This window comes from Streptomyces marianii (assembly GCF_005795905.1).
Taxonomy (GTDB): Bacteria; Actinomycetota; Actinomycetes; order Streptomycetales; family Streptomycetaceae; genus Streptomyces; species Streptomyces marianii.
The window spans coordinates 115,344-227,916 of the sequence record NZ_VAWE01000002.1 but is presented as its reverse complement, the minus strand read 5'-3'; the positions used below and the strand labels follow the sequence as shown (position 1 = coordinate 227,916).

Below are 112,573 nucleotides of genomic sequence, written 5' to 3'. Positions count from 1 at the left end.
CATGCCGTTCCCGCATCACCCACTGAGGTGCCGCAGGCGCCCGCCCGGATCGTGACGGGCCTCTACCTGCGGTGCCTGCGTGAAGCGAGAGGCACCACGCTCGAGGACGCGGCCCGCGCCGTAGGGGGGTCGACCTCCGCCGTCAGCCGGTGGGAGCGTGCTGAGTCCCCCATCCGGAAGGACGCGCTGCAGACGCTGCTGACGCGCTACGGAGTGGTGGGGAAGCACGCCGCCTTCCTGATGCTGCACATGCCGCCGCAGAGCTACAGCCGCGACCAGCGCGACGAGCAGGGCCTCGCCCGGCGGGCTCCGCACGACTTCTGGGCGGATGTGGCCGACCACGAGGCGACGGCCCGCTACATCGCGGTGATGCGGACAGCAAACGACGTAACCCAGTTCTGCATGGCGGTCCCCGCCGGCCTGCGCACTCCGGCGTACCAGCAGATCGTGCTGGACCCCGACGTCTGTGCCACCCCCGATGAGCCCGTGCTCGGACTGCCGTCATGGGTGCACAGGGTCCCGTGGGCCGCGGGCCAGCGGCGCACGGTGCTGCTGGACGAGACCGTGCTGACCAGGGGAGGCAGCCAATCCGAGGCGGTGGCCGGCCAGCTTCGTCATCTGGCCGACCTCGTGAGCCGGGAGGAATCCGGCGTCCGGGGCCTGGTTGTCCGCATCCTGCCGATGAGCCCGGTCCTTTTCGTCCACACGGTCGGCTCGTACGCGGAGGTGACGCTCCACGGGCACCGCCTGGTGACGAGCATCGGCCTCTTCCCCACCTACAAGACCGGCTCCGGCGCAGCCCGGGCCATAAGCGCCGGGCTGAGGGAGGCCGTCGCCGCCGCGTGCAGTCGTGAGGAGACCTACGACCGGCTCGTGCGCGCGGCCGACGCCATGCAGCGGAGGGCCACCTCGTGATCCTCGCCCGCCTGCTCACCCTCCTGCTCGGCGTCGCGCCGCCTGACGTGCCCATGGCCCGGCTTCTCGTCCTCGATGAGGAGGCCTTCATACGGCGTGTCCGTACCCCGCGTCACGACGACAGCGACGGCTCCGAGATCCGGCGCTCCGGGCGCAGGGGTGCGGGCATGGCCGCCCCCGCCTGCGCCTGCCTTGCCTCGCCTGGAGGCCGCACGCCATGACCGCGATGCTGCTGAACGCCGAAGCCTCCCGCTGCCCGGTGTCCCGACCTCGGCCGGAGCCCGGGATCGTGATGCGGTCCGACCAGCGGATCCACGCCCCCAGGCTCCGTATGAGCCGGGACGGCCTCACCTACGACGGTGCTGGCCCGGCAGACCGCGACCCCGAAGGGTTTCTGTGGCCACAGGTCATCGGCCCGGAAACCGGCCGTTACCTCTACGCTGACGTCAACCCGGTCAAACAGCGCCTCGCGATGCAGAGTCCCCACCGGCTGCTGTGCCAGGTCGGGATGGGTCCGGCGACCAGAACCGATGCCGGTGTGCTGTGGCTCGTCCCCAAGGCCACCGGCACAGCCCAGGATCCGGTCCACCCCCGATGGCCGGAGATAAGAACGACCGAGCCCCCGGTGTGCGCCTTTCACGCGCCGCACGCCGCTCGCGGCTGTAAGCGGATGCGCCGTTTCGGGTACGGCGCCTTCTTCGTCCGCGAGGCGGAGCTCGTCGCCGTCGAGGGCACCGTCTACCGTCCGTCGCCTGCCGGTGGCATCCACGTCTTCAAGGGGGCGATGTGCGAACTGGACCCGTCCGACGAGGAGGAGCAGCCCGAGAGCACCGTTGATCCGCGTTTCATGCTCGCCCGTCATCTGGTCCGGCAGCTTCGTGGCATGACCCCGGTCGATCTTTCCGACCCGGACCTCTACCTCAACGCTGTCCCCTGCAACCAGGAAGCGGGGTGAGCAGCGTGCTTGTGCGCCTTCTTCCCGCAGCCCGGGCCAGTGACTACCAGCAGTTCCGTTCGATCCTGGACGATCCCGCCCTGGCCGATGAGGGAATCGCCGTCCAGACCTGGGGCTCCCCCTTGCTTCTCGTTCCGGTCGGCGGCCAGCGCCGGGGCGGCTACTACCCGGCGGCGACCTGGAGCACCACCCTGCAGATCTGGCTTCGCATCAGGCGCCGGCAGGGCTTTCCCCGGACACGGATCCGCTGGTCCCGCGATCTCGAGGTGTGCCACAACGTCATCTGGGGCGCCGAACCTCCGCAAGAGGGCGACAGGGCGCGCGGCCGGTTCTACGGCTACAGCGAGACGGCGATCAACGACTTCCTCTCCCGCTTCCCGCAGGTACAGGAGATGCCCGATGCCCCCGCATGACCCCGACCACGAGGCCGGTTCCCCACACCTGAGGCTGTGCCGTCCGCTGCCCGGGGGGCCTGCTGGCCCGTACGGCAGCGACGACGACTGGCGTCGGCGTCCTGCCATCGCCCGGGTCACCGACTACCTCATGGGCGGGACCGACAACTACGAGGTCGACCGGGAGTTCGCCCAGCGACTCCTGGCCGTCGCCCCGCCGCTGCGGGCGATGGTGCAGATCAGCGGCGCGTTCCGGCCCCGGGCAGTGGCCGTGCTCGCACACGAGCTGCGGATCGGGCAGTTCATCGAGCTGGGGTGCGGCCTGCCCTCGTACGGCCTGCCGTCCACGCCGCAGTCACGGGAGAGCAGATTCCCTTGGCCGGTCCATACCTACGATGTCGCGCGGGCGTTCCACGACAAGCCCCGGGTCGTCTACGTGGACAACGACCCCCGCGTAGCGGGTCATGCCAACGTCGTCCTGGCCGAAGAGCCCGGCACCCGGCACCTGCACGCCGACGCACGGGACGTGACCGCGCTGCTCACCTCGGACGCCTGCCGGGTCCTCGACTTCGACCGGCCCGTCGCCGCCCTCGCACACGACCTCCTGCCGTGGATGGACGACGCTGACGCTGCCGAGATGATGCATGCGCTGCGCGAGCGGCTCCCGGCCGGCAGCGCCATCTCGGTGACCCACGCGACCACTGACGTGGCGCCCGGGATGATGGCGGCGCTCGTCGGGCACTACGCGGACGCCGGCATCCTCTACCGGCCGAGGACGCTGCAGCAGATCCAGTCGCTGCTCGGTGCGTGGACCGTCCTCTCGCCCGGCGTCCTGCCGACCGGCCTGTGGCGCCGGGATCGGAGACTTCCGCCCGGTATGGGCCCTTCGGCGGAGAAGAGCCACCGCTTGCCCCCGGGTGACTACTCGCACGCCTACGCCGCCATCATCACCGCCCCGTAACCCAAGGAACTGTCATGTGTATCCACGAGCCGCCCTGCCCCGGCGCCGAGGCCGCCGACCGCGAGGCCGCGCGCCTGCGGGCGCACCGCCCTGAGCAGGGCTGGAGCCTGCTGTGCAACGGTGTCCTGCTCTTCGAGGACACCGGTGAGCTCCTCCCCGACGGGCAGGTCGTCGCCCCGCACCGTGCCATGCCGAACGGGGCGGTAGCCGCGTGAGCCTCATCCCCGCCCCCCGCCAGCCCGCCGAGGCGCCCCTGTCGAAACGCCGTGTGGGCCGGATCGAGGACCACGCCTACCTGGGCAATATGCGCACCGGTGCCCTGGTCGACCGGGACGGCAGCATCGCCTGGATGGGCCTGCCGCGCTTCGACTCCAAGGCGCACTTCACCAGCATCCTGGGGACCGAGAAGCACGGGCTGTGGCGCATCGGCCCCGTCGGCCCGGACGGTGCTACGCCCGCGGCGGACCGGCGGCGCTATCTCGATGACACCCTCATCCTCGAGTCCGTCTGGACCACCGAGGCCGGCACCGTCAGGGTGCTCGACTTCATGCCCACTACTGGCGACGCGGCGCAGCTGGTCCGCATCGTCCAGGGCGTCGCCGGCCGGGTCGCCATGCGCTCCGTTCTGCGGGCGCGGACGGGCTACGGACGCACGACGCCGCAACTCGTCTTCGGCGGGCGCCGGGTGAGTGCCCGCTTGGACGAGGGCAGGTTCTGGCTCGACGCGGACGTCCACCTCGGCGCGCGCGGCGATGACCTGCTGTCCGAGTTCGCCGTGTCCGAGGGCGAGCAGGTGGCCTTCACTCTGTCGTGGCAGCCGGACCAGACCACCCCGCCGCCGCTGCCCGCACCCGCCGCCCTGCTGCGGCAGACCACGGACTTCTGGACCACCTGGGCCTCGCACTGCACCCACACCGGCGCCCGCCGCGACGAGGTCATCCGTTCGCTGATCGTGCTCAAGGCGCTCACCTACGAGCCGACCGGCGCCATGGTGGCCGCCCCCAGCGTTTCGCTGCCCGAGGAGATCGGCGGCACCCGCAACTGGTCCTACGTGTACTGCTGGCTGCGCGACTCCGCGTTCGCCGCCGAAGTTCTTGCCGAGTTCGGCTACCGGCAGGAGGTGCAGGACTGGATCGGCTGGCTCACCACCGTCATCGGTGACGACTTCGACAACCTGCAGATCATGTACGGGGTCGGTGGTGAGAGGGACCTGGCCGAGGAGGAACTCGGCTGGCTGCCCGGCCACGCCGGTTCTCGTCCGGTACGGATCGGCAACGGCGCGGCGGGGCAGCTCCAGCTCGATGTGTTCGGCGAGGTCGTCTGCGCCCTGTACAAGGCGCAGCAGCACTATCCGGACCTGGCGCCGGCGGTGGCACCGCTCATCACCGGGCTTGTCCGGTGCGTGGAGAAGCTGTGGCGGGAGCCGGACGAGGGGATCTGGGAGATCCGCGGGCCGCGCCGTCACTTCGTCCACTCCAAGGTCATGGCCTGGGCGGCCCTCGACCGGGCCGTCCGGTTCACCGAGGCGGGCCACATGGACGGGCCGCTGGAGCACTGGCGCGTGCTGCGCGACGAGATCCACCGGGATGTCTGCGAGAAGGGCTACGACCCGCAGCGCAACACCTTCACCCAGTACTACGGCTCCACCGAGCTGGACGCCGCCGTCCTGCACGCCCTGCTCTCCGGTTTCCTGCCCGCCGACGACAAGCGGGCCATCGGCACCATCGAAGCGGTCCAGCGGGATCTGTCCATCAAGGGCGGCTACCTGCTGCGCTACCGCACCAGCGACGACGGGCCGGGCGTCGACGGCCTGACCGGCCACGAGGGCACCTTCCTGATCGGGCTGGGCTGGCAGACCGTCTGCCTCCGGCGCATCGGGCGGACCGACGAGGCTGAGATTCTCACCGACGCGCTGCTCCATGCCCGCAACGACGTCGGACTCCTCTCCGAGGAGTGGGACCCGCATGCCGAGCAGCAGCTCGGGAACTTCCCGCAGGCCTTCTCGCACACCGCGGCGCTCCTGGTGCTGGCGGCCGCGCCCACCGCAGTGGAGCAGGACTCGGCGGAGGTGGCCGTCCCGTGAAGGCCCTGAACCCCCCGGCGTACGCGCCGTACGACGCCGTCCCCGTCCGACCGCCGGTGAAGATGGTGCGGTGGCTGCGGCACGCCGTCCACACGGGCGTCTACCTCGCCACACTCCGTCTGCCCGTCGGCATCGCCGCGTGGGTGTACGAGCGCCGGCCTCGGGCTCGGCGGCGCCTTGCCTCGGACCGTGAGCCGCTCCTGTCCCTCTTATGGGTCGGAGCCGTCATCGGCGGCCTGGTGCTGGTCGTCGTGATCACCGCCGGCGAAGCCGCCGCCACACCCGCTGGAACGATCGCACCGGCCTCGTACCCCCTCGCTACCGAAGAGCAGTCGCCTCACGCGGCGACCAATGCCACGGCGGCACCTGGCGGCACCAACCACACTCCCGATGACGGAAGGCCACAGGCCCAGACTTCCGGCGAGCGGGCAGTCCCGGGAAACGACGTCCTTCTCGGTGCAGTCTGCGCGATCGCTGTATCCGGCCCGTACGCCGCGCTCCCCCAGCAGACTCATGAGATCAGCATGACCAGGACGGCCGTACCGTCCTTGACGGCCGAGGTCTGGAATCACCTCTATGCCTCCGGGCGGGTGACACCCCGGCTCATCGGCGACGGTGAACGCCGGGCCGCCCACAGCAGGTTGTCCCTGGTCCGCGGTATGAGTGCGGTCGATCTTGGCTGCGGCACCGGGAAGTGGACACGGCAGCTCGCGGCCTGGGGCCTGGACGCGATCGGCTTGGACTTCTCCCAGGTCGCCCTGGAGCAGGCCTGCGCTGCAGTGAGCCGCGCCCGCTACGAGCTGTGGGACATCGACAACAACGCGACGTCCGGCCTGCTACTTCCGGGCAGCGTCGACATCGTTTCCTGTCGGCTCTCCTTCTCGTTCTTCGACCGATCCCGGCTGCTGCCGAACGTGCAGCGGTGGCTGGCCCCGCGAGGCCGGCTCTACATCCTCACGGACGTCGCCGATCAGCACGACGGGCAGCTCCCTCCGTACGAGTGCGCAATGACCGAGGAGGAGATCTCGTCCCTCGGCAATGACGGCTGGCATGTGCGGGACATGTTCCGGCTCAACCGGCGGGCGGGGATCGTCCTCCAACCGTCCGGACCGTCTGGGCCGTGAAGCCCCTTCCCGCCGCGGGGCGCGCGCCAGACCCCGAGCAGCCCTGCTGATCGTTCCGCGGAGCGGAAGCGTCACCTTCCCACGCGGGGCCCCCGCACTTGATCGACACCCATGAAGAAAGGCAGGTCCCCATGACCGCGTCACCCACGCAGCCCGCTCGCGGTACGGGTCGTGTTCCGACGGACTCGGCCGACGGCGTCTGGACGTGGGCCGACGAGGGCGACCCGGAGTGGTCGTGGCTTCCTCGGTCCCGGACCGTCCCGGTCCCGTGCGGGAGGTACTTCGACGCCGTCCGCATGCCGGCCGACATCGCCATGCCCGTCCTCCGGCGCCTCGGCAGCGGTTCGGGGCCGGTCCTGGCCAACGACGTCACCCGCGTTTGGTGGGTCCTCCTGCCGCTCGGGGAAGCCGAGCCGGGCCGCTGGGCGCCCGGGGTCCGGGTCCTGCGTCGGGGCACCGTCATCGGCATACCGCCGCGCGAGGTCACGGGAGGCAAGGACGTCCACTGGGTCGTCACCCCGGGGGCCGACACCACCTCCGCGACCCGGCTGCGCGAGGCCCTGATCGCTGCCGAGACCGCCCCCTCCCTTCCCGTGCTGCGCCCGGTGAATCGCCCCATCTCACCGGCGAGGCGTCTGGCCCCGGCGCCGGACACAGCAGCGCTCCCTTTGAACCCCCGGCCGCTCACACCGACGCAGCTGCGCACCGGCCGGCTCCTGCTCGCCGGGAATACCAATCAGGAGATCGCCGCCGAACTGAAGGTGTCCGTGACGACCGTGCGCGAGCACCTGAAGGGGATCGGCTACCGGGCCGGCGGAACCACCCCGGCTGGCCGAGCTGCCGCCCTCCTGGCCGGCGGACATCTCCCACCGCCGCAGACCGCCATGGCCGCGCCCGACTTCACCTCCGACGACCTGGCCCTCATCCGAGCCGTCGCAGAGCTCTCCCACCCGGCCAGCGTGCCGATGCACCTGCGCGACTCCCAGGAGGACCACCTCGCGCAGCTTCGGCAGGTGGCCGGAGCCAGAAGCAACGCACACCTCGTCGCCCTGGCCTGGACACAGCTCACCGCTGCCCAGAGCCGCCCGATCGCGATGTCGGGCACGGAGGCATCATGACCCACCTCAACAACTCCGTGGCCGTCAAGGAGTCCGGAATGCCGCAGCCGCAACCACGTACCCTGCTGCAGCATCTCCTGGAGACCACCCCCGGGTTGAACTGCACGACGTGGGCCCGGTTTCAGGTTCTGTGGGGACGCATGGCGAGCGAGGCAGCACAGGGCTTAGGACTCCCGAAGCTCGCCCAAGTCCGCGTATCGCGTTCCAGCTACCAGCGATGGCTCTCCGGCGCTCACGTCACCAAGGGCGACACGGCGGTGATCCTGGAGTGGTACTTCGGCAAGAGCGCTGCCGAGCTGGCCCGGCCCGTACCCCACCGGGAGATCGTGCGTCCCAGCCCGCTTGACCCGAGCACCCTCACCGCTGCCACGCGGGCCCTGGACTACACCTGGAACACCTCCCGATACGTGCCGGGCGAGCCGAACACCGGCGTCATCGGGACCTGGGAGCTCTCCGGCGGCCGGCACTTCGACGGGACGGCCATCGGCTTGCAGCTGTACGAAGCCGCGCCCGACGGCGATCAGGTCGAGCTCAAGGAAGCCGACCTGCCGCACCTGCAGTCCTACGTCCGATCGTCGCGCCGTGGGGTGGTCCTCGCCTCCCTCGGCGCCGCGGGCGGGACAGGCCTGTATCTGCTGGACGCCGCGCACGCCCGCCGTCAGCTCACCACCGGCCAGGTTCCTCGCATCCCTGCCGCCTACCAGCTGGACGATCTCACCTTCTCGCTCGCGCGGGCGCTGTACGTCCTGGACGACGGCATGCTCGCCGACGACCTGCCGTTGACCGACCGGGCAGAGGAGCTCGGCTACTACGTCAAGACCGGTGACTCGGCACCGCCGAGATCGGACATGCCGGAACTCTCACCGGTTGGCGCCGCGTGGCTCGGCTCCAGCCTGTGCGCGCAGTACATCACCCGGCGTCTCGACGAACTGCCTGCCGTCCCCGTGTTCTGGACCCGGGAAGCCACCGGCGACGAGTGCGCTCCCTGGCTCCTGTTCCGGCACAAACACGAGTACCTACAGGCCGTGGCCAGCCGCTTCGCCGGCGCAGCCAGTCCTCTGGGGCGTGCCTTCTGCGTCCCGGAGCAGGCCGTTGACAGCACCGAGCCGTCTGAGCGGATCCTGCTGCTCCTCACCGTCGCGATGATGGAGATGCACCGGATCACGGTGTGGATCACCAGCGACCCGGCCTACGCCCAGACCGAGGGGTTCGTCCTGGCCCAGGACCGGGCCATCCTGGCCAACTGGGTACGCGAGGACTCCGTGTGGCGTGTCGCCACCACGAGCGCCGTCCAGGACGTCGCCCCCTACCGGGAAGCGATTGCGCACGCCCAGGCACACAGCATCGTCGACGGGCCCACCCCTGCCGCCCGGCTGCAGGCGCTGGCCGAGTACCTCGAGCTGGACTGGACATGGCTGGTTGTCCGGTGTCGCGCGCTCGGTGAGAGCGGGATCACTGGCATGCTGCGGCCCCGCAGTCGTCATCTCACGCTCATGGCCCTCGACCAGACTCTGCGCTTCCTCGGCGCGCTGTAGGCAGCCGCGGTGGAGGTCGATAGGCTCAACCCGCTCCGCTCCCAAGGTGATCTGAGGAATCAACGTTGACGAAGGACCGCACCCGTCCCACCGTTGTCGTGGTCGGCCTCGGTGGCACCATCGCCATGATGCCCTCCGACCGTGATGGAGCGGCTCGCCCCACCCTGAGCGCGGAGGACCTGCTCGCCGCGGTACCCCAGATGGACGGTTCGGACGTCGACATCCAGACGCTGTCCTTCGCGGGCAAGCCCGGCGCCTCGCTGACGCTGGATGACATCGACCGCCTCGCGAACCGGCTCCGGGCGATGGCCGGCGAAGGCGCCGTCGACGGCATCGTCGTGACCCAGGGAACCGACACCCTGGAGGAGACCGCCTACCTGCTGAGCCTGCTGTACGCGGAGCAGGCCCCACTCGTCGTCACCGGAGCCATGCGCGCCCCGCACCAGGCCGGCGCCGACGGGCCCGCCAACCTGCTCGCCGCCGTCACCGTCGCGGCCAGCCCCCACGCCCGCGGCCTGGGCGTTCTCGTGGTCTTCAACGACCAGGTCTTCGACCCCGCGCGTGTCCGCAAGGCACACAGCACCAGCACCAGCGCGTTCGCCGCCCCCGACACCGGGGCCCTCGGCGTCGTCGCGGAAGGCGCCCTCCGCCTGCTCGCCGTCCCCGCACACACGCCCCGCCCCCTCGCCCCGCCCCTCGACAGACCAGCTCGCGTCGCCCTGTACCCCGCCACCCTCGGCGACGACGGCGCTCTCCTGGAGGTGCTGCTGCACCAGGTCGACGGCATGGTCATCGCCGGCTTCGGAGTCGGCCACGTCCCCGAGGCCTGGGTTCCCATCCTCGCGAAGGCGGCCCAGCGGATTCCGGTCGTCCTCGCCTCCCGCACCGGAGCCGGCACCACCCTCACGCGCGCGTACGGGTTCGACGGATCGGAGAAGGACCTGCTCTCCCGCGGTCTCATCGGCGCAGGACACCTCGACCCGTACAAAGCCCGCCACCTCCTGACAGTGCTGCTGCGCAGCGGCGCCGACAACGACACGATCCGCGCGACGTTCGCTCCCGCCGGAACGACCGCGGAGGGACGAGGCTGATGCGAGCCACCGAACTGACCCTGGGGCGCTCCTTCGCGCTGGCCTTCGACGACGGCGACGACTTCGTCAAGGAGCTCACCTGCTTCTGCGCGGAGCAGGGGATCCGGCAGGCGATCATCCCGATGTTCCTCGGCGGATTCCGGCGGGTGCACCTGGTGGGGGCCGCTGGCCCGCTGCAGGACCCGGAAGCGCCCGTGTGGGACAAGACGGTCCTGGAGACGGTGGAGGCCGTCGGCGCCGGGACCCTCGCCTGGAGCCCGGATACCGACTCCCTGGCCCCGCACCTCCACGTCGCGGTCGGACGCAAAGACCTCGAGGCTGCCGGCAGCGTGTCCCATCTGCTGTGGGCGGAGGTCCAGTTCATCCAGGAGATGGCGTTGCAGGAGGTCATCGGGCCGTCGATGCTGCGGCCCGAGTGCGGGCCGCACAGCGTCCCGACGCTCACCTTCGAACCGTCGCCGGGGACCGTCCCGCCGTCGTAGGCGTCGCGCCCCGCGGCGACCGGCTCGCCTGCAGGGTCCGATTCGCGGCGTGGAACGGCGTGGTGCCTGCCACCTGGGCGGGGCCGGTTTTGAGGAGCCCCCAGGCGTGGCCGAGGCCGATCAGGTGCGTGTCGTTGGCAGCCCCGGCCTTGTCGACGAGGTCGGCGATCATCGGGCGGACATCGGCCGGGGCGATCTCGACCGCCATGGCGATGTCATGGGTCTCCGGGTGCTCGGCAAGCGCGCGCAGCAGCCGCAGGTCCCGCTCGGTGAAGTCGGGGATGCGCTCGGGGGCCGGCGGCGGAGGTACCTGTCCGCTGGCCAGTACGGCGTGGGCGCGGGCGGGCCGGCCGCTCCGGCTGGTGATGCCGTACTTCTTGCCGATGGCGACGATGTGGCCGGTGAACGTCGTGGTGCTGATGCCCAGGGCCTGGGCACCCTTGGCGTTTGATGCTCCGGCGACCAGTTGTCCGGCGGCCCGTTTCTCGGCGGGGGTGAGCTGGGTGAGTTCTCGTGCGGTGCGGATCTTCGCAGGCATGGGAGGTGCTTTCGGTGGTGTGGTGAGTGCCCGGCTCAGGTCACGGGGTGGTGTACCGGTCGTGGTCGATGTGCCAGATGAACGCGTGGACGATGTGCTTCAGGGCCTGGGCGTGGTGCGTGAGCGGCAAGGAGCCGGTGGCGGACAGCTCGTCGATGAGCGCGCGGGCGAGCACGGCCTGCTCGTCACACAACCGGGCGGCGGCCCTGAGCGCCTCGGGAAGCTGCAGGCGGTGCTCGCGCATCAGCAGTGTCGGCAGGCTCAGCGGCGGCACGGGGCTCCGGCTCGCCTCCCGCGAGTAGGAGGCGAGGTCGTTGACCCACCCGGCCAGACATGCGACCGCGGACTCCGACCGGTCCACCAGGTGCGCAGCGCCGTGCCGGTCGGGCAGTTCGTAGGAGAGGGCGATCGGTGTGATGGCGGTGAGGGTGCGGGCGAAGACGGTGAGGGGCCGCATCGTGCGGTAGGTGTGCAGCGGGACGCGGCTGGGGTCGTTCAGGTAGTGGGCCTCCCAGAGGAGCCCGCGGAGGTTTCCGTGCAGGTGTCCGGTGAGGGTGAGGTACTGGCTGGGCGTGGCCCTGTCCCGGATGCGGTCGAGGAGGTCGAGCAGCGCTGTCGTGAACGGTCCTGGCGGTGACGTTGGGGTGTTGTCGGCCAGGACGCCGGTCAGCTCGTCGATGTGGCCGGCCAGGGCGGCGGGGTCGGCCGCGGCGGTCGTCTCGCCGTGGGTGTCGTCGAAGGCCACGAGCCACAGGAAGAGCTCGGCGGCGAGCAGCAGGCTGTCGAGATCGGCGGTGGGCAGCGCGCGGACGATGCCCTGGCTGGTGATGCCGCACAGGGTGCGGAGCTCGTCGGCCGGCACGGGGAGGTTTCGTTCGGCGGCCCAGCGTCGGAGGTGTCTGTCCGCGGTGACAGCGTGGGGGCTGGTCGGGAACGGGCCGGGGAAGGCGGCACCGAGATCGGGCAGGGTGAGGGGGACGGGCGCGATGCCGGGGCCGCTGTTCACGCCGCCTCCCGGGCGGTGCCGCTCTGGCGGGCTTCAGTTCTCATCCGCAGGACGGACGGGTGGACCGTGATCGCGCCGACTGGCACGGGCCGGATCCCGGGGGCCGGTCGCAGCCGCCAGCGGGAGGCGATGAGGGCCGTGATGATCGTCATCTCGGTCCAGGCGAACGCGTCGCCGAGGCACTGGCGCTTGCCGGCGCCGAACGGGATGAAGGCGTTCTTCGGCGGCTGGGGCCGGTCCGGCAGCCAGCGGTCGGGGTCGAACCGCAACGGGTCCGGGTAGAGGCCGGGGTCGCGGTGCAGGGTGTAGGGGCTCCAGACGACGTCGGTGCCGGCGGGCAGGGTGAAGTCGCCGAGCCGGACCGCGGCGGTGGCCTGCCGGGTCACCAGCCAGCCGGGGCTGTACAGGCGGAGGGTCTCCTGGACGAGGGCGCGGGTGAACGTCAGCCGGGGCAGGTGGTCGGCGGTGAGTTCCTGTCCGGCCAGGACGGTATCGACTTCGGTGTGGAGTCGTGCCTCGAGGTCGGACTGGCGGCCGATCTCGTGGAAGAGCCAGGCCATGACGACGGCCGTCGTCTCAGATCCTGCGGCGAGCAGGCCGGTGACTTCGGACAGGATCTCGTCGTCCGGGAGCGGGGCGCCGGTCTCGTCCCGGGCGTCCAGGAGCATCGAGACGACGTCGTCGTAGTCGTCGGGGCGTGTGAGGTGGTCGGTGATGATGCCGGCCACCGCGTGGTGCAGGGTGCTGCCGGCGCGGGCGAGCCGCCGGTTGTGGCGGGTGGGCAGCCGGTCGAGCAGGGGCAGCGGCACGAGGGCGCGCCGGAGGGCCGCCTTGAAGAGGGTGTCCACGCTCGTGAGGATCGCGCGGGCGGTGTGAGGTGCGGGGGCGGCGGAGAACGCGGCGCGCATGACGATGTTCTGGGCCATCAGCTGCATCTCGGTCTTCAGGTCGAGTTCGCCGCCTTCGCTCCAGGCTCCGATGGCGAAGGCGGTGGTGTCGCGCATGGTCCGGACGTAGCCGGTGACCCGCTCGCGGTGGAAGGCGGGCTGCATCATCCGGCGGCGCGCGAGATGCCCGGGGCCTTCGGCGACGGGAAGGGCGTCCTTGCCGAAGAGCCTCAGCTTCTCGAAGAGCAGCCCCTTGGTGAAGTGACCGGACTGGGCGGTGAGCATCTGGTGGATCAACTCGGGCGAGTTCACCACGGTCACGGACTTCGGACCGAGCATGATCCGCACGATGGGGCCGTGGGCGCGCAGTTGCTGGAGGAGGCCCAGCCGGTCGCGAAGGAGCGGCAGCGCGTGTCCGATGAGCGGGCGCCTGCCCGGAGCGATCGGCGCGAGCCGGTGGTCGGCCGTCACGAGGCCACTCCTTCCGTGTGCCGTCCGGGGCCGTGCCGGGTCAGCAGTTCGCGGGCGGCAAGGATCTCGGCCTGGATCATCGCGGTGGGGGCGTAGAGCGTCTTGTCGTGCCACAGCGCCGGGGGCCGGTCTCGGCTGCCACGGTCGTCGAGGGCGTTCTCGGCGCGCTGGAGCGCTGTGCGCCACCCGGGCCGGGTGGCGGCGGCGGGATCGGCGAGGAGGATCTGCACCGCGTACGCGGTCTCCTCCGCCGTGCCGCCCCAGACGCCCCAGGTTCCGTCGTCGTGCTGGCTGGCCAGGACCCGGTCGACGGCCGTCTGGATGGCTCGGCGGGTGCCCGGTCCGGGGTGGCCGAGGAGGGCTCGAACGCACCGCTCGGTGGCGTAGTACGGGGAGGCGTGCCACTTGTCCGTCCAGGCGCCGTCGGTCTGCTGCTCCACCAGCCAGTCGCGCACGAGGTCCATGCGCGGGCGGTGGACCGGGCGCGCGGCCGACCGCAGACGGAGGTGGGCTGTCATGGCTTGGAGGGCGTGGGCGTTCGCCGTGACGGATCCGGTGTCCTCGCCGATGTAGCACCGGTAGTGGGTGTCGGCCCAGAACGCGGCGAGCGGGGCCGGGTCACAGGCTGTGCCGGTGACGGCGGCCACCAGCACGGCCATCGAGGTGTCGTCGGCGTCGGGCAGGAGACCCGGGGCGCCGCGGACCCCGGCCGGGTCGTAGATGTCGTGTGCCCAGCCCTCGGCCGCGGCGCGGCACGCGGGCGGCAGGCCGGGGCGGGCGAGGGCGGCGGCGACCCACAGCCGCTCGAAGACACGGACCGGTGCGGCCTCCGGCAGGAGCCCGCCATAACGGCGGGCCGCAGCCGACAGGGCCGCCCTCGCCTGCTCTCCCTGCGCATGGTCCGGCTGAGAGGCGAGCCATGCGGCCGTGGCCGCGGGCGAGCTACCGAGCAGGCCGTCCGGCACGGGCACCACGCCGCCGGGCAGATGCCGAGCGACGCCCTCGAAGGTGTGGTGGAGCTTGCCCGGGACACCGGCGCGGCACCGCTGCGCGATCTCCTCGTGCCGATCGGGCCGGAATCCGGGCGGCACGCTCAGGCGCGCCCCGCGCGACACCGGCCCGAGGCGGGGCAGCGTGCCGAACACGGGCCGGTCCAGGAGGTCGTTGATGCGGGCGACGAGGCTGGGGACGAGGACTTCGATGGCTGCGGTGTCCGGCCACGGCCCGTCGGCCGGCAGGGCGCGCAGCGCGGCGACGCCGTCGGCCGCCGCCGACGCGAGCCGGCCTCGGGTCGGGACGGCGGGGGTCTCGTCCCGGACGATGGTGGCGAGCAGGGCTTCGACAGCGCTGAGCGTCGGAAGCAGCCGGTACCGCGCTGGCCCTTCGCCCCAGGTGCCGTCCCGCAGCTGCTGGTTCAGCAACCATCCGAGCCGGGTACCGTGCCCGTCGAGCTCCGGTGCCAGGGAGATGACGCGCGCCGTCTCGTACGCCGACGCGCGGACGCTGCCCCACGGGTCGGCGTCGATGTCCGCCATCAGGCGGACGGCCTGGGAGTCGAACCGCCGAAGCGCCTGCGGTATGACAGCGGTGCTGGCCCGGGTGCCGGTCACGACTGCCGCACCGTGGCTATGCCGGCGATCTCCCTCAGGGCCTCGGCGGCGGGGAAGGGGAACGGGGCCCGGTCGAGTACGGTCAGGGCCGCATGGCGCCGGGCCATGATCATCGTCTCGACCTGCCGGTGAGCGCCGGAGTGCTCGATGACGTCACGTACGCGCCCGAAGTCCTCGTCCGACAGGTCCGGGTTGCCGACCGCCGTGCGCAGCAGCCGCCTGTCGGCGGCGGAAGCCGATTGCAGGGCGAGCGCCATCAGCACGGTGGCCTTGCCCTCCCGTATGTCGTCACCGACCGGCTTGCCGGTCTTGGCCGGATCGCCGAAGACGCCGAGGAGGTCGTCGCGCAGTTGGAAGGCCTCCCCCAGCGGGATGGCGAACTCGCTGCAGGCGCTGTGCACATCGGGTCCGGCGCCGGCGAGAGCCGCGCCGATGCGCAGCGGCCATTCCACGGTGTAGGAGGCGGTCTTGTAGCGCACGATCCGCAGCGCGGCCTCGAGGTCGTCGCAGGGGCGGCCGGTCGCCACCAGGTCGAGGTACTGGCCGTACACGAGCTGGCTGCGCATGGTCTCCAGCAGGGGCTGGATCCGCCACATCGCCTCCGCGCCAGGGCCGGTGCGGATGAGGTCGTCCGACAGCGTCAGGACGAGGTCGCCGAGCAGGAGGCCGGCGGCCAGGCCGTGAGCCGTGGCCCGGCGGGGCGGGTGCCCATCGGCGACGTACGCCGTGGCGAGCGCGCGGTGCGCCGTGGGGCGGCCGCGGCGCAGGTCGCTGCTGTCCATCACATCGTCGTGGATCAGAGCGAAGGCATGGAAGAGTTCCAGGGACGCGGCCACACGCAGAATCCGGTCCCGGTCGCCGCGCCCCTCACCGGCGTACCAGCCTGTGACGCACAGGTGCGCCCGTAGGCGCTTGCCGCCGTGCAGGAGACTGCTTAGCGTCGTGAACAGCGGAGTCATCTCCGGCCCAGGCGCGGCCTGGGCCCTCTTGGCGAGGAAGTCGGTGAGGATCGCGTCGACTTCGTCCCGTACGGCGGGCAGATCCGGCAGGGCGGTGGCGGATGTCACCGGCCGGCGTTTCCCCGTCTGGTCGAGGACCGTCATGGGGGCCTCCTTCTTCTTCAGAGCGGACCGAGATGGGCGGCTGTGAGGGGGCGTGTCGACGTCGCCGGGCCGGACTTACCCGTGGCGCGGCAGCACTCCTTGCTGCGTGGTGCGGGAAAGGCGAGGTTCAGCGCGACCGGGCGGAGGCCGGCAGCCGCCCGGCCGCGGGCCGTCGCGGCTCAGTGCTCGCCAGGCGAGGCGGGGTGCTCGGTGCCGGTGTGAGCGGGGTGAAGCGGCAGGGAAGTGCCGTCAGGACGCGGTAGATGGGGTCGGGCCGGTGCGCCAGCTGCTCGGCCGGTACGGCGAGTTCGATGTCCGGCAGGGTGGCGGTGAGCCGCTCAATCGCCGCGATCGCGACGACGAGGGCGATGGACTGCGCGGGGCACTCGTGCGGGCCGGCGGCGAACGCCAGGTGCGCCTTGCGGTCGGAGCGGAATCCCTCACTGGTCTGTCCGGTGTAGGGGCAGGTGTTGATCGCGGCGTAGGAGACGAAGACCGGTTGGCCCTGCTCGATGTCACGTCCGTGGAAGTGCACGGAACGGTTCGGCCGGTGGAGGCTGTACATGGCCAGGGGCGGGTCGTTCCACAGGACGTCGTCGATGGCGTGCCGGATGGGCAGGCTGCCGGTCGTGAGGGTGCCTCGATAGCGGTCGTCGGAGAGTATGCGGGCGGCGGTGTTGGCGATGAGACCGGCCAGCGTTTCCCAGGCGGCACCCTGGGTGATCAAGACCTGGTTGGTCACTTCTTCCGGGGACAGGCCGTTGGGGTGGTCGATGAACCACGAGGTGAGATCGTTGCCTCGCTGGGCGGCCTTCGTCTGGTAGAGCGTGCCGAGGTAGGCGCCGAGGGACTCCTCGCCCTGGGCCTTGCGGGTGAGATCTGTGCTCGTCATCGCCTCGACCGCGCCGATGAGCTGGGCCGCGCCAGCGTCGGGCATCCCGAAAAGGGAGTTGAGCACCATCAGGGGGAGCCGCCGGGCGTACTGGTTGACGAGGTCGGCGCGGCCGGCGTGGGAGAACTCGGCCAGAAGCATGTCGGCATGCCGCAGCGTCGTTTCCCGCACGTGCCGGGGGTCGAGGAGCGCGAAGCTGTCGGTGATGACCCGGCGCAGGTGGGCGTGTTCCTGCCCGTCCGCGAAGAACAGGCTGGGGCGCCACTGGAGCATCGGCATGACCGGACTGTCGGCCGGGACGTGCTCCATCCACCCGCGGGTGTCCTTGGTCCACAGGCCGGTCTGGTCGTGGAAGAGGTCCAGGGCGGCCCGGTAGTCGGTGATCACCCAGACGAGCACGCCGGCGTCGATCTCGGCGAGTCCCACGGGGCCCTGCTCTCGCAGGCGGGCGAAGCTGCGCTGGGGGTCGGCGGCGTGCTCGGCGGTGTAGAGCGGCACGGCGGAGAACTGGGGGACGGACGTCATGACAGATCGGCTCCGGCGCGGGATACGAGGTGGTCGGCCAGTGTTCTGAGCGCGTCCAGTACCGACGTGCGGTCCCGCGCATCACAGGTGACCAGGGGGGTGTGCTCTTCCAGGTCGAGCCTTTTGCGCACGAGGTCGAGTTCGTGCTCGGGGGTGTCGGGGAACTGGTTCAGCGCGACGACGTAGTCCAGTCCGGCCTCCTCGACGAGGTCCATCACCTCGAAGGAGGCGCCCAGTCTGCGGGTGTCGACGAGGACCAGGGCGCCGAGGGCTCCCTGGGCGATGTCCTCCCAGATGACCCGGAACCGCTCCTGCCCCGGCGTCCCGAACAGGTACAGGACGATGCGGGCGCCGGGCAGCGTGAGACGGCCGAAGTCGAGGGCGACCGTGGTCGTGTCCTTGCCGTCGACGACCAGGTCGTCGACCGACGCCGCGGCCTGCGTCATCGGCTCTTCCGTGTGCAGGCTGCGGATCTCGGACACCGTCTCGATGGCCGTGGTCTTACCGATCCCGAACGGCCCGACGATGAGGATCTTCACCAGGTCGAAATCCCCGTCGGGCAGGTACACCGGTGACGGCGGGCTGCTAGAGGGCGGTGAGGAGACCATCGCGGACCCTTTCCAGGAGAGACATGGGGGGCCGCCCGGCCCCGGGTGTCCGAATGCCGTCGGGAATCCCGGAGAGAGGCGTTCGTGCCATCAGGCAGCCGTCGTCGACGAGCTGGGAGGCGAGCATCTTGCAGACCCCCATCGGCAGTCGCAGATAGCCAGCGGATTCCGCGACGGTCAGCGCCCCCCTGGCGATCAGGTCCAGCAGCCGCTGCTGTGCCGGGGTGTGGTGGGACTTGGCCGGCAGGCCGGTGGCGATAAGCACGGTCAGCGCCTGCAGTGAGTTGCGGGTGGGGGCGCTGCTGCCTCCGGGGGCCAGGTAGCTCGGGACGAGCCTGCGTCCCTGGCCTTGGCTCATGAGGCGGGGCCGTCGTTTCGCGAGGACACGGCCATGAGCTGCTCACCGAGGTTCTTCGCCTGCTTGGCCATGGTCTGCGCGATGATGCCCATCGGCGTCGCCGGGCCGAACGCGGCGGCCAGGTAGGCGTTCGTCCCTCCGCCCACGGGCATGACCATGAGGGTGCCGGCGCTCACGCCGTCCTGCGACGTGGGGTCGACGTCCAGCTGCACGGTGATGGTGGAGATGGGCGTCTTCTCGTGAGCGCCGAGGGCCTCCACTGCCGCAGCACGGCTCGCTCCGTGGAGGGACGAGATCGCTGCGGAGACCCGGTCGACCGTGTCCCTGCTGGCCCGGTCGGCCGTGCCCTTGGTGGTGCCTTCGGACACCCCCACGACGATTCCGTCAGAGGAGATGATCAGTGCGATGTGGACACCGCTGATCGTGGTGATCGGGTCCAGGACCCAGGACGGATCGGCGATCTGCGCACCGAGGGTGGAGCTGCTCATGTTCGGTCCTCGTTTCGGATGTCAGAAGGGGTTGCGGCTCGTCCGGCGGCTATCCCCTGTTCGAACGCGTCCCAGGTGTCGCGGGCCTGCTCCGGCTCGGGCGGATGACCTCCGGGTACGGCGCGCTCCTCCAAACCGGGCACCCTGCGGCCGCGGCGGTGCCGCTGGGGCAAAACCCCGCTGTCCGAACTGGCGGACCCGGGATCGTCGGAGGTGATCGCTCTGCGTGGTGCGCGAGGGGCGGGGGCCGGTATGGGGGACATGGCGGAGAGGGGGGCCGTGTGAGGGTCGATCGAAGTGACCAGAGCCGGGGGGATGGTGATGATCGCGCGGACCCCCGAGTAGGGGGACGCCTGATCGACGGTGACCTGGAATCCGTGGTCGGCGACCAGCTGGCCGATGGCCGCGAAGCCGAGGGCGGGAGGATCGCCGAGCTCGGTCAGCAGAACCTGCTGCCTGCCGGCGAGCAGCCGTGCCGCGCGACTGGCTTCCTCGGTGGTCATGCCCTTGCCGGCGTCGTCGATCTGGATGCACACCGCGCCGTTGTCGGTCTGCAGGAGGGTGACCTCCACCGAGAGGTCCGCCCGTGACGACTCCAAGGCGTTCGCCAGCAGCTCCGTGCAAGCCACCGCGATCGGCTCCGCAGCACGTCCGACAACGCCGACGGTGTCGGTGCGCAGCTTGGAGTGGACGCTGATGCGCTCGAAGCCGTGCAGGCGGGAAGTCGCCCCGGCGACGATGTCGGGCAGATGAGTGTCCGGGCGGACGAGTCCGGGCCAGGAGCCGGTGACGATCGCCGCCTTCTGCACCAGGCGTACCAGCTGCTCGTTGAGGTGGTCGAGACGGAAGTAGTTCTGGAGGGTCTCGTCGTCCTCGCACGTCTGCTGCAGCGTGTCGAGATCGGTCTGCAGCTGGTACGACTTCGCCTGGATCTCCATGCAGGCGCCGCGCAGTGCGGCGCGGGCGGCCGCATCCACACGCTGCCGCTCTTCGAGAACCGCCTTCGCGAACAGCTCCTGGAGGGAGTCGAGGAGGGCCGCGAACTCGGTGCCGGAGAGGCCGGCGTCCGTCAGGCCGGGAACGGGGTAGTGGGCGCTGCGCAGATGCAGAGCCTGGCTGGGCAACCGCACGTTCACGAGCTGCTGCAGCGCCTCGATCTTCCGCTGTTCCTCGGCCGCAGCGCTCGCTCGGGTCTGGGCGTGACTGCGAGAGAGCGTCCGGCGTGATCGTGCCACGAGCGCCGCGGCGGTGACGGCGCCGGCGGTTGTGGCGCTCAAGGCCGCGATGGCCACTTCGTGTATCGCAGTCACGGTCAGGTCCTCGGGTATCGAGGCCGCTTCCCCGGACACCGTTGGGTGATGTCAGGGTCACCCTGGGGGATGCCCGGCATCCGGGGAAGCGGCGGATGGTGACAGGCGAGTGGTCGAGTGCTCCCGGACCCTCGCCTGAGGGACGTGAGGGGTGGTGCAGCCGTTGTCAGAACCAAGACCGGACCCCGAGGGGCCAGTTCGGAACTGATCAACACCCTGCCGCGCTCCTGGAGGGTTCGCCAGGGTGCGGGTGTGTCACCTCGGTGGTCACTTTTCCTGTCCCGCCCCGTCAACCTGGACGGCGAAAACGGCACAACCCTTACAAATCTTGAGGTCGTTGAGGGCTGGCCGCTGGAAAAGTGACCACCGGGGTGACACACCGGTCTCCTGGACGCGGGTACCGGACGAATGCCACGGTGAGTGGCGGCTGGCTGGCAGCACCGCCGCCGCCCACCAACTTCTTTCGCGCCGACGCGCCCGCGCCCGCCTCAGCGGGCCGAAGCGGCGCCCTGATCCCCGCGAAGAGAGCGAGCCTTCGTGACCGCTTCATACCTCTCCCCCCGGCGCCTGATTGCCGGAAGGGACGAACATCCCCTGGGGGTCGGCTGCCGGCCCATCGGTGGTCCGGCGACCAACGAGGGCCGTCCGGTCGGATGGGCCCATGTGGCCGACAGCAGCGCGGTCGACGCCCTGCTCCGCGCGCACGCCCTGGGGGCGACCGTGTACGACACCTCGGACGTCTACGGGCTCGGCCACTCCCAGAGGCTGCTGGGCAGGATGCTCGCCCAAGTGCCGCGCACGAGCGTGCGCATCACATGCACGGTCGGCACGTACAAGGGGACCGGCCAGCACGCCTATAGCTCCCTCAACCTCTTCCGTCAGGTGGAACAGACCCAGGAAAACCTGGGTGTGAAGCACCTCGACGTGCTGGTCCTCGCCCACGCCGACTTCGGTCCGGGCGACCGCTACCTCGATGAAGCGCGGGACACCCTGCAGGCCCTGCGCGACTCCGGCGACGTCGCCGCGATCGGCATGCGCGTGCCGGGCATCTTGCCAGCAAGTCCAGCCGCTGCCGACCCGAGCACCGGCCACTGGGGAAGCCAGCCGCGCTACGACTTCCTCTTCGAGCAGCTCAACCCTCAGGTCCTCAGCACCGCAGTCAATCCGCTCGAACCGCAGACCGATCACGCTGCCGCGGCCGAAGCTCATAGTGGGGAGAGCGTCTTCTCCTTCGCGCGCCGACACGGTGCCGCCACCATGATCCACGAACCACTCCTGCACGGACTGCTCACCGGGAAGTACAGTCCCGACGCGGCCTTCTCCCCCGGCGACATTCGCACCCGGTACACCCCTGCGGACCTCGAGATCATCGACCGCGGCCTGGAGGCGCTCCGCAGTCGCTTCGGGAGGGACCCGCAGGCTCTCGCGCGGATTGCCCTGCACTACTGCCTCAGGCGCTGCCCTGACTCCATCGTGCTGGCCGGGGCCTCCAGCCCAGAACAAGTGAACAAGAACTTCGAGGGCCTCAATGCCGAGGTGAGTGACGACGACTACGCCCTCGCTGAGCGCGCGTATTCGACTCTGCACGCCGAACTCGCCCAGCATGCCGCCTCAGCGAAGGCAGTGCCATAGCGTCCGTCAGAAACGGAATGACTCTCGTTCCAGCCGTGACTTCTTCCACGGCAGCCTCGGAGTCAGCGACCAGTGCCGCTAGCGTCCGGCGGTCTCTTGCGACCACGGCGCCCTCCCTGGCCGGTCCGCACCTTCAACCTCACGGGGCCGACTGATCCGGTCACACAACCCCAACTCGCCCGGCTGCTCGCCCCAGCCCGGTGCCGGGAGATCCACGGCATCCTCGCCGACTTCCGGGTCGACATCAACGACGACAGGGAGTACAAGGCGATGCTCGAACAGATCCGAACCCTGGGCGCCGGACTCGCCCTCGCGCGCGAGGAAGACGTTGTGACCTCACCCAGAACGCCCGCGGCCGCCGTGACGGCACGGAGCCCGGAGTCGGCACCTCACCCCGTACGCCTCCATCTGCCCTTCATCGAGACAGGCAAGAAGCTCACCGACGCCGCGCGGGAGAAGTTCGCGAAGAAGGTCGCGGCGGCCTATCGCTCCCCGGGCCGCACGGTCACCTTCCAGGAGATCTGCGACGACCGGGCGCCGTTCCCTGCACTCGGGGGAGAGCCCCGATGAGTCGGAGCGCCGTTGCTGAGGGCGTGCCTCCCGGGGTCGGCGCTTCCGCCACGGATCCCGTCAGCGGCAGCGCCGTGGCCCCCAGGGACGTCGTGGTTGTGACCGCGGACCGCGTCGACCGCGCCTGCCATGACGCTCTGACGTCCCACTACGAGCGGCATCCCGATGTCGCGGTCGTGCTGGTGGCAGACCTCGTCGGCGCCCACGACATCGTCGCTGTCGCGCCGTACGGCGTGGCAGCGGTGGTGCGCACCGCCGAGCTATACGACAACCCCGACCTCCTCCAGCGCGTGAAGGCCCTGGCCGCCGAAGGCGGGCACCGTCTCCCGGCTGGACTGGGCAGCTGTATTCGGGCTGCCGCGGCCGAGCCGACGCGTCAGCAAACGCTCGGGCAGCCCGGCATCCTCTTGAAGCCCTCGGAGGTCGACGTCCTGGTCCTCGTGGCCGAGGGGCTGACGCGTACGGGCATCGCGCGGCGGCTCGCCCGAACCCCCGAGCAAATCCGGTCCACGCTCAAGAACATCTTCGTCCGGCTGAGCGTGCACCAGCGAGCCGAGGCAGTCGCCTACGCCGCCCGCACGGGCCTTCTCTGGTCCATGTCCGACCGGGAGGCGCGGTGACTCATCTGCCCCCGCCCACGCCGGACGGCCTATGGAGGAAGGCGAAGACCGCGTCCGTGTCATGTGTCCCTGCTCCGAAGGGATGCTCGTGAAGACCTTGCCCCCGCTGCTCCGCGTTGGGCGGTTCCTCGAGATTTCCCGCCGGCTCCTGGCGACCGTCCACCTGGCGCTGCTCGCCGTGGCGGAGTACGCCGTGCTCCTCCGTCCTGTCGGGCCTGGGCAGTACGGCATGGAGGGACCGGGCACCAGCTTCCGCAACGACGGGACCGTCCGAGTCCCGGAAGCGCTAGCCGTACTGCACGCTCACACCCCGGCAGGTGAATCGGCATGAGCCTCATCCTGGACGTCACCTCCAGCGTCGACAAGCAGTCCCTCCTGGCCCGCCGCTCCGCACCGGCCTCCTCCGGAGCTGCGGCGAGCGGGAGCCGACCGGGCTCTGCGGAGCGCTCCCGCCAGCTGAGAGATCTACGCCTGAGCATCCTGCGCTCGCTCACCACTGGTGTCCCGGGCCAGCCCCGGGTCGGCCTCTATGTCCTGGTCAAGGACAACAGCAGCGCCGGTGAGCGGCGCGCCGTAGCGCTCGCCTGCGCCGGGCGGGCGGGCTTCGAGGTCGCCGAGACCTACGTCGACGACACGTGGAGGAGCGACCCGGTGAGCCGCTTCGCCCTGGCCCGGGCCTACGCGGCGCTGCGCCGACGTGACATCCATGGCCTGGTCGTCGCCTCGCAGGTCGACATCTCTCCCATCGACTCCGTGTACGAGCAGGAACTTCGCCGCTTGTGGGCAGCAGGCGGCTTCCTCGACCTCGCCCTCGACGAAACCCGACTCTGAACAGGACACGTCATGCCAACAGCCGCGTACTCCTCCCCATCACCCGCAGCGAGAGAGCAGGCGCCGGTGGTCAAGCCCGGCCAGCGCCTCACCGGCGACCTCGCGAAAGCCTTCAGCGCCTACGTCGTCTCGCTCTATGTCGAACCCGAGCCCATGGCCATCCGCGCCATCTGCGAGAAGACGGGAAGGTCTTACGGCAACATCCACCGGATCCTCAGCGACGCCAAGGTCACCATGCGCAACCGCGGCTACCAGAGGCCCTCCGGGCTGGAGGAGCACCGTGACGACGTCGAATGAGATCAGCGGGGATGCCCGGCTGTCCGGCCTCGTCGTCCAGGCCCGTGACATCCACGGCGACCTCCACCATCACGCGGCCCCGCAACCGCTGCCCACGCCACACCAACTGCCACCGGTCGCACCGCACTTCGTGGACCGTGCGGCGGAAATCAACGCCCTGGACGCCGCACGTCGCGACGGCAGCAGCCTGGTGGTGATCACCGGACTCGTCGGGGTCGGCAAGACGGCGCTCGCCACGCGGTGGCTCTCCTCCGCCACCGACGCCGCACGGCCGGAGCTGTACGCCGAACTGAGCGGCCGGGCCGGCCCGGCCCGGCCCGAGGACGTGCTGCGCCCGTGGCTTCGCGCCTTCGGGATCGACCGGCCGCCGGCCGGGCTGCAGGAGCTGAGCGCCCTGTGGCGTTCGGTCACGGCCGCCCGCCCGGTCACGATCCTGCTCGACAACGTGGTCGAAGCCGATCAGGTCCCGCCACTGCTGCCCGCGGGTTCCTCCAGCACGACCGTCGTCACCAGCCGCGGGTCGTTGTGGGAGCTCGCGGTGGACGGCGCCGCACACCTGCCCCTGCGCCCGCTCGCCCCCAGTTCCTCGATCACCCTGCTGGCCCGCTTCATCGGCGAGGAGCGGATCGCAGCCGAGCCTGAGGCCGCCGCCCGGCTCGCGACCCGGTGCGCGCACCTGCCGCTGCCGCTCGCCCTGGCCGGGGCCCGGCTGAAGTCCCGGCCCGAACACGCCCTCGCCGCGGCCGCCGCAGCCCTTGCCCACCCCCGCAGTGAGGACCCCGTACGGATGGCCATCTCCGCTGGACTGACCGAGACCTACAACTCCTTGGGGCAGATGGCGCAGTACGTGTACCGGTCCATCGCGCTGCTGCCGGTCGCCGCCGTCGATCCGGACATGGTGAGCGCCGTCTGCCGTCTGGAGCGGGCCGACGCCGAGCGGCTGCTGGGTGTCCTTGCCGACGAGCAGCTGCTGACCCCCGACACGTCCGTGGCCGGCCTTGCTCCGCGCTACCGACTGGCGTCGGCCGTACACGAGCACGCCCTCACGCTCGCCGAACGGCACGACGATCCGGCGGAGCGGCGGCGGCAGGTCGGGCGGCTGTATACGTGGGTGCTCGCGATCGCCACCCAGGCCCAACGCATGCTGACTCCCGCTCAGGCCACGCTGCGCAGCCAGCTGCCCGCCCAAGCCGACGCCCCGCCCGTCTTCCACGACGAAGCCGGCGCGATGGCCTGGCTGGAGGCGCAGGAGTCCAACCTCCTCGGCGTGCTGGAGGCGGCAGTCACCAACGACGCCGACGACGTGGCCTGGATGCTCGTCGACGCCTTCTGGCCCCTGTTCCTGCGCCGCCACCCCTACCCCCTGTGGATCCAGACGCACGAGGACGGACTCGCCGCGGCGCGCCGTACCGGGAACGCCGCTGCCGTCCGGCAGATGCTGCTGTCCGGGGCGATCGGCCTGAGCTCGGCCGGTCGCCTGGAGGAGGCACTCACCTGGTACGGCGAAGCCCGGCAGGCCGCACAGGCCGAAGGAGACGTGCGCGACGAAGGCCAGGCGCTGCTCGGGATAGGCGCCTGTCACCACGAGAGCGGCCGCCCCGAGCAGGCCGAGCCGTACCTCACCCAGGCCGTGGCCCTGTGGAAGTCCTGCGGGTACCGGCGCGGCGTAGCGCTGGCGACGATCCTGCTCGGCGAGATCTCACTCAGCCGCGGCGCGCAGTCCGAGGCCCTCGACCAGTTCACAGCCGCGCACAGCGTCCTCGCTGGCATCGATGACTCCTACGACGCGGCTCGCGCGCTCGCCCTACGGGGCCACGCCCGGGTCCTGCTCGGTGATCTCGACGTCGGCGTAACCGACCTGGAGAAGGCACTCACCGTGTTCGCCGCAGCGAGCAGCACCCGCTGGCAGGCCCGCGCGCTCGAGATGCTCGGCCGCGCGCACCGGGCGCGCGGGCGTGACAGCGCTGCCCGGGACTGCTTCCGGCAGGCCGCGGACCTCGTCGAGGTGATCCGGCCGGACGAGGCGGAACGGCTGCGCCGGCTGGAGGAAGAGCGATGACGGCCGCCTCGCCCGCCCCGGGGGCCGGGACGGGATCTCGGACCGACAACACGATGCGCGATGTCACCGTGCACGGACCGACCATCCAGTCAGGCAGTATCACCGGCGGCGTCCACTTCCATCAGACCCGGCTCGGCCCGCCCACCCCGTGGCAGGTCAGACCTGTCCCCGCATCGTTCACGGACCGCACCGAGGACCTTGCGAGCCTCATCGCGTGGATCCGGAGCAGATCGCCGTACGTCCGCATGGTGGCCGTCCACGGGCCGCCCGGCGTCGGCAAGAGCACCCTGGCCCAGCGCCTCCTGGACGAACTGCGCGACGAATTCCCCGGCGGCCAGCTCTACGTCGACCTGCAGGGATACGACCCGGCGGGCCCGGCACGGCTCGACGAAGCCCTCGGGCAGCTGCTGCGCTCCCTGTACGGCGGTGATCTGCCCTCCGGGGTGGAGGAGCGTGCCGCGTGGTGGCGGTCAGTGACGGCCGAGCGGTCCCGCCGACCGGTTGCGGTGCTCGTGGACAACGCCGTCTGGGCGGATCAGGTGCGCGCGCTACTGCCCGGCGGGCGCGAACACCTGCTCGTGGTTACCAGCCGGACGCCGTTGGCTGATCTCGGCCGCGACGGAGCCCGCCACCACCATCTTCAGCCGTTCTCCCCCGCCGCCGCCCAGGAGTACCTGGCGGCCGTGGCTGGCGAGCACCGCGTCGCGAGCGACCGGCGGGCCGCGCAAGCCATCGCCTCCCTGGGCGCCGGGCTTCCCCTCTCCCTGGCCTTGGCGGGGACCATTCTGGCCTCCCACCCCGACCGCTCCCTGGCCGAGCTGGCCACCGCACTAACCAGCAGGCGCCAGCAGGTCCTCGCCTCGACGCACGGCCTCACCCCCCTCGGAGTCGCCATGAACAGCTCCCTGAACGAGACCTACTGGGGCCTGCCCCGCCCGAGCGCCCGCGTCTTTCGCAGCATGGGCCACCTCTTCCCCTACGACCTCGACGCGGCAGTGACCGCCGCCGTCTGCGGCCTTCCCCTGGAGAAGGCCGCAGAGGAGCTGACCGCACTCGCGGGCGCCGGCCTCCTGATCACGGTGCGCGAAGACGCGGCCCGCGGCACGGTGTACGGCTTCCACGACGAGGTCCGCGCGTACGCCCGGCACCGGGCGGTGGCCGAGGCGACGGACGGTGAACTCGACGAGCAGACCCGCCGCGGACTCGACTTCTACCTGGCCACCATCACCACGGCCGAGCGCCTGTTGACGGACACCCACCGAAGTCTGGCCCGCGACTACCGCTTCGAACCCGATAAACCCGCCCCGTTCACCGACAAGGACGGAGCGGCCGCCTGGCTCCACGCCCAGAGCAACAACCTGCTGCCCGCCGTTCGCACCGCAGCGGTGGCCGGGCTCCCACAGACCACCTGGCAGCTGGTCCACGCGCTGTGGGCCTACCTCCGCCTCACCCACGACCACGCCCTCTGGTTCGAGGCGCACGAACTCGGCCTCATGGCCGCGCGCGAGTGCGGTGACCAGCTCGCCGAGCAGGAAATGCTCAACACCTGGGGTGTCGGCCTGCGCAGCGACGGCCAGTTGGAGGCCGCCGTCGAGCGATTCGAGCAGGTTCTGCAGATGGCGCGCGCCCGCGGCGACCGACGCGGCGAGGCCCAGGCCCTGCACGAAATCGGCGCCACCTACCTGGCCGCCGACCGCATGGACGCCGCCCGCGCGCCGCTCGAACAGGGCCGCGCTCTACGCCAGATCCTTGGCGCTGAGGCCACGGACCCGCACGAACAGCGCACCTACACCCGCGCGGTCGCCCTCAGCGACACCGCCCTCGGGCAGGTGGCCATCAGCCTCGGTGACCCTGCCGGAGCCATCACCCGCCTCACGGCCGCGCGCACGACGCTCCTGGACATCCAGGACGCCTTCGACGCGGCCCGCGCCCTGGCCTGGCTCGCACGCGCACACGCCTTGTCCGGCGACCTCGACGCCGCCGAACGTGAAGGAAGGCAGGCCGTCACCGAGTGCACCGCGGTCCGCTCCCCTCGTTGGACGGCCCGCAGCCTCGAACTCCTCGGTCGCACCCTGCAGGAGGCCGGTCACCACGACCAGGCCCGCGCCGCGTTCGAGCAGTCGCTCCAGATCTACACGGACCTCAACCCGCGCGACGCCGACCGCGTACGCCGACAGCTCCCGTCCGCCTCATAACCCACGACAGCTAGCTTCTCGGCCCCGTCCCGAGCGGGCCGAATCCTCACCGTCACCCGCACCACCCGCCGAATCACGGAGGCACCTACACATGACCCAGCGGAGCGCTCCCGTCATCACCCCGCTGACCGCTACCGAGCGGAGGGTCCTCGAAGAGATCTCCCTCGGTCATGCGCCGGCGGTCGGCTCCTCGAACCTGAAGATGGCGCCAGGCACCTTCAACCGCCACTCCACCCAGATCGGCCACAAACTGCAAGCCAGGAAGCCCACGCTCAAGGTACAGATGGGCTTCGTCTCCGGCGAACTGCCTCTCCCTGAACCCTTGTCGGCGCCTGTGCCGTTCGACGAGCAGGAACGGCTGCTGTGGCAGGCCCACGCTCTGCACCACACGGCCGCCGCCATCGCCAAGCACGCCCGGATCGACCAGTTCGATCTCGCTGGTGCTACCGCTCGCCTCATGGCTAAGGCGGGTGCGGGCAACGAGGCGCACCTGATCCGTCTCGGTCACGCCTACGGGGTCCTCACCACCACCGATGTACCTACGCCGTCACCGACCTGACTTGGCATCCCGATCCGTGAGAGCGCGGGTGGCGGCGTCGAGGAGAAGTCGAAGTCCTTCGCCGGTCTGCGGTGCGTTGGTGCGCGGAGCTCGGCTGGCGAGGGAGTCGGCGACCGCGAACGCGGCGGCGGCCGGCACGTGGCGGTAGCGGGTGACGGCCAGGATGCCCGCCGCTTCCATGTCGGCGACGACGGCGTCCTCCGCCGTGTACTGCCGCACTTCAGCGGCGCTCTCCCGGTACAGCGCGTCGGTGGTCCAGGCGCGCCCCCGGCGGGCGGCCGCGCCGAGGGTGGCGGCCGCGGCCGCCAGGCGGTCGGTCAGGTCGGGATCGGGGGCGACGTAGCGGCCGGGGGGCAGGTAGTGGTGGGAGAGGCCTTCGCCGCGCAGGGCGTCCTGGCAGATCACCAGGGCGCCGGGCTGAAGGATGTCGGTGAGGGTGGCGGCGGTGCCGATCGTGATGACCGCGCGGGCACCGAGGGCGATGAGCTGTTCGACGACGAGGCCGGCGGCCGGGGCGCCGCGCCCGAAGCCGGAGCAGAGGACGACGCCTTCGGCCGTGCGGTGGAGATCGGCCGACACCCAGCGTTCCAGCGGCCTGGTACCGGTGCGGCGGGCGGCGTGCTCCGCCAGCGAGGACTGGTAGAGCAGGATCACTCCCGGACTGCGGGCGAGGTCGGCGTCTGGGTGGCGGGCGCGGATGTAGGCGGCGTGTTCGGCCGGGTCGGTGAGTGAGGGCAGGAGGTGCTTGTCCGCGGGCAGCGGGGCCCCGGGCGCGGGCATGCTCATCGGGTGGTCGTCCGCTGCTCGATAGCGCGCAGCAGGCGCTGTTCGTCTGCGGGGTCGACTTCGTTGACGGTGTGCCAAGGCAGGACGGGGTCGTCGATGCGGCGCAGGTGGCGCTCGAAGTCGAGGCCGTGGTCGTCCAGTGCCTTCAGCAGGACCTCGCGGTCCAGGCAGGTGAGATCGGCGCCGCTGTCGTAGAGGTCCTCCAGGACGCGGCCGACGCGCCTGTCGCCGCGCAGGCAGACGGCCTCCAGGTAGAGGCGGTTGGTCTCGCCGTACTGGACGCGGTAGTGCTCGGCGAAGGTCTCCTGGCCGACGAGGTCGCGCAGCCGGTCGGTGATCTGCGTGACGTAGCCGTCGAGGAGGGCGGGGTCGGTCATCGGCAGGCGCTGGGCGGGGGTGCCCGGTTCGGGCATGAATTGGTGGAGCTTGACGATGACCGAGCCGTCCGGCCGGCCGAGGCGGTCGCGGATCTCCCGGGCGCGGTCGGCGATCGCGAGCCGGTCCTCCTCGCGTTCGCCGGGGGCGCCGATGATGAAGTACAGCATGATCGTGTTGATGACGTCGGAGGAGTGGCGGCACCGGTCGATGGCCTGGTCGACGCGCTCGGGCGGCATGGTCTTGCCGTACATGGCGACCAGGTCGGCGGCGGCGAACTCGGGGGCGATGGTGACGATGCCGCGGGCCTGGGTCAGGCTCAGCTCGGTGAACAGGTGACCGAAGTCGCCGAGTTCGTTGACGTCGCGGAGGTAGTCGGCGGTCATCTCGTCGGCGCGGACAGAGCCGATGATGGTGCTGACCTTGACGCCGCGGGCCGCGGCCCGGTCGCGGTAGGCGCGGATCCGCTGGAGGATCTCCGCGCGGTGGCGGTACTGGGTGAAGGTCGGGGCGCTGATGATGATCAGCGGCACGCTGAGCTCTTCGAGGCGGTCGATGTAGGCGAGCATCTTCTCCAGGGGCGCCTGCCGGAACGGCGGGACGCCCAGTGTGCAGAAGGAGCAGGTGTGGCGGCATCCGACCAGCGGGATGATCCCGGCGGCCGTGCCGTCGGTGACGGGGTAGGCGAAGTGGGCGTCGTGGAGGTCGGCCAGCTCGAGCCACTGGGCGCTCACGCGGTCCGGCACGGTCAGCGACGTGGGCCGCACCGCGCTCACTCCTCCGCCGTCGACCAAGTCGCACGTGTAGAGGGAGGGCACGTACAGGCCGGGGATCCGGGCGAGCTGCTCCAGCAGAGGGGTTTCGGGGTCGGTCTGCCGGTGGGCGTGGACGGTGCGCAGGAGCTGGGGCAGGGACTTCTCCGCCTCTCCGAGGGCGACGACATCGAGGTAGTCGGCCAGGACCTCGGGGTTGGCCAGGCCGCCCTGTCCGCCGATGACGAGGGGATGCACGCCGGGGACGCGGTCGGCGGTGCGACGCGGGATGCCGGCGAGGTCCAGGAGCCGGAAGACGGAGTGCAGGTCGCCAGCGTTGGTCACCGACACCCCGATGACATCGGCGTCGCGGACCGGGGCGGCGGACTCGATGGTGCGGTAGGGGGCGCCGGCGCGGGTGCGCAGGCGGTTGCCGTCGCGGATGAGGCTGTCGTACTGGATGGCCCGCTCGGCGTACGCGGGCAGCGTGGTATCGCGGTTGATCAGGTCGTACAGCGCCATCGGCCCGTTGCACATCAGCGAGTAGGCGTGGCCGTAGGGGAAGAGGAACACCATCCGCAGGTCGTTGGCGCCGTGGGTGGTGGGGTACGGGTCGCCGAGGACGGTCGTCTCGCGGCCGCGGATCGCGTCGATCTCCTGGTCGAGCAGGGACATGCTGGCTCCTTCGACCGCCCCAGGCCCGGGGCGGTGGTGCGTACGGGGTCGGGTCCGTGTGGTTCAGGTGGTGGCGAAGGTGCGGGCGATCTCGTCGGTGGCCCGGCGGATGGCGTCGCAGATCTCGCGCTCCTCGTCGGCGGGGATCTGCGGGTGCAGGCACGGGCAGAGCAGGCGGGCCGCGAGAGCCTCGGCTCGGGGGCAGGCCTGGCCGTCGGTGTGGGCGCGGATGTAGTCGTGCCCGGTGTAGGTGACGGGGTCGTTGATGATGCTGCCGAGCCCGTACCGGTCGGCGAGGAGTTCCATAAGGGCGTCGCGGCCGGCTCCGGCCCAGGATGCGGGGACCAGGAGGTTGTAGCGGTAGTACAGGTGCCGTCCGCCGTCGAGTTCGGGCGGCAGGGTCAGGTGCTCGATGCCGTGCAGCAGGCGGGTGCGCTCGTGGGCGCGGGCGATGCGGGCGGCGTTCATCTCGTCGAGGCGGCCGAGCTGGACGAGGCCGACGGCTGCCTGGATCTTGGAGAGCTGCTGGTTGGTGCCCCATTCCTGACTCAGCCCGTAGGTGCGCAGGCGCCGCAGCCGGTCGGCGAGCCGCGCGTCGCCGGTGGTGACCATGCCGCCCTGTCCGAAGGTCGTCATCAGCTTCTTGGTCTCGAAGCTGAAGATGGTGGCCCACCCCTCGGCGCCGACCGGGAGCCCGGCGGGGGTGATGCCGCCGGCCGCGCGCGCGGCGTCGACGATCACCACCGGCGGCCCGTGGTGCGGGTGCGGGTGGCGCTCGGCGAGGTCGAGGAACGGTCTCAGGTCGGCGGCGAGCCCGTTCCAGTGGGTGACCACGATCGCGCGGGTGCGGTCGGTGAGGCGGTGCTCGACGTCGGCCGGGTCCAGGTTCAAGGTGAGCGGGTCGGGCTCGGCCAGGACGAGGTCGCCGCCCTGGTGGATGACCGGCAGGTGAGTGCCAACGAAGTTCAGGGCGCAGGAGACCACCTGGTCACCGGGCTGCATCTCCAGGCATCTGAGAACCATCTCCAGGGCGGTGCCGCCGCCGTTGAAGGCGATCGCGTGCCGGGCGCGGGTCGCCTGCGCGAACGCTTCCTCGAAGGCGGCCACGAGGTCCTTGTTGCGCCACCCCGTCCGCCACGACCGCGACTCGTCCAGCATCTTCTGGGCGGCGGCGGTCTCGGCGTCGGTGTACCAGCCGCCCTGGGCCGGTTCGTCGGGCCAGCGTCGTGGGGCGCGGGAGCGGGGAACGGTGGTGGCGTCGGTGGGCATGTCGCATCTCCTCGGGTGCGGGCCGAGCCGGGCTCGGCTGGGCTGGCCGGTGGCGGGGGCCGGGCGCTCAGCGGTGGGCTGAGCGGTGCTCGTGCGCGGTGATGAGGGCGACCTTCGCTGCGGCACGGGAGGCGGGGTCGAAGGTGTGGTTCAGCCACTGGCCGGTCAGGTCCCGGGCCAGGGCGAGGCCGACGACTCCGGCGCCCAGGCACAGGACCTGGGCGTCGTTGTGGGTCAACGCGTGCTCCACGCTCAGCGGGTCGTGGGCGGTGACCGCGCGCACGCCGCGGACCTTGTTGGCGGCGATGGCCATGCCCAGCCCGGTGTGGCAGATGAGCAGGGCCCGCTCCGCGTGCCCGCTGGCGATGAGTTGAGCGGCGGCGAAGGCGATGTACGGATAGGGCGGCGTCTCCTCGCCGAGGCCGACCTGGACCAGGGACCCGACGCGCGGGTGCGCCGCGATGTGGTCGGACAGGGTGTGGGCGTAGGCGGCGCCGGCCCGGTCGCCGGCGACGACGATGCGCAGGCTTTCGGGGCTTTCGGGCATGGGTGATCTCCTGGACGGCATACGGGAAGAGGCCGGGGCGCGGTGTTCTGCGGCGGTTTCACGATGGGCGGGGCGCCGGTCGGCCGGAAGGCAGTCGGGTGGTGCTTCAGCGGTGCGGCCCGGAGCACCGGCGGAGCACCGCCTCAGACCGTGGTGCTCCGCCGGCGCTCCGGGTACTCTGTGCGCCCGCCGGTCAGCTCCACAGCTCCCGGACGGCGTGGATGACGCGTTCGACATCCTGGTCGGTCATCGCCGGGTAGCACGGGAGGGACAGCTGGCGGGCGGCGGCGGTCTCGGTGACGGGCAGCGGCCGGTGGGCCATGTTCCGGTAGGGGCCCAGGAGGTGGACGGGCTTGAAGTGGACGCTGGTGGAGATCTGGTGGCGCTCCAGCAGCGTGGCGGCGAGCTGGTCGCGGTCCAGGGTCGCGGCGGCGGGGTCGATGAGGATGGCGTAGAGGAACCAGCCGTGCTCGACCCCGGGCAGGACAGCGGGTGTTGCCAGGCCGGGCAGGTGGGCGAAGGCGCTGGTGTAGGCGGCGGCGATGTCGGCGCGGCGCCGGGTGAACTCCTCCAGCCGGTCGTACTGGACGACGGCGAGGGCGGCGGTGAGGTCAGACATGACGTACTTCAGGCCGGGGACGGTGACCTCGTAGTCGGCGGTGTTGCGTTTGCCGTGCCGCTGCCAGGCGGAGGAGTCGATGCCGTGCCGGCCCAGCAGCCGGGCCTTGTGGACGAGTTCACCACGGCCGACGAGCAGGCCGCCTTCGCCGCCGGCAGCGACCTTGTTGGCGTAGAAGCTGAACGTCGACAGGTCGGCGGCGCTGCCGGCGGGCAGGCTGTCGCGGCTGGCGTGCAGGGCGTGGGCGGCGTCCTCGATCAGCAGCAGGCCGTGGCGATCAGCGAGCTGGCGGAGGGCGCGCATGTCGCACATCTGGCCGCCGTAGTGCATGACGGCGATGGCCCTGGTGAGCGGGGTGATCACGGCCTCCACCGCCTCGGGGGCAACGGTCAGCGTGGTGGGGTCGACGTCGACGAACACCGGGTTCGCGCCGACCTGGCGGATGGCGTTCGGGGCGGCGCAGAAGGTCAGGCTCGGGGTGATGACCTCGTCGCCGGCGCCGATGTCGGCGGCGAGGAAGGCGAGGTGGAGGGCGGCGGTGCAGGAGGTGACGGCAAAGGCATCCTCGACGTCCAGGCGCTCGCGCACGGCGTGCTCCAGGCGGGTGGCCTTGGGGCCGTGGGTCAGCCAGCCGGAGCGGAGCGTGTCGACGACGCTGGCGATCTCGGCCTCGCCGATCAGCGGCCGGTTCCACGGCAGCGGGTCGGTCGCCGGTGCGAGGGTCTGGTTCATCGCGGGCTCCAGGTGGCGTCGGTGTAGTCGGCGTGCAGGCGGGCGCAGTCGCCGCTGCCGAGCGCGCGGATGCGGCCCTGGGCCAGGGAGTGCTTGAGGCCGGCGAGGTTGTCGTACTCGGGCAGGTCGGGGTCCTCAAGCTCCTTGGACTCCACGGCGGCGGCGACCTCGCGCACGCCCTGGTCCAGGGGGGTGGGGCAGGCGCCGGGGAAGGCGGCGGCCAGGCGGGCGAAGCTGGTGCGGTAGTCCCGGGCGTCCGCCTCGTCGCGCTCGGGCCCGGCGTCGATGCGGGTTCCAGGCACGGCCTGCTCCACCACGGCGGCGATCTGGGCGATGGTGTAGTTCTCCTCCTCGGCGCCCACGTTGAAGATCCGGTGTCCGGCCGGGGTGGCGAGGACCTTGGCGAGGACGTCGGCGACATCCGCGACGTGGACGAGGGGGCGGCGCTGGCCGCCGCCGTTGAGCGGGATGCGCCCGGTGGCGACGGCCTGGGCGGTCATGCGGTTGGCGACGGAGTCCAGGCGCTGGCGCGGGGAGCGCCCGTGCACGGTGGCCAGCCGCAGCACGCTCAGTGCCCGGTCCTCCAGCAGGCCGGTCAGGGTGCGTTCGGCCAGAACCTTGGTGCGGGCGTAGATGCCGAGCGGGTTGGGCGCGGTGTCCTCGTCGACGGTGCCGGCGTGGCGGCCGTAGACGCTGCAGGAGGAGAAGAAGACGTAGTGCTCGACGCCGGCCGCGCGGGCTGCCTCGGCGGCCAGGACGGGCGAGGCGTAGTTGAGCTCGACGGCCAGGACTTCGTCGAGGGCACAGGCGGGCTCGCCGACCAGCCCGCCGAGGTGGACGACGGCGTCGGCGCCAGTGGCCGCCCGGCGCAACGCGTCCGCATCCCGCAGATCGGCGTTCACGAATGTGCTCGTCGGCGGCAGGAGACAGGCGGGGTCGTCGCCGCGGCTGTAGATCAGGCCGTCGACGACGGTGACGTGGTGGCCCAGTTCGGTCAGGTGACGGGCGGCGACGGTGCCCAGGTAACCGGCGCCGCCGAGCAGGACGATACGCATCAGGTGCTCCCTGTGGATGGGAAGGGGGTGGTCAGGCGGCGGAGGTTGCGCCGACCAGAGCCGGGCGCGTGGACGGGTCGGCCGGGGGCGCGGGCGGGCCGGGGAATGCCGCGCGGCCCAGGGCGGTGCCGCGCAGGTCGGCCAGGCGCGGGACGGGCAGGAGGTTGAGCTGTTCGGTGGGGTGCAGCAGCCCGCGTTCGCAGGTCTCGGCCACCCACGCGGTGCACGAGGCTCGGGGGAAGGCGAGGTTGAGGCCGAGCTCGCCCTTGGGCAGCACTCCGTTGAAGGGGACGGCGATGTTCTGGTTGTTCCAGTACGCGTACACGGAGGTCGCCTTGGCCTGTTCGAACACCGGAAAGAGCGCCGGGTAGCGGGGCAGGGTCCGCATCTCGCGAAAGACGAGCTGTCCGGCCAGGTGCGGCGCCATGGTGGCCAGGGTGTCGAAGTCGGTGCCCGCGTGCCGGAAGGACACCGCGCCCGCGTCGCGGTCAGGGCCGAGTGCGGCGCAGGCGAACAGGTGCGGCAGGCGCCGGCGTACGTATGCGTCGGCGCCCAGGGCGAGCGCGGGGTCGATCCGGTCGATCAGCTCGGTGAGCTGGGTGCGGTCGGGGTTGAACAGGGCGAGGTCGAACAGGCGGCCCATCGTCTTGACAGCGGAGAACGCGACCTCCTTGTAGAGGCGGTTGTTCATCTCCCCGGCGAACGCGTACGCCTTGGTCTCGGGACTGGTGGAGTGCAGCAGGAGGTACTCGGACAGGACCTCGAAGTACAGGTAGCCCAAGAACGGCATGTGCGGGACGGTCGCGGCCAGCTGGTGGAAGAACGCGGTCGTGGAGGCGGTGCGCTCGCCGCGGGCGTCGGCGAGCAGCAGGTCCAGGAAGCCGGAAGCCTCACGGAGCCTTCCTACGGCGCTCTGCCGGAGGTGGTCGTCCTCGCCCGCGGTCAGGAATCCGCGGTGGGTCAGGTAGGTGTCCAGGTGGATGCCGCCGAGGTGGAGGTAGTTCAGGCCCTTGGGCGGCGCGGGTGCTTCGGGGCGGACCTCGAAGACGAGGGTCTTGGTGTCGGGTTTGGTCCGCAGCAGGTAGGTGCCGAGGTTGTGCGGGCGCAGTCCGTCGGGGGTGGGGGTGAGCGGGGCGCAGTACAGGGCGCCGACCAGGCAGCCGCCGGAGCCGTGGAGCTCGCCCGAGGCGCGGATGGCGTCCAGGTAGGGCGTGGTGTGCATCAGGTGGACGGGCCCGCCGCTGGTGAGGGAGGCGAGCATCTGGTTGGTGTCGGGGTGCAGCAGGTGTCCGTTCGGGGCGCCGTGGTGGATGGCGAGCCAGTCGTCGGTGCTCTCGGCGAGCCCGCGGGGGCCGGGGAGTGCGGTGTCGGCGGCGTAGTCGGTGTGGACGGGGTCCCAGGCGGCGTACACGAGGGTCATCCCCCCTCTCTCTCTTCTATCGGGTCAGGGCGGTCAGGGCGTCGGTGAGCGCGTCGCGGTGTCCGGCGCCGTGGAAGCGGGCTTGCTCGCTGTGGACGACCAGGCCGTGTGCGAGAGGCGGTAGCCAGTCGGGGACCGCCACGCGCAGGTGGATGAGGTTGGGCCACCAGCGCTCCAGCGGCAGGCGGTAGCGGTCCAGGCAGTCGGCGGCCTTGAGCAGGTCGGTCAGGTGCGGGGCCCGCTGGTAGGCGGTGTGCTGGGCGGGGGTGAAGGCGTCGTAGGGCAGGTTGTGCACGGCGATCGCCGAGGCCGCCTCTTCGCGCAGGGCCGGGGGGACGTCCTGTCCCAGGGCGGGAAGGACGTGCTCGGCGTGCTCGGTGAACCAGTCGGCCGCGCGCCGGCCGTGCTCGGGGTCGGCGCGGTCGTCGTGGCGGCGGCAGTCGTGGAGGGCGGCCGCGGTGCACAGCGCGGCGGTGTGCGGCCCGTCGAGCTTGTGGGCGCGCGCGAGGAGGAAGGCGAGGACACTGGTGCGGGCCCCGTGGCTGATGCCGTGCAGGCCCTCGGCCTGCACGGGGCTGGTGAACCACGCCGGGTCGGGGGTCAGCACGGGGATGTCGTCCGCCGCGAGGCGGGGGGTGTCGGCGGCGGGCGGGGGCGGGTTGCCGGCGATCCAGTCGAGGGTGGCGGCGTCCATCCTCTGGTGCTCCGGCAGCGTCCGGGCGGCGGCCAACTCGCGCACAGAGCGCTCAGGCTGAACAGGCACAGGGTCTCTCCCCTCCGAGGGTGGACGGTCAGGTGAGGGCGGGCTCGCGGGCGGTCACTGCGGTGGCCTGTCCGGAGCCCGCCGCCGTCAGCAGCGCCTCGGTCGCCGCAACGGCGTGCGCGCCCTCGGCCAGGGTCACCAGGCCGCGGGGGCCGGCCCCGAGGAGGGCGTCGCGCATCAGCCGGTGCTCGACGGTGAAGGGGGGCTCCTGCGCGGGCAGCGTGATCAGCCGTGCCTCGCCACCCTGGACACCGGGGAAGGACCCCGCTGGGGGCGGGGAGGCGGTGTTGGGGTGGTGGGTGAGGGTGCCCGCGACGGTGTTGGCGGTCAGGACCCCCGCCGCGGTGTGGACCTGGACCTGGCGGTGCTTGAACGGGGTGATCCAGTCGGCGTGGTGGTGGGCAAGGACCCCGCCGCGCAGGAGCGTGGTGGCGGTGGCCGTGTCCTCGTACGGGCCGGCCAGCGTGCGGGTGGCGGCGGTGACCGACTCGATGGGCTGTCTGGCGAGCCAGGAGACCAGGTCGACGTCGTGGACCAGCAGGTCCAGGGCGACGCCGACGTCCAGGATGCGGCCGGAGTAGGGGCCCTGGCGTCGGGTTTCCATCTGCCACAGTTCGCCGAAGTCCCCGCCGTGAAGGAGCCGGGCGAGTTCGGCCAGCGGTGCCTGGTGGCGTTCGGTGTGCCCGACGGCGGCGAAGGTCCCGGTGCGGGTGAAGGCGTCGTGGATGCGGCGGGCCGCCGCGCCGGTGGGCGCCAGCGGCTTCTCGATCAGCGCGGGTACGCCGGCCGCAGCGAGGGCCAGGGCGTAGTGCTCGTGGGTCGCGCTTGGAGTGGCGATGACGCAGTAGTCCAGCTCGAGGCGCAGCATCTCTTCCACGTCGCTGTACAGGGGGATGTCGGGGAAGGCGGTGTGCTTGGCGGGGTCGAGGTCGCTGACGGCGACCAGGTCGACGCCGGGCAAGGCGGCCATGGTGCGGGCGTGGACGGTGCCCGCCCAGCCCAGGCCCACCACACCGGTACGCAGCTTCGTCACGGGGTTCTCTCCTTCGAAACGGGGGCGGCGGGTCACCGGGGGGCGGGGGCGCTCCAGGCGGCGATGCGGCTGGTGCTGGTCTCGGCGCGCATCCAGTCGGGGATCGCGTTGGGGGTGGTGCGCACCCAGTCGACGTAGCCAGCGATGCCGTCCGCGACGCGGATGGCCGGCTGCCAGTCCAGGACAGTGCGCATGCGGGTGGTGTCGGCGCAGGCGCCGAGCGGGTCCTGGGCGACGCGGGGGGCGTCGACAATCCGGGCGCCGGGGATGTGACGGGCCACGTGCTCGGCGACCTGGCGGACGGAAGTCTGGATGCCGGTGCCGAGGTTGAGGGTCTGCCCGGCCGCCGCGGGGATGGTGAGGCAGAGCCGCAGGGCTTCGGCGACGTCGTCGCGGTGGATGAAGTCGCGGACCTGCCGGCCGCCGTTGTTGAGCAGCAGCTGCTGGTCCAGGGCCGCGTACATGGTGAACTGCGCCACCACCCACGACGCGGCGCCCTGCTTGGGGACCTGTCCGGGCCCGTAGACGCTGAACGGGCGCACGATCGTGTAGTCCCGTCCGGCGAGGTCCAGGATCTGCCGCGTGTGCCCCTCGGCCCACAGCTTGGAGTTGGCGTAGATGTTCAGCGGGTCGAGTCGCTGGTCCTCGGTGAAGTAGCCGGCCCGCTCGCTGCGGGGGGCGTGCGGGGCGCCGTGGCCGTAGACCTGGGCGGTGGACAGCAGGACGAAGCGGCGTACGTGGGGGGCGGCGGCCACGGCCCGCAGCACGGTGTCGGTGCCCGCCAGGTTGGAGCGGAAGGCCTTGTCCGGGTCGGTGGTGCAGCCGTGGACGGAGGAGTGGGCGGCGGCGTGGACGACGTAGTCGGCGTCGGCGACCATGCGGCGCACCAGTTGCTCGTCGTTGATGTCGCCGATGGTCAGTGCCGGGTCGGTGGGGCCGGTGCCCAGCAAGGTCAGGGTCGTGGGCCCGTAGGCGCTCAGGTCGTCCAGCAGGGCCGGGCGTGCGCCGGCGCGGGTCAGGGTGGCGCGCAGCGCGGCGCCGATGAACCCGGCGCCGCCGGTGATCAGAACGCGGGCGTCGGTCAGGTCGTTGTGCAGCGGGGCAGGCACAGAAGTCTCCCGGGTGGAGGTGCGGAGGGGTCAGGAGCAGATGAAGTGGCCGGTGTACTTCGTCAGGGCGAAGTAGCCGGTGGTCTCGATGGCGGCCTGGACGTGGGCGTGCACGCGCTCCTCGAGCTCGGTGAAGAACGCCGGTGGCAGCCCTTCGCCCGGCCTGGAGCCGGCGCAGCAGTGGTTGCAGCTGCGGTAGAAGGCCATGAAGTGCTCGGCCTTGCCGAACTGCAGCTGGTCCTGCCAGTCCACGCGTTCAACGGACGCGAAGTGAGGGGCGAGCTGCTCGGCGCCGTTACTCAGGGAGATCCGGGCCTTGGGGGTGGCGCGGAACAGCCTCTGGGGGGCGTTCATCTCGCCCAGCGCGGCGAAGTGGACGTTCCACATCTCGACCATGGAGTCCGTGCGGTCGGTGGCGAGCACGAACCGGCCCCGGGGACGCAGAACCCGGCGTACCTCGGCGAAGCAGGCGTTCAGGTCGGTGACGTAGTGCGCCATGTAGACGGCCATGACCCGGTCGAAGCTGTCGGTGGCGAAGGCGCTCAGGTCGTCCGCGTTGCCCTCGACGAACTCGCACGGGGTGGCCACTCCGTCCAGTCGCTGCCGGGCGGCCTCCAGGGCGGCGGGGGCGATGTCGAAGGCGGTGAGGTGGCCGGCGGCCAGGTAGGGGCGGATTCGGGCCAGGATCTCGCCGTTTCCGCAGCCCAGGTCCAGCAGTTCCTCGGTGCCGCGCAGGTCCAGGGCTCTGATCAAGTGATCGTGTAGGGCCAGCGGGTTGGTGCGGAACCGGTCGTGGGCCAGTTGCTTGGCGTCCAGCTTGCTGGTGTCGGTGAAGTATCTGTCGCGGGCGTCCTCCGCTCGCAGCTCGAAGTGCTGCTCGGGAATGACCTCCAGGGCCAGAGCCTCCAGCTCTGGGGTGCTGAAGTCCAGGGACATATCGGTGAACGACAAGGCGGTGCTCCGTTCGTGGCCGTCCGGGGCGTCGGTGCCCGGTAGCAGATTCACTGCCGCGACCTCGGGCTGACCTCACCCTCGCTGCCGCCCGACCACGGGCGGAAGACACTCCGGTGGTGCCGTTGGGGTGCGTCAAGGAGCACCATCGGAGCACCGCCCGATGCTCTTCCACCCCGGGTGCCGAACCGCTAGCGTCGCCCGGATATCCGCCCGTGCGGGGCCCTTGCAGGAGGAACAGTGGGGAAGATCCACCGGTTAGTCATCGCACGTCAGGCCCGGAACATGAACCGGCCTGATCTCGCCCGCGAACTGCGCAGACTGAGCGCCGAGCGTAAACGCCCTCTGGGAACCGCACCGTCCGGCGTCCTACGCTGGGAGGACGGCCGCGAACCCGAGTTGGAGACACAGAAGCTGCTGGCCGAGCTGTTCGACATCGACCCGCACCTCGTCGACACCCACCCCTGGCCCCTGTGGCTCGAGTTCGACCCGCTTCAGCAGTACAGCGACTTCCCGTGGACCCCCCAAGGCGCGCTGGACGCGCTCAGAGACTCAGTCGGGAGTGACATGCATCGCCGGTCCTTCATCTTCGGCTCGTCGGCCCTGACCGCGGGCCTGTTCTCCTGGCTCACCGCCGACCCAGCGGCCGCGGGCGAGATCACCAGCGGTCGGCGCATCGGCGAGGCCGCCGTCACCCACATCGAGCGTAAGGTCCGTGCGCTGCGCCGCACCGACGACGAGGACGGCGGCGGCACCCTGATCCGCGAGACCGCAGCGGCCAACGACATGGTCGCCGACCTTCTGGCCCACCGCAGCTACTCCCTCGACCACGGCCGCCGCCTCTACGCCGCGGCGGCCGACCTGGAACGGATGCGCGCCTGGGCCATCTTCGACGTTCACGGCACCTGCGACGACCGGATCTTCAAGTCCGCTCTGCACTCCGCGCACAGCGCCGACGACCAGATCCTGGGCGCCCACATCCTCACCTTCTGGGCCGCAGCCGCCTACAACTGTGACCGGCCCGCGGAGGCCGAGTCGATCGCCAGCGCGGCCCTGAGCGCCGTACGCGGCAAGGCCTCACCCCGGGTGCAAGCACTGGTCCACGCTCGCCGCGCCCGCGCCCGATCGCACCTGCGTGACGAGCGGTGCTGGTCCGACCTCGACCAAGCGGAGCGACACCTTCACCGCGCGGAGCAGAGCCCGGACGAGCGGGAGCCCGAGTGGGCGTACTGGATGAACCTCGCCGAGTTCCAGGGCTCGCGAGCCTCCACCCAGCTGGCCATGGGGCGCCCGGGCGACGCCGAAGCCACCTTCGCGGCCGCAGCCCGCGCCTTTGACGGCGGCGCGGTACGCACCCACGCCCTCTACCTGACCCGCATGGCCGGCGCGCAGTGGCTCCAAGGGCACCATGAACAGGCGTGCGGCACCGCGCACCAGGCCCTGGACCTCACCGACCAGATCAGCTCGCAGCGCACCGTCGGCCCCCTCCAGGACCTCCTCGCCACCATGGCCTCGCACAAGACCCTGCCGGCCGTACGGGACCTTAGAGAACGGATCGCCGCCGTCGGCTGATGATCCCGACGGGGCGTGGGGCGGGTCAGACGATCGGTGGGCGGCCGGCGCGCGTCAGCCGCCACACCGTGCGCCACGACATCGCCCGCCGCTCCCCCGCATCCGTGCGCAGCCCCTCGGCGAACCCCTTGAACCACACCCCGAGATTTCCCGAGGACCGGAAGCGCCAGATGCTGATCACGATCCAGGCGGCCAGGTAAACGGGGATGAGCGGAGCCGGCAGGCGGCGGCGCGCGACCCACACCCTGTTGCGGGCCACCATCCGGTAGAACGGCTTGTGACGGGCCGGGTTCGTCGCCGGGTGATGCACCTCGATGTCCCCGGCGTACCAGCCGACCCGGCCGAGGTCCCACAGCCGCCAGGACAGATCGACGCCCTCGTGGAAGAGGAAGAAGTGCCCGGGCCAGCCGCCCACTGCTTCGAAGTCCGCGCGGCGGACGAGGACGATGCCCTCGGCCATGACGGTGACGACCCCCGAGCGCCGGGCGTCGCCGGACCGCAGTCGGGGAACCCACCGGCCCAGCGTCTGGCCGGTGGCGGGGTCGGCGATGCGGGGCTGGACGTAGGCGGCCTGCGGGTGCCGGTCGAACTCGGCGATCAGCCGGGTGAGGGTGTGCGGGTCGGGCAGGACTGCGTCGTTGTCGAAAAACAGCACAAACTCGGCGCCATGGGCAGCCAGGGCGTCCGCTCCGACATTGCGCCCCTCCGGAATACCGGCGTTTGCGGCAAGAGTGACGCTTTGCACGCCGTCGGGTACATAGTCGGGTTCCACGCCGTTCCCGACGATCACGACGCGCAGGTCCACGTCCTGCTGAGCCAGGACCGAGGCCATCGCCGTGCGGAACTCCTCGTCACGATCGTTCATGGTGAGCACGACGACGTCGACCGTGCGCTTGGGCGCTTCACTGCTCACCTGGACCTGTCCTTCATTCGCTGGGCCTGCAAGCCGTCTCCACGAGGGCGCTCGCTGCTTCGAGGGGCACAAGGAGGTCTCGGAGCTTGTCCTGACTGCACGGCCCAGCGCAGCGTAGCGCCCAAAGCACCCGCAGAAGAACTCAGCAGGTTGCCCCCGTGACGTAATCCGTAACGGGGGTTGAACAGCCATACGAGGCGGTTCTCATCGGGATTCACGCAGATGAGGGCCGGGCTCCCCGCCGGCGTCCGCCTGCCTGCACGCGACTCGATCGGATCGCTCTCCGTCGCCAGGCCCGGCGGCACCGACCCGCGTCCGAGATCAGCCGTCGGTCCGGGCTCGGCTGTTGGCATGGCGGGAAAATGCCATCTCTCATCTGGGCCTTCCGGCCGCCAAGGCCGCGGCATGAATCAGATTGAGCCATGTCGCTGCGACCAAGCCTCGGGACAGCGCGCGGCAGGCGAAGCTCGTGTCAGGGTTTCGGTCCCCTCAACGACAAACCCTGACATCGCGATTCGTCGAAGTCGTTGCTGATGACAGAGGGCTACCGGGAGGCTGTGCACCGTGAATGTCAGCGATGTCCGAGGGATGGGTGACATGCGCTTACCGCAGGTGCGGGTGACGGTGAACTCCCGCTGCAAGAGGAGCTGCTTCTACTGCCGGCCGTCGGGGGAGGCGGTGGCCACCGAGGCCGGCACCGACCTGGATCCGGATCGTCTCATCGCCGTGGCGTCTGCGGTGCGGGCCCAGGGCGTGGACGGGATCAAGCTGACTGGGGGCGATCCGGCCCTGTACGAGCCGCTCGTCGAGGTGGTGCGCCGCCTGCGGCAGGAGGCGGGTATGCGCGAGGTCGAGGTGATCTCCCGGCACCCGCGGATCGGTGAGCTCGCCCCGGCCCTGGCCGAGGCCGGGACGACGCTGTTCAACGTGTCGCTGGACACCCTGGATGCCGGCCTGCACAAGGAGATCTGCGGTGTCGACGACCACGCCGAGGTCCTCACCGCGATCAGGCGCTGCGTGGCCACGGGCGTGCCGGTGAAGGTGAACGTGGTCGTGATGTCCGGGATCAACACGCCGGAGATCGAGCGGCTGATCGCGTTCTGCGAGGACACCGGGGTCCACAGTGTGAAGCTGCTGGACGTCATCAAGGACCTCGGTGAGAGCAGCGAAAGCTTCACGCGGCGGCTGGAGATCAAGCGGAAGGTGCAGCTGCCCGATCTGTACGTGCCGCTGGAGGAGCTGGCGAGCGAGCTGCGGGCCCGGGCGGTCGACGAGGAAGTCGTGCAGCAGGGTGGACTGGGCCACCCCATGACCGTGTTCACGATGCCGTCGGGCACGAAGGTCGTCATCAAGGACTCCTCGGCCGGCGCCTGGTACGGGGCGGTGTGCCGGGGCTGCCCCCTCTTCCCCTGCCACGACGCGCTGATGGCTCTGCGGCTCACCGCGGACGCCCGGCTGCAGTTCTGCCTGCTGCGCGAGGACATCACCGTCGATCTCGCCGGGCTGCTGGACGCCGGCGACACCGCCGGGATCCACAACCACATCGAGGCGGCGTTCGAGATGTACGCCGCAGCCGCCTTCCGCAGGGACGACACGAAGCCGACGGAGCTGACGGGGGCGAGCCTGTGACCACGTTCCTGGGCCTGCCCGCACTGTCCAGCCCTTCCCAGCCCGCTGCGGGGGCCCGGCCGGGCGCCGCGACCGGTCCGGTCGCGGGCCGGCCGACCGTGATCCTCGCGTACCCGAAGATCGACCACGAGAAGGACTACGTCTACCACTGGATGCCGTTCTCGCTGCTCACACTCGCCAAGCCGCTGATCGAGAGCGGTCTGGTGAACGTCGTCCTCTTCGACGGCAACCAGCGCGACAAGCAGGCGTGGGAGGCGTTCCTGGACGAGCACCTGGACGCCGCGGTGTGCATCGGGGTGAGCATCATGACCGGCGGCGGGCAGATCGGCCACGCCCTGGACATGGTTCACGCGGCCAAGAAGCGGGTCTCGTGCCCGCCGGTCGTCTTCGGCGGCCCGCACGTCAACGTGCTCTCCGAGCAGACCGCCGTCCACCCGCTGGTGGACGCGGTCCTGACCGGGCCCGGGCAGAACTCCATCCTGCAGTACGTGCAGTCGCTCCTGGGCCGCCTGCCCCGCCGCCTGGTCCCGGGCCTGCGGATCGACGACGGCGAGCAGGTCCTAACGGGCAAGCCGAACCCGCCACGGACCGGGATCCTTGGCGCCTACCCGTGGTCGCTGCTGAACGTCGCCGACTACATCCGCGACGACCCGACGGTGGCCCCCCGCACCCTGAACTATGTGAGTTCCCAGGGCTGCGTCTACAAGTGCGACTTCTGCTACGAGAAGATCTACAAGCGCAAGTACTCGGCGATGCTCGCCGGTGACCTCCTCGACGACATCGCCGACCTGAAGCAGCGCTTCGGGATCAACGGAGTGAAGTTCTACGACGCCGACTTCTTCGTGAACCTGCAGCGCGCGATGGGCTTCTGCGACGGACTAGTCGAACGCGGACTGGACCTGCGGTGGGCGGCCAGCATCAACCCGAACGACATCCTCAAGGCCCGCAAGAAGGGACTGCCGCTGCTGGAGAGGATCGCGGAGAGCGGCTGCTCGCGGCTGCTGATGGGCGTGGAATCGGGCAACGACCGCGTGCTGGACGAGGTGGTCAAGAAGGAGATCACGCGGGAGAAGATCCTCGACGTCGCCGCCGACATCGCCGCGCACAAGATCCTCGGCTCCTACACCTTCATCGTCGGCTTCCCGGGGGAGACCGACGCGGAGGTGGAGGACACCTACACCCTGATCGAGGAGCTGCGCCAGCTCGACCCCGTGCCGGAGACCCGCGTGCACCTGTTCGCCCCCTATCCGGGCGTGGGAGAGCTGTGGGACAAGGCGGTCGCGATGGGCTTCGAACCGCCCGACTCCCTGGAGGGCTGGTCGAGGTTCGACTACTACACCTCCCTGACCCCCTGGACCAGTGAGGAGACCGCCGCCCGCGCCCGGGAGGCGACCCGCATGCGGCTGGCCCCCGCCCGCTGACACCCCCTACCGTCACCCTCAGCACTCATCTGGCTACCCCGAGCACTGGGGTGGTCCTCCTCTGTTAGGAGAGCACCTTGTCCGCCCGTCTCCTGCCCGCGCCCCTCACCAAGGGCGGCCGCGTCGGCGTCGTTACCGTCTCCGCTCCCGAACCAGCCGCCCACCCCGACGTCTTCGACCGGGGCCTGGACCGTCTGCGCAGCCGCGGCTACGAGCCCGTCATCGCCTCGCACGCCACGAGCCGGGACGGCTACCGCGCCGGCAGCGAGACGCAGCTCATGGAAGACTTCCACGCCTTCCTCGCGGACCCCGGCATCGACGCGGTGGTGTGCGCAGGTGGTGGTAGGAGCGCCAACCGGCTGCTGCGCGGTCTGGACTACGAGCTGATCGCCGAGCACCCCAAGCCGATCGTGGGAGTGAGTGACCCGAGTCTGTTGCTCAACGCGATCACCGCCCGCACCGGTCTGATCACCTTCCACGGCCCCGCCGTGCTGTGGGACTTCGGCGCCGAGGAGCCGCCCGCCGCGACGGGAGACCACTTCGCCGCGGTCCTGGCCGGCGACGCCGGGGCCGCGCGCATCGACGCCCCGCTGACCTGGGCGCGCACCGGCACCGCCCGGGGGCACTTGGTCGCCGGCTGCCTGTCCTCCCTGCGCTGCCTGCTGGGCACGGTGTGGGAGCCGGACTGGAACGGCGCCGTGCTGGCGTGGGAGGACGCCTTCAAGCCGGTCGAGCAGCTGGACCAGGCCCTGACGCACTTCCGCGACCGCGGTGTCCTCGACCAGATCGCCGGCATGGTTGTCGGCGATCTGGTCAGCTGCGAGCCCTCCGGCGGTGTCTCGGCGCACGAGATGGTCATGGACCTGTGCGCCGAGTACGACTTCCCCGTCGCCTTCGGACTGCCCTTCGGCCACACCCCGCTCAAGCACACCCTGCCCGTCGGCGCGGAAGCCCTCCTGGACTCCGACGCCGCCCGCCTGACCATCACCTCGCCGTGGACCACGCAGGGAGGTGAGAAGAGGTGACGATCACCCCGGAGCAACGGCGCCTGTACGGGACCCTGCTCAAGCAGCACCCCGCCGAGAGGGACCTGCTGCTGACGAAGGCGGACCTGATGCGCGCCATGCGCGCGTGGCTGCACGAGACCGGATACACGGAGGTGGCCGCCCCCGTCCTGTGCGCGGCCCGGGAGAGCGCACCGATCCCGCAGTTCTCCACCAGCCACCCGCTCACCGGCGACACGTACCACCTCAAGCACTCGGCGGAGGAGCACCTGCGGCGCCTGGTGATGAGCGTGGACCGCGTGTACGACCTGAGCAAGGCCATCCGGGCCGAGCAGGCGGATGAGACCCACGCGATCGAGTTCACCATGCTGCAGACCGCCGCCCGGGACATCGGCCTGGACGACGGCATCAGGCTGGTGACCGAGCTGGTCCAGCACACCGTGACGGCCGCGTTCGCGTCGCTGCAGACTCCGGGCGGGATCGACTTCTCCGTCATCCCCCGCCGTACGGTCGACGACGCGATCGCCGAAGCGCTCGGCCTCAGCCGCGCCCCCGAGGGGGCCGAGCTCGTCGCGGCGGCGCAGGCCTGGCTCAAGGACCACGGCCTGACGGCTGGCGACTCGCCGTGGGCGGTGATGGAGGAGTTCGTCAAGCACGCCGTGGAGGCCGCCGTCACCACCCCCGTCGTGCTGTACGGCTTCCCCTACGAGCTGCGGCACAACTCCCGCGTCGACACCGACGGGCGGGCCCAGCGGTTCTCCCTGATAGCGGCCGGGGTGGAGCTCTGCGACGGCGGGGTGAAGCTGCGGACCGCCGACGACTACCGGCCGATGGTGAAGACCAACATCGCCTTGCGCACCCAGCTGCACGCCGTGCCGGCCGACGAAGGCCCGGTCGACTTCTTCGCCGACATCGACTACGACCCGGCGGACGTCTTCACCTTCGGCCTGGGCATCGAACGGCTGCTGGCGCTGTGCACCGGCCGGACCGTGTTCGACACCCTGACCTTCCCCTACCACTAGTCCAAGAGGATCCGACGTGCCCGAGCCCACCCTGCGCGCGGTGGTGATCACCGAAAGCCTCACTGGCGGAACGCTCCCCGCGGCGTTCTCCGGCTTGGAGGACCGCCGCTACGCGCATCTGCTGGACGAGCAGACCCCGATCGAGATCATCGAGCTCACCGTGCCGGCCGACCGCGCGCCGGCGCTGGCGCTGGAACTGGCTGCCGTCCTCAAGCCGCGGCTGTTCTACGCGCACCTGCTGGACGGCGAGCGCATGCTGGTCGCCTTCCCGCACACCGTGGTCGCCATCCGGCGCGGCGACGCGGCGGCCATCGCCCACGCCCAGGCCGTGGGGTCCCTCTTCGGCATTCCCGACGAGCAGATGCGCTTCGCCGAGATGTTCGACACCGACCACCCCGACGCCTCCGCCCAGCCGGAGGCCACGGCCCGGTGACGTCTCACCCGTCATCCAGTGCCCCGCTCGCCGTCGTCACCGGCGGCAGCGGGGCACTGGGCACCGCGATCCGCAGCCGCCTGGCAAAAGACGGCTGGCGCCTCATCTCCACCTACCGCACCCGCCCGCCCGAGCCCGCCCCTCCGGCTGGGCACACCACCTGGGTACGGTTCGACACCGCCGACGACACCTCCACCGGGGCGCTGCGCGAGGCCGTCACCGCCCAACCCGGCCGGCTGCACGCGGTGTTCGCCTGCGTCGGAGCTCCCTCCGGTAAACGCCCGGTCGCCGAGACGTCTCTTAGCGAGTTCGCAGCGGTCCACGAGGCCAACACCCTCAGCCTGGTCAGCACCTGGCACGCGGTGGCCGACCGCGCCCGCCGCGACAGCACCACGGTCCTGGCAGTCGGCTCCGACGCCGGACAGGCCGCCCGCGCGAACAACGGCCCCTACAGCGCGGCGAAGGCAGCCCTCGAAGCCCTCGTCACCACCCTGGCCAAGGAAGAGCACCAGCACGGCGTCCGGGTCAACCTGATCGCCCCCTCGCTCATCGACTCCCCCCTCGCCGCGCACGTCATGGCCCTCAAGGGCGTCACCGACCCCGACGAGTACTTCGCCCAACTGCCCTGGGGCCGGCCCCTGGCCCTGGACGAAGTCGCCGCAGCCTGCATCGAGTTCGCCACCGCCGCGCACTGGTCCTACGTCACCGGTCAGGTCTATCCGCTCGGAGCGCTGCGCTGATGGTCGACACGGCCCGGGCCCGCCAACTGGGCATCGTCCACGTGCTCCGCAGCCGCACCACCGTGCCCGCACGGGACCTCGCCAGCCGCTTCGGCGTCTCCGAACGCACCATCTACCGCGACATCACCGCTCTCACCGCCCACGGCATCCCCATCCAGGCCACCCCCGGCAAGGTCGGCGGCTACCGCCTCGCACCCGAGAGCGCGCTGGACCCCCTCACCATCGACTCCGACCACGCCCTGCGGCTGTACGTCCTCGGCTTCCTCGACACTGCCGACCAGAGCGCGAGCGCGGAAGAACGCGCCCGCACCGCAGGCGTCAGCGACAGCGTCCAGGACGTCATCCGCCGGCTCGCTCAGCGCATCCACTTCGACACCGCCGACTGGTACTGGCGCGACGAAGGCTCCGGCCACCTGCCTGTCCTGCGCACCGCCATGCTCACCGCGACCGCGCTTGAGGCCACCTGGCGCACCAAGGACGGCCAGCACAAGACCGGGCTGCTCAAGCCATACGGAGCGGTCTGGAAGGCCGGCGAGTGGCACATGGTCGCCGCCCACCCCACCGGCGCCCCGGCCCGCTTCCGCCTCAACCTGGTCGACCGGCTCCATCCCACCGACCTCACCTTCGCCTACCCCGAGGACTTCTCCGTCCGCGAGTGGTGGCAGCAGACCATGGAGGACTACGGGAAAGGCGACGTCCGCGTCACCCTGCGCGTGGCCCCCGCAGCCCGGGACGAACTGCTACGCCTGAGCCTGAAATCCACCTCCCGCGTACACGAACACGACGACGGCTCGCTGACGATCGTCCTGTTCGTCGACCGCTGGGAATGGCTCATCCCCCTGGTCACCAGCTACGGACCCGACGTCGAGATCACCGAACCGGCCGAACTGCGCACCGCCATCGTCGCCCAGTTACGCAGCACCCTCGCCGTCTACGACACCACCGTCCCCACAGGCCCGGCCCCGCCGGACGGCCTCCCCCACGACGACTCCCGCCTCCGAACCACCCACGGCCGCCACCCAGGAGCATGACGTGCGCCCCACCCCCCTCGACCACACCGACACCCTCGAACTGCCCGTCACCGGCGACGGCCCGTTCAACGCCCTGCACACCTTCTGGAAGCCCTCCCACTACCTCACCGGCCTGGAAGTCCACACCGACACCCGCAGCTGGCGCACCTTCCGCGTCGACGACCTCGTAGCCGGCGTACGGCTGCGCGCCGAGGACCGCACCGTGATCGCCGACATCTACACCGACGGCGACTACAAGCCCGCCCACCGCGAACACCTCATCCGCCGGCTCATCACCTCCTACGGCCTGGACGAGAACCTCGCCGAGTTCACCGAACTCGCCGCCGGGGTACCGCAGATGCGCGACGTCCTACGCGAGCTGTCCGGCATGCGGCAGTCCTGCCCCGAGGACCACTTCGAGATCGCCGTGATCGCGCTACTGCTGCAGAACGTCACCATCCACCGCACCACCCAGATGACCCGCAACCTCCTCGTCCACCACGGCCGCCTCGTCCACTTCGACGGGATCACCCTGCGCGCCTGGTTCACCCCCACCGAGATCGCTGAGGTCACCCCGGAGACGCTCAAGGAACAGGACCGGCTCGGCTTCCGCGCCAAGAGCCTGCCCCACTACGCCGCGTTCTTCCGCGAGCACACCACCGAAGACCTCCAAGCGGCCGACGACCTCGGCGAGGCCGTGCAGCAGATCAAGGGCGTGGGCCCCTACACCGCCGCCGTGATCGCCTCGCACGCCTCCCGGGACCCGGCCGCCTTCGGCATCGACGTATGGAACCGTAAGATCCTTGCCCGCCGGCTCCTCGACGCCGACGACGCGGCACCAGAAGCCGTCACCCGACGCCTGAACCAGCTCTTCCCCGGCCGTGCCGGAACCGCAGGTTTGTACTTCGTCGAGCACGAGTACCTCAACGCCCCCGTCGCTCCCCTCCTCGACCCGGACGGCATTGACGCCTGGAACGAGGCCCTGGAGCACCCCACGCCCTGACTCCCCCGACCACCGTCAAGTCAAGGCAGCACGCGCCCGGCGCCGCTGCCTCCCCAGCCATGCCCTCACGACCGAGGGGCAAGTCCACGAACGGGTGACACGAAGCGTTCGAGTGTCTCCCCGCGCCCGCCGAGCCGCACTGAAGCGCCGCCCACCCCCTAATAGAACCTTTGTCCACGATCTGCCCCGGATCTGCCCGTTACGGGTCCATCCCAGGGCCGTTGTTAGAGCACCAGTACCCCTCGCGCACCCATCTGGAGGACCCCGTGAATCCTGTGCCCGCCCTCGTGAATCCCCCCGCCGAATTCGAACAAATCCAGCCTGCCATCCCGCACCTGGCGCGCCCCCGACGCCGGGTTGACGCCCTTCGCAGCACAGCACGACCGGATACGAGGTGGGGGGCATGAGCGACGGCAGTGATGCAGCCTCCATCCGGCAGAGCGCGGTCCCCGCCCCGCGCGGGGCGGAATTTCCGCTGCCGCCCGCCGCCGTTCCGGCCGGGCCGCACGACGGGGACATCGCCGACGGCCTGGAGGAGACGTACTGGTCCGTGTACGACGGCGCCGCGTCCAAGGCCACGGTGGGGCAGATCCTCGCGCGGCTGCCGCGGATCGTGCGCCAGATCGGCCGACTGGCCTGGGCCGCGGACCGGACCGCGACGCTCGCCGTCGTGGTCCTGCAGCTGGCGTCGGCCGCGATGACGGCGTTCGGGCTCATGGCCTCGGTGGCGGTACTACGGGAGCTGTTCGCCGAGGGGCCCACGCCGGACCGGGTGCGCGCGGCCATCCCCCAACTCGCCGTAGTTGTCGCCCTCCTGTCCGCCCGGGCGCTCCTGGAAGCGGGCGTCGCCGTCGCACAGGCCAGGGTGACCCCGAGGATCCGCACCGCGCTGGAGTGCGAGTTCCTCACCCTGACCGCCCATGTGCGGCTCGAGGTCGTGGACGACGCGGACTGGCACGACGAGGCCTACCGGGCCAACGACCGCGGACTGTTCTACGCCCGGCAGATCGTCGGCCAGGTCGTCTCCCTGGCCGCCGCACTGCTCGGGCTCGTCGGCACCGCCGGCGTCCTGGGCGTCCTCCACCCAGCCCTGCTGCCCCTGCTCCTGCTGTCCGTGCTGCCGGTCGGCGCGGCCGCCGTACGCACTGCCCGCGCCCGCTTCCACAGCTTCAAGCGGTGGAACACCCTGCAGCGCAGGGTGCGGGTCTTCTCTTGGCTGCTGCTGGAGAGGGACGCCGCCGCCGAGCTCCGCTCGGACACCGCCCAGGGCGCGCTGCTGGAGGAGCACCGCCGGCTGACGACACGGATCGCCGAGGAGGACACCCGCCTGGGCGTGAGCTCGGCCGGGCTGAACCTGGTGGGCCGGGCCGTCGGCGGGATCGGCACCGGCATCACCTACACGGCGCTCGGCGCCATGCTGATCGCGGGCTGGCTGCCCCTGGCCGCCGGCGCGGGCGCGGTCCTCGCCATCCAGGCCGCCCAGTCCTCGCTGACCCGGCTCGTCGACGTCTCCCACCTGGTCTACGAGCAGGCCATGTGGGTGGACGACCTGTTGGCCTTCCAGGAGCGCTGTCGTACCCTCCAGCCGCGCCGCAGCGGGGCGCCCGCCCCCGAGACGGTGAAGACCATCGCCCTGGACGACGTGTCCTTCACCTACCCGGGCAAGGACACCCCGGCGCTCAACGGCATCTCCATGACGCTGCACGCCGGGCAGACGGTGGCCTTCGTCGGCGTCAACGGCTCGGGCAAGTCCACGTGCGCGCGCCTGCTCGCAGGACTGTACGAACCCCAGGACGGGGGCACGGTCCGCTGGGACGGCGTGAACGTGCTCGACATGGACGCCGAGTCGTTGCAGGCCCGGGTGGGCTGCGTGCTCCAGGACCCGGTCCGGTTCCCGTTCAGCGCGCTGGCCAACCTGACCATCTCCCGGGGCACCCTCACCGAGGCCGACCCGCAGCGGGCACTGGACGCCGCGCGGGCCTCCGGCGCCGAGCAGGTCATCGCCGGACTGCCCGGCCGGTGGGAGGCGCTGCTGTCCAAGCGGTTCCGCGGCGGTCAGGAACTCTCCGCCGGCCAGTGGGCGAAGATCGCCGTCGCCCGCGGCCTGTACAAAAACGCCCCCGTCCTGCTGCTGGACGAACCGACCGCCAGCATGGACCCCCGCGCCGAGCACGCCGTGTACGAGGCGGTCCTGCGGGACAACCCGCGCCCCGATCAGATCACGGTGCTGATCTCCCACCGCCTGGCCAGCGTCGTCGCCTGCGACCGCATCTTCGTCTTCGACGGCGGCCGCATCACCGAGAGCGGCACCCACCAGGAGCTGATGGACCTCGGTGGCGACTACGCCGCCATGTTCACCCTCCAGGCCGACGGTTACCGCGCCGGGGCCGGGGAGGCGGCGTGATGCCCGACCACGCACACCCCCATCCCGCGCCGGACGGCGCCTGGCCGGAGGACTTCATCAGCCACCGTCGGGGCATCAACTGCCCGATGTGCGCGAACGACTTCGCCGCAGGTGACATCGGCTGGGGCCTCCTTCTCCGGCGGGGAGAGGTCAGCAACGCCTACCTGTGGCGCAGCGGGCAGGTCCGCGGGTACGCCGTCGTGATCTACACCGGCCGTCATGTCGCCGAGCCCACCGAGCTGGACGAGGGGGAGGCGGCCGCGTTCTGGCGCGACGTCCTCGCTCTGGGCCGGGCGGTGGAGGCGCTGTACGAGCCGCTGAAGATGAACTACCTGCTGCTGGGGAACCAGATCCCGCACGCCCACTGGCACTGCGTTCCACGCCGCGAGGTCGGAGCGGACCCGGCGCCGGGCGGCCCGCTGTCCTTCGAGGCGCTCGATCTCGGGCGCCAGGACGAGGGGCAGTTGCAGTCGGATGCCCGAGCCTTGCGCCGGCTGCTGGCCGACGCGGACGGCCAGCCGGGGGTGCGGCGGTGAGCGGCGCCGAGTCGGACGTGATGGTCGTGGCGGGGATCCTGCCGCTGTTCTACCGGATCATCCCGACCGCGGTCGACGAGGGTCCTGCGGGGACCGCGACCCGCAACTACGTGGCCCGGGACAGCGAAGGCGGACGGTGGTTCGTGAAGGCATACCCGGCGGGCACCGATCTGGACGCGGAGCGCCAAGCGCTCGAGCTCGGCCAGTTCGCGCGGCTCGGCCGGATCCCGGTGCCGGTTGTGCGGCACACCCTGGACGGTGACCTCATCGCGGCCGCCGGCGGGATGGCGGTGTCGGTCGCGGCGTTCGTCGAGAACGCGCAGACAGCGGAGGGCGGCCTGTCCGGCGACCGGTGGGCCGCCGTGGGCGAGACGGTCGGCCGCCTGCACCAGACCCTGGCCCGGCACCCGGCCGGGCCTCCCCGCCGCGTGCCCGCCCGGGAGGTCTGCGACGTGAAGCGGGCCCGGCAGCGCCTTGACCGGCTGCTCACCCTCTTCGCCAAGAGGCCGCCCACCCTCGGGTTTTCCGCCTGGGCGCGCGAGACGGCTGCCCAGCGGCGCGACGCACTGCCTGCCGTGGCTGCCATGGTCAAAGAGCTGCCGCCGTCCTTGACCGTGCAGGCCGTCCACGGCGACCTGGCCTCGCCCAACCTGCTTCTGCGCGGGCAGCAGGTGGCGGCATTGATCGACTTTCGGCCGCCCGGTCACCGCAGCCCCGCCTGGGAGCTCGGGCGGATCGTCCTGGACCCGCGCACCGTTCTGGCCGAGCCGCAGTGGCCCGCCGGCCTGGCCGAAGCTGTTGCCGCCTACCAGGCGGCCAACCCGGCGCTGCCGGCCGAAGAACTCCTCGCGGTGCCTCGGATCGCCGCCGGGTACCTGGCGTGCTCGGTGTATCCCCTGGCTGAGGCCGTCGACGACCCGGCCGCCGTCACCCCTGAACTCGAGGCGTACGGCCGCAATCGGCATGCGGCCATGGTCGAGCTGTGCGAGCGGCTGACGGAAGCCGAGGAGGTGCTCCATGACCTCCTCCACTGACCCTTCCGCGTCTTCCGGCGCCCGGCCGTCGCTGTGGCGGCACCGCAACTTCCGCCGCTACCTGACCGGGCAGGCAGCCAGCGTGACCGGCAGCTCGATCAGCAGCATGGTGATCCCCGTGCTGGCGGTGCTCGAACTCGATGCGACCACCGCCGAGGTCGCCTGGCTGACGTTCCTGGGCCAACTGCCGCCCGCACTCCTGGCGTTGCACGCCGGGGCACTCGCCGACCGCCACTCCAAACGGAAGCAGATGATCACCGGCGACCTGATCAGCGCCGCCGCGCTGGCCAGCGTGCCCGTGGCGGCCGCTCTGGACCGGCTGTCCCTGACCCAGCTGATGGTGGTCGCAGCGGTGCAGGGCGCGGCGGGGGTGCTGCACGACGCCGCCGCGATCAGTCTCCTGCCCAGCCTGGTCGACCGGTCCCTGCTCCAACGGAGCAACAGCCGCATCGGCAGCCTCTTCGCCGTCGCCGCCACCGCGGGCAGCAACCTCGGCGCCACACTGACCGCGCTCCTCGGCCCGGCCAGAGCCCTTCTCGGAGACGTCTTGTCCTACCTCGTCAGCGCCTGGTGCACCGCCCGCATCCAGACCCCCGAACACCCCCGGCCGGCAGCACAAGACCGCCGGCTACACACCGAGATCGGTGAGGGCCTGCGCTACGTGAACGGCGACCACCGGCTGCGCACCCTGACCCTCGTCAACGCGACGACGTCGTTCGCCCTGGCGCTCCTCAATACCTTGTGGGCGCTGTACCTGCTCCGGTCCCTCACCATGGGCGCGACCGCCTTCGGCGTGGTCCTGGGACTCGGGGCGCTGGGCGCGGCGGCCGGGGCGCTGACCGCCCCCTCGCTCGCGGCGCGGTACGGGCCCGGGCCGATGATGCTCGCCGCGCTCGCGATCACCCCGCTCGCCCAGATCCCTCTGCTCCTCGCCTCCCCGAGCCTCATCTGGCAGTTCGCCATCGGTGCCGCCCTCTTTCTTCAGCTGGCCTGTGCCGGGGCCGCGGGGACGACCCAGCGCACCATTCGCCAGGTCGTCACCGCCGACGGCATGCAGGCTCGCATGCAGGCCGTGAGTACCTGGCTCACCTCCGGTGCACGGCCGGTGGCCGCCCTCCTCGCCGGCGGGCTTGGCACGTGGATCGGTGTGCGTCCCACCCTGGCCGCCGGTACCTGCCTCCTCGTCGTTCCCCTCGTGGTGCTCTACCGCTCCCCGCTGCGCAGCCTGCGGGAGATGCCCGGCTCGCCCGCCGTGCCCCCTCCTTCCGGGGCCGCCCTCGCGCAACCGGCGCCGTCACCGCGTGAACCGGCTGTGCGCCAACCCGCAGCGCCGGGGGATGTGCGGCGCGACCGCTCGCCCGGAGGAGGTCCGTGAGCACGGCCCCGACCCCGTCCCGTGCGCTTCGACGCATGCCGCTCCCCTTGCACCACGCCCACGCCCTGCCCCGCACTTCCCGAGGTGATCACGTGCCGCCTTCCCGCTCCCATATCCGCGCGACCATCGAGGCCTATCTCGCCCGGCATGCCGAGGAAGGCGAGGCACTGGACGGGCTGCTGGCTGTCCTCGACGGCGCCGGCGAGCCGTCCAGCCGCGCCACGCTGCCCGCGCACGTCACCTGCAGTGCGGTAGTCATCGACCGCGACCGTCGCGTGCTGCACATCCGCCACCGGGCGACCGGGCTGCTCCTCGCCCCCGGAGGCCATGTGGAGGCGGGCGACCGTACGCTCCTCGCTGCGGCCCTGCGGGAAGTGTGCGAAGAGGCCGGGATCCGTCCCGGCGACCTCTGCCTCACCCCGCAGTTCCTCGATGCGCCGATCGACGTGGACGTCCACGACATCGACGCCAGTCCGGCCAAGGGCGAGCCCGCCCACCAGCACTTCGACTTCCGCTTCGTCTTCTACCTCGCGGCCGCGCAGCCGCCGGCGCTGGCACTGCAGGATGAGGAAGTCGCCGACGCGCAGTGGCTCCCGTTCGCCGATGTGCGCTCCCCTACGCTGCGGGCCAAGCTCCTGGACGCCGCGGCGGAAGGCCTCGACGGACGGCCGGAGCCCGTCAACGCCAGCGCCTTGATCCACGACAAGGCCGGCCGATACCTGCTCCATCTGCGCGATGACCGGGACGGCATCTGGGAGCCGTGGACGTTCGCCCTTCTCGGTGGCGGACGTGAACCAGGGGACTCCTGTCTGGAAGCGACCCTGCGCCGGGAGCTCGCCGAAGAGGTGCCCGGCCTGGAACCGGTCAGCCTGACGCCGTACGCCGTGGAGGAGGCCACCGGTGTCGACGGCCTGGCGGTGCCCATCGTGGTCTACGCGGGCTGCTGGAGGGGTGATGCGGACGCGGTGGAGCTCCGCGAAGGTGTCCTGCTGAAGTGGTTCACCGTCGACACCCTCGACCGGCTCCGGCTCAGCCCCGGACTCGCCGACCTAATCCGCCGCCACGCGGCCGAACACCCCGCCGTGGAACTTCCGCAGGCTGCTCGCCCAGTGCCTGGCGAGGCCCCGGCCGGGACCGTGCTGCACGTCGTCGGCGTCCACCTCCACCTGGAGCGCGACGGCAAGGTCCTACTGGGGCTGCGGCATCCGGACTCGGCGTACGCGGGCGGATCGTGGCACGCACTCGCCGGACACCTGGAGGCGGAGACAGCGACCGCCGGTCTTGCCCGCGAAGCGTTCGAGGAGGCCGGGCTGGTCATCGACCCGGCAGACCTCGAGCTCGTCCACACGGTGCACACGGTGGAGCGGCCCGGAGCCCGGCCGAGGATTCAGCTCTTCTTCCGCGCCCACCACTGGGAGGGCACCCCCGAGGAACGCGAACCCGACCGGTGCCTCGCCTGGCAGTGGTGGGACGCGAAGGACCTGCCGGAGCCGATCGTCCCCTACACCCGTGTCGCGATCGAGGGCATCCGAGCCGGCCGCTCCTACAGCGAGCTGGGGTGGGAGCGTTGAGCTGCTTCGCAACGGTCGGCGCCGCCTACGCCGCCCCTTGGCGCAGCGCGTGGGGACGCCTGCAACAGGTGCCGCGGGCCCGCTGCCTGACCTTCATGCCTGTTGCGCCGGCGCCCTGCTGTCCACCGCGTAAGGAAGAGGACCGTCATGTCTGCTGACCTGTCTGTCACGACCAGCGCCCGGCGTGCCGCGATGGTGGAGCGTCTGAAGGCCGACGGCGTGCTGACCGATGTCCGGCTACGCGAGGCGCTGCTGTCGGTGCCGCGGGAGGTGCTGCTTCCCCACGCGTACGTACGGATCAGTGATCCGGGCATCGAGCCGATCGAGTGGCGCCTGCTCGACGGCGCGCACCCGGACGACCAGGCCGAGTGGCTCGACCTGATCCACAGCGGTGAGTCGGTCCTGCTGCAGCGCGACGGGGAGCAGCTCGACGGGCTCGTACGCGGGCCGGTGACCGGCGGGAACATGACGTCGATGTCGACCTACGGCCAGGCCACCGTCGAAGCGCTCCAGACGCTGCAACTGGCGCCTGGGCAGCGGTACCTGGAGCTCGGCCCGGGCCCGGGGGTCTCCCTCGCGCTCGCCGCCGCCGTCACCGGCCCCCGCCTCGCCGCAGGCGTCGAACGCGACGGCCCCATGGCCGCCTTCGCCCAGCGTAACCTCGACCGGATCGGTCTGGGCGCGACGGTCGTGGAGGGCGATGCCCTTGATGGGCACCCGGCGGGAGGAGCGTTCGACCGGATCCACTCCGGCATCGGCGTGCCCTGCGTCCCGCCGGCGTGGGTGGAGCAGCTCGCGCCCGGCGGGCGGCTGCTGACGACGCTCGCCACCCGCACCCCGAGCTGGCCCGGACAGTTCCTGGCCACCCGGACCGGGGCAGGCGAGATCGAGGCAGTGCTGCGAGGGCGGCCGCGCGGATACCGGCCCATGTTCGGCTATCGGTGGCTCAACGCCGTGACGATGCGGCCCAGGATCAAGGCCGAACCCGGCGTACCGCGCCCGACCCGGCTCACGCCGCCGCCGGACGATGCGTATGGCTTCTGGCTCGCGGCCGCGTATCTGGCGCCCGGGCTCGTCCGCGACTTCCAGGCCGAGACGATGACGATCGCCGCCCCCGACGAGGACTCCTGGGCGGTCGCCGGGCCCGGCGAGGACACCGTCCGCGTCCACGGGCCCCGGGATGTGTGGGCCGAGCTTGAGGACGTGCACGCCCGCTGGGTGCTGGCCGGACGGCCCGACAGCTACCGGGTGACCGTGCCGGAAGGCGGCGGGCCACAGCACGTCGCCTCCGGCACCGGCCGGCGCGCCCTGACGTGGGTCCTGCCTCCGCTCGCGCCGGTGCCCCACCAACCCGCTGTCCCCTGCCCGACCGAGCACCACACGGAGAAGATCCTGTGACCCTGTTCCACGCCGCGGCGGACGCCTACGACCGGCACCGCCCCGGCCTCCCCGACGAGGTCGTCCACCTGCTCGCCAGCGCCCTGCACGGCATCCGCCGCCCGGCTCTGCTTGATCTGGGCACCGGGACCGGCCAGGTGCCGGCCGCCCTGCTGCCTGTCCTGCCGCAGCTCGCCCGCCTGGACCTCGTCGATGCCGACCGGGACATGCTCCACCAGGCCGGTATCGTCCTCCGCCCGCTTCTCGCGGGCCGGGCCGCCGCCTTCCATCCCGTCCGGGCCGAGGAGTTCACCGCGCCCGAGGAGGGATACCGGGCTGACCTGGTCACCTGTGCGCGGGCCTTCCACTGGATGGACCGCCCGGCCGTCCTGGCCATGGCCGACCATGTCACCTCTCCCGACGCCACCCTGGCGATCATGGGCGACGGCAGCCTCTGGACCCATCAGGCGCCGTGGACCGTCGCGCTGCGAGAGCTGATCCAGTCCTACCTCGGCGCCGAACGCCGCGCCGGAGCCACCGGGACCTACACAGGTCCGAACCGCCGGTACGAGGACGACTTGGCCGAGTCCCCGTTCAGCGAAGTCGAGGAGCACCATTTCCCGCTCCGCCGCGTGTGGACCCCGGACAAGGTGATCGGCTACCTGCGCAGCACCAGCTTCGCCCGCCCCGCCCTCTTCGGTGACCGGCATCCCCAGTTCGAGGCCGAGGCTCAGGACCTGCTGGAAGAGCACGCGTCGAAGGAGGACGGGCTCGTCGAGAACGCGGTGTTCGATGTCCTGCTCGCCCGTCGCCCGGGAGGCGTCCGGTGAGTGGGAGCGAGCGGCACACGGTGCCGGTGGACGTGCATCTGATTGCTGTCCGTGGGGGCGAGCAGGGCCCGGAGGTGCTGCTGTCGCGGCGGGCCGGCACCGTCTATGCCGCGGGCCACTGGCACTTCCCCTCGGGCCACGTAGACGGTCCCTTCGAGGATGTCGTCACCGCGCTCGTGCGCGAGGCGTACGAGGAGACAGGCCTGGTGGTGGATGCGGACGACGTGCGGGCCGCGGTCACCGTCCACCACCGGGCACCAGCCGGAGGCGCGCGGGTCGGGTTCTTCTTCGAGGTCCGCCGCTGGTCCGGGACGCCGGACGTCAGGGAGCCCAAGGTGTGCGACGCCATGGACTGGTTCCCGTTCGACGCCCTGCCGGAGCCGATGGTCGCCTACTGCCGCGCAGGGCTGGACGCCTACCGGGCCGGTGTTCCCATGGCGGTGCACTTCCAGGAGTCGGGCGACACCATCGGGCACGACCCGGCCGTCGACCGGCTCCGCCTGATGCCCGCTCCCGGCTCGGGTGAGCCGCGGCCCGGGCGGGAGGTGCGGGAGTTCACCGAGCAGGCGGTCGGCCGGATTACCACCTGGACGGACGTGTCCTGGGCCCGGACCGCCAGCCGAGTGTGGCGCGCGCAGGGCGCCTCGGGCGGGACGTGGTTCGTCAAGATCCACCAGAACGACCGCTTCCACGGCCGGGAGGTCACGGCCCTGCGCGAATGGGTGCCGGGGCTCGGGGGCGCCGGTCCCCGGCTGGTGGCGGCAGACGCGGGACTGCGGGCGGTGGTCCTGACCGCCGTCGAGGGCCGCCCGCTGCACGGCATGGTGCTGCCACCGGATGAAGAGCGGCAGGTGTTCCGGACGATCGGAAAGCTCACGGCCCGCATCCACGCGAGCCCCCTGCCGCCGGCGTCGCCCGGGACGGCGCCGGTCGTCCCGCACGCGAAGCTGGAACGGCACCTGGACGGGGCGCGACCGCATCTGAGGCCCGGTGACGAGCAGTACGTGCGGTGGGTCGTGGACAGTGCTGTCCGGCTGCCGCCGGCCGAAGCGGTGGTGACCCACGGCGATCTACAGCTCCGCAACCTGCTCCGGGCCGGTGACGGCGCCCTGCGGGTCATCGACTTCGAACGCAGCGAACCGCAGTCCGCCGTGCGGGACCTGGTCCGTCTCCTCGACTGCTTCGACGGCCGGGAAGACCTCTACGAGGCGTTCTTCGCCGGGTACGGCCGGCGTTTCACAGAGGACGAGAGGGCGCGCCTGTTGGTGGAAGCGGTCCTGGACGCGGTGTCCGGCATCGCCTTCGGAAACAAGACCGGCGACCCGGAGCTGGTCGAGCGGGGGCGCCGCACCCTTCTGCGCTGCCGCGCCGGCGCCGCTGCCCGCGCGATCGACGGAGGTGACCCGCGATGACGTACAGCACCGACGTACCGGGCACGGGGACAAGGCCCGTTCCGCGAGTGGCCACTGCGGACGACGCGGCCGAGATCACCCGGCTGCGCTCGCAGCTCGTCCTGTCCGAACCGCTCGACGAGGAGTGGCTCGTCATCTGCCGCGATCAGCTCGCACACCGGCTGCAGCCCGGGGGCGATGCCCGCGCCTGCGTCGTCGACGCGCCGGGAGGCGGGCTGGCCGCGTGCGCGCTGGCACTGGTCCACCCCGTCCTGTCGGCCCCGAAGTACCCCAAGGGGCTGGCCGCCCGGATCCACGTCGTGGCCACCGAACCCGCTCACCGGCGGCGCGGCCTCGCCCGGGCGTCCGTGTCCGCGCTGCTGGAAGCGTTGGAGCGCGAGGGGGTCACGCTCTACGAGCTGCATGCGAGCAAGGAGGCCGCGCCGCTGTATGCGGAGTTCGGCTTCGCGCGTGATCCGGCCCTCATGCGCATGACGCGGCTCCCGCAGGCCCGCGATGGGGGCGCGCGATGACCCAGAAGAGGCTCGATCCCGAGCAGTACGCGGCGACGCTGCGAAGGCCGTCGTGTCCGCCAGCGTGTTCTTCACCGACGAGCACGACCGGCCCGTGCAGCTCCACAGCGTCTACAGCCCCGAGCACCCCTGGCAGTGGCCCGGGGGAACGGCGGAGACGGGCGAACGGCCGTGGGAGACCGCGGTCCGCGAGACCGCCGAGGAGACCGGGCTGGTGGTGCCCGGGCCGCCACGGCTGCTGGCGGCGGTGTTCGGTCTGCCCGGGCCCGGGTTCCCCTCGTCGACCGTCACCTTCGTGTTCGACGGCGGGCGGCTCACCGGCGAGCAGTTCGCGAGCATCGTCCTCGCCCCCGAGGAGCACGACGAGCTCCGGGCGCTGCCGCTGGAGCAGTGGCGGGCGCTGATGCCGGTAGGGGACTTCGACCGGCTGACGGCCGTCATGGAGGCCCGCCGGAGCGGGATGGCGGCCTACGTCGGCGCCTGGGACTGGGACATCGGACCGGACGGTCCGGTGACGCACGCCGGGGAGGCGGCACAGTGAGCACGGCAGCACCGGGCCGGGACGACCGCTCCCTGTCCGCCGCGTACTGGGAGCCGCTCTGGGCAGGCGGCCGCCGCTACCGGGAGGTGTGCACAGGCGAGAAGCAGCTGATGGGCAAGCACCTCGGCCCCGGCAGGGGCCGCCTCGCCCTCGACATCGGCAGCGGCGACGGCGCCCTGGCCCGTCACCTCCACCACGAGCTCGGCTACCGGACGACCGGCATCGACTGCTCCCCCAGCGCGGTCGCACTCGCCGCCACCCACGACACCAACCCCGAGCCCGGCCCCGATCGGGGGCCGGCCTGGCACTGCCTGGACTTCACCACCGACGACCTCACCACCCTGGCGCACCCCGCCTATGCCCTCATCACCTGCCGCCTGGTCTACCGGTGGATCGACGACAAGCCGGCCTTCCTCGACCGGATCCGGCGCATCCTCGCGCCCGGCGGAGTCTTCTGGGTGATCACCGAGATCGCCGGCCGCCGCACGACCACCAACCCGGCCCTCAAAAAGCTCGGGATCTCACCCCTGGACGCCGAACTGCTGACGACCGGCTGGTCCTGTGCGCGGACCGCCGACCTCGACGTCCTGCGCTGCTACGCCCTGCGGCCCTGACCCCGTGAACAGAAGGAAGCATCCGGTGCCAGACATCGAAAACCGCACCCCAGAGGGCCGCGGCCGCCCGGAGCCCGGGGCGTTCCGGCAGGAGGTGGCAGCGTGGACGCGCTGGTGAACGATCCCCGCTTCGCCGCCACGACGTTCTTGGTGATCGATTTCGAAGGCCTCACCCCGGCGGGACGGCCTGCCGAGCCGATCGAGGTCGCGGCGCTGGCACTGCGCCCGGAAGACGACCAGCTGGTGGAGGTCGGCCGGTTCGAGGAGCTGATCCGGCCTCCTGCCGACGTGCCCGTGACCGCTCGGGACGTCCAGCTCAAGGGCATCACCCAGCAGATGCTCTCCACGGCACGTCCGGCCGGCGAAGTGCTGGCGCGGCTCGACGCACGTCTGACCGCGCCGCCGTACCGGCTCGTGGCCCACCATGCCTCCACAGAAGCCGGGATCATCTGCCGGCAGGCCGAGCACTGTCCCGTGCTCGCGGCGACGCCACTGCTGGACACCCTGCGGCTGGCCAAGGCCGTGGTGCCCGGGCTCGGCTCCTACGGGCTGGACGGACTGCTCGGCTACTACGGCATCCCCCAGCCGGCCGGGCGGCATCGCGCGATGCCCGATGTCGAGGTCACCACCCAGGTGCTGGCCCGGCTGCTGAACGACGGATGCGCCCATGGACGCTGGAGCACCCTCCTCGAACTGGACGCGGTCGCCGGATTACAGCCCAACCGGCGACCGGCGCCTGAAGCGGAGCAACGAGCCCTGTTCTGAACCAGCACCCCGACAGGAAAGACGTGATGCGGTAAGCCTCTTCAGGATCCGCGATCACCTGTCCTCCCTCCAGCCCACCCCCTTGAGGAGACCGGTTCGCCATGAACCACCCGTCCCTGCCCTCGCTGCTGGCAGTGTTCGCCCACCCTGACGATGAAAGTCTTCTAGTCGGCGGTGTGCTCGCGCAGCACCACGCCGCCGGTGCCCGCACAGCGGTCGTCACCGCCACCTGGTCCCCCGACAGCCGCCGAGCGCCCGAACTCGCCGACGCCCTCGCCGTCCTGGGCGCCGGCACCCCACGTCTGCTCGGCTACAACGACGCCCGCAACCCCGAGGCCGCACCCGGCCAGCCCCGGCTCGTCGACGCTCCCCTCAATGAGGCCATCGGCCGCCTCGTCGCCCATATCAGGGACTTCCGCCCCGACATCGTCGTCACCCACGACGAAGTCGGCCAACTCACCGGTCACCCCGACCACGTACGCACCCATCAGATCACCCTGCTCGCCGCCGAAGCCGCCGGACTCGCCCACCTGCATCCCGAAGCCGGCCCGCCCTGGCAGCCGGCCGCGCTGTACGCCGCCACGCACCCCGAGTCCGGTGTCGGGCTGCTCGGTCCTCTGCTCGAAGGGGTGGGAAAGAAGGTACTCGCGGTGCCGGACTCGTACGTGACTACCAGCGTCGACGTCACCCCCTGGGTCGATTCGAAGCTGCGGGCGATCCTCGCGCACCGCGGCGAGGTCGCCCGTGAGCGGTCCCTGCCCGGCATCCTCGCCCGCCTTCCCGAAGCAGACCGCATCCAGATCATCCAGACCGAACACTTCACCCGCCTCACTCCCGGCCCTACGAAAGGCGACCCGGCCCAGCTGGTTACCTGACCCCCACCACACCTTCAGCGCACACGATCAACTCCCTGCTGATCGGAGAGAGATGACTACGACTTCCGCCCCGGACGACCGTCCCAGCGTGGCGATGAGCGATGAGGCGTACGGGACGCTGCGCGCGTCGACTGCCCTGTGGGCCGGCACGTCCGTGTTGATCACCAACCGGCGCGGTCAGGTCCTGGTTCAGCGCGTCAGCTACCGGCCCACTCGCCTGCTTCCCGGCGGCGCCGTCGACAAGAGCGAACCTCCCGCCAAGGGCGCGGGCCGCGAGCTGAAAGAGGAGCTCGGCGTCACGGCGACCATCACCCGCGGGCTGGCCGTCGACTGGGTCTCCCCCACCGGCCGGAAAACGCCGCCGGCGCTGAAGTTCCCCGGCGAGATCCTGCACGTCTTCGACGGCGGCGTCTGGGACGACGACCAGATCGCGGCGATCCGGCCCGCCCCAGGCGAGATCGACGACATCGAGTTCGTCGAACCCGCTGACCTTCCTGCTGTGATGGCTCCGGACGACGCCCGTCGCGCACTGTCCGCACTCCGCGCCCGCATCAACGGCGCCGGACCCGTCTTCCTGGAGGACGGACTCCCGATCGCCCCCACCGTCCTCGACCGAGTGGGTGTCCTGCGCACCGCCCGGGCCCGCCACCACCTGTCATTCCACGCCACTTCCGTCCCCGCCAACCTCCCGGTTCGCCAGTCCTGGGTCTGGGCCTTCGCACCGGACGGGCGGGTCCTCGTTCTCCTCGGACCCGACACCGGCGGAGCCGTCCTGCCCGGTGGCAAGCCAGAACCTGAAGACGGCGGTGACCCCGTGGCCACCGCCGTCCGTGAAACCCGCGAAGAGGCTGCTGCAGACCTCGCCGGCGCTCGATACCTCGGGTACCTGTCGGACCCCGACGTCCCCTGTGCCCGGGTCCGCTACGCCGCCGCCCTCACGCGCCTGGACGCGGCCCACGTCGATCCGGCTACCGGCCGAACCTACGTCCGCATCCTGGCCACCCCCGAGCAGGCCCTGGAGTTCTTCGACTGGGGACCATCCGCAGCGCAGGAGCAGCTCACGGCTGCGCACCAGGCCCGCGTCCTCCTCGGCATCCCCAAAGCCGCTCACCAGCCCGTCACCGAAATCACCGACCAGATCTCCTGGTAACTCCCCCACCCGAAACGAACCGAGAAGCTGATGAACGCCGCACTCACGCCCGACCAGCCCTCCGCCCAGCCTCAGACCGGGCGGCACCCTGCGCCCGGCCGGCCCGAGATCACTCGGACCGGGCACTGCCAGTGCCGCCGCATCGTCTACCAGGTCCTTGGCGAACCGATCGACCCGCACCTGTGCTCCTGCCCACATGAGACACGTATCTCTGGCGGCCCCGCAGTCCTGTGGGTCGGCTTCGATAAGAAGGGGCTGACGTGGACCGGCCCCGGCGGCGAACCGACGTGGTACGCCACCTGGCCCACACTTCGCCGGGGCTTTTGCCCGCACTGCGGGACGCACCTCATCTCTGTCGCTGACGACTCCGACCTGATCATGGTTACTGCCTTCAGCCTCGACGACCGCAGCGGCACCGACCCAGTCGGGCACTCCTACCGGCACGAGGCTGTTCCCTGGATGACCATCGCCCTCGCCGACGACCCTTCCGCTCCGCGACCCGCCTCGCCCTGACGTCTCCGTACGCCGCTGGAACTTGACCTGACCGCAAGGCCTCGATGCCGCCCTGGTCGGCGGAGTCAGCGAACCACCAAGGGCTTCGACCGTATGCAGAGCATCCAGAGCGAGCACTCCGCCTGCCTCTACCCCGGCCCCGGCCCCACCAAGATCGCACCAGCACAGCTGAAGCCAATGTCCGTGCGCGCTCCCTTCACCACCGAAAGCAAGCACTCACCGATCGGAGAGAAATGACGACCCCTGCACTCAACCAACGCCCCAGCGCATCCAGGACATTGCGGCTGGCGGTCGCGCAGAGCACGGTGCCGGAGGACCCCACTGACCGGGGAGCACTGCGAGCAGCCGGGCAGGAAATCCGGGAGTTGATGGCGGAGGCAGCCGGGGCGGGCGCGCGGCTGGTGCAGTTCCCCGAGGGGGCGATCGTCTACCCGAGTAAGCACGTGATGGCGGCCGGGCCGGACGGCGAGCTGGTCCCGGCGGACTGGAGCCGTGCCGCCTGGGACGTCATGCGTGAGGAGGCGGAGTCGATCGCCACGCTGGCAGGGGAACTGCGGCTGTGGACGGCGTTCGGGTCGCTTCACCCCCTCACGCCGCCGAGCAAGCCACACAACAGCCTCTTCATCGTCTCCGACCACGGCCAGCTGGTCGCGCGGTACGATAAGCGGTTCCTGTCGCACACCGAGGTCTCCTACCTGTACACCCCGGGCCGCGAGCCGCTGGTCTTCGAGGTGGGCGGGATCCGCGTCGGCTGCGCGCTGTGCGTGGAGGCGAACTTCCCGCCGCTCTTCGCCGAATACGAGCGCCTGGAGGTCGACTTGGTCCTGCTCTCCGTGATGGTCGACGACGCTCCGAGGGCGCGCGTCGCACAGGCCTACGGGACGCTCTACAGCTACTGGCTCGGATACTCGGTGCCGGCGCAGTTCAGCGCCACGGTGCCGTCCGGGATCGTGGCCCCCGGCGGCCGCTGGCTGGCGCAGTGCCCCGCCGATGGGCAGCCTGCTCTGACGGTCGCGGACATCGACCTCGACTCTGCCGACCCGGACATCGAGGTGGCCCTTCGGTACGCCCGGCCCTGGCGTCGCCGGGTGCAGGAAGGGCTCTACGAGGACCGGCTGGTAGTCGGGGACCCGCGCAGCGACATCCGCACGGCCTTCTGAGAGCGCCCCCGCGCGCCTGACGTGCCACAGCTTCCTGGTGTCGCGTCGGATCGCTGCTCCATCGGCGGCCGCTGGGCGAGCACCGCAAGGCCGTCACGCCCGCCCACGGCCGCCCGCCTCCTTCTACTCGTACGACCAGGGTCGGCCAGTGGCCTCGGCCGTCGTGCGGTACTCCTCGACCGGGACCAGTCTCACACCGGGCCGCATCCGGTCCATCGGCAGAAGTCCATCGAGGTGATCAATCTCGTGCGCGATGAGCCGTACGTCGCCGCGCTCGTAGACGGCACTCTCGGTGCTACCTGCTGCCGTCGTCGTTTCCACCGTGGTCTGCAGGGGGCGGGGAACCTGTGCCCGTACGTCGAAGAACGACGCTCCGGGTCCGGGGGCCGGCACGCCTGCGCGGCGCCACGGTGGAGGCTGCGGACATCCGCGCGGTGACCGCACTGCTGATCGCTGCACTCGCCGCCCAGGGCACCTCTACGATCCGAGGGATGTTCCATCTCCGGCGCGGCTACGCACGCCTGCTGCCCAATCTGGCCACGCTGGGAGCCGAGATCACCACCATCCCCGGAGGCCCTTGATGCCCGTCCCGTTCACCGCCGATGACACCAGCCGCCTCCGGGACACCCTCGGCCAGGTCGTCGCCGACGGCGCCTCCCCGGGTGGCGTCATCGCCTACGGCACCACCGGCGCCAGCCCCGGCTTCCTCAGCGTCGGCAAGGTCGCTCTCGAGTGTGGCGACACCGAACCCGACCAGGACACCGTCTACGACATCGCCTCGCTGACGAAGGTCGTGGCCACCTGGCCCCTGATCGGCCAGGCCCTGGAGGCGGGGCTGCTCGACCTCGACGCTCCGATCCGCGACTTCCTGCCACCGATGAACAGCGAGGCCCCCAGCGGCGAGGCGACCGTGCGCCAGCTGATCGCGCACACCTCCGGCCTTCGCGCCTCCACGCGCCTCGACCACTACCGCGGCGCCGACCTGCCGCTGCACGAACTCCTGTGCCGTGAACCGCTAGAAGACGCCCCTGGCCAGCACCGGTACATCAACCGCGGCTACATCCTGCTCGGCCTGGCCCTCGCCCACATCCACGGCCGCCCCCTCGACCAACTCGGCGCGACCCTGTGGGGAACGCTCGGGATGGACGCCACCGTGTACGGGCCCGTCGCCCGCACCCCCAAGGTCGCTCCGACCGAACAGCGCATCCCCGGCGCCCCGCGCATCTGGGGCGCCCCGCACGACGACAACGCCGGCCTCCTCGGTGGGATCGCCGGCCACGCCGGAGCGTTCTCCACCCCCAGCGACCTCGCGGTATACGCCCAGGGGCTGTTGGCCGCCCACACGGACGGGGACGAGCGCGGCCTGGGCGACTGGCTGCACGCCAGCCTCGTCCCCCAGGCACCGATCGAGCCCGGCCTGGACCGTGGCCTGTCCTGGATCCTCGCCGCCGGCGGGCGCGTCGCGTACCACCACGGGTTCACCGGTACGAGCCTCTACCTCGCGCCGGAGACCGGCCGCTACCTCGTCATCTGCACCAACGCCGTCTACGGCGGCAACGCCCGCACCAAGATCGCCCCGCTGCGGGCCCTCGCCCTCAAGACCATCTCCGCCACCTGACGAACGGAGGCACCCCATGACTGAGTCGGACACCGTCGAGACCTGGAACGTCTATGGCGCCCACCAACTGTCCAGAGGGCTGGAGCTGCCCGAGCTGGACCGGTGGGACTGGGGCATCTGCGACGTCGGTCCTGGCATCGAAGCCTTCGGCGACGTGAACGGGCTGCGCGTCCTCGACCTTGGCAGCGGCCTTGGTCGGCACGCCGCTCACCTCGCCGCCCGGGGCGCCGACGTCACCGCCGTGGACGCGTCCCCCGCCCAGCACCAGCGTGCCCTCGCCCGCTACCCGGCCACCCCGGGTCTGCACCTGGTGTGCGCCGACGCTGTGGAACACCTGCGTGACGCCGATCCGTACGACCTGATCTACTCCGTCGGCTCCATCCCGTATCTGGACCCCGACCGGTTGCTGCCCGTCCTGGCCAGCGGCCTCGCACCCGGCGGCCGACTGCTCTTCTCGGCGCTGCACACCAACTCTGACGGCACCGGGCCGTCGGCCGCGTTGGTGCCGCGCCCCGAGCTTCTGCGGCTGCCCGGTATTACCAAGGACCACCCCGTGAACATGTGGGTCCTCACCCCGCAGCTGTGGGAGGAACTCTTGGTCCAGCACGGCCTCAGATTGGAATCGGTCTCGGCTATCGACTCCCCGAAACCGGACAACCGCGTCTCCTACCGGCTGTCCGCAGCCCAGCGTCCGCAGCGGGTGCCAAGCCCGGCATGCGGCAGCCGACGGCGGCCCCAGGGGAGGGGACACCGTGGATCCGCTGACGCATGATCCCCGCTTCGCCGCGATGACTTTTGTGGTGATCGACTTCGAGGGCCTTACCCCCGCAGGACGGCCCGCCGAGCCGATCGAGGTCGCGGCGCTGACGCTGCGCCCGCTGGATGGCCGACTGGTGGAAATCGGCCGGTTCGAGGAGCTGATGCGACCGCCTGCCGACGTGCCCGTGACCGCGCGGGACGTCCAGCTCAAGGGCATCACCCAGCGGATGCTCACCTCGGCGGCCCCCGCCGCCGAGGTGATGGCGCAGCTCGACGCGCGCCTGACTGCGCACCCGTACCGACTGGTCGCCCACCACGCATCCACGGAAGCCGGGATAATCGCCCGCCAGGCAGAACACTGTCCCGTACTCGCCGCGACGCCGCTGCTGGACACGCTGCGTCTGGCCAAGGCCGTCGTGCCCGGACTCGGCTCCTACGGACTGGACAGCCTGCTGGGCTACTACGGCATCCCCAAGCCTGCCGGACGGCACCGGGCGATGCCGGATGTCGCGGTCACCGCCCAGGTGTTGGCCCGACTGTTGGACGAAGGGTGCGCCGGTGGTCAGTGGCGCACCCTCCTCGAGCTGGACGCGGCCGCCGGCCTGCAGCCCAAACGGCCACCCACGGCCCCGGAAGCAGAGCAAAGTGCTCTGTTCTGACCCGACGGTGTCCGTGACACGCACCCGGCCGTTCCGCGCTCTCGCCGACGCCCACGACGCCGACGCCCAGCCAGCCGAGGAGGCCATCGCATGAACCGGCAGCACGAAGGACGAACGCTCCCGCATCCGCGCGGCCATGGACCGTCTCCTGGCCGCCCGGCCCACCGGCTCCAACGGCAGCCTCACGGGGTCGCACTCGGCGCAGAGGCCGGTGTCCACCGCATCGCGCTGAAAAGCGCCACGCCGACCTCCAGGAGGAGTTCTACGCGCGGGTGCGTGCGGAAACGCACCAGACACTTCCTGGGTTGCCGAGGGCTCCTCTCGGCATCGAGCGGAGCAGATGGCCCTCGCGGCAGCCTTCCTCATCCTCCGGCGCCCTGGCGACCACGACCAGCCTGCCACGGGCAACGTCATCCCGCTCCGCCCGTCCGGCGAACGAAGAGGGCAGGACCGTCACGCAGCGGCACCGAGTTCGTCGCCGGCGGTCCTCAGCCTCGCCTACCTACGCGCCCGAGGTGAGCGGGCCGAGGGCGTCCTCCGCCGCCGTACGCATCGCAGACAGGGGTGCCTGGGTGTAGCCGGTCTGGAGTTCGACCTGTCGGGCGGCCTGGTGGATGAGCATCGGTAGTCCGCCGATGACAGTGCTGCCTGGGCGGATGGCTGACTGGGCGAGCGGGGTGGGCCAAGGCCGGTACACGACGTCAAGGAGCGTGTTCCCCGCCGCCGACCACAGGGCTGCGAGCGGGTCGGCGGCACCGGGCGGGAGCGCGGAGACGACCAGGCTGGCCGTCAGGTGCCGGCTGGCTTCGGCCCACGGGCGGAACCGCACGCCGATCCCGATCCGCTCAGCGGCGCCGGTCAGTTCGCGCGTGCGGGCCATGTCGCGGGCGATGACGGTGGCCTCGCGGCAGCCCAGGGTGTGCAGGGCGGCAAGGGCGGTGGCGGCGGTCGCGCCCGCCCCGAGCACGCACGCCGACTCCACCCGGGTGATACCGGCCTCGAGGAGGGCTTGGAGCATGCCGTCGACGTCGGTGTTCTCACCCAGGAGCCGGCCACCGCGCACGGTCACGGTGTTGGCGGTGCCGGTGGCCTTCACCGTCTGAGAGACCTCGTCGAGCAGGGGACGGCGACTCGCTTGAGCGGCATGGTCAGCGACAGACCCGCCCAACCGTCGTCCAGACCAGCGAAGAAGGAGGCGAGCCGGTCCGGGGTGCAGTCGATCGCGCGGTAGCTCCAGTCCAGGCCGAGCGATCGGTAGGCGGCGCGGTGCAGCACCGGGGACAGGGCCTGGCCGATCGGGGAGCCGAGCACGGCAAGCTGCTTCATCACGCTCCTACGTGGGGAGGTCGTCGTCGGCGAAGGCGCCGCCCATGAAGCGGTCGGCCAGCGGCCCGGACCCGGGGTGCTGGTCGGCGCTGTCGGACGGCTGGTAGCCGAGGGCGTTCCAGCCGGTGCGGGGCCACCACGACTCGCGGTTGCCGGAGGTGCCGTACACGGTGAGGAACGGGCCGGTCAGGGGCCGGGTGGCGGCTGAGTAGAGCAGAGCGGTGGCGTCGCGGGGGCTGAGCCAGGTCGCCCGGTGGCGGGGCTCGGTGGGGCGGTCGCGGTAGCTGCCGATGCGGACAGCGACGACCTGCACGTCGGTCTTGTGAGCGTAGAGGTGGCCCAGGGCCTCGGCGGTGACCTTGGATACGGCGTAGAAGCTGTCCGGCGCCAGCGGCGCCGGTCCGTCGACGGGGTTCAGGCCGGTGACGTGGTGGCTGCTGGCCAGCACCACACGCGGTACCCGCTGGCGGCGGACAGCCTCCAGCACGTGGTGGGCGCCGGTGATGTTGTGCTCCACCATGTCGGCGAACGGCCCCTCCTGAGTGATCCCCGCGAGGTGCACGATGGCGGATATCCCGGCGGCGGCTTTCTCGGTGGCGTCGAGGTCTCGCAGGTCGGCCCGGACGAACTCGACGCCCGCGGGCGGCCGGGCGTCGGCGGGCCGCCGGTCGAGCAGCCGCAGGGGTATCCCGTGGGTGGCGAGGTCGGCCGCCAGCCGGGTCCCGATGCCCCGGCCGCGCCCGTGATCAGCAGGGTCACGGCCGGTGGTGAAGCATCGACGCCACGCCCTCGTCGCTGGCCTCGTACGCGATGCCCCGCAGGACAGCGACCGGGGCGCCCCGGCCGCGTTGGCCGAGGATGATCCCGGCCGCCGCGGCGATGAGGTCGGTGAACGTCTCCTCCTGCCGCTTGCCGGCGTGCTCCGTCGTTCGCAGGGGCCCGACGCCCGCCGCGCCGATGGAGATGACGGTGGCCCCGCGACGGTCGGCGCGTCCGTCGGAGTCCGCGATCACCACGGCGACGTGGGAGCCGGTGTAGGTGATCAGGGCGTCGCGCAGGGCGCGGGCGGAGGCGTCCGGATCCACCGGCAGCAGCCAGGCGCCCTCGGTGCCGGCGCGGTCAATCCCGGCGGAGGTGAGCTGGTAGCCGAGGGTGTGCCGGGCGATGATGGGGCCCTTGTCGGTGGCCAGGAAGTGCTCGCTCGATGAGTCCAAGATCAGTTGGATGATCTCGGCGGGCTTGCCCGTCCTGGCGGACAGCTCCAGGGCCTCGGGCCCCGGGGTGACGCTGGCGAGGTCGACGTACCGCTTCTCCGCGATGGAGACGACCTTGCTGGCGACCACGAGGATGTCTCCGTCGCGCAGTTCGGTGCCGGTGCTGCTGAGGACGCTGGTGATGGTTCCGGCCAGATCGTCACCGGGCTGGAGTTCGGGGAAGGGCTCCAGAGCGAAGGCGGAGAAGCCGGAGGTCGGGGCGGCTGTCATCGGCAGGGCTCCTGCGAAGTGAGGACGGCGGTATGCAGGCGGGCGTGTGCGGTGGCGAGCGCGTCGGCTCGCTGCCGGGTGGTGGCGTGCTGTCCGCTGGTGAGCCAGTCGGTCACGCGCCGGAGGTAGTGCGGCCACAGCCGGTGAGCCGCGTCGGGCGCCGGTGTGCCGGAGTTGACGGCGTGCCAGGCGTCCGCAGCGGGCCCCGGCCACGGGTGTTCATCGTATCCGCCGGGGTGTGGGCCAAAGCTGTCCAGCGTGGTGAGCATGGCCGAAAGGCGGGCGTGCCCGACGGTGCGGTCGACGACTCGGTAGAGCGCCGTCTCGCCGATGGGCGGGGCTGGCGGCGGGGCCCATGACGCGGTCAGGTGCAGCAGGACGGGGACTGCCTGGTGGTAGATGGCCGGCAGGTGGGGGAAGGACCCGGCGTGCTGCTTGGGCCGGTCGAACCGTACGGAGGAGATGGGCCCGCGCTGCCACTGACAATCGGCGTCGTCGTAGGTCTCCTGCGGGCCGGCGCGTGGGGCGACGTGTGGCCTCGCGCAGGTCAGCGTGCACGCTCACCTCGCTCTGCGGCGGGGACGGGGACGACGCGGTGACGAGATGGGCGCGGTCCGGACGAGCCGCCATCATGTGCGGCAGGGGCCGCAGGCGGAATCGGGCCGCCGACGCCGCGCAGGCCTGCTGGGCTGCACCGGTCGAGGAGACGGACTACTCGTCGAAGTCGTAGATCAGGACGTTACGGTCTCCGGGAGCGACAGTGACTGTGCAGCAGACGGGCTTTCCTTCGGTCCCGCGGGCTACGACGACGTGGCGGGTGATCGGGTTCGTTGCGTCGGGCTCGAGTTCGAGCCGTTTTGCTTCGTCTTCGGTGGGCAGCCAGGAGCGCACGATGTGCCGGCGGTGTACCTGCGCGTGACCGATGTCGGCCAGAACGGCGTCGACTCCGCTGATGTCGTGGTCCTCCATGAGCGGGCTGTTCATCGCCACGTCCAGGGGGAACCAGTAGTCGGCGAGCTGGAAGGGGACGCCGTCGCAGCGTCGGAGGGCACGCCGGGCCACGGCCCAGGCGCCGGGTTCGAGCTCCAGCCAGTCGGCGATCTCGTCAGGCGCGCGCTGGGCGGTGACGACGCAGGGGTCCTGGCTCGCGACCCGGCCGAGGCTTTCGACTGACGCCTTCCAGCTGTCGAAGTCGACGGCGAGCCGGCGGCCGGCGGCCCCAGGGTCTGTGGTGCGGATGCGCCATTCCACCGGGTCGATCGTGCGGACGTAGACGCCCTTTCCCTGTTGAGAGGTCACCAGCCCCCAGGTCTTGAGCTTGAGGACGGCCTGGCGCAGCGTCTCCCCGGAGGTGCTGTACCGCTCGACCAGTTCGCGGGTCGGCGGAAGTTGGCCGGTACTGGCGAACTCGCCCTCGTGCATGCGTCGCCGGAGGTCCTCGGCGATCTGCTGGGCGCTCCAGCGCTTGGGCCCCTGAGGTCGGTTCGTCATGGCGTCAGGGTAGTCAGGTTGTCTAGTGAGGCAAGCAGTGCCTCCTCGTGTGAGTCGTAGCGACATCATGTCCGACTCCGCGAGTCACTCATCGCGCGATTCCCTTCTAACCAAATGCCCTGGTCAGGCTGTGCAGTTGACGGCTCACCAGATGGCGGTTTACCGTCTCCCTCAACTTCACTTGTGAAGCTAGAGTATCTAGTGAACTTGGGTGGGATTCAACCCCCGTTCGATCGCTTCCCTGTCTGGGAATCGCGCGGACTCGAATGCCGCAGAAGCTCACATAACGCCCGACGGCTCGGTTGCTTGAGAACTCCACAGAGGACAGAGGACTGAACGCCCGGCATGGCGGCATCCCGATGCCGGTCATCTGCTCGGGCGTGATCAAGAAGTCCGGACTACCAAGGTCCGGCGTACGACCGCTGTGCGCCGAGGCCTTGGCCGTCCGGCCAGCAACGACGGCCCCGGCTCGGAGTCATCTCCGTGCCGGGGCCGTCCTCGGCCCCTGCCGGGAGTCGCCACTCCCGACGGAGGCCTGATCCGAACACCTCAGCTCACGAGGAGTCCGAACCATGTCCCACGTTAGTGAACGTCCCGCTCGCGTAGAGCGGCGGGCCGACCGGGCAGGCACCGCGCACTCCCGGACCATCGCCCACGCCGTCGCTCCCGAAGTGCTTCACCGCGCCTCCGAGGTAGCCGACGCCTACCTGGCCAAGCTGACGCTCGCCGCCGACACCGCCTCCAAGGCGGTGCACCGGTGACCGAGTCCGCGCTTCCGAAGCCCGTCCACCCGGATCTGACCGAGTTCCTCACCATGGCGCGCAGTCACCTGGGCAATCTGAGCCCCGCCGAGCGCCGCGTGAAGACGGCCCACGCCGCGCGCGATGTGCTGCGCACTGCGCTCCGGTACGACCTGAAGCACATGAGCTCCGAGGAGCTCGTGCTGGCGATCATGGAGCTGCGCGGCGCCCTCGCCGGCCTGCTCAGCGTCACGATCCCGGCCGCGACGCCGCCGTCGGGACAGATGGACGACGGTGACCTCACCGCTCATCTCCTGGACCTGATCAGTGACGCCGCTCCCCTGTCGGCCGAAGTGTCGGTCCACGTGGATCGCGCCCTGCCCGATCCGATGCTCACCGCGCTGGCCCAGGGCATCAACGCTCCCGAGGTTCGCCGGAGCGCGCAGTACGTCGAGGCGCTCGGGCACTGCGGAACCTCGACCGTCCACATCACGGCGCTCGCGGCGGCCGGAGGCACCCGATGACGCAGAAGCCACCGGAGCACACGCGCAAGCCCCGCGAGAACCGGATCCTCGCCGAGCCCGCCACAGTGGCGCGGTGCCGGGAGGACCACGAGGCCGGGAAGGCCGACCGCGTCACCGCCTTCAAGCAGTGGCGCCGAACGGGAGGTGCCTGATGGCCGGCAGGCGCGACTCCTTCCTCGCCCGGTTCGCCTTCGCGGATCCCTCCCGCCACGGCAGTAGCGGCGGCAGCTCCATGGGCAAGCCAGCCCGCAACGCCACCGAGGCCGACCGGCAGGGCTGGGAGAAGAGCGACCGCACCAACGGCTTCTCCCGCTCTGCGCGCCGAGGGCGCCGCAGGAGCTGAGACGAGTGACCCCCAGCACGACCGCCGCGGGGGCGGCCTCACCCCGCCGTCCCCGCGGCTCCGCACCACGGCGCCGCCCGTTACAGGAGAAGTACGGTGACCACCAACCGCAGTTCGCCCCCCAGGACTCCCCCGGCCTCTGACTCCGGGAACGACCGCCCCGCGCTCAACAAGGCGCAGCGCGTGATTGTCGGCGTCGTGGTCGGCGGCGCGGTCGTGATCGCCGGGATCGGCTTCGCCGGCTCGTACGCCGCGGTCCGTGACCTAGCGATCCGCAAGGGCTTCGGCACGTTCGCTCACGTGTTCCCGCTCGGGGTCGATGTGGGCATCCTCGTCCTGCTCGCGCTCGACCTGCTGCTGACCTGGCTGCGGATGCCGTTCCCCATCCTGCGGCAGACAGCGTGGCTGCTGACCGGTGCGACGATCGCGTTCAACGGCGCCGCGGCCTGGCCGGACCCGCTCGGGGTGGGCATGCACGCGGTGATCCCGATCTTGTTCGTCGTGACCGTCGAGGCGGCCCGGCACGCGATCGGCCAGCTGGCACGCATCACTGCCGGCCGTCACATGGAGCCGATCCGCCTGGTCCGGTGGCTGCTGTCACCCGTTCCGACGTTCAGGCTCTGGCGGCGGATGAAGCTGTGGGAGCTGCGCTCGTACGACCGAGTCCTCGCACTCGAGCAGGAGCGCCTCGTCTACCAGGCCCGCCTGCGTACCCGCTTCGGCCGCGCCTGGCGCCGCCGGGCCCCCGTCGAGGCCCGGCTGCCGCTGAGGCTCACCCGCTACGGCCTGCCGCTCAACTCCGACCGCACGCTCGCCTCGGCCCCTGTGTCGACGTCCGAGGGCACTGCGCTGGAGACCCACGTCGCCGACGCCCTTGCTCTCGCCTCGCCCCCGGACGGAGCCCCGGCGCGTTCCATGGGCGAGGGCATGAACGATCCTTCCCCGCGCGTGAACCAGGGCGTCGGCACCGGCGTGATTCTCGGCGCCGAGCACACGACCGGTTCACGGCCGGATGCCGTGAACCAGGCCACCGGCCGTGAACCGGGGTCCGTGAATCGGGACGCCGGGCAGGGTGTGAATCCTCCGATTCACGCTCCGGCAGACGCCCGCGTGAACCGTTCACGCGTGAACGGTTCACGGCCCGGCGTGAACGCGACGCTCGACGCCGTCGATTCACGCGTGAAGCCGTTCACGCCCACCGTCAACCGCTCGGTCGTGAACCGCGTGAACTGCGTGAATCCGCTGGTCACAGGCACCGTGAACGGATTCACGCCGATCGTGAAGCCGCGTGAATTCACGCGTGAAGCCGGGACCGTGAACCGGCCGGAGTGGAGCGTGAAGCAGCCGGTGCAGCTCAGCGTGAACCGCGCGGCCGACCGTGAACAGGGCGGTGTGAACGACGGCGCCGACACCGTGAACCCGGCGCCGGACAAGGCCGTGAACGGACACCCCCGCGATCGTGAAAAGGAGCGCGTGAACGATGCCGACGACCGCGTGAACGAGGGTCCCGTGAATTCACGCCGCGCCCGTCGTGTGCACGCCGCGAAGCAGCCGGCACCGAGTTCGGTTCACGCCGCCGTCGGCGCCCCGAGCCCGGAGGAGAAGGAGCGCGCCGAGGCGGCCGCGGCCTACTTCGCCGCGAAGAAGGCCGACCCGAGCCTGACGCAGAAGGACTTCGTGAGGAATCTGGGCCGCTCGCCGGGCTGGATGACCAAGGCCCTGAAAGAGGCAGCGGCGCGCGAGGCCGAGGCCGATGGCTGAGCCACTCCGTCAGGGCCGCTTCCGCGCGGCCTGCCTGGGGCCGGGCGCCTCGCCCGGCCCCACGCACCGCGCCGTCCCCATGCCTGGGCCAGGGACCTGCAGCGAAGCCGACCACGACGAGAAGTTCATACGCCTGCTGATCCACCTCGCCCTCCAGGGCGAGCGGATCACCGGAGCCTCCGAGGAGGGAGGGACCATGACCACCGCAGACGACAAGACCGACCCGTTCCACGTGCCGCTCCCGGACGAGGTGCCCGTACCCGCTGCGCGCGCCGAGGCGCTCGTCCCCGACGGTGACCGGGAGATGGTCGAGGCCCCGGCCCCGGCCCCCGCAGACGCTGCTGTAGATGCCCCTGTAGATGCTGTAGATGCGCAGGTCAGCGCCTCGGAAGACGGATCGTCGGCTCCCCGGGGGAGCGGTGCGGAGCCTGTCATTCCACCCAAGCCGGCATCACCGCCCCCGACGCCGGAGAACGCCCCGGACGAGCCTGCCCCGGACTGGTGGCGCGGCGCCCAGAACCAGCCGAAGGCCACACCGGCGAAGGCCTCGCCGCGCGAGTCCAAGCCGGGCTGGTGGGACCGCCTCTACAAGGACCAGGACGCGGACCTCGACACCTACACCGGTCACGTCCTGACCGTGCCGGAAGGCAGCGGGCCCGTCCTCATAGAGGTCCAGAAGACCTCCGAGCCCGAGCCGCCGAAGCAAGACGAGACCGCGGGCGAGGAAGACGCGCCCCCGCAGATCTCCGATGTGCCCCAGCCTGAGCCGACCCTGCAGATCCGTACGCAGCCCGCGAAAGGATGGCGCCCCAGCCGGTTCTGGCGCGTCATCACCTTCAATGGCACCGCGGCGATGGCCGGCTCCGCCATCGGCCTGAACGCCTACCTGTCCCAGTTCCCGCCGGCCGCCGTCACCGCTGCCAGCGGCCTGCTCGGGGCCGGCATGGCGCTCGGCGGGGCCTTCGCGGCATGGAAGGTGACGGGCAGCGAGCTGCTCTCGCCGTTCGTCCCGTTCGGCGCCCTGGGTCGCATCGGAGCGGTCTTCGTGGCCGCCGAGCTCGGACGGCGTCTGGGCCAGGAGCTGCTGCCGTACACCTCCGGCACGGTCGCCCGCTACGTCGGGCTGAGCCAGAGCGACACCTCCCTGCTCGTCGTCGGTCTCACCATGTGCGGCACCTCCGGCTGGCTGGTGTGGCGCACCCGCTACGGCGGTCTGCTCAAGCGCTGGCTGGCACGCATTCCGCTGGCCACATCCCTGCTCGTCTGCGCCCTGTACTCCAACGGCCCCTTCATCTGAAAGGCACCAACCCGTGACTCCCATGAACACCGTGCTCGCCGCCGACGCCAGCCTGGGCCAGGGCCTGGGAGCGGTCGGGCTCTCCTCCCTCGCGGCGACCGGATTCATCGTCCTGATCATCGCCATCCGCAACAAGTCGAAGTACACCAAGAAGTACTTCGACGACCGCCGCCCCCTCGCCGGGCTCGCTGCCGTGACCGGCATCCTGTTCATCATCGCCGGGGGCACCTGGAGAATGATCGCCCAGGGCACACACGACCTGGCGGCCTCGACGCTCAACGACCCGAACGTCGTCGCCGGGCTTACGCCGGCCGGAACCGCCCTGATCCTGACCACCCTGGCCTTCCTGCCCGAGTGGCAGCGGCGTTTCCCCCCGACGTTCCTCGCGCTGGGAGCGGGCGTCTCATGGGGTCTGGCAGGCGCCTCCTGGGGGATCCTCTTCAAGCTGATCGGCGCGATGCTGGGCAAGCTCGCATGAGAGCACTGCTCAAGGAGATCGCCATCCCCTTCGAAGGTGCCCGCCAGACGCCGCGGCTCCTCCTGCTCCCGCTGCTGACCGGGTCGCGCCTCATCGCCTCGTTCCTGCTGCGCAAAACGGCCCGAGGCGTCAAGCTCGGCTGGACGGCGGCCATGAACCTCGACGCCCCGCCGGCCAAGGCCGCCCCGGCCGCGCGGGAGCAGGACGACTCGCATCCCGACAACGACTCCGCAGGCAAGTCGGCAGTGGGCGCCGCCAAGGGGTCTGGCAGGGCGTCCCGGGCCGCCGCCGACGACGCGATCGAGCGCATCGGCCTTGGCTGCCTGATCCTCCTGTTCGCCGGCGTCGTCATCGCCGGGCTCGTCTGGCTGTTCATGTGGCTCGTCTGGCCGTACATCGCCCCGTACGCGCCGGCCGCTGCCGCCGTCCTTGCAGTGGCATGGGTGATCGCCGCATGGATGATCGCTCCCCCGCAGCAGGAGACCGCCACCCGGAATGATCAAGAAAAGTCTGCAGGGGAGAAGGACGAAGAATCTGAGCAGGACCGCTTCACCCGCGGGCTCGTGCGGTTCGTCGTGGCGGCCGTGCACAACGCCTCACCGGAGCACATGGGCGTTCACATCGCCGAGCTCCTCGAACGGCTTCAGCAGGAAGGGCGGAACTTCGATGGCTGGGACCAGGCCCGGCTGCGGGAGTGGTGCACCGCGGCCGGAATCCCCGTCAGCAGGAACGTTCGCGCCAAGGGGAAGGGACCCACCTGGGGGGTCCGCGCCGACGAGCTGCAGCAGGCGTTCGGCACCTCTCTGGAAGAGGCTCTGAAGGCCCTCTCCCGGCCGGCCCCCCGGGGCCCCGCCGGGGGGCCACCGGCCACCCCCTCCAGGCCGAGGACGAGGGCCCCGTCGCCCGCCTCACCGCACCCCCCGTCGAGACCCCCGTCCCTGCCGCGCTCAGCACTCCTGCCCTGCCCCACCTCCAGGCCGTTCCCGACCCCTCCCCTGACGCGGTCGCATGACCCGGTCCCGTGGAGGCGTAGACGCCATCTACACCCCCATCTACCAGGGCATCTACCGTTCATCTCAGCCCCGTCGACGGGCTGTCGACACCCTCGTCTACGGCCCGTCGACACCACTTCTGCCGCGGCAGGGCCCCGTCCCGGAGGCACTGTGACCGGCGGCGAGAAAGAGCCCCTGCCCGTGCCCGGGTACGCCCTTTGCCCTCTACGATCCCGGTGACCACCGATCGATCAGGAGGGCGTCCGTGGCGTTCACGTACCAATGTCCACGCTGCGGCACGGCGTCCCGGCCCTACTTCTCCCGAGCCGGCGCGGAGGGGCACGGCGTACGGCACCGCCTGCGCCGTCATGACGGCGACTACCCGGTGGGCGAGCGCATCCAGCGCATCGCGTGGGTCAGCCCCGTCTCCCGCGCCGCTGGTTGGCGGCCCTCCGGAGGCGATGCCGTCGCCGCAGCAGTTGCCGGCCTGCTCGTCGTGTGGAGCATCTGGCACGCCTTCACGAACTGACCCCCGGGCGGCGCCACACCCTTCGCGGTGCGGCGCCGCCCGGGGGTCAGTTCGCTCGGGCCCCGGGTCCCCGACGGCCCGGGGCGCCTCCTGACCTGGCGGCGGCCGACGCGGAGCTCCTTCTCAGCTCCGGGACTTCCGGCTCGTCCCCTGCTTCGGTGCCGCTCGTCCCGCAGGCGGATGCTGAGGGGATCGGGCTGACCGCCGTCGGGTCACGGCGCGAGCGGAAGGCTGTCCCTGACGGACGGCGGGAGCGGATAGGCCGCGGCCAGGGCAGTGATGATCTCGTGGGCCGTCTTCCGGTCGGCCTCCGGGTCCGCCGTCTCAACGGTCCCGTCGTCGCCGCCGAGAAGTTCGGCGAGTTCAGCTTGAACGTCCTCCACGTCTCCGCCGAGGTCGCCTTCGAGCGCGCTCAGCTCCTCTGCGTGCCGGTGAGCCCGCTCCAGAGTCGCGGGGTTGTCGGTCTCACTGTTGATCTCCGTGCCGGTGGCCTCGACCCTCGGGCGGGGTTCGGGCTCGGTGGGCGGGACGAGGAGGGTGAGTACCGCGTTCTTGAGAGCGATGCGGTCGAGGTAGACGCTGACGTCCAAGGAGTCGCTCCTGTTCGGATCGTGGGGCGCGCTTCAGCCGGTGAGCGCGAAGGCGCGGTCCAGGCGGTGAGTGTGGTCGGGGGCCAGGAGGTCGCTCAAGGACAGGGCGGAGCCGAAGCGGTAGTCCGCCCAGTCCGGGGTCATCTCCAGGAGATCAGATGTGCGGTTGCGCAAGGCTTCCATCCCGCGCGCCCACTGCTCGGCGGGGGTGAGCGCCTCCCACATCTGCTCGGCCATGTCGTCGTCTAGGTCCTCACCGTCCGTGGTCCGCAGGCGGGCGTCCCACCGGGTCGGGAAGGACTCGCTGGCGGAGACGACGACGGGGTAGTTGTCACGCTCACGCAGGAAGCTCTGCACGTTCTCCCAGCCGCACGCCTTGCGGAAGTGGCCCTGGGCGAGGCCTTCGGCGACGACGTCGGCGAGCCAGCTCCGGTGGGGGCCGTCGACCCAGGTGTTGAGCTCGCATTGGCCCATCAGCCGGGCGGCGAGACGCAAGGGGTCCGGACCGTCGTCCATCGCGGTGTTGAGAGTCAAGGTCAGGGGGCGGACCTTGTGGCCGCGGTAGTCGACGATCGGGTCGTCGAGGATGACGTTGTGCAGTGCGCGTGCGTACCCGCTCAGCCAGCGGCGCGGGCTCACGTGCCGGCCCGGCAGGGCTTCCCGGAGCTCATGGTCGCGCGGCAGGAGGTCGTAGAGCGCGAGGGCGCCCCCGACCGGATCCGGGTGATCGAGGAGGAGGCGTCCGGCGTGGTCGCAAACCATGCTGAGCAGCCAGTGGCGTTCGTGGCCTTTGAGGTGGGTGGAGCCGTGCGGGTCCTGGAAGCGGAGGTAGCTCACGGGGTGTCCTTCGTTCTTGCGGTGCTCGGTCGGTTGGCTTGTATCAGGCAGGTGTGACAGCGGTGTCGGTCTCAGCTCTTGGTCAAGGCGGGCCGTGTGCTGCTTTCCAGGGCGGCGATCGCTTCCTGGGGGACGGGGATGACGCTCTCGATCAGGGTCAGTGCGCGGCGCAGGGCGAGCTGGCGCTGGGGGGCGTAGCCGCGTTCGTCGAGCGCGAGGGCGAGGGCGGCCTGGGCCTGTTCGATGTTGCGTCGCTCGGCAGGCGGGAGGTAGCCGGCGCCGGCCGTGCGGGCGTGGTGGTCGGCGCTCTTCCAGGCGAGTTCGAGCGCGGTGACGGCCTTGCGGTAGGTGTCGTGGGCGTCGGGGGCGGTGCAGATGCGGGCGTCGCGTGCGGCGTCGAGGGCGTCGATGAGGCGGGCGGTCTGGGGCACGTTCACATCGGCCAGGGCCAGGCGATGGAGGTTGTCGAGGAGGTTCATCTCGAAGTCTCCGTAGGCGTCGCGGATCGCGTCGTGACGCGCTTCCAGGTCAGTGCGGCGCCGTGTGAGTTCCGCGGCTCGGCGGGCTTGCTGCCGGCCGCGCTCGCGTCGGCGGCGCGCAGCGGCGGCGAGGGTGAGGATGGCGAGCAGCAGGGCGACGGCGGCGGCCACGACGCCGAGGGCGATTGCGAGGGTGCCCCAGGGTGGGCTGTCCGCGCTGGTCGGCTCGTGCTGCTGGGGTCCTGGCTCGGCTTCGAGGTCCTTGCGGAGGGTGGCAGCCAGCTCGAGCGGAAGGGTCGGGCGCCACACCACGGTCGAGACGACCACGACCGCGACCAGTGTGCTGCACACCCGGGGCCAGTCCTGGGCTGTCCAGGCTCGAAAGGCGTGGGCGGCGAGGAACAGGCACATGCCCGTGCCGGCGACGGAGAGCAGCCAGGAGGCGGTCGTGGACATCGGTGACATCGGCCGGGTGCCTTTCACGAGGTACGTCCCGCCGGGCCGAGTCCGTGAGGGACGGCCCGGCGGCGTTCTGTGATGGGTCAGGACCTGATCACGATGTGACGGCTCGCCTGTGGACAGCGTCCGGAGTTCGCGGGCGCGGCCTGTGGACAGCGGCGGCTGGTCCGGGTCAGATGTGGTCGCCGACCTTGATCTTGCGCCACTTCGCCTCGGTGACCGGCTTCCAGCGGGAGCGGTCCCCCTTGACGATCAGCACTTCCCACGTCTCGGGCGTCGTGTGTACGCCGGTCTGTACGCGGCCGAGGTACTGGCGGTCGCAGACCCTCCGGCTCCGGTCTCCTGATCCGCCGCTGGAGTTGCCGGAGTTGTTCTTGTCGAGCTTGTTCGGTGAGCCGGGCTTCACCTTCGACACGCCTCCTGAGCTGCCGCCGCGCGAGCGCCCGCCGGAGCCGCCGGTCGTCGACGGGCGGCTGATGCCGGTGAGGGTGAGCGCGTTGGTGACCGTGCGGCAGTTGGTCTCGCGGTAGCGGTCCTGGTAGATCGGCGTGCTGGTCGCCGCCTTGTGGCGCTTGTCCTTCACGGTGCCGTGCTCCAGGGGGCCGGCTGCGTGGGAGGAGCAGGCCATGAGCAAGGCGGCGAGGACGGCGGTCGTGGGGAGCGCGAAGTGGCGGGGGGCAGGTGGCATGGAGGGGTGGTTCTCGCTTTCGGATTGGTCGGCAGGATGGGGCGTCGTCGTGGTACTGGAGGACGACTGTGTGCCGGACGGGCTGTGGACAGGGGCTGGTTGGCGGCGGCCGTGAGCGTGGTGAGGAGACGCGGCGGGGTGTTCAGCGGCCCAGGGTCTGGATTTCGTGAATCACCTGCGGGCCGTGGCCGTCGTTCACGATGCGGTGTACGAGCAGGTCACCACGGTGGAGAGCGAGGTGGCGCGCCTTGTCCTCAAGGGCGGCGAGCTTGGTGCTGCCGGAGTCGAGGAGGGTTCCGCACTCGCAGAGGACGCCGAAGCCCTTGCGGCCGCCGAGTGCGGCACATTCCGGGTTCAGTGGCCTGCCTCGATGGTGATCGTGCCTGCTGTCTTCGGTCAGGGGGCAAGGGGAGCGGTCCTGGGCGTGCAGGCCGACGACCTCTGCCGTGAAGATCCGGACGTCGCCGTCGTTTGCGGTGTTCGTGCCTTCGGTGTGCTTCACCTTTCCCCCTGACTGCCGATGAGGTAGGGGCTGGAGGGGCCTGACCCCAACCCCTTTGACCCTATTGACTTTACTTTACGAGATCAGTTGAGTCAAAATAAAAGAGTCAACAGGGGTGGCCGGCCGCCTTGCGCTGCCGCATCGAACACTCGCCGCCGACCGACACCTTGGAGGTGCTTTGCCCCGCCCGCTCGGACGCCACCAGATCACCGTCCTCGGCGCGCTCGCCCGCCACAACCGCGGCAGCTGGGACGCGCGCTGCGCCTGGCGCTTCCGCTCGCTCGCCTGCACGGTCCGAGTACTGGATTCCCTGGTGCAGCGCGGGCACGTGACGCGCACGAGCGCCACCGAGCGCTACACGATCGCCGAGAGCGGCCTCAACGTTCTCGGCTGGTACACCTGCGAGGCCTGCACCCGCCTGACCCGCTCGCCGGTCATCGAAGAGGTTTCCGTGTCGCGGCGCCGCGTGCAGTGTTCCTGGTGCCATCCCGGCGGCGCCGCGCGGCCGCGGGCCCCCCGTGCGGAACGGACCGCTCGCTGATGCCCGCCGGACGCGCCGCGGCCCCACCCGCACTCCAGAGGCGGAGGTGCGCAGCGATCACCATGCCCGACAGCCCGCCCCCCTCGGCAGATACCTCCGGCCCGGACCGGCAGGTGACCTGGTCGGTGTCCGTCTACCGCCGGTCGGGCCCAGAGGAGCTGCACGAGTACACCACCCACCGCCTGGCATCTCTTGCGAGTGCTCGCGAGCACATGAGTCTCGCGCGTGAGCGTCCGTGGGTGTCGCGGATCGCGTTGACCGCCCACATCCGCGAGGTGACACGCCGGGCCATCACGGGCCAGGAGCTGCTGGCCCCCGGGCGTCGCCTTCCAGCACCCGAGCCCCGCCCTGAGGGGCGCGTGGCGGCACGCTTCTACGAGATCGAGGGAGGCGGGCCGGGAGGGATGCTGAGCGCTGACGAGGCCCGCTGGCACCTCGACCTGCTGCATCACCTCGCGCACGCCGCCGGTCACGCGGCCCGCGGAGAGCACATGGGCGCGACGCTCTGGGAGGTCACCATCGTCGACATCGCGCGGCCGATCGACGAGGAGGACCTTCCTCAACCATCGTGACTCTTTAATATTGACTTATGAGTCATGTCATGATTCTGTTATTAGAGTCATCAGGTTTCCGGGTCGCCTCCGGCCGCCGGGCGCGAGCGCGTTCCGTTCCCACCCGGCCTGCAGTTCCGGGGGCCGCCCCGGCCCCGTGTCCTCGTTCTCCTGGAGGAGTCCCTGTCCCCGCTCGTTCACCACCTCACGGCCGAAGACCAGCCGCCGTCAGCCCCTCAGGCACAGCGGTGGACTACCGGCCGGGATCGCCCCCATGCCTCCCACGGCCACAGCCGGTGTGCACGCTGCGCACTGGTCCTGCCCGCCGGCCTCATCGACGCCGGACGGCGCCCATGACCGGCACCGGCCGTGCGGTTCATTCGCCGACGGTTGCCGATACCTCGCTCACCTGGGTGCAGCGGGCTGCCCTCCATGCTGCCGCTGTACATCCGGAGGGGCACGTGCCGCCCTCTCTCGCCGATGCCGAGGGGTATGCGCTGACCGAACTCGGCCTCGTCGAGCCGATCACCGCGGAGACCTGCGCCCGCTTCGGGCCCCTGACGCGCGCCCCGCGCTTCCGGGCGACCCCTGCCGGGCGCACCCGGATGCGGTTCGAGCCGCTTCCCGAGGTCCTGCTCGTTCCCTGCTCTGCAGCGAAGTCCGATGCACCGATCGCGGCGGCCCGCGACATGTATGTCGGTTCGTACCACGTCGCGGCTCGCCGGGCCGCCGCGGCAGCGGTCGCGGCCGGAGACGGCTCGGCGCGTGTCCTGACGTTGTCGGCGAAGTTCGGACTTCTGCTCGACGGGGACCGGATCTTGCGCTACGACCTGCGCGCCGGCGAGGACGGCACGGTGTCCCCGCAGGTCCTGGCCCGCCAGGCCCACCTCCTCGGCGTGAGCGCCGCACGGGTGACGGTCTTCGCCGGCAAGGCCTACGCGGACTTGGCACGCACGATCTGGCCGTCTCTCCAGCACCCCCTCGTCGGGATGGGGATCGGCGAGCATCTGGCCTTCTTCGCCTCCCTGTACCGCACCTCCCTCTGACCGACCCGCCCGCGGCTGCCTGTCAGCCGACTCTGTCCACAGGCCAGCCACCGCACCCTGCAGTGGTCCGGCCTGACGGTCCCCGCGACCACACCCATAAGGAACGAACGTGTTCAAGAACCCCTTCGCCCGCCGCTCCGACTCCGCTGCCCCGGCCGCCAACTCCGAGCCCCTGACGCGGACCTCGGTCGCCGACCTCACGAAGAAGGCCGCCTACAGCCTGCGCAAGTCGGGGCTGTCCGGGGAGCGGGCGGCGGTCTATCTCGTCCTGGACCGCTCGGGCTCCATGCGCCGGTACTACAGCGACGGCACCGTTCAGTACCTCGCCGAGCGGATACTGGGCCTGGCGCGGAACCTCGACGACGACGGAGAGGTCCCGGTGACGTTCTTCTCCACCGAGGTCGACGGGACGATCACGGTGAGCGTGGACGACTACGCCGGCCGCATCGAAGAGACTCACAACCGGCTTGGCCACATGGGCCGTACGTACTACGCCACGGCCATCGAGGCCGTGCTCCGCCAGCACCGCGAGTCCGGGGCCCGTGTGCCGGCGCTGATCGTCTTCCAGACCGACGGCAACCCGGACGACCGGTCCGACGTCGTCTCGCTCATGCACCAGATCGTCGACGAGGACCAGGACGTCTTCCTGGCCTTCGTGGCCTTCGGCAAGAACGTGGACTTCCTGCGCACCCTGGACACCCTCGGGCTGAAGGCCGACCATGTCTCGCTCTTCCAGGCGGACGACCCCACCCAGATCGCTGACGAGGAGCTGTACGACGGTCTCACCCACGAGTTCGTCCCCTGGCTCCGTGCGCGCCGGCCGGTCAGCAACTGAGCTCGGCCCGGTGGGCCGGCCGCCGGATGGCCGGCCCACCGGGCCCTGGGCCTCAGCGAAGTGCGCGGTCTTCCGCGCCCGAGCCAGAACAGGACGACGACGTTGAGCAACACGACTCTCCACCTGACCTATCTCAGCGCCGCCTGGTCTGCCAGACAGCAGGCCTCGGCACTGCAGCTGCTGATCACCCGCGCCCGGCAGGATCCGTATCTGGCCCTCGCGCTGGCCCACATCGACACCACGGAGATGAAGGGCGTACTCGATGCGGCAGGCATGGGCGCCGCGCTCGCCGAGGCGGAGGCGGAACGGGACCTCAACGCCGCGCTCGCCGAGCGGTGCCGGCGGCGAGAAGCGGTGCAGGCCGAGCCGGGAACCCCGTGCGTGTGCCGGCACTCGCCGGCCACTCACGCAAGGCGCCTGACCGCACAGGGCAAGCTGCCCTGTCGGCACGACGGCTGCGGTTGCACCGACCTTTCCTTCGTCTGACCGGGCCGGGCCCGGTCGGGGCGTCTCGGCCAGACGATCGGCTCCGCCCGTCTTCCAGCCCTGGGATCCTCATCCCGGGGCTTTCGGCGCTTCCTCCACCCTCCCCCCGGGCCGCGGGCGCCGCGGACACCCATACCCCATCTGACCCCTATAACTTGCCGTACCATCGTCCGTACTTTTAATTTCTAGCGACAAGGAGCTGTGATGGCCGACCGCAAGGACGACCTGCTGTCCCTAAACGAGATCGCCAAGCTCGCCGACGTGAGCCGGCAAGCCGCGCAGAAGTGGCACAAGCCGCCGGCGCACAAGAAGCCCAGGCAGGGCGAGACGGAAGTGGAGTCCGCGCTGCGTTCGGTCGCCAGGGCCATGGGGGTCGAGGTGCCGGAGTCCTACGACGACTCCCCCCGCTACCCCCGCAAGGTGGTCGTTGCCTTCCTGAAGGCCGTCGGCTACATGGACGAGAACGAGAGCCTCATGCCGCGGCGTGGAGGCAAGGGGAAGTGGACGCCGGCAGAGCCGACCATCGACCCTCATCGCGTCGAGCAGCCGGATCCCGCGGTCGGCGGGAAGCCTCTCAAGGTGGATCCCCAAACCGGGGGGCGCTACCGCTACTACGTGCCTCACGCCTGGGCGATCGCCGGGTTCGGCTCCGAGACGAGCTTCAACGCCTCGCGCACCCGCGGCCGCGCTCCCGAGCCCGACGGTATCGACGAGCTCGAGCGGCCGTACTGGTGGCTCGAGACCCTGGAGGGCTGGAAGGCGGACGCCCCGGAGCGGAAGGCGAAGCGGTACGCCGGCCGCCGGCCGGACGGCTACACGCCGGATGGGCAGCCGTTCCGGTTGCTGCCCGGGGACAACTACTACGCCAGGAAGGCGGCCGAGCAAGCCGGCGAGGCCGCCGACGACGAGTCCCGAGAGTAGCCATACACCTCCTGACCTGGCATTCTCTTATGTTCCTGTGGTAAAATTTAAAGCGTCAGAGGGGGTTGGATCCCTTCCTCGGGGGGTGTCTCGGCACCTCCCGAGGACGTGTGGGACCACGCCCTGAATCCACCTAGGTGTTTCCGGAGGACTCTTGACGGACACCATGACGCACCCGCAGGAAATCCCCAGCGCTCCCCCGCGTCCGCCGCACCCTCAGTTCCCCTTCGCCCCCGCGGTCAAGACGCAGACACCGGCCCGCATCGCGCTCGTGGGCCCCAGCGGCTCGGGCAAGACGTACACCGCGCTGACCCTGGCCACCGCACTGGGGTCCTCCGTCGCCGTCATCGAGGCCGTCCACGGCCACGCCAGCCAGTACGCCGACCGGTTCGACTTCCACACCTGCCCGCCGCTGACGTACTGCTCGCCGGAGGCCCTGGTCGCCGCGCTCGCCGAGTGCGCGGCCAGCGGTTACGACACCGTCGTCGTCGACCCGTACACGCTGTTCTGGTCCGGCCACGGCGGCATCCTCGAACAGGTCGGCGACGCGACCAAGCGAGGCTCCAGCGGCAGCAAGTCCGGCTGGGACGAGGTCCGGCCTCGCGAACGCCGGATGTGGGAGGCCCTGTTCGCCTACCCCGGCCACGTGATCGCGACCCTGCGCACCAAGACGGACTACCACCTGGAGGCCGACGAGCAGGGGCACTACACCATGCGCCGGTTCGGCGGTAAGCCTGAGCACCGGGACGGCGCGGAGTACGAGTTCTCCTTCGTCGGCGCGATGGACTCCGACAACACGCTCGTCGTCGTCAAGGCGCTCTCTCCGGACCTGTCCGGTGCCGTCGTCCACCGGCCCGGGGCCGAGTTCGGAGCCCGTGTCAGGGCATGGCTGGAGGACGGCGAGCCGCTCGTCCCGCCGGTGCCCGTCACCGAGCTGATCGCGCAGGCACGCCATCCCGAAGCGACCTACCTCGGGCTCGGGCAGCTGCGCGACACCGTACGCCGCCGCTACCTCGAAGACGTCCTCATGCCCGATGACGACGGCGTGACCCTCATCCGCATGGACGACTACATCACCCGGCGCGGCAAGGCCCTGCAGTCCGCACATACGCAGGCCGCTCACCAGTCCTGACGCCTACGCGGCGGCCGTACCGACGGCCGCCGCGGCCGCCCGCGCCCACCGTGGCATCCACCTCACCCCTGGAGGACCCGTGCAAGCCATCCGGCTAGCGGCCTGCCTAGGCCGCGCACCACCGCAGCCCCCGACCCTGGAGCACCCATGCACGCATCCCTTCCCGCACCCCGCACCACCGTCCACGAGATCCTCACCGAGTACCGCGCGCTCGCCGCCCGCCACCACGTGGCGCTGAAGGAGTTCTGCGACGTCGACGGAGTCATCGACGGCTTCCTGGAGGACTATGAGCAGCGCGAGCAGAGCCAGGCGCTGGAGTCCGCGAAGCACCTCAAGGACTTCATGGAGCGCCTGACCGCCGCCTTCGGTCTCCCGCAGGACCGCACCGTCACCGTCCTCGGCGCCAACGGCACCCAGCATCAGGTGACCCCCGGCCGTCTCGACGAGCGCGCACGCGACCTGTTCAACAACGGCCAGTGCCACGCCTTCGCCGCCGCCCTCGCCGAGGTCACCGGCTGGCCGACGGCCGCGGTGATTAGCCCCGAGTGCGACGACACCTACGACAACTGCGGCATGGGCAGCCAGGTCGCGGACGGCGTGTGCATCTGCCAGATCGGCCACATCATGGCCGTCCGGCCCGACGGCGCTCTGGTCGACATCGACGGAGTCAACGACCCCGAGCCCCTGCGCGCCAGCAGCGAGCACACCCTCATCCCCATGACCGACGCCCTGTGGGAGCTGATCGACACCGCGCCCACGTGGCGCGAGCGGGACATGGCCGTCGCCCGCACCTTCGTCCAGCCGCTCCTGGACACCCTCGACACCGCCCCGGCCGCCGCGACGGAGGTGACGGCCTGATGCGCATCCTCACCCGCGCGCGTGACCGCGCCGTCCGCGCCCTGATCCACATCGCCGACCACGCCGCCCGCCGCTCCGACGTCCCCAACCCCATGGCCGCTACCCGCGTGGTCCTCCTCCACCTCGCCGACCAGAACCTTTCGGGCGCCGACGTGTACGAGGAGATCACCTCCCACCTGAGCACCCTCGGTTTCACCTGGCCGGACGGCCTGTGCGACCGCTGCGACGGCCCGATCACCGCGGACCAGCGCGAGTCGTCCGGCCTGTGCGCCGACTGCACCTGGGTGTGCGCGTGCGCGTACGAGAACTCGCTCAGCCAGGAGGAGTGCGACGGCTGCCACCTCACGCGCAGCGGGCAGGGCGAACCCATGCCCCCGTGCACCTGCGGCTGCGACCCCACCCCCGGCGAGTACGGCGACTACGACACCGAGTCCTCCGTCTCGCGCCAGCACCGCATCGACACCGGACGCTTCCTGCGCCCGGGCGAGAGCCTCGCCGGCTGACCCGGAACCGCGGCCGCCTCCCCATACCCCTCGTGACTCTATTATCTTTACTCATCTCTCCTCGTGATGTAAAATTAATAGCGTCAGAGGGGCGGCGGGGCCGCCCAAGACACGCACGACCCCGGGAGGACCCATTTCCGAATCGGTGATCGAGAAGGCCCTGCAGGCGGCGAACGAGCAGCAGGAGGAAACCGTCCGTGAGGTCTTCCGCGCGGCCGGCCTGCTCTGGCAGTGCAAGAGCCGCAACTGCCTCTTCGACAACACCCCCTCGGATCTGCTGTGCGCGGGGTGCGGACGCCAGCGCGACGGTCGTCGCGTCGATGACCGCATCCCCGCCTCCGCGCACCCCGACGACTTCGAGAACCTGCGCGCCGAGCTCAAGGAGTACTTCGCCCGCACCGGCACGAAGCTGCCCGACGCAGTGACCTTCGAGCTCAACTTCGAGAAGGAGTGGCGCCGCTACGACGCCACCCTCCACTTCGGCGCTCGCACCGAGACCCACGACTTCGACAGCGACGTGGACAGGGCCCTCGACGGCCTCGGCCGGGCCGAAGAGCGCGGCGAGCGGCTGCGCGTGGCCCTGTACCGCTGACCACCGGAGAGATGACCGTGCCCACCTTCCTCGCCCCCGCCGGCGCCCCGGCCCCGACCCGTCTTCAGCGCGCCTGGCTGCTCGCGGCGCTGCGCGACCAGGGCGGTCTGCTGCCCCCGGGTATCCGCACCCGCTCGCTGAACGTCATGCTCGACCGCGACTGGATCAAGATTGCCCCGGCCGGCGTCGACGGCGCCACGGACGTCCGCTACAAGATCACCCCCGGCGGCCGGTTCGCCCTGCTCAGCGCCGCCAAGGCCGGCGTCCTGCTCAGCGTCCTGGTCTCCAGCGAACCCGGCCGGATCGAGGCGGCGGCGCAGGAGAAGACGCTCGGCTCCCTGATCCGCGACGGCCTGGTCACCCGCCTCGCCCGGCACGGTGAGCACGCCGAGGGCCAGGAGCAGCACCTCTACATCACCAACCTGGGCCGCCGCCTGGTCGGCCTGCCCGAGGTCGACGAGACCCCCGCAAGCGACTACCTGGTCGCCGCCTTCGCCGCGAACGGCCTGGACGTAAGCGTCGAGACCGACAGCGACGGCGACACCTGCGTCGTCTACCAGCAGGGAGACGTCGAGGCCGCGTTCTTCCGCGAAATCCAGACCCCCGGCTTCGGGTGGAACTACAGCGCCCGGCACCCGGCGTGGATGCACACCAAGCCCTGGGCCGCCCTGGTCTCGCACACCGGCGGCGTCCTCGAGAAGCGCCTTCCGAGCGGCATCGGCATCAAGGAGGAGAGCGCGCGCATGGCGGCCTCCTTCGCCGCCTGGCTCACCGACCGGGATGACAGCGCCTTCACCGCCTGAATGCCGCTCGCCGACTTCCCACCCCTGAGGACCTGCCCCCATGGATCTCACCACCCGCCTGCACCTGCTCGACCTCATCCGGCTCTCGGCCAGCGCCGAGAGCACGTGCCGGGCCGCCGAACGCGCCGCCCGCCGGGCCTCGATCCGCCGCAAGGAGGCCGCCGGCGCGCGCCGCAACCTGCGGCTCGCGCTGCGCAGTGCCCCCAGCGCCGACGCCGAGAACGCACTCGCCGACGCGGAGCGCGAGTACGAAGCCTGCGAAGCCCGGGCCGAAGCGGCGGGCGCGCACTGGCGCCGCGCCTTCTCCGCGAGCGAGCGGGCGGACGCCCGGCTCGGCGGCGCGCTCGCCCGCACCCGCTACCTCACCGGCTCGGCAGAGCCCCGCCGCAAGGGCGCCCGGCGCACCGCCGAGGCAGCCTTGCTGTCCGAACTCGCCGCCATGCCGAAGACGTTGATCCGAGCGGCCCACGCCCTTCTGGTGCAGTCCAGCGCGGGCAAGGACTCGGTCGTGGCGCTGGACCGCGTGGTGCGGTGGGCGAAGGCCGCCGGCTGCCTCGACAAGATCGTCGTCGTCCATGCCGACATCGGTCAGGACGCGGAGTGGCCGGGTGTGCGCGATCTCGCGCAGCAGCAGGCCGAGCGGTACGGGCTGCGGTTCGTGGTGGTCAAGGCCTCCGTCGAGTTCCTCGGCATGGTGGAGAAGCGCGGCCTGTGGCCGGACGCCCAGACCCGGCTGTGCACCTCGTCCCTGAAGCGGGACGAGGCGGCCAAGTTCTTCACCGAGATCGTGAACGAACTCGGTCTCGATGAGCAGGCGCTGATCGTCAACTGCCTGGGGATCAGGGCCGCCGAGTCGTCCTCCCGCCGCAGGAAGCAGGAGCTGGCCATCGACCACCGCGCGAGCAACGGACGGCGTCTGGTCCTGACGTGGCACCCGGTGTTCCATCTGACCGAAACCGAGATCTGGCAGGAGATCGTCGACCAGGCGCTCGACTACCACCCGGTGTACGACACGCTCATCCCCCGTCTGAGCTGCATCTTCTGCATCCTCGCGTCCTTCGACGTCCTGGTGCGGGCGGTCAGGCTGTGCTGGGTGCTCGGCCTTCCGACCCCGAAGACGTACGTCGACCTGGAGCAGCGGATCGGGCACCGCTTCAAGGACAAGTTCAGCCTTGCCGACGTCGTTGCCGAAGCAGCCCGGCAGGAGGCGGCGGAAGGGCCGATCACCTGGCGCCGGGGCGACGCGATCCGCCACCACCTCGGCGATGACGCCGCGACCGCCTACCTCCGCCGTCTCGCGCTCGCCGCCTGACGCCCGACCTGGAAGACCGAAGCCCGTGGCAGTCCCCGCCCCGAACTCCTGCCGCCACTGCGGCATCGCCCGCCTCGAACACGCCCAGCGCTGGACGACGTTCGCCGGCTGGCACCCGTGGACCCCGCCCACACAGCAGCAGATCAAGGACCGCATGCTCGCCCGCCGCCGCGCCCGCACCACGCAGCTCTGACCCACGGCCGACACTCACGAACCCTGTTACGCACGAAAGGACCCTCGTTGCTTCCTGCTCCCGTGCTCTCACCCGGCGCCCTGGTCCCGCTGGTCGGCACCGCCGACTTCGACACCGAACTCGCCCGGCTCCTGGACACGCTCACCGCCGAGCAGCTCAACGACGTCGAGACCGCCTGCCTCCGCCGTCAGAGCGCACACTTCTCGGAGAGGCTGGTCACCGCCCTGCGTCACCGCGCCCGCGAGGTACTCACCGCCCGGGAAGCCGCCTCGCGGTGGCCGGTGATCGCCGTCACCTTCACCACCTGGGACTGGGACAACGGCTGGTTCTGGTGCGAGTACAGCGCCAGGGCCCGCCACATGGACGGCACGGTCAGCACCGTCGACTTCGACTTCGACGATGTCACCGAGGCGCTCGCCGACCTCGCCGCGACCGACCGGCCCGGCAGGGGCGACAACCTCACCGTCGACCTGCTCACCGGCGACGTCACCTGGTGAGCAGCAGGCCCGCCCCGGCGTCCCAGGGCCGGTGGCCCGGCCGACATCGCCGGGCCACCATCACGGTCTTCTACCGCTCGGCGCCCCTTCGGGTGCGCGTGGACAACGGCCAGGTGCTGTGGTTCGTCCGCGACCTCGGCCCGGCCATCGGCTTCCGGCGGCCTCTCACCCCGGGACGTGCCGTCCCTCAGATCCTGCTGACCACCACCGAGCTGTGGTCGGCCATGACCACCGCCGGCTTCCGTCCGCCTTGCGAGTTCGTCGCCTGGGCGCAGGACCTGCCGGGCCGCCTGGCCTGAGACCACACATCAACCACACCCCGGCGCCCCGTCCCGAACAGCCCGCTTCCTTCCCCCGCGCTCCGGCGCACACTCCGTCCGACCGAGGAGTCATGCACGACCACCCCACCCACTGCAGCAACAGCCCCGGACAACTGCACGGATACGACTGCCATGCCGCCCGCTGCGCCGACACGGGACACCCGCGGCTTGACCGCGGGCACACCGGTGCCGCCTGCAACACTCGCTGGAGCGGCCACCGGCCCGGCGAAAACGAATGCCGGGATTGCGGACTGCTGATCCACCCCCGCGCCGACAACGCAGACCTCCTACCACTGCCGGATCTTCACCGGCTTCACGCCGAGTGCGAGTGGGGCATCACCCGCCAGCGGATGGCCCTTCGCGGACGGGAAACCGCGGCGGGGGCGGAGGCGGGCCAGTGAACCAGACTCCTGTTCCTGTGCGGCTCCTCCACCGCCCTCGTGTCGGCGGTCTCGTCGTGCCTTTCATCTCCTACGCGCACGGCGGCCACGCGTTGTTCGGCAGCGTCAACCCGCTGCGCCGCGCCGAGGCGCTGCTGTGCCGGCTGTGCCAGATCTGCGGTCACCGGCTGGAGGAACGCTTCTGCCTGGCTGTCCGGCCGATGGACGTCCGGGCCGGCGCCGCCCCCGAACCGGGCCTCCATCCGGAGTGCCTGGCCTACTCCACCGCGGCATGCCCGATGCTGAACGGCGCCGTGAGCGAGTACCGCAGCACCTCTGCGACCACCTCGCACCCCGCCGGGCGGCCGTGCGGCGATCCGAGCTGCCCTTGCCCGCGCATCGCCTCCGATGCCCAACACGAGATTCGCTCCGGGCGCCCGGCCGACGACTGGGACTCCTGGATGATCCGCGGCTCCCACTACCGGCTCAAGCGGGACCCCGACCGGCCGCACCTGCTCGGCGGACTGCTGGGCGTGGACCTGGACGTACCGGTCCTGCGCGTCCGTCCGCTGCGCCGCACGCCGTCTCCCCGGCTCGACCGCACGCAGGCCGACCAGCTCCGCGCTGCCTTGCGCGCGCTGGAGCTCTAGGCGCAATCCTCCCGGCTCCCCCGATCATCCCCGAGACGAAGGGCTTCGCATGCCCGCCGCCGTGCTCGCCCTCGTCCCGTTGCAAGCGCCCCTGCCTGGCCCGAACTCGCTGCGCTCGATATGGCATGACGGCGCCCGCTCGGGTCCGGCTGTCATCTGTCCCGGCGGGCGCGGCGGGCGGTGTTCTCCCATTCCTGCCAGGCCACGTATTCCTGGCGTACGTACGCGCGCAGTCCCTCGGGGGACTGCCACTGCGGTGAGTCGGGGCCCAGGAGGCCCTCGACGTGGACTTCGCCGAGGTCGAGGTCGAGGTGCAGCAGCAGGTCGGCGGCCATCACCGCGGCGTCCGCGGCGTCCGTGGCGTGTTCGGGGTCGATGAGTCCACCGTGTGCGGCGACCTGGGTGGCGTGGGCAGCGCGGTCGAGGTAGGCGGCCTGGCGCAGGTAGAACAGCCGGTAGCCGCCGTGGTCGACGGCCGGCCCGTTGCCGTCGCGGGCAGCCTGGGCGCGCAGGTTGATGCCCTCGGCCCACATCGCCAGGGTGAGTTCCTCCTCCGCGAGGGCGGGGGCTGCAGCGTAGGCCTGGTCGTAGTCGGGGGCCAGGATCTGCGGGAGTTCACCGGGGTGCCAGCGGTGACCGCACAGGACGCAGGCGAGCGCGGCGACGGCCGGTGAAGAAGTGCCTGCGGGCGGGTCGAGTTGTGCTTCGACCTCGTGGCTCGGGCAGCGGGGGCAGTGGATCACGAGGTGGTCGTGGTCGTGCATGGTTTCCCTTTCTCCGCGCGGACCGGTCGGGTGGTGCGCCTTTCGGGGTGGGGTACGGCCGCGGCCCCGGGCCGCACGGATGCGGTCGGGGCCGTCGGCGGCGGGCTGCGAGATGGTCGTGGCTCTCAGCCGGACGGGGCGGGTCCGGGTCCGTTCGGGCGGGGGCTCTGGCTCGCTGTGCTCGGGTCGGGAGCAGGAGTCCGTTGCTCGGGTGCGGGCGGCTGGCCGGGGAGAGCGGGGGTGGGCCAGGGCAGGTTGGTGAACTTCGAGGTCACGGTCAGCTCCGGTCGTCGGTGTGGGTGGTGGGGTGAGTGCGCAGGGATTGGGCGAGGGGGTAGCAGGCGGCCATCGCGAGGAGGGCGCTGGAGGCGAGGAAGACGGCGACCAGCGGGCGGCCGCCGGCGTCGAGGGCGAGGGCGATGCCCAGCGGTGGCAGGGAGGCGAGGGCCGTCGCTCCGCTGATGACGGCCTGGTAGCGGCCGGTGGCTCCGGCCGGGGCAGCGGTGGAGATGTAGGCGCCGATGGCGACGCTGTAGCAGATCTCGCCAGGCACGAGGACGGCGGCGGCTATCGCGTAGCCGATCGCGGTGTGCTGGAAGGCGGCGATGGTGATGCCGAGGCCGAGGATGGCGGAGCCGGTGGCGAGCACGGGCACGAGCGGGTAGCGGACGGTGTCGCCGCGGCCGACGAGCAGGCGCATCAGAGGCGGGGTCAGGGCGAGGACGGCGACGGTGTTGGCCACCATGGCCAGGCCGTAGGTGGTGGCGGGGAGGCCGTCGCTCGTCATCAGCAGCGGCAGGACCGAGACCAGGCCCCAGGCGCAGATCATCGAGCAGACGGCGACCAGGGTGATCCAGCGCAGGGTCCGGTCGCCCAGGACCTGCCGGTAGCTGACCCGGGGAGCGTCGGTGGCTGTGGGGCGGGGGGCCAGTGTGCGGCGGGCCACGAGCGCGAAGACCAGGCAGACGAGGGCGTTGACGACGAACAGGATCCGGTAGCCGTGGTGGTGGGCCAGGTAGCCGCCGGCGCCGCCGCAGACGGCGATGCCGACGTTGGCCGACCAGTACAGCCAGGCCTGTGCGCGGGTGCGGCCGGCCTCGGAAGGGATCGCGTCGTTGATGGCGGCGGACACGGCCGGGCGGTGGGCCTCCATGGTCAGCCCGAGGCACACGGCGACGGCCAGCAGTGCGGGCAGTGAGGTGACGACGGCGAGGGCGAGGCAGGCGAGCGCGGACAGCACCATCAAGACCACCAGGGCGGTGCGTTGGCCGAGCCGGTCGGTCAGAGCGCCGGCTGACGCCTGTCCCACGCACCAGCCGATGCCGAATGCGGTGAGCGCGGCGCCGGCGGCGGTGGTTCCGTGGCCGGTGCCGTCCGCCACGTAGTAGCTGAGGAAGTCCCAGCTGAACCCGGCGGCTTTCACCGCGAGCGAGCTGATGATCAGGATCCAGACCACGGAGCGCGCCGTGCGCACGGCGGGCATGGTGGTGGCGGGTGCGTGTGTAGCCATACATCGGCTCCCTGCAGGCCCGGCCTGCGGTCGTAAGAGATAGGCGGCGGACAGCCCGAAGGCGGCCGAACCAGTGGTCCGGCCGCCTTCGGGGTGAGAGGTGTTCGCGCTTACGGACGCGAACGCAGGGGACGATCGGTCGACCGGACGGAGCTGTTGCGGCAAGGACGCATGACGTTCTCCTTCTTCTGCGGTGCTGACACCCCGAGGTTCCGGGGATGAAGCGAACCTATGGACCGGGCGGACGGGCAGTGTCCGGGCCGATGCACCCCGGACATAGTTGAATTACGGAACGTTTCCGAGGTGCACCGTTCGCCCGGTCATGCCGCTGAGGTGCGGCCGCCCTCGGGCGGGGAGGACGCGCCGACACGGAGTCGGCGGAGGGTGTCGAAGCGGGGAGTACCGAACCGCTGCTCAGCCTGCTCGGCGATGGAGGCGACGGTCTGTTCGGCCGTCCGCGGGGAGTGGGACGTGAGCCACGCCAGGACCTCGTCGAGGGGGGCCGAACGCACGTTCTCGGAGGCGAGAGCGGCCTGGACGATGAGCTCGGCGAGGGCCTGAGCGGGCAGATCACCGTGCAGCCGGTCGGCAGCGAGGTAGGCAAGATCCGCGGCAACGTCGCCGACGGCTTCGCGGGTGCGGTGCCGAAGCACCCATCGTGCACGCCGCTCCGGGTCGTCCCACAGCGCGGCGAGCAGGACCGGGCTCAGACGCCGCCGGATCTCCTCCGCTCCCGGGGCAAGGGCCGGGCGGTCCCGGCGGGCAGGCCATCGCGCGCTGGCGGGGCGGCGGCGGTGGGCGGCCCAGTTCTCGGCCACGGGGCGGGACCACATGAGCCGGTTGCCGATGACCGCCTGCGGCTCCGGGACCGCGCCCTGGCCGCGGCTGTTGTAGGCGCGCAGCGCCGAGGGGCTGATCCCGGCGGCGGCGGCGAAGGCGGGAACGCCGATCAGCCGGTCTCCGGCCAGTTCCGGTGCGGTAAGGGTGACCACGCACCGCTCCGGCGGCAGCGCGCTGGGAGTAGCCGCGCGGTGACGGGCCCAGCGGGCCAGGTCGTGCAGCCACTGCGGTGCGTCTGTGACTGCGGCGTCCGCGTCCAGGTCGGTCACGGTGAGCAGGCGGCCGCGGTCGGCGTTCGCCGCTGGATCGCCGAGGAAGTCGGCGGCGGTGACGGTCGTCGCGGCAGGTACGGGCTGCTGTTCGAAGCCGCCCGTGGACTCGTCGCGCAGCTGGGGCGGCCGGTACCAGGTGGAGCCGTCCCACCAGTAGCCGCCGGCCCGTGACACCACGGGCGGAGCGCACTGCCAGTGCCAGGGCGCGCCCTGATCGGGTCCGGCCGCGTACAGCAGGACCGTACGGCCGAGTCGGGGGTGCGTGTGCACGTGCCAGAGGAGGTCGGGACGCGCGGGGTCCGCGGTCCGGTCGGGCCGGTCGGACCGCCGCAGGGCGTCGACGGTGAGGGTGTCGTCGACGAACGGCAGGCCGGGAACGGGATGGTCGGTGCTGGCGCCGTTCGCCAGAAGCCGGTGTGCAGCCATGGGAGGTCCTTCAGGTCGGCGAGGTCAGGCGGTCCGGCGGCCGGCCGCCTGCTGACGCAACGGTCCGGCGGCGCGGCCGGCGGCACGGCGGAGCAGCACAGCGAACTCCTGTGCCCGTAGGGGGTCCTGGAAGAGCCGGTCGTCGCCGGTCACGCTGAGAACGCCGACCAGGTGCTGCCCACGCAGCACGGGTGTGGCCAAGGTGCACACGCCGGGGTACCGGCGCAGCGCGATCCGGGTGGAGCGGATGGTGTCCTGCGTAGCGGGAGGCAGAGTGAGCGGGAGGTCGTCGGGGCCGACGGCGATCTCGGAGGGCGCGTAGGCGAGAACGGCACGTCCGGCGGCGGTCGTTCGCAGGTTGCCGTCCTGCTGCGCGGCTGCGGTCCGCAGCTCCGGCTGCGGGCACGCCATGTCGACGAGGGTGAGGTGCAGCCCGAGGCCGACACGGAAGTGCGGCTCGTGCCAGGCGGCGGCGACTTCTGTCTCCTGCTGCAGATCCTCGACGATGCGGCGGACGGTCGGCGTGGATGCGGGTGTCCTGGGCTCCTGAGCCAACGGGGCGGACTCCCGGGTGAGCCGGTAGGTACCGCGGCGGGTGCCGCGCTCGACAAGGTTCTCCGCAGCGGCGGCCTTGAGGAGCTTGGAGGCGTGCGACGGCTGCAGGCCCGCGGCACGGGCGATTTCGGCGAGCTGATGCTCGTCACGGGCGCCCAGATGCAGCAGGGCGTGAAGGACCCGAAACCCGCGGCCGGCGGACTGCGGAGGCTGACGGCTGCTGCTCACGGCGGCGAGGACCGGCGGCACGCCGGGCGGGGACCAGCTGCCGGACGAGGAGGGTCTCGTCGGGATGCGGGACATGAAACCTCCGGTTCAGTGCGGCGCGGGCGAGCTCCAGGCGAAGGGCCGGGGAGCCGGGCGGGATGCGCACGGCCCCGTGCGGCGGTGTCCGGGGATGGTCAGGCGGGGGGCCGGCGGCGGGAGCGGAAGGCCGGCGGCTCGGGCGGCGCCGTGATGCCTGCGTCGTCGAGGTCGTCGTCCCCGGTGATGCCGGTGTAGCGGGGTTCGACGAACAGATGCCGGTGACGCCACTCGGGTGGCGGGGACAGTGGGGCGGGCCGGGGGCGGCGGGCGGCACCCTGGGGGCGGCCCGGCGGGATGCGGTGCTGGATGTGCACGGCCTCTCCTTGTCACGTCAGCCCCGGCAGGGCGACGTCCTTGCTGGTGTCGGTGGGAAGCGGCTCGTCGGGGCACTCGGCCAGGACCCGGGACATGGCGGCCTGCTCGGCTGCGGTCACCCACAGCCGGTACTTGGCCTTCACGGCGATCTGCCGCGCGACGTACGGGCAGTGGAAGGACTTGCTCGGCGGCAGCCAGCCCGCGGCGTCCGCGTCGGACTTGGCGGCGTTCACCGGTCCTGCCGAGGTGATCAGATTGAGGGGGTCGTTCCCCAAGGCCCGTCGCTGCTCCTGCGTGAGCCCAGCCGCGCCCGTCCGCCAGCTCGCCCCCAGGGCGACGACGTGGTCTACCTGGATCTTGGAGCTCTGCGGGCCGCGGACGAAGCTGATCTGCTCGCCCGTGTACGGGTCGTCCAGGACGCCTGCGGCGATGACGCACCGCGAGGCGGCCTTGTAGCGGATGCTGTGCAGGTCGCGGCGCAGGACGTCGTTGCGGGTGTCACACGAGTTCCCGCCGCCGGGGGCCGTGGTCGAGTCCGACCAGGCCGGGCCGAAGAGCTTCTCCCGGTCGTATCCGGTCATCGGGGCCGGGCCTTTGACGGTCAGTTCGCCCAGGGCCATCCGGGCAGTGCCGACGGCGGCTGGGGCGGGCGCCTTCGCGTTGTCGCCGGGGTGCGGGTCTGCGAGCGGCGAGCAGCCGGTCAGGGCGACGGCGAGGACCAGGGCGGCCAACGCCGTTGGGCGTGTGAAACGGGGGTGGGAGTCCAACTCGGCGCTTCCTCTTCGTGTTCGTTGTTCCGGGATCCTGCCGACGCGGTGACGCCTGTTGAGGGTCACGCGGTTCGGGCACCGGCAGAGGCAGGTGTGCGCAGCGCGTGAGCGAAGGCCCTCACCTGTTCCACAGCGCTGTCGAGACCGCTGGACGAACGGTGTTCGAGCAGGGGCCGCACCAGTGGCGAGCCGATCACCACAGCGTCGACGAACGGAGCGACTTCTCCGGCGAGGCGCGGGGTGGAGATGCCAACGCCGCCGACCACTGGAAGGGCGCTGTGGGTGCGCAGCCTCGTGGTGAAGTCACGCAGCGCGGGGATGTCCAGGTCGCCTTGGTAGCCGGTGGGTGCGGGGGCGGCCGGGGCGTAGAGCCACCCGGAGGCGGCTTGAGCGATGGTGTCCATCTGGTCGTCGTTGGCGTCGCGCGGCGCGAACTGCGGAGTGTGAATGCCCGCTGCTCGGGCGGCCTCCGTCCACTCGTCGGCTTCCGCTACGGGCAGGTCGGGGATCATCACGCCGGCTGCGCCTGCCTGGGCGAAGTCGTGAGCGAAGCGTTGGATGCCGAAGTCGAGGACGGAGGACCAGTAGCTCATGACGACGACCGGTGCGCCGGTGCTGGACGCTGCGAGGCGGACCGTGGAGAGCACGTGGGCCATTCGGGCCCCTTGGCTGAGGGCCTGCGCGTATGCCTGGGTGATGTCGGGCCCGTCGAGGGCGGGTGTGCGGTGCGGAACACCGACCTCGAGGAAGTCAGCTCCGTGACGGGTGAAGGCGCGCAGGGTGTCGATCCCGGCTGTCCAGTTGGGGAAGCCGGCGGGCAGGAAGGCGCCGAGGGCGGGGCGCCGGCGGTGGGCGAGCAGCGTGGTCAGCCCGATCGCGGCGGGGGTCAGTGCGGTCATGGCGGGGCGCCTTTCGCAGGGCGTGGGGGGCATGGTGGCGCGGCAGGTAGCGGGCGGAAGGCCGGTCTGCCGTTGGCGGGGAGTGAGGCCGGCGCAGGGGGTGCGGCGCCTGCGGGGGTCGGGCCTGGCCGGCTGCGAGTGCGGGAGGGTGTGGCCGGTGGCCCGCAGGTGTGCGGGCCACCGGTCGTTGGGACGTGTCAGGGCGTCCCTGGGTGATCCGGTCAGGCCTGGTCGGCGGCGTCGCGGCCGCTGCGGCGCTTGCCGTAGCCGACGGCGCCCACGGCTGCCAGGCCCGCGGCGAGCAGCCCGCCGGCGGTGAGGGCCAGCGTCGTGTTTCCGTCGGCGCCGGTGTGCGCGAGGCTTCCGGCGGGCGTGATGGTGTCGATGGCGCTGATCTGCTTGGCGGTGCCGCCCTTGGGCGAGTCGCCCTCGGCCGTACCTCCCTTGCCGGTGTCCGAGGAGTCCCGGCCGGAGTCACCGTTGCCCGGGGTCGGGCCGGGGGACGGGTCGGTGCCCGGGTCGGTGGCGGGCGGCTTCGTCGGGTCCGTGCCCGGGTCGGTCGGGTCGGTGGTCGGGGGATCGGTCGGGTCCGTCGTCGGCGGGTCCGTGGGGTCCGTGGTGGGCGGGTCCGTGGGGTCCGTCGTCGGCGGGTCCGTCGGGTCCGTGCCCGGGTCGGTGGGGTCGGTGGTGGGCGGGTCGGTCGGGTCGGTGATCGGGGGATCGGTCGGGTCCGTCGTCGGCGGGTCCGTGGGGTCCGTGGTGGGCGGGTCCGTGGGGTCCGTCGTCGGCGGGTCCGTCGGGTCCGTGCCCGGCTCGGTCGGGTCCGTCGTGGGCGGGACGGTGGGGTCCGTGCCCGGCTCGGTGGGCGGGACAGTCGGATCAGTGCCGGGCTCCCCCGTCGGGCCCGGGCTCGGGCTCTCGGACTTCGACGGGGACTCCTGCTTCACCGCGATCGAGGCGTCGTCCGTTGACGAGGCGGACGTGCTCGGCGACGGCGAGTCGGTGGCAGCGAGCGCGGCCGGTGCGGCCAGCGCCCCCGAGGCGGCGACAAGCGCGGCGGTCGTCACGACGCGCCGCAGCACGCGCTGTCGGGTCTTACGCATGAAAGAGATCAGCCTCCAGTACACGGCAGGCTCGACCGGTCAGCGCACGGTGCGCCGAGGTGAAGTACCTGCTGACGTATCGATCTTGGAAGCGGTGGCCTGTGGATAGAGTCCGGCGTTTCGGCGCCGGGCCGGCACGCGCGGAGGGCTGCCTGTGGACAGACTTCCGCGCGTGCGGCAGGCAGGGCCGCAGCAGGCACCTTCGCTGCTCGGGAGGGCGGCCGGTCTTCGGGCTGTCACCATGGGGCGATGTCCTTCGTGCTCGCCCTCGTCCTCGGAATGACCTTCGGCTACGTGCTCAGGTGCTGGCGTCCCGCGCGAAGAGCGGTGCGGTGGGCACAGCGTCAGGAATCGGGGACGGCGCGGTGGTGGATGTCTCAGCCCGTGCTCGCGCTCGCGGTGGCCGCCCTGTACGTGCGCCATCCGAGGCGGAGTTGGCGCAATGCCCTCTCGTGGCAGGAGGACCACCGGGCGCAGGTGCCGCAGTTCGATCCTGACTGGGCGGCCAAGCGCAGTTCGCTGCGTCCTGGTCCGGACGGAGGGTAGGGCGAGGCCCGGCGCGCACGGGGGGACGCGCCGGGCCGTGTAGTCACCGTAGCCCTGTCCGGGCCCGGTGCGAGGGAGAATCCCTGCGATGGTCTGGTCAGCGGCTCGGCGCAGTAGGCGGCGTCGCAGGGTGGCCGGCATCTGGGGTGAGGCGGCGGCGTGTGGCCCAGAGCACGACGAATCCGGCTGCGGCCCCGCCGGCGGCAACGCCTGCTGCTGCCGCGGGAGCAGTGGCCGCTGGAACGAGCCCCGCGAGTGCGGTCCCGGCGGCCTGTCCCAGGCCCAGGCAGGCGATGAGCCAGGCCGACGCCTCGGCGAGGGTGTGGCGGGGGACGAGGAAGTCCAGCGTGTGGAAGGCGGTCACCAGCAGCGGCGCGAGGAAGAGGCCGGGCAGGACAGCGGTCGTGATGGCCAGGGCGGGGATGGGGTCGGCGAGCATGGGCAGGGAGCCGACCGCGAAGCCGCCACCGATCGCGAGGAGCTGTCGCGTCGGTGAGCCGGGCCAGGTGCGGCGCCCGTAGAGGAGGCCGCCGATCAGGCTGCCGGCGGCGAGCGCCGCGGGCATCATCGTCGAGAGGTACTCGGCGTGGTGGCGTTCGGCTGCGGCGAGGGCGACGACGTTGAGCGCTCCCAGGGTGATGCCCGCCCCGAACAGGGCTGCCGCGAGGGCGCGCAGGCCGGGGATGCGGATCGGGCCGAGCCAGTGTGTGGGGGTGTAGGACGGCTTCCACGTGCGGGTCGGCGGTGTGGTGAGGAACAGCGCGCACCCGGCGAGCACGATCGCGGCTGTGGCGATGAGCACGAGGGTGGTGCCGGTCAGGGTGTGCAGGGCCAGGACGAGGAGCGGGCCGCCGATGAACACGAGCTCCTGGGCGCAGGCGTCGAGCGCGAGCGCGGCGCGGCGTTCGTGAGGGCTGTGCACGACGTGCGGCCACAGCACGCGCAGCGCGGCCTCCAGCGGCGGGGTGCACAGACCGGCGACCGCGGCGACGACTGCGGCGGGGCCGGGGTACTGGGCCGGGTGGAGGAAGGCGAGAGCGGCGAAAGCGGCTGCGGAGACCACGGCAGTCACACCGATGGCGAGGTAGTGGCCGCGCCGGTCCAGCAGGCGCCCCCACAGGGGCTGGCCGATTGCGGCCGCGAGACCGTACACGGCGGCGAGGGCTCCGGCCAGGCTCAGTGTTCCGCCGTCGGCGCGAACTGCGACCAGGATCGCCAGCGGCGCCATCGCGACCGGCAGGTGACCGATGACGGCGCCTGCGAGCAGGCGGGTGACGTACGGGGTGGCGAGGACGTCCCGGTAGCGGGGGGTGGTGGGTGCGGTCGGTCCGCTCGGTCGGTGCAGGAGGGGGCTGGTGGTCATGGGCGAGCGGTCCTTGGTGTGTCGTGCGCGTGACGGCGTGCGCGAGGAAGGGGGTGCCGGCCCGCGCGGTGCGGGCCGGCAGGGGAAGGGAGGCGAAGGCAGCCCCGCGAAGCGGGCTGCGGCGGTGTCACCCGGCCTTGGGGAACACCGGCGGTGTCCAGCCGATGTAGCGGGCGCCCCACTTGGTTTCGAACAGCTCGGCGTCGACGACGTCGATGTAGCCGGGCCTGAGGATGTCGTTGGAGGCGACTTTGCCGTCTCCGAGGTAGACGGCGATGTGGCCGGCCCGGCGGCCGGTGTCCCAATACATCAGGGCACCTGCGGGCGGATTGCGGTCGCCGTCGTGCTGCATGGATTTCGGAACGACGCTGTAGTGGTCGATGGCGTAGTTGACGCCGCTGTAGTTCCAGCCGTAGACGATGGCGGTGAAGGCCAGGCACCGCTGGTACCAGGCGTTGGTGGAGCCGAGTCCGGAGTTCCTCTTCGCCCAGGCGATGGCTTCGTCCACCGAGCGCGGGTTGTTCAGCTTCCACGTCTGCGTGCCGTCGGTGAACTTGCCGCCGGCGCTGCCGCCGGTGTTCGGTTTCGCCACTCCGCAGTCGTCGTTCTCGCTGGTGATCGGCCCGTTGTCGCCGCCGGAGGTGCCCGGCCCGGTGGTCGACCCGCCGCGTTCGAGGTTGATGCCGGCTTCCTTGGCGAGCTTGCGCATCGCCGTCTCATGCCCGGCGTACAAGTCGGGGAAGGCGGACTTCTGGACCTTCTGGGCCGCGTCCCCGAGCGGCAGCTTCTCCCAGCCCTTGATGTCGACCAGGCCGTCGTTTGTGCCGCGGCCGAGGAAGAACGACTCCGCGGCGTAGCTCGGCGTCATGATCTGTTCCTTGGTGCCCCAGTCCATGGAGGGACGCTGCTGGAACAGGCCGAGCGAGTCGCGGTCGCCGTGGTCCAGGTTCTGCAGGGTGCTCTCCTGCATCGCGGTCATGAGAGCGATGAGGGTGGCGCGTCCGGGCAGCTTCGCCTTCTGGGCCGCCTGGTCGATCTCCTTGGCGTACCCGATCTGCTTCTCGCGCAGCGTGCCGGTGGCCTGCGTGCCGGAGCCGTCCGACTCCGACACAGCGGAGGCATCGCCGGTCCCGGGTCCGGTGTCCTCGCAGCTGGCCGCGCTCGCCCGTCCGGCGGGGAAGAACATGCCGAGCACGAGCAGGCCGACGACGAAGACCACCATGCCGATGGCGCCGATCTTGAGCTGCGCGCCCTTCTTGACGATTCCGGTGGCCTTGAGGGCGCCGCGCATGACATCCCGCTGGTCCACGGCTACTCCTTCAGCCCGAGGACGCGGGTGACCATCCAGCGTGAGGCGGCATCGGCGCGCGCGACCTCGATGGTCAGGTGACGGGTGTAGCTGTAGGGGTCGGTGCCCTTGACGTCGAGGGTGACGTCGGCCGTCAGGTACACCCGGACCGACGTGTCGGGCGCGGGCCGTTCCTTCGCGTCTGGCTGGCCGATGTGAACTTTGGTGGGGGTGGCGTCGGTGGCCTGGGCGGCAACCAGCTGGTTGAAGTCGCGGTCGTCGTGTTTCTTCAGGTTCTCCACGAGCGCGGTGGAGGCGTACGGGGCGGCGCGCTCGACGGCCGCCTTGTGGCTGCCGTCCTGGAGGGGGCGGCGGGCGGTGTAGGCGGTGACGAACGCGCGGGTGACGGCCTGGGGGTCGTCCGCGACCGCAGGCGCGGTCGGCGTCGGGGTGGGTGAGGCGCTCGCCGGCGTCTCGGGGGTCACTACGGTCGGGGTCGGCTTGGCTTTCGCGGGCGCGGTGCTGTCGCGGTCGGGCCACAGCCACGCGGCGCCGGCGACGGCCGCGGCCACGATCAGGGCGATGACCGGGACGACGACCGGCGTCGGTGTCTTCTTGCGTTCCTGGCGGATCCACTCGGCGCGCTCGTCACGGCGGGCGGAGTGCCACCGCTTCTTGGCCTTGCGGCGCTGACGACCGCGCAGTTCGTCTATCTCGGGCGGCAGTGCCTCTTCGCGCAGCAGGGCGCGCCACTCGGCGGCGCTCTGCGGGACCGGCGCCCGGCCGGACGTGCTGCGGGGCTCGGCGGACTCGGTGTCGGAGGTACGGGGGTCACTCTCGTGGGTCACTGCAGGCTCCGTACGGGCGATGCGGAATGCGGATGCGGGCATGACGGGATGGCCCCGGGGCGGTCCGGCCGCTTATGCGGCCGGACCGCGGGGGTGTCATGCGGTGGGCGAAGCCCAGGTCAGGCGGGTTCAGGAACTCCCGCGGGGCCTGGAGGGGCAGGGCGGTCCGCTGCGCGTTCCGCTGGCGGGCGGGAGGCCTCCTCCGCCTGCCCTGCCGGGCGTGCGGGGCGGGTGCGGCGGCCGCGGCGGAGTGGCCGGCGGCGGGTAGGTCCGGAACCGGGCTCCGGTCGGGTTGGCCGGCCGGTTGATGACGGTGCCCCGGATGGTGGTCGGCCGGCCGCCGGACGGGCTGGTCGGCGGAACTCCGGTGCGCCGGGGCGCGCCGGGCCGCACGCTGTAGCCGCCTGCGGTCGTGCCTGCGGTGGTGGTGCGTCCGGGTCCGGAGGGACGGCGGGGCGGGCCGGGCCGGGGGCCGGTGGTGGGACGGGTGCGCCGTCCGCCGGGCGAGCCTGGTCCGGTTCCAGCGGGCCCGGAGGGGCCGGGCGCTGCGCCGGGCAGGCCAGGGCCGGGCCGTCCCGCGCCGGCGTGGCCGGGCCGGTGAACGGTGGGCGGGTAGCTCGGCGGCGGCGGGATGGTGCGGCTGGGGCGGCTGCGGACGTCACCGGAGCTGGACGATCCGCTCGAGGAGCTGTCGTCTCCCCCGCCGCTCCCGCTGCCGCCTCGTCCGCCGCCGCGGGTGTCCGGGGCGGGGTGACGGTCCATGTCGCCGAACCCGCCCCGGCGCCGTCCGCTGATGGCGCTTCGCAGTCGGCGGGCGGAGGCCATGCGGCCGATGGTGTTCAGCATGCCGCGCCCGGCCATCTGGGCGCCGCCGGCGCTCACGATGCCGTCGAGGCGGCCCTTGACCTTGAAGGCCATCGCGGCGGCGCAGATGTTGAGGGCGCTGACCATGAGCCATCCGTAGGTGGGCAGCAGCGACATCAGCGCAACGCAGACCACCATGACCGAGCCGAGAAGCATGGTCGCCGTGAAGGACACCATCACCAGCCCGAGGAGCATTTCGAACCACTGCACGCCCCATTGACGGGGTTTGCCTGGAATGCACCACAGGGTGGCGAAGGCGACGCCGCAGACCAGCAGCATCAGCGCGCCGATGAGGCTGGCCAAAGTGGTGAAAGCGAGGGTCAGCGCGAGGGCGCAGAAGATGACGCAGCTGATGATGCCCGCGATGAGGACACCGATCCGGCCGCCGGGCGTGTGGCCCTGACGCCACAGGACCGCCTCGCGGCCGACGGTCTCGTCGTTGAGGGTGGAGGAGAGGTACTCCTCACGCTCCTTCATGTCGGTGCCGCGCTTGACGACTTCGTAGCCCCACTTCTGGCAGGCGTTGACGGATCCGAGATCGGCTATGCACCAGGGGGTCGCGACGTAGGTCCGCCAGACGGCGTCGCCGGCGCGGCGGACGGTGTTGTCCTTCTCGTTGTCCGACCACTGGGGCCTGGGCGTCTTGAAGGGCATCGCTGCGTCGTCGTCGCCGGCGAGGCCGGCGCCGATCGTCGTCATGGCGACCGACGCACCCAGCTGCCGCCCGTTGTCCACGCCCTTGACCCAGGTGGACGGAGCGACGAGGAAGGTGGTGGCGATCGCCGCGGACGCGGCGACCCAGGCGATCTGACCCAGCGGGGAGGTCTCCGACTTCTTCGCCCAGGCGATGAACCCGCCGACGGCGACGGCGGTCGGCAGGAACGTCGTCATCATGGGGCCCGCGGCGGCGCCGATCGCCTTGGAGATGGCGCCTTCGATCTCGGGCAGGTTGACGACGTTGAAGCACCAGCCGACCACCACGACCGCGGCCCGGCCGACCAGCGTCAGCACCTGCATGAGCATGTTGCCGAACCCGTGCAGCCACCCGTCGATCAGGTCGCCTCCGGTGAGGTCGTCCGAGAGCTGCTTGTCGAGCTGGTACACCTCCGGGCTGTAGGACTCGAACAGCGTGCCCTGACCCGGGGGCTTGAAGGGGGACGGCATCATGTCGCCGATGCCGCCGGGCTTGTACTTGTCGGAGTCGTCGGCGGCTGCGGCCGGCGCGAGGACACCGAGGGTGGCCAGGAGACCGGCAGTCGGAAGCATCAGGGTGCGCAGCCGCGGCCGGGCGAGCCAGAGGCGGAGCGCCGCGATGCAGAAACGATTCAGCAGGTGCTTCATGGCGTCCGCTCCTGCGCGCAGGCCGTCGGCACCGCGGCGGCCGGGATGCACTGTCGTGGGGTCACGGCGGGCTGCCTCCTCGGGTTCGCAGGCGGCCTCGGCCGGCCCGCTGCGGATAGGGGTCATGCGGCTTCCGACCCTTCCTGCGGCGGGTTGTGGACAGAGTCCGCGGATTCGGGATCCGGGCCGTTGTCCTGCGGCATGGCGTCCTGCAGGGCGGCCGCGTGGTCCTCGGCCTGGTCCTTGGGGTTGGTGGACAGCGCGCGCAGCAGCTCGTACGAGGGGGCGTCCCACTGCATGGTCGCCACGCGGTCGCGGCGGTCACGCACGATGCAGTGGCCGTGCCGGATGTCGCCGTGCGCGTCCTTGCCGACGCCGTGAATCAGCGCGCGGGTGCTGTCGGAGACGGGCAGGCGCAGCAGTTCGGCCATCGCGTCCTGCTGGCTGCGGGTGGACTGCTCGAAGGCGCAGACCGTCGTGATCGCTTCCAGGACGCCGTCCATGCCCAGCAGCGACTTCGGGTCCTGGGTGTCGATCGCGAGGGAGGTATCCAGCGCCCTTCCCGTACGGGCGATGTAGTCGATGAACCGGCGGCCGTCGTCGGTGCCGGTGAGGACGTGGACCTCCGGGATCGCCACCACCTTGGGCAGATTGCGCAGGTCGGAACGGG

General features: G+C 71.4%; 124 protein-coding genes (2 of these 124 only partly in view). 77 read left to right on the top strand and 47 right to left on the bottom strand.

All coding sequences use genetic code 11. The annotated features are described in order from the left end of the window. From FEF34_RS38965 to FEF34_RS38910, 12 genes are all read left to right on the top strand, one after another. On the top strand, positions 1-915 hold the 3' portion of the coding sequence (locus FEF34_RS38965) for a Scr1 family TA system antitoxin-like transcriptional regulator (protein WP_138058179.1). Its footprint begins 6 nt before the window's first position; 915 of the gene's 921 nt are visible here — the last part of the coding sequence; the start codon falls outside the window, past its left edge; its stop codon occupies positions 913-915. Then, positions 912-1,136, top strand: coding sequence for a hypothetical protein (locus FEF34_RS38960; protein WP_138058178.1), 225 nt, complete (start codon positions 912-914; stop codon positions 1,134-1,136). Before FEF34_RS38965 ends, FEF34_RS38960 begins: the two co-directional genes overlap by 4 nt. Then, complete coding sequence (locus FEF34_RS38955) at positions 1,133-1,870, top strand: hypothetical protein (protein WP_199800773.1); 738 nt, start codon at positions 1,133-1,135, stop codon at positions 1,868-1,870. The genes FEF34_RS38960 and FEF34_RS38955 overlap by 4 nt, the downstream gene beginning before the upstream one ends. Next, positions 1,867-2,283 carry a DUF6302 family protein gene (locus FEF34_RS38950; protein WP_138058177.1) on the top strand — a complete coding sequence of 139 codons (417 nt, stop codon included), beginning with the start codon at positions 1,867-1,869 and terminating at the stop codon, positions 2,281-2,283. Before FEF34_RS38955 ends, FEF34_RS38950 begins: the two co-directional genes overlap by 4 nt. Next, the gene (locus FEF34_RS38945) at positions 2,270-3,223 is read left to right on the top strand and encodes an SAM-dependent methyltransferase (RefSeq protein ID WP_138058176.1); all 954 of its coding nucleotides are present in this window, start codon (positions 2,270-2,272) and stop codon (positions 3,221-3,223) included. The genes FEF34_RS38950 and FEF34_RS38945 overlap by 14 nt, the downstream gene beginning before the upstream one ends. A 14-nt stretch (positions 3,224-3,237) precedes the next feature. Continuing rightward, positions 3,238-3,438 carry a DUF5999 family protein gene (locus FEF34_RS38940; RefSeq protein WP_138058175.1) on the top strand — a complete coding sequence of 67 codons (201 nt, stop codon included), beginning with the start codon at positions 3,238-3,240 and terminating at the stop codon, positions 3,436-3,438. Beyond that, positions 3,435-5,306 carry a glycoside hydrolase family 15 protein gene (locus FEF34_RS38935; protein WP_456114794.1) on the top strand — a complete coding sequence of 624 codons (1,872 nt, stop codon included), beginning with the start codon at positions 3,435-3,437 and terminating at the stop codon, positions 5,304-5,306. Before FEF34_RS38940 ends, FEF34_RS38935 begins: the two co-directional genes overlap by 4 nt. Continuing rightward, complete coding sequence (locus FEF34_RS38930) at positions 5,303-6,430, top strand: class I SAM-dependent methyltransferase (RefSeq protein WP_138058174.1); 1,128 nt, start codon at positions 5,303-5,305, stop codon at positions 6,428-6,430. Before FEF34_RS38935 ends, FEF34_RS38930 begins: the two co-directional genes overlap by 4 nt. Positions 6,431-6,561: 131 nt before the next feature. Beyond that, entirely contained in the window at positions 6,562-7,548 is a 987-nt protein-coding gene (locus FEF34_RS38925) for a helix-turn-helix transcriptional regulator (RefSeq protein ID WP_138058173.1), read from the top strand. Then, complete coding sequence (locus FEF34_RS38920) at positions 7,545-9,083, top strand: transcriptional regulator, XRE family protein (protein WP_138058172.1); 1,539 nt, start codon at positions 7,545-7,547, stop codon at positions 9,081-9,083. Before FEF34_RS38925 ends, FEF34_RS38920 begins: the two co-directional genes overlap by 4 nt. Positions 9,084-9,148: 65 nt before the next feature. Beyond that, positions 9,149-10,174: an asparaginase gene (locus FEF34_RS38915; RefSeq protein WP_138058171.1), complete on the top strand. Its 1,026-nt coding sequence runs from the start codon at positions 9,149-9,151 to the stop codon at positions 10,172-10,174. Beyond that, complete coding sequence (locus tag FEF34_RS38910) at positions 10,174-10,656, top strand: PPC domain-containing DNA-binding protein (protein WP_138058170.1); 483 nt, start codon at positions 10,174-10,176, stop codon at positions 10,654-10,656. The genes FEF34_RS38915 and FEF34_RS38910 overlap by 1 nt, the downstream gene beginning before the upstream one ends. Here the strand turns inward: FEF34_RS38910 and FEF34_RS38905 are convergent. The 10 genes from FEF34_RS38905 to FEF34_RS38860 form a co-directional block, all read right to left on the bottom strand. Further along, positions 10,616-11,194: a helix-turn-helix domain-containing protein gene (locus tag FEF34_RS38905; protein WP_138058169.1), complete on the bottom strand. Its 579-nt coding sequence runs from the start codon at positions 11,192-11,194 to the stop codon at positions 10,616-10,618. The genes FEF34_RS38910 and FEF34_RS38905 overlap by 41 nt on opposite strands. Before the next feature lie 40 nt (positions 11,195-11,234). Then, positions 11,235-12,200 carry a terpene synthase family protein gene (locus FEF34_RS38900; RefSeq protein WP_138058168.1) on the bottom strand — a complete coding sequence of 322 codons (966 nt, stop codon included), beginning with the start codon at positions 12,198-12,200 and terminating at the stop codon, positions 11,235-11,237. Continuing rightward, positions 12,197-13,558 (bottom strand): cytochrome P450, encoded by a 1,362-nt coding sequence (locus tag FEF34_RS38895; protein WP_171053376.1) that lies wholly within the window; start codon positions 13,556-13,558, stop codon positions 12,197-12,199. Before FEF34_RS38895 ends, FEF34_RS38900 begins: the two co-directional genes overlap by 4 nt. Beyond that, positions 13,555-15,168 carry a prenyltransferase gene (locus FEF34_RS38890; protein ID WP_138058166.1) on the bottom strand — a complete coding sequence of 538 codons (1,614 nt, stop codon included), beginning with the start codon at positions 15,166-15,168 and terminating at the stop codon, positions 13,555-13,557. Before FEF34_RS38890 ends, FEF34_RS38895 begins: the two co-directional genes overlap by 4 nt. Continuing rightward, a complete protein-coding gene (locus FEF34_RS38885) occupies positions 15,165-16,271 on the bottom strand; it encodes a polyprenyl synthetase family protein (protein WP_138058165.1) in 1,107 nt (368 codons plus the stop codon). Before FEF34_RS38885 ends, FEF34_RS38890 begins: the two co-directional genes overlap by 4 nt. 127 nt (positions 16,272-16,398) lie before the next feature. Next, complete coding sequence (locus FEF34_RS38880; RefSeq protein WP_138058164.1) at positions 16,399-17,688, bottom strand: cytochrome P450 family protein; 1,290 nt, start codon at positions 17,686-17,688, stop codon at positions 16,399-16,401. Continuing rightward, positions 17,685-18,296 (bottom strand): GTP-binding protein, encoded by a 612-nt coding sequence (locus FEF34_RS38875; protein WP_138058163.1) that lies wholly within the window; start codon positions 18,294-18,296, stop codon positions 17,685-17,687. The genes FEF34_RS38880 and FEF34_RS38875 overlap by 4 nt, the downstream gene beginning before the upstream one ends. Further along, positions 18,274-18,654, bottom strand: coding sequence for a DUF742 domain-containing protein (locus tag FEF34_RS38870; protein ID WP_138058162.1), 381 nt, complete (start codon positions 18,652-18,654; stop codon positions 18,274-18,276). The genes FEF34_RS38875 and FEF34_RS38870 overlap by 23 nt, the downstream gene beginning before the upstream one ends. After that, positions 18,651-19,142 carry a roadblock/LC7 domain-containing protein gene (locus tag FEF34_RS38865; RefSeq protein ID WP_138058161.1) on the bottom strand — a complete coding sequence of 164 codons (492 nt, stop codon included), beginning with the start codon at positions 19,140-19,142 and terminating at the stop codon, positions 18,651-18,653. The genes FEF34_RS38870 and FEF34_RS38865 overlap by 4 nt, the downstream gene beginning before the upstream one ends. Further along, positions 19,139-20,452 (bottom strand): ATP-binding protein, encoded by a 1,314-nt coding sequence (locus tag FEF34_RS38860; protein ID WP_138058160.1) that lies wholly within the window; start codon positions 20,450-20,452, stop codon positions 19,139-19,141. The genes FEF34_RS38865 and FEF34_RS38860 overlap by 4 nt, the downstream gene beginning before the upstream one ends. Positions 20,453-21,115: 663 nt before the next feature. On the opposite strand from FEF34_RS38860, the gene FEF34_RS38855 reads away from it, so the two are divergent. The 9 genes from FEF34_RS38855 to FEF34_RS38815 all read left to right on the top strand — a co-directional run bounded on the left by FEF34_RS38855 (position 21,116) and on the right by FEF34_RS38815 (position 29,215). Further along, positions 21,116-22,084 (top strand): aldo/keto reductase, encoded by a 969-nt coding sequence (locus FEF34_RS38855; RefSeq protein ID WP_234043331.1) that lies wholly within the window; start codon positions 21,116-21,118, stop codon positions 22,082-22,084. 96 nt (positions 22,085-22,180) lie between these two features. Continuing rightward, on the top strand, positions 22,181-22,654 hold the full coding sequence (locus FEF34_RS38850; protein ID WP_138058158.1) for a hypothetical protein: 474 nt from the start codon (positions 22,181-22,183) through the stop codon (positions 22,652-22,654). Continuing rightward, entirely contained in the window at positions 22,651-23,274 is a 624-nt protein-coding gene (locus FEF34_RS38845; protein ID WP_138058157.1) for a helix-turn-helix transcriptional regulator, read from the top strand. The genes FEF34_RS38850 and FEF34_RS38845 overlap by 4 nt, the downstream gene beginning before the upstream one ends. 88 nt (positions 23,275-23,362) lie before the next feature. Beyond that, complete coding sequence (locus tag FEF34_RS38840; protein ID WP_138058156.1) at positions 23,363-23,605, top strand: hypothetical protein; 243 nt, start codon at positions 23,363-23,365, stop codon at positions 23,603-23,605. Next, positions 23,602-24,105 carry a hypothetical protein gene (locus tag FEF34_RS38835; RefSeq protein WP_138058155.1) on the top strand — a complete coding sequence of 168 codons (504 nt, stop codon included), beginning with the start codon at positions 23,602-23,604 and terminating at the stop codon, positions 24,103-24,105. The genes FEF34_RS38840 and FEF34_RS38835 overlap by 4 nt, the downstream gene beginning before the upstream one ends. A gap of 12 nt (positions 24,106-24,117) precedes the next feature. Then, on the top strand, positions 24,118-24,402 hold the full coding sequence (locus FEF34_RS38830) for a helix-turn-helix domain-containing protein (protein WP_138058154.1): 285 nt from the start codon (positions 24,118-24,120) through the stop codon (positions 24,400-24,402). After that, entirely contained in the window at positions 24,386-26,461 is a 2,076-nt protein-coding gene (locus FEF34_RS38825) for a tetratricopeptide repeat protein (RefSeq protein WP_138058153.1), read from the top strand. The genes FEF34_RS38830 and FEF34_RS38825 overlap by 17 nt, the downstream gene beginning before the upstream one ends. Positions 26,462-26,514: 53 nt before the next feature. Continuing rightward, a complete protein-coding gene (locus FEF34_RS38820; protein ID WP_234043330.1) occupies positions 26,515-28,656 on the top strand; it encodes a tetratricopeptide repeat protein in 2,142 nt (713 codons plus the stop codon). Between the two features lie 91 nt (positions 28,657-28,747). Then, a complete protein-coding gene (locus FEF34_RS38815; protein ID WP_138058151.1) occupies positions 28,748-29,215 on the top strand; it encodes a hypothetical protein in 468 nt (155 codons plus the stop codon). Here the strand turns inward: FEF34_RS38815 and FEF34_RS38810 are convergent. From FEF34_RS38810 to FEF34_RS38760, 11 genes are all read right to left on the bottom strand, one after another. Further along, entirely contained in the window at positions 29,204-30,001 is a 798-nt protein-coding gene (locus FEF34_RS38810; RefSeq protein WP_138058150.1) for a phosphorylase family protein, read from the bottom strand. The genes FEF34_RS38815 and FEF34_RS38810 overlap by 12 nt on opposite strands. Continuing rightward, complete coding sequence (locus tag FEF34_RS38805; RefSeq protein ID WP_138058149.1) at positions 29,998-31,803, bottom strand: B12-binding domain-containing radical SAM protein; 1,806 nt, start codon at positions 31,801-31,803, stop codon at positions 29,998-30,000. The genes FEF34_RS38810 and FEF34_RS38805 overlap by 4 nt, the downstream gene beginning before the upstream one ends. 63 nt (positions 31,804-31,866) lie before the next feature. Then, complete coding sequence (locus FEF34_RS38800; RefSeq protein ID WP_138058148.1) at positions 31,867-33,072, bottom strand: DegT/DnrJ/EryC1/StrS family aminotransferase; 1,206 nt, start codon at positions 33,070-33,072, stop codon at positions 31,867-31,869. A 67-nt stretch (positions 33,073-33,139) separates the two neighbouring features. Then, a complete protein-coding gene (locus FEF34_RS38795) occupies positions 33,140-33,619 on the bottom strand; it encodes an RpiB/LacA/LacB family sugar-phosphate isomerase (protein ID WP_138058147.1) in 480 nt (159 codons plus the stop codon). A 193-nt stretch (positions 33,620-33,812) separates the two neighbouring features. Beyond that, positions 33,813-34,970 (bottom strand): DegT/DnrJ/EryC1/StrS family aminotransferase, encoded by a 1,158-nt coding sequence (locus FEF34_RS38790; RefSeq protein WP_138058146.1) that lies wholly within the window; start codon positions 34,968-34,970, stop codon positions 33,813-33,815. Beyond that, positions 34,967-36,025 carry an NAD-dependent epimerase/dehydratase family protein gene (locus FEF34_RS38785; protein ID WP_138058145.1) on the bottom strand — a complete coding sequence of 353 codons (1,059 nt, stop codon included), beginning with the start codon at positions 36,023-36,025 and terminating at the stop codon, positions 34,967-34,969. The genes FEF34_RS38790 and FEF34_RS38785 overlap by 4 nt, the downstream gene beginning before the upstream one ends. A gap of 31 nt (positions 36,026-36,056) precedes the next feature. Then, a complete protein-coding gene (locus FEF34_RS38780) occupies positions 36,057-37,445 on the bottom strand; it encodes a hypothetical protein (RefSeq protein ID WP_234043329.1) in 1,389 nt (462 codons plus the stop codon). A gap of 16 nt (positions 37,446-37,461) precedes the next feature. Continuing rightward, complete coding sequence (locus tag FEF34_RS38775; RefSeq protein ID WP_234043328.1) at positions 37,462-38,208, bottom strand: hypothetical protein; 747 nt, start codon at positions 38,206-38,208, stop codon at positions 37,462-37,464. A gap of 28 nt (positions 38,209-38,236) precedes the next feature. Then, the gene (locus FEF34_RS38770) at positions 38,237-39,241 is read right to left on the bottom strand and encodes a Gfo/Idh/MocA family protein (protein ID WP_138058144.1); all 1,005 of its coding nucleotides are present in this window, start codon (positions 39,239-39,241) and stop codon (positions 38,237-38,239) included. Between the two features lie 32 nt (positions 39,242-39,273). After that, positions 39,274-40,350 carry an NAD-dependent epimerase/dehydratase family protein gene (locus FEF34_RS38765; protein WP_138058143.1) on the bottom strand — a complete coding sequence of 359 codons (1,077 nt, stop codon included), beginning with the start codon at positions 40,348-40,350 and terminating at the stop codon, positions 39,274-39,276. 30 nt (positions 40,351-40,380) lie between these two features. Next, positions 40,381-41,301, bottom strand: coding sequence for a class I SAM-dependent methyltransferase (locus FEF34_RS38760; protein WP_234043327.1), 921 nt, complete (start codon positions 41,299-41,301; stop codon positions 40,381-40,383). Positions 41,302-41,586: 285 nt separating this feature from the next. Between FEF34_RS38760 and FEF34_RS38755 the strand changes: the two genes are divergently transcribed. Further along, on the top strand, positions 41,587-42,873 hold the full coding sequence (locus FEF34_RS38755) for an XRE family transcriptional regulator (RefSeq protein ID WP_171053375.1): 1,287 nt from the start codon (positions 41,587-41,589) through the stop codon (positions 42,871-42,873). A 25-nt stretch (positions 42,874-42,898) separates the two neighbouring features. Here FEF34_RS38755 and FEF34_RS38750 read toward each other — a convergent pair whose 3' ends face one another. Continuing rightward, positions 42,899-43,786 (bottom strand): glycosyltransferase family 2 protein, encoded by an 888-nt coding sequence (locus FEF34_RS38750; RefSeq protein WP_138058140.1) that lies wholly within the window; start codon positions 43,784-43,786, stop codon positions 42,899-42,901. Between the two features lie 597 nt (positions 43,787-44,383). Here FEF34_RS38750 and FEF34_RS38745 point away from each other — a divergent pair. The 24 genes from FEF34_RS38745 (at position 44,384) to FEF34_RS38635 (ending at position 68,717) form a co-directional block, all read left to right on the top strand. Continuing rightward, entirely contained in the window at positions 44,384-45,415 is a 1,032-nt protein-coding gene (locus FEF34_RS38745; RefSeq protein ID WP_171053374.1) for a radical SAM protein, read from the top strand. After that, positions 45,412-46,836: a B12-binding domain-containing radical SAM protein gene (locus tag FEF34_RS38740; protein ID WP_138058138.1), complete on the top strand. Its 1,425-nt coding sequence runs from the start codon at positions 45,412-45,414 to the stop codon at positions 46,834-46,836. The genes FEF34_RS38745 and FEF34_RS38740 overlap by 4 nt, the downstream gene beginning before the upstream one ends. 77 nt (positions 46,837-46,913) lie before the next feature. Next, complete coding sequence (locus tag FEF34_RS38735) at positions 46,914-47,861, top strand: S66 peptidase family protein (RefSeq protein WP_138058137.1); 948 nt, start codon at positions 46,914-46,916, stop codon at positions 47,859-47,861. Then, positions 47,858-48,862 (top strand): amino acid--tRNA ligase-related protein, encoded by a 1,005-nt coding sequence (locus FEF34_RS38730; RefSeq protein WP_138058136.1) that lies wholly within the window; start codon positions 47,858-47,860, stop codon positions 48,860-48,862. The genes FEF34_RS38735 and FEF34_RS38730 overlap by 4 nt, the downstream gene beginning before the upstream one ends. 16 nt (positions 48,863-48,878) lie before the next feature. Further along, the gene (locus FEF34_RS41755) at positions 48,879-49,295 is read left to right on the top strand and encodes a hypothetical protein (RefSeq protein ID WP_171053373.1); all 417 of its coding nucleotides are present in this window, start codon (positions 48,879-48,881) and stop codon (positions 49,293-49,295) included. Next, positions 49,292-50,035, top strand: a complete 744-nt coding sequence (locus tag FEF34_RS41750) for an SDR family NAD(P)-dependent oxidoreductase (protein WP_171053372.1) — start codon at positions 49,292-49,294, stop codon at positions 50,033-50,035. Before FEF34_RS41755 ends, FEF34_RS41750 begins: the two co-directional genes overlap by 4 nt. Further along, positions 50,035-51,066 carry a helix-turn-helix transcriptional regulator gene (locus FEF34_RS38720; protein ID WP_138058134.1) on the top strand — a complete coding sequence of 344 codons (1,032 nt, stop codon included), beginning with the start codon at positions 50,035-50,037 and terminating at the stop codon, positions 51,064-51,066. The genes FEF34_RS41750 and FEF34_RS38720 overlap by 1 nt, the downstream gene beginning before the upstream one ends. Before the next feature lies 1 nt (position 51,067). Continuing rightward, the gene (locus tag FEF34_RS38715; RefSeq protein ID WP_138058133.1) at positions 51,068-52,048 is read left to right on the top strand and encodes a DNA glycosylase family protein; all 981 of its coding nucleotides are present in this window, start codon (positions 51,068-51,070) and stop codon (positions 52,046-52,048) included. A 403-nt stretch (positions 52,049-52,451) separates the two neighbouring features. Next, a complete protein-coding gene (locus FEF34_RS38710) occupies positions 52,452-54,452 on the top strand; it encodes an ABC transporter ATP-binding protein (protein ID WP_138058132.1) in 2,001 nt (666 codons plus the stop codon). Then, on the top strand, positions 54,452-54,988 hold the full coding sequence (locus FEF34_RS38705) for an HIT family protein (RefSeq protein ID WP_234043326.1): 537 nt from the start codon (positions 54,452-54,454) through the stop codon (positions 54,986-54,988). Before FEF34_RS38710 ends, FEF34_RS38705 begins: the two co-directional genes overlap by 1 nt. Then, the gene (locus FEF34_RS38700) at positions 54,985-56,022 is read left to right on the top strand and encodes a phosphotransferase enzyme family protein (RefSeq protein ID WP_138058131.1); all 1,038 of its coding nucleotides are present in this window, start codon (positions 54,985-54,987) and stop codon (positions 56,020-56,022) included. Before FEF34_RS38705 ends, FEF34_RS38700 begins: the two co-directional genes overlap by 4 nt. Continuing rightward, on the top strand, positions 56,006-57,397 hold the full coding sequence (locus FEF34_RS38695; RefSeq protein ID WP_138058130.1) for an MFS transporter: 1,392 nt from the start codon (positions 56,006-56,008) through the stop codon (positions 57,395-57,397). The genes FEF34_RS38700 and FEF34_RS38695 overlap by 17 nt, the downstream gene beginning before the upstream one ends. Positions 57,398-57,489: 92 nt before the next feature. Then, on the top strand, positions 57,490-58,968 hold the full coding sequence (locus FEF34_RS38690) for an NUDIX domain-containing protein (RefSeq protein WP_138058129.1): 1,479 nt from the start codon (positions 57,490-57,492) through the stop codon (positions 58,966-58,968). A gap of 147 nt (positions 58,969-59,115) precedes the next feature. After that, positions 59,116-60,366, top strand: coding sequence for a protein-L-isoaspartate O-methyltransferase family protein (locus FEF34_RS38685; RefSeq protein ID WP_234043324.1), 1,251 nt, complete (start codon positions 59,116-59,118; stop codon positions 60,364-60,366). Further along, positions 60,363-61,175: a class I SAM-dependent methyltransferase gene (locus tag FEF34_RS38680; protein ID WP_234043322.1), complete on the top strand. Its 813-nt coding sequence runs from the start codon at positions 60,363-60,365 to the stop codon at positions 61,173-61,175. The genes FEF34_RS38685 and FEF34_RS38680 overlap by 4 nt, the downstream gene beginning before the upstream one ends. After that, a complete protein-coding gene (locus FEF34_RS38675) occupies positions 61,172-62,587 on the top strand; it encodes a phosphotransferase (RefSeq protein WP_138058128.1) in 1,416 nt (471 codons plus the stop codon). Before FEF34_RS38680 ends, FEF34_RS38675 begins: the two co-directional genes overlap by 4 nt. After that, positions 62,584-63,099: a GNAT family N-acetyltransferase gene (locus FEF34_RS38670; protein WP_138058127.1), complete on the top strand. Its 516-nt coding sequence runs from the start codon at positions 62,584-62,586 to the stop codon at positions 63,097-63,099. Before FEF34_RS38675 ends, FEF34_RS38670 begins: the two co-directional genes overlap by 4 nt. A gap of 52 nt (positions 63,100-63,151) precedes the next feature. Further along, complete coding sequence (locus FEF34_RS38665) at positions 63,152-63,640, top strand: NUDIX domain-containing protein (RefSeq protein WP_234043320.1); 489 nt, start codon at positions 63,152-63,154, stop codon at positions 63,638-63,640. Next, entirely contained in the window at positions 63,637-64,254 is a 618-nt protein-coding gene (locus FEF34_RS38660; protein WP_234043319.1) for a class I SAM-dependent methyltransferase, read from the top strand. Before FEF34_RS38665 ends, FEF34_RS38660 begins: the two co-directional genes overlap by 4 nt. A gap of 102 nt (positions 64,255-64,356) precedes the next feature. Continuing rightward, complete coding sequence (locus FEF34_RS38655) at positions 64,357-65,019, top strand: 3'-5' exonuclease (RefSeq protein ID WP_138058126.1); 663 nt, start codon at positions 64,357-64,359, stop codon at positions 65,017-65,019. 101 nt (positions 65,020-65,120) lie between these two features. Next, a complete protein-coding gene (locus FEF34_RS38650) occupies positions 65,121-65,894 on the top strand; it encodes a PIG-L deacetylase family protein (protein WP_171053371.1) in 774 nt (257 codons plus the stop codon). Positions 65,895-65,946: 52 nt separating this feature from the next. After that, a complete protein-coding gene (locus FEF34_RS38645; RefSeq protein ID WP_138058125.1) occupies positions 65,947-67,044 on the top strand; it encodes an NUDIX hydrolase in 1,098 nt (365 codons plus the stop codon). Positions 67,045-67,074: 30 nt separating this feature from the next. Beyond that, entirely contained in the window at positions 67,075-67,557 is a 483-nt protein-coding gene (locus FEF34_RS38640) for a GFA family protein (protein ID WP_138058124.1), read from the top strand. Between the two features lie 233 nt (positions 67,558-67,790). Further along, the gene (locus FEF34_RS38635; protein WP_138058123.1) at positions 67,791-68,717 is read left to right on the top strand and encodes a carbon-nitrogen hydrolase family protein; all 927 of its coding nucleotides are present in this window, start codon (positions 67,791-67,793) and stop codon (positions 68,715-68,717) included. 123 nt (positions 68,718-68,840) lie between these two features. Here FEF34_RS38635 and FEF34_RS38630 read toward each other — a convergent pair whose 3' ends face one another. Further along, complete coding sequence (locus FEF34_RS38630) at positions 68,841-69,110, bottom strand: peptide deformylase (RefSeq protein ID WP_234043318.1); 270 nt, start codon at positions 69,108-69,110, stop codon at positions 68,841-68,843. On the opposite strand from FEF34_RS38630, the gene FEF34_RS41745 reads away from it, so the two are divergent. The 4 genes from FEF34_RS41745 to FEF34_RS38610 are packed head-to-tail and all read left to right on the top strand — an operon-like array spanning position 69,065 to position 71,753. Continuing rightward, positions 69,065-69,298, top strand: coding sequence for a hypothetical protein (locus tag FEF34_RS41745; protein ID WP_325063679.1), 234 nt, complete (start codon positions 69,065-69,067; stop codon positions 69,296-69,298). The two genes, FEF34_RS38630 and FEF34_RS41745, sit on opposite strands and share 46 nt — an antisense overlap. Then, positions 69,298-70,335, top strand: coding sequence for a serine hydrolase domain-containing protein (locus FEF34_RS38620; RefSeq protein ID WP_138058120.1), 1,038 nt, complete (start codon positions 69,298-69,300; stop codon positions 70,333-70,335). Before FEF34_RS41745 ends, FEF34_RS38620 begins: the two co-directional genes overlap by 1 nt. Positions 70,336-70,351: 16 nt before the next feature. Beyond that, on the top strand, positions 70,352-71,107 hold the full coding sequence (locus FEF34_RS38615) for a class I SAM-dependent methyltransferase (RefSeq protein ID WP_138058119.1): 756 nt from the start codon (positions 70,352-70,354) through the stop codon (positions 71,105-71,107). Next, a complete protein-coding gene (locus FEF34_RS38610) occupies positions 71,088-71,753 on the top strand; it encodes a 3'-5' exonuclease (protein WP_234043317.1) in 666 nt (221 codons plus the stop codon). Before FEF34_RS38615 ends, FEF34_RS38610 begins: the two co-directional genes overlap by 20 nt. A 502-nt stretch (positions 71,754-72,255) precedes the next feature. On the opposite strand, the gene FEF34_RS38605 is transcribed toward FEF34_RS38610, so the two are convergent. The 6 genes from FEF34_RS38605 to FEF34_RS38585 form a co-directional block, all read right to left on the bottom strand. Next, positions 72,256-72,849 (bottom strand): shikimate dehydrogenase family protein, encoded by a 594-nt coding sequence (locus tag FEF34_RS38605; RefSeq protein WP_325063678.1) that lies wholly within the window; start codon positions 72,847-72,849, stop codon positions 72,256-72,258. Then, positions 72,846-73,079, bottom strand: coding sequence for a hypothetical protein (locus tag FEF34_RS44045; RefSeq protein WP_325063677.1), 234 nt, complete (start codon positions 73,077-73,079; stop codon positions 72,846-72,848). The genes FEF34_RS38605 and FEF34_RS44045 overlap by 4 nt, the downstream gene beginning before the upstream one ends. Before the next feature lie 7 nt (positions 73,080-73,086). Then, positions 73,087-73,806: an NAD-dependent epimerase/dehydratase family protein gene (locus FEF34_RS38600; RefSeq protein ID WP_267905308.1), complete on the bottom strand. Its 720-nt coding sequence runs from the start codon at positions 73,804-73,806 to the stop codon at positions 73,087-73,089. Positions 73,807-73,834: 28 nt separating this feature from the next. Further along, complete coding sequence (locus FEF34_RS38595) at positions 73,835-74,563, bottom strand: coenzyme F420-0:L-glutamate ligase (RefSeq protein ID WP_138058118.1); 729 nt, start codon at positions 74,561-74,563, stop codon at positions 73,835-73,837. After that, complete coding sequence (locus FEF34_RS42205) at positions 74,560-74,832, bottom strand: hypothetical protein (RefSeq protein ID WP_199800772.1); 273 nt, start codon at positions 74,830-74,832, stop codon at positions 74,560-74,562. Before FEF34_RS42205 ends, FEF34_RS38595 begins: the two co-directional genes overlap by 4 nt. 442 nt (positions 74,833-75,274) lie before the next feature. After that, on the bottom strand, positions 75,275-76,054 hold the full coding sequence (locus tag FEF34_RS38585; protein WP_171053369.1) for a GntR family transcriptional regulator: 780 nt from the start codon (positions 76,052-76,054) through the stop codon (positions 75,275-75,277). A gap of 572 nt (positions 76,055-76,626) precedes the next feature. On the opposite strand from FEF34_RS38585, the gene FEF34_RS38580 reads away from it, so the two are divergent. From FEF34_RS38580 to FEF34_RS38545, 9 genes are all read left to right on the top strand, one after another. After that, a complete protein-coding gene (locus FEF34_RS38580; protein ID WP_138058116.1) occupies positions 76,627-76,815 on the top strand; it encodes a hypothetical protein in 189 nt (62 codons plus the stop codon). Continuing rightward, entirely contained in the window at positions 76,812-77,318 is a 507-nt protein-coding gene (locus FEF34_RS38575; protein WP_138058115.1) for a hypothetical protein, read from the top strand. Before FEF34_RS38580 ends, FEF34_RS38575 begins: the two co-directional genes overlap by 4 nt. Beyond that, the gene (locus FEF34_RS41740) at positions 77,315-77,470 is read left to right on the top strand and encodes a hypothetical protein (protein ID WP_171053368.1); all 156 of its coding nucleotides are present in this window, start codon (positions 77,315-77,317) and stop codon (positions 77,468-77,470) included. The genes FEF34_RS38575 and FEF34_RS41740 overlap by 4 nt, the downstream gene beginning before the upstream one ends. Next, positions 77,470-77,661: a hypothetical protein gene (locus FEF34_RS38570; protein WP_138058114.1), complete on the top strand. Its 192-nt coding sequence runs from the start codon at positions 77,470-77,472 to the stop codon at positions 77,659-77,661. Before FEF34_RS41740 ends, FEF34_RS38570 begins: the two co-directional genes overlap by 1 nt. A 183-nt stretch (positions 77,662-77,844) precedes the next feature. Then, on the top strand, positions 77,845-79,422 hold the full coding sequence (locus FEF34_RS43520; protein ID WP_234043342.1) for a DUF2637 domain-containing protein: 1,578 nt from the start codon (positions 77,845-77,847) through the stop codon (positions 79,420-79,422). Beyond that, positions 79,415-80,719 (top strand): hypothetical protein, encoded by a 1,305-nt coding sequence (locus tag FEF34_RS38560; protein WP_138058113.1) that lies wholly within the window; start codon positions 79,415-79,417, stop codon positions 80,717-80,719. The genes FEF34_RS43520 and FEF34_RS38560 overlap by 8 nt, the downstream gene beginning before the upstream one ends. A gap of 13 nt (positions 80,720-80,732) precedes the next feature. Further along, positions 80,733-81,197, top strand: coding sequence for a hypothetical protein (locus tag FEF34_RS38555; RefSeq protein WP_138058112.1), 465 nt, complete (start codon positions 80,733-80,735; stop codon positions 81,195-81,197). Next, positions 81,194-82,429, top strand: coding sequence for a hypothetical protein (locus FEF34_RS38550; RefSeq protein WP_138058111.1), 1,236 nt, complete (start codon positions 81,194-81,196; stop codon positions 82,427-82,429). The genes FEF34_RS38555 and FEF34_RS38550 overlap by 4 nt, the downstream gene beginning before the upstream one ends. Positions 82,430-82,454: 25 nt before the next feature. Then, positions 82,455-82,718 (top strand): hypothetical protein, encoded by a 264-nt coding sequence (locus FEF34_RS38545; RefSeq protein ID WP_138058110.1) that lies wholly within the window; start codon positions 82,455-82,457, stop codon positions 82,716-82,718. A gap of 212 nt (positions 82,719-82,930) precedes the next feature. Here FEF34_RS38545 and FEF34_RS38540 read toward each other — a convergent pair whose 3' ends face one another. The 5 genes from FEF34_RS38540 to FEF34_RS38520 form a co-directional block, all read right to left on the bottom strand. Next, the gene (locus FEF34_RS38540) at positions 82,931-83,308 is read right to left on the bottom strand and encodes a hypothetical protein (protein ID WP_138058109.1); all 378 of its coding nucleotides are present in this window, start codon (positions 83,306-83,308) and stop codon (positions 82,931-82,933) included. 33 nt (positions 83,309-83,341) lie between these two features. Further along, on the bottom strand, positions 83,342-84,145 hold the full coding sequence (locus FEF34_RS38535; RefSeq protein ID WP_138058108.1) for a hypothetical protein: 804 nt from the start codon (positions 84,143-84,145) through the stop codon (positions 83,342-83,344). A 71-nt stretch (positions 84,146-84,216) separates the two neighbouring features. Then, the gene (locus FEF34_RS38530) at positions 84,217-85,080 is read right to left on the bottom strand and encodes a hypothetical protein (RefSeq protein ID WP_138058107.1); all 864 of its coding nucleotides are present in this window, start codon (positions 85,078-85,080) and stop codon (positions 84,217-84,219) included. Between the two features lie 175 nt (positions 85,081-85,255). Continuing rightward, positions 85,256-85,771, bottom strand: a complete 516-nt coding sequence (locus FEF34_RS38525) for a hypothetical protein (protein WP_138058106.1) — start codon at positions 85,769-85,771, stop codon at positions 85,256-85,258. Between the two features lie 142 nt (positions 85,772-85,913). Then, positions 85,914-86,273, bottom strand: coding sequence for a hypothetical protein (locus FEF34_RS38520; protein WP_138058105.1), 360 nt, complete (start codon positions 86,271-86,273; stop codon positions 85,914-85,916). 178 nt (positions 86,274-86,451) lie between these two features. On the opposite strand from FEF34_RS38520, the gene FEF34_RS38515 reads away from it, so the two are divergent. The 17 genes from FEF34_RS38515 to FEF34_RS38440 all read left to right on the top strand — a co-directional run bounded on the left by FEF34_RS38515 (position 86,452) and on the right by FEF34_RS38440 (position 97,893). After that, positions 86,452-86,814 (top strand): hypothetical protein, encoded by a 363-nt coding sequence (locus FEF34_RS38515; RefSeq protein WP_138058104.1) that lies wholly within the window; start codon positions 86,452-86,454, stop codon positions 86,812-86,814. Between the two features lie 62 nt (positions 86,815-86,876). Beyond that, positions 86,877-87,386, top strand: coding sequence for a hypothetical protein (locus tag FEF34_RS38510; protein WP_138058103.1), 510 nt, complete (start codon positions 86,877-86,879; stop codon positions 87,384-87,386). A gap of 440 nt (positions 87,387-87,826) precedes the next feature. Then, positions 87,827-88,411 carry a DUF6884 domain-containing protein gene (locus FEF34_RS38505; RefSeq protein ID WP_138058102.1) on the top strand — a complete coding sequence of 195 codons (585 nt, stop codon included), beginning with the start codon at positions 87,827-87,829 and terminating at the stop codon, positions 88,409-88,411. A gap of 109 nt (positions 88,412-88,520) precedes the next feature. Continuing rightward, a complete protein-coding gene (locus FEF34_RS38500) occupies positions 88,521-89,246 on the top strand; it encodes a VWA domain-containing protein (protein WP_234043316.1) in 726 nt (241 codons plus the stop codon). Between the two features lie 102 nt (positions 89,247-89,348). Then, complete coding sequence (locus FEF34_RS38495) at positions 89,349-89,732, top strand: hypothetical protein (protein ID WP_138058101.1); 384 nt, start codon at positions 89,349-89,351, stop codon at positions 89,730-89,732. Between the two features lie 204 nt (positions 89,733-89,936). Next, positions 89,937-90,653, top strand: coding sequence for a hypothetical protein (locus tag FEF34_RS38490; protein WP_138058100.1), 717 nt, complete (start codon positions 89,937-89,939; stop codon positions 90,651-90,653). A 166-nt stretch (positions 90,654-90,819) separates the two neighbouring features. Beyond that, positions 90,820-91,785, top strand: coding sequence for an AAA family ATPase (locus tag FEF34_RS38485; RefSeq protein ID WP_138058099.1), 966 nt, complete (start codon positions 90,820-90,822; stop codon positions 91,783-91,785). A 147-nt stretch (positions 91,786-91,932) separates the two neighbouring features. Next, positions 91,933-92,643: a hypothetical protein gene (locus FEF34_RS38480; RefSeq protein ID WP_138058098.1), complete on the top strand. Its 711-nt coding sequence runs from the start codon at positions 91,933-91,935 to the stop codon at positions 92,641-92,643. Continuing rightward, a complete protein-coding gene (locus FEF34_RS38475) occupies positions 92,643-93,146 on the top strand; it encodes a hypothetical protein (protein ID WP_138058097.1) in 504 nt (167 codons plus the stop codon). Before FEF34_RS38480 ends, FEF34_RS38475 begins: the two co-directional genes overlap by 1 nt. Before the next feature lie 145 nt (positions 93,147-93,291). Then, a complete protein-coding gene (locus tag FEF34_RS38470; protein ID WP_138058096.1) occupies positions 93,292-93,738 on the top strand; it encodes a hypothetical protein in 447 nt (148 codons plus the stop codon). An 11-nt stretch (positions 93,739-93,749) separates the two neighbouring features. Next, positions 93,750-94,541 (top strand): hypothetical protein, encoded by a 792-nt coding sequence (locus tag FEF34_RS38465; RefSeq protein WP_138058095.1) that lies wholly within the window; start codon positions 93,750-93,752, stop codon positions 94,539-94,541. Between the two features lie 40 nt (positions 94,542-94,581). Continuing rightward, complete coding sequence (locus FEF34_RS38460; RefSeq protein WP_138058094.1) at positions 94,582-95,853, top strand: phosphoadenosine phosphosulfate reductase domain-containing protein; 1,272 nt, start codon at positions 94,582-94,584, stop codon at positions 95,851-95,853. 25 nt (positions 95,854-95,878) lie between these two features. Beyond that, positions 95,879-96,046: a hypothetical protein gene (locus tag FEF34_RS41735; protein WP_171053366.1), complete on the top strand. Its 168-nt coding sequence runs from the start codon at positions 95,879-95,881 to the stop codon at positions 96,044-96,046. A 47-nt stretch (positions 96,047-96,093) separates the two neighbouring features. After that, a complete protein-coding gene (locus tag FEF34_RS38455; protein WP_138058093.1) occupies positions 96,094-96,543 on the top strand; it encodes a hypothetical protein in 450 nt (149 codons plus the stop codon). Further along, entirely contained in the window at positions 96,540-96,842 is a 303-nt protein-coding gene (locus FEF34_RS38450; RefSeq protein ID WP_138058092.1) for a hypothetical protein, read from the top strand. The genes FEF34_RS38455 and FEF34_RS38450 overlap by 4 nt, the downstream gene beginning before the upstream one ends. 92 nt (positions 96,843-96,934) lie before the next feature. Continuing rightward, on the top strand, positions 96,935-97,264 hold the full coding sequence (locus FEF34_RS38445) for a hypothetical protein (protein ID WP_138058091.1): 330 nt from the start codon (positions 96,935-96,937) through the stop codon (positions 97,262-97,264). After that, positions 97,261-97,893, top strand: a complete 633-nt coding sequence (locus FEF34_RS38440) for a cell envelope biogenesis protein OmpA (RefSeq protein WP_138058090.1) — start codon at positions 97,261-97,263, stop codon at positions 97,891-97,893. Before FEF34_RS38445 ends, FEF34_RS38440 begins: the two co-directional genes overlap by 4 nt. A 152-nt stretch (positions 97,894-98,045) precedes the next feature. Here FEF34_RS38440 and FEF34_RS38435 read toward each other — a convergent pair whose 3' ends face one another. From FEF34_RS38435 to FEF34_RS38400, 8 genes are all read right to left on the bottom strand, one after another. Then, the gene (locus FEF34_RS38435; RefSeq protein ID WP_138058089.1) at positions 98,046-98,657 is read right to left on the bottom strand and encodes a hypothetical protein; all 612 of its coding nucleotides are present in this window, start codon (positions 98,655-98,657) and stop codon (positions 98,046-98,048) included. A 277-nt stretch (positions 98,658-98,934) separates the two neighbouring features. Further along, positions 98,935-100,167: an MFS transporter gene (locus FEF34_RS38430; protein ID WP_138058088.1), complete on the bottom strand. Its 1,233-nt coding sequence runs from the start codon at positions 100,165-100,167 to the stop codon at positions 98,935-98,937. A 320-nt stretch (positions 100,168-100,487) separates the two neighbouring features. Then, entirely contained in the window at positions 100,488-101,705 is a 1,218-nt protein-coding gene (locus tag FEF34_RS38425; RefSeq protein ID WP_138058087.1) for a hypothetical protein, read from the bottom strand. 24 nt (positions 101,706-101,729) lie between these two features. Further along, positions 101,730-102,563, bottom strand: a complete 834-nt coding sequence (locus FEF34_RS38420) for an IclR family transcriptional regulator (RefSeq protein WP_138058086.1) — start codon at positions 102,561-102,563, stop codon at positions 101,730-101,732. 98 nt (positions 102,564-102,661) lie between these two features. Then, positions 102,662-102,880: a hypothetical protein gene (locus tag FEF34_RS38415; RefSeq protein WP_138058085.1), complete on the bottom strand. Its 219-nt coding sequence runs from the start codon at positions 102,878-102,880 to the stop codon at positions 102,662-102,664. 12 nt (positions 102,881-102,892) lie between these two features. Continuing rightward, positions 102,893-103,648: an HNH endonuclease family protein gene (locus FEF34_RS38410; protein ID WP_199800771.1), complete on the bottom strand. Its 756-nt coding sequence runs from the start codon at positions 103,646-103,648 to the stop codon at positions 102,893-102,895. A gap of 65 nt (positions 103,649-103,713) precedes the next feature. Then, positions 103,714-104,550, bottom strand: coding sequence for a tryptophan synthase subunit alpha (gene trpA, locus FEF34_RS38405; RefSeq protein WP_138058084.1), 837 nt, complete (start codon positions 104,548-104,550; stop codon positions 103,714-103,716). A gap of 221 nt (positions 104,551-104,771) precedes the next feature. Continuing rightward, positions 104,772-105,653 carry a hypothetical protein gene (locus tag FEF34_RS38400; protein WP_138058083.1) on the bottom strand — a complete coding sequence of 294 codons (882 nt, stop codon included), beginning with the start codon at positions 105,651-105,653 and terminating at the stop codon, positions 104,772-104,774. A 249-nt stretch (positions 105,654-105,902) separates the two neighbouring features. On the opposite strand from FEF34_RS38400, the gene FEF34_RS38395 reads away from it, so the two are divergent. Next, positions 105,903-106,199 carry a hypothetical protein gene (locus tag FEF34_RS38395; protein WP_138058082.1) on the top strand — a complete coding sequence of 99 codons (297 nt, stop codon included), beginning with the start codon at positions 105,903-105,905 and terminating at the stop codon, positions 106,197-106,199. A 97-nt stretch (positions 106,200-106,296) separates the two neighbouring features. On the opposite strand, the gene FEF34_RS38390 is transcribed toward FEF34_RS38395, so the two are convergent. The 5 genes from FEF34_RS38390 to FEF34_RS38370 form a co-directional block, all read right to left on the bottom strand. Further along, complete coding sequence (locus FEF34_RS38390) at positions 106,297-107,562, bottom strand: MFS transporter (protein ID WP_138058081.1); 1,266 nt, start codon at positions 107,560-107,562, stop codon at positions 106,297-106,299. A 127-nt stretch (positions 107,563-107,689) separates the two neighbouring features. Beyond that, positions 107,690-108,871, bottom strand: coding sequence for an NlpC/P60 family protein (locus tag FEF34_RS38385; protein WP_138058080.1), 1,182 nt, complete (start codon positions 108,869-108,871; stop codon positions 107,690-107,692). Positions 108,872-108,873: 2 nt separating this feature from the next. Beyond that, positions 108,874-109,698 (bottom strand): hypothetical protein, encoded by an 825-nt coding sequence (locus FEF34_RS38380; RefSeq protein ID WP_199800770.1) that lies wholly within the window; start codon positions 109,696-109,698, stop codon positions 108,874-108,876. Between the two features lie 129 nt (positions 109,699-109,827). Further along, the gene (locus tag FEF34_RS38375; RefSeq protein WP_138058079.1) at positions 109,828-111,903 is read right to left on the bottom strand and encodes a hypothetical protein; all 2,076 of its coding nucleotides are present in this window, start codon (positions 111,901-111,903) and stop codon (positions 109,828-109,830) included. A gap of 122 nt (positions 111,904-112,025) precedes the next feature. Beyond that, positions 112,026-112,573, bottom strand: partial view of an ATP-binding protein gene (locus tag FEF34_RS38370; RefSeq protein ID WP_138058078.1) — the end only. The gene runs 2,053 nt beyond the window's last position; the window shows 548 of its 2,601 coding nt (coding positions 2,054-2,601); the start codon falls outside the window, past its right edge — the gene reads right to left on this strand; it ends in the stop codon at positions 112,026-112,028.

Coding starts and splice junctions, on each gene's coding strand:
- FEF34_RS38955 (WP_199800773.1), top strand. CDS start 1,133: ATGACCGCGATGCTGCTGAACGCCGAAGCCTCCCGCTGCCCGGTGTCC.
- FEF34_RS38945 (WP_138058176.1), top strand. CDS start 2,270: ATGCCCCCGCATGACCCCGACCACGAGGCCGGTTCCCCACACCTGAGG.
- FEF34_RS38940 (WP_138058175.1), top strand. CDS start 3,238: ATGTGTATCCACGAGCCGCCCTGCCCCGGCGCCGAGGCCGCCGACCGC.
- FEF34_RS38925 (WP_138058173.1), top strand. CDS start 6,562: ATGACCGCGTCACCCACGCAGCCCGCTCGCGGTACGGGTCGTGTTCCG.
- FEF34_RS38920 (WP_138058172.1), top strand. CDS start 7,545: ATGACCCACCTCAACAACTCCGTGGCCGTCAAGGAGTCCGGAATGCCG.
- FEF34_RS38910 (WP_138058170.1), top strand. CDS start 10,174: ATGCGAGCCACCGAACTGACCCTGGGGCGCTCCTTCGCGCTGGCCTTC.
- FEF34_RS38905 (WP_138058169.1), bottom strand. CDS start 11,194: ATGCCTGCGAAGATCCGCACCGCACGAGAACTCACCCAGCTCACCCCC.
- FEF34_RS38885 (WP_138058165.1), bottom strand. CDS start 16,271: ATGACGGTCCTCGACCAGACGGGGAAACGCCGGCCGGTGACATCCGCC.
- FEF34_RS38880 (WP_138058164.1), bottom strand. CDS start 17,688: ATGACGTCCGTCCCCCAGTTCTCCGCCGTGCCGCTCTACACCGCCGAG.
- FEF34_RS38875 (WP_138058163.1), bottom strand. CDS start 18,296: ATGGTCTCCTCACCGCCCTCTAGCAGCCCGCCGTCACCGGTGTACCTG.
- FEF34_RS38870 (WP_138058162.1), bottom strand. CDS start 18,654: ATGAGCCAAGGCCAGGGACGCAGGCTCGTCCCGAGCTACCTGGCCCCC.
- FEF34_RS38865 (WP_138058161.1), bottom strand. CDS start 19,142: ATGAGCAGCTCCACCCTCGGTGCGCAGATCGCCGATCCGTCCTGGGTC.
- FEF34_RS38845 (WP_138058157.1), top strand. CDS start 22,651: ATGAGTCGGAGCGCCGTTGCTGAGGGCGTGCCTCCCGGGGTCGGCGCT.
- FEF34_RS38835 (WP_138058155.1), top strand. CDS start 23,602: ATGAGCCTCATCCTGGACGTCACCTCCAGCGTCGACAAGCAGTCCCTC.
- FEF34_RS38830 (WP_138058154.1), top strand. CDS start 24,118: ATGCCAACAGCCGCGTACTCCTCCCCATCACCCGCAGCGAGAGAGCAG.
- FEF34_RS38820 (WP_234043330.1), top strand. CDS start 26,515: ATGCGCGATGTCACCGTGCACGGACCGACCATCCAGTCAGGCAGTATC.
- FEF34_RS38815 (WP_138058151.1), top strand. CDS start 28,748: ATGACCCAGCGGAGCGCTCCCGTCATCACCCCGCTGACCGCTACCGAG.
- FEF34_RS38810 (WP_138058150.1), bottom strand. CDS start 30,001: ATGAGCATGCCCGCGCCCGGGGCCCCGCTGCCCGCGGACAAGCACCTC.
- FEF34_RS38805 (WP_138058149.1), bottom strand. CDS start 31,803: ATGTCCCTGCTCGACCAGGAGATCGACGCGATCCGCGGCCGCGAGACG.
- FEF34_RS38800 (WP_138058148.1), bottom strand. CDS start 33,072: ATGCCCACCGACGCCACCACCGTTCCCCGCTCCCGCGCCCCACGACGC.
- FEF34_RS38795 (WP_138058147.1), bottom strand. CDS start 33,619: ATGCCCGAAAGCCCCGAAAGCCTGCGCATCGTCGTCGCCGGCGACCGG.
- FEF34_RS38790 (WP_138058146.1), bottom strand. CDS start 34,970: ATGAACCAGACCCTCGCACCGGCGACCGACCCGCTGCCGTGGAACCGG.
- FEF34_RS38785 (WP_138058145.1), bottom strand. CDS start 36,025: ATGCGTATCGTCCTGCTCGGCGGCGCCGGTTACCTGGGCACCGTCGCC.
- FEF34_RS38780 (WP_234043329.1), bottom strand. CDS start 37,445: ATGACCCTCGTGTACGCCGCCTGGGACCCCGTCCACACCGACTACGCC.
- FEF34_RS38755 (WP_171053375.1), top strand. CDS start 41,587: ATGAACCGGCCTGATCTCGCCCGCGAACTGCGCAGACTGAGCGCCGAG.
- FEF34_RS38745 (WP_171053374.1), top strand. CDS start 44,384: ATGCGCTTACCGCAGGTGCGGGTGACGGTGAACTCCCGCTGCAAGAGG.
- FEF34_RS38720 (WP_138058134.1), top strand. CDS start 50,035: ATGGTCGACACGGCCCGGGCCCGCCAACTGGGCATCGTCCACGTGCTC.
- FEF34_RS38710 (WP_138058132.1), top strand. CDS start 52,452: ATGAGCGACGGCAGTGATGCAGCCTCCATCCGGCAGAGCGCGGTCCCC.
- FEF34_RS38705 (WP_234043326.1), top strand. CDS start 54,452: ATGCCCGACCACGCACACCCCCATCCCGCGCCGGACGGCGCCTGGCCG.
- FEF34_RS38695 (WP_138058130.1), top strand. CDS start 56,006: ATGACCTCCTCCACTGACCCTTCCGCGTCTTCCGGCGCCCGGCCGTCG.
- FEF34_RS38685 (WP_234043324.1), top strand. CDS start 59,116: ATGTCTGCTGACCTGTCTGTCACGACCAGCGCCCGGCGTGCCGCGATG.
- FEF34_RS38670 (WP_138058127.1), top strand. CDS start 62,584: ATGACGTACAGCACCGACGTACCGGGCACGGGGACAAGGCCCGTTCCG.
- FEF34_RS38650 (WP_171053371.1), top strand. CDS start 65,121: ATGAACCACCCGTCCCTGCCCTCGCTGCTGGCAGTGTTCGCCCACCCT.
- FEF34_RS38645 (WP_138058125.1), top strand. CDS start 65,947: ATGACTACGACTTCCGCCCCGGACGACCGTCCCAGCGTGGCGATGAGC.
- FEF34_RS38640 (WP_138058124.1), top strand. CDS start 67,075: ATGAACGCCGCACTCACGCCCGACCAGCCCTCCGCCCAGCCTCAGACC.
- FEF34_RS38635 (WP_138058123.1), top strand. CDS start 67,791: ATGACGACCCCTGCACTCAACCAACGCCCCAGCGCATCCAGGACATTG.
- FEF34_RS38620 (WP_138058120.1), top strand. CDS start 69,298: ATGCCCGTCCCGTTCACCGCCGATGACACCAGCCGCCTCCGGGACACC.
- FEF34_RS38615 (WP_138058119.1), top strand. CDS start 70,352: ATGACTGAGTCGGACACCGTCGAGACCTGGAACGTCTATGGCGCCCAC.
- FEF34_RS44045 (WP_325063677.1), bottom strand. CDS start 73,079: ATGAAGCAGCTTGCCGTGCTCGGCTCCCCGATCGGCCAGGCCCTGTCC.
- FEF34_RS38595 (WP_138058118.1), bottom strand. CDS start 74,563: ATGACAGCCGCCCCGACCTCCGGCTTCTCCGCCTTCGCTCTGGAGCCC.
- FEF34_RS42205 (WP_199800772.1), bottom strand. CDS start 74,832: ATGCTCACCACGCTGGACAGCTTTGGCCCACACCCCGGCGGATACGAT.
- FEF34_RS38585 (WP_171053369.1), bottom strand. CDS start 76,054: ATGACGAACCGACCTCAGGGGCCCAAGCGCTGGAGCGCCCAGCAGATC.
- FEF34_RS38580 (WP_138058116.1), top strand. CDS start 76,627: ATGTCCCACGTTAGTGAACGTCCCGCTCGCGTAGAGCGGCGGGCCGAC.
- FEF34_RS41740 (WP_171053368.1), top strand. CDS start 77,315: ATGACGCAGAAGCCACCGGAGCACACGCGCAAGCCCCGCGAGAACCGG.
- FEF34_RS38570 (WP_138058114.1), top strand. CDS start 77,470: ATGGCCGGCAGGCGCGACTCCTTCCTCGCCCGGTTCGCCTTCGCGGAT.
- FEF34_RS38560 (WP_138058113.1), top strand. CDS start 79,415: ATGGCTGAGCCACTCCGTCAGGGCCGCTTCCGCGCGGCCTGCCTGGGG.
- FEF34_RS38550 (WP_138058111.1), top strand. CDS start 81,194: ATGAGAGCACTGCTCAAGGAGATCGCCATCCCCTTCGAAGGTGCCCGC.
- FEF34_RS38530 (WP_138058107.1), bottom strand. CDS start 85,080: ATGTCCACGACCGCCTCCTGGCTGCTCTCCGTCGCCGGCACGGGCATG.
- FEF34_RS38525 (WP_138058106.1), bottom strand. CDS start 85,771: ATGCCACCTGCCCCCCGCCACTTCGCGCTCCCCACGACCGCCGTCCTC.
- FEF34_RS38510 (WP_138058103.1), top strand. CDS start 86,877: ATGCCCGACAGCCCGCCCCCCTCGGCAGATACCTCCGGCCCGGACCGG.
- FEF34_RS38490 (WP_138058100.1), top strand. CDS start 89,937: ATGGCCGACCGCAAGGACGACCTGCTGTCCCTAAACGAGATCGCCAAG.
- FEF34_RS38485 (WP_138058099.1), top strand. CDS start 90,820: ATGACGCACCCGCAGGAAATCCCCAGCGCTCCCCCGCGTCCGCCGCAC.
- FEF34_RS38480 (WP_138058098.1), top strand. CDS start 91,933: ATGCACGCATCCCTTCCCGCACCCCGCACCACCGTCCACGAGATCCTC.
- FEF34_RS38475 (WP_138058097.1), top strand. CDS start 92,643: ATGCGCATCCTCACCCGCGCGCGTGACCGCGCCGTCCGCGCCCTGATC.
- FEF34_RS38465 (WP_138058095.1), top strand. CDS start 93,750: ATGACCGTGCCCACCTTCCTCGCCCCCGCCGGCGCCCCGGCCCCGACC.
- FEF34_RS38460 (WP_138058094.1), top strand. CDS start 94,582: ATGGATCTCACCACCCGCCTGCACCTGCTCGACCTCATCCGGCTCTCG.
- FEF34_RS38445 (WP_138058091.1), top strand. CDS start 96,935: ATGCACGACCACCCCACCCACTGCAGCAACAGCCCCGGACAACTGCAC.
- FEF34_RS38435 (WP_138058089.1), bottom strand. CDS start 98,657: ATGCACGACCACGACCACCTCGTGATCCACTGCCCCCGCTGCCCGAGC.
- FEF34_RS38430 (WP_138058088.1), bottom strand. CDS start 100,167: ATGGCTACACACGCACCCGCCACCACCATGCCCGCCGTGCGCACGGCG.
- FEF34_RS38425 (WP_138058087.1), bottom strand. CDS start 101,705: ATGGCTGCACACCGGCTTCTGGCGAACGGCGCCAGCACCGACCATCCC.
- FEF34_RS38420 (WP_138058086.1), bottom strand. CDS start 102,563: ATGTCCCGCATCCCGACGAGACCCTCCTCGTCCGGCAGCTGGTCCCCG.
- trpA (WP_138058084.1), bottom strand. CDS start 104,550: ATGACCGCACTGACCCCCGCCGCGATCGGGCTGACCACGCTGCTCGCC.
- FEF34_RS38400 (WP_138058083.1), bottom strand. CDS start 105,653: ATGCGTAAGACCCGACAGCGCGTGCTGCGGCGCGTCGTGACGACCGCC.
- FEF34_RS38395 (WP_138058082.1), top strand. CDS start 105,903: ATGTCCTTCGTGCTCGCCCTCGTCCTCGGAATGACCTTCGGCTACGTG.
- FEF34_RS38390 (WP_138058081.1), bottom strand. CDS start 107,562: ATGACCACCAGCCCCCTCCTGCACCGACCGAGCGGACCGACCGCACCC.
- FEF34_RS38375 (WP_138058079.1), bottom strand. CDS start 111,903: ATGAAGCACCTGCTGAATCGTTTCTGCATCGCGGCGCTCCGCCTCTGG.